Annotated in this window: 100 protein-coding genes, 2 tRNA genes, 2 pseudogenes and 2 riboswitches (2 of these 106 running past the window's edge); of the genes and pseudogenes, 84 read left to right on the top strand and 20 right to left on the bottom strand. The window is 45.1% G+C overall.

Annotated features, from left to right (window positions below; genetic code table 11):
* Positions 1 to 56 carry the 5' end (the start) of a glycerol-3-phosphate transporter gene (gene glpT / locus VEHSUH05_RS04525; protein ID WP_105090858.1) on the bottom strand. 1,267 nt of this gene lie to the left of the window's left edge, so only the first 56 of its 1,323 coding nucleotides appear in the window; it begins with the start codon at positions 54 to 56; its stop codon lies beyond the left edge, outside the window.
* Between the two features lie 463 nt (positions 57 to 519).
* Between glpT and VEHSUH05_RS04520 the strand changes: the two genes are divergently transcribed.
* The 8 genes and pseudogenes from VEHSUH05_RS04520 (at position 520) to fucO (ending at position 8,475) form a co-directional block, all read left to right on the top strand.
* Complete coding sequence (locus tag VEHSUH05_RS04520) at positions 520 to 2,454, top strand: heavy metal translocating P-type ATPase (protein WP_105090857.1); 1,935 nt, start codon at positions 520 to 522, stop codon at positions 2,452 to 2,454.
* Between the two features lie 165 nt (positions 2,455 to 2,619).
* Positions 2,620 to 3,138 (top strand): MarR family winged helix-turn-helix transcriptional regulator, encoded by a 519-nt coding sequence (locus VEHSUH05_RS04515; protein WP_038117517.1) that lies wholly within the window; start codon positions 2,620 to 2,622, stop codon positions 3,136 to 3,138.
* A 110-nt stretch (positions 3,139 to 3,248) separates the two neighbouring features.
* Positions 3,249 to 3,647, top strand: coding sequence for a hypothetical protein (locus VEHSUH05_RS04510; RefSeq protein WP_038117515.1), 399 nt, complete (start codon positions 3,249 to 3,251; stop codon positions 3,645 to 3,647).
* A gap of 214 nt (positions 3,648 to 3,861) precedes the next feature.
* Complete coding sequence (locus VEHSUH05_RS04505) at positions 3,862 to 4,632, top strand: carboxymuconolactone decarboxylase family protein (RefSeq protein ID WP_038117513.1); 771 nt, start codon at positions 3,862 to 3,864, stop codon at positions 4,630 to 4,632.
* Between the two features lie 10 nt (positions 4,633 to 4,642).
* The gene (locus VEHSUH05_RS04500) at positions 4,643 to 5,275 is read left to right on the top strand and encodes a site-2 protease family protein (RefSeq protein ID WP_038117511.1); all 633 of its coding nucleotides are present in this window, start codon (positions 4,643 to 4,645) and stop codon (positions 5,273 to 5,275) included.
* A 198-nt stretch (positions 5,276 to 5,473) separates the two neighbouring features.
* Positions 5,474 to 5,707 (top strand): (2Fe-2S)-binding protein, encoded by a 234-nt coding sequence (locus tag VEHSUH05_RS04495; protein WP_054674482.1) that lies wholly within the window; start codon positions 5,474 to 5,476, stop codon positions 5,705 to 5,707.
* Between the two features lie 332 nt (positions 5,708 to 6,039).
* Positions 6,040 to 7,199, top strand: a pseudogene (locus VEHSUH05_RS04490) (glycoside hydrolase family 3 N-terminal domain-containing protein).
* 124 nt (positions 7,200 to 7,323) lie between these two features.
* Entirely contained in the window at positions 7,324 to 8,475 is a 1,152-nt protein-coding gene (gene fucO, locus VEHSUH05_RS04485; protein ID WP_105090856.1) for a lactaldehyde reductase, read from the top strand.
* Between the two features lie 265 nt (positions 8,476 to 8,740).
* Here the strand turns inward: fucO and larA (VEHSUH05_RS04480) are convergent, their stop codons facing one another.
* Positions 8,741 to 10,018, bottom strand: a complete 1,278-nt coding sequence (gene larA / locus VEHSUH05_RS04480; RefSeq protein ID WP_105090855.1) for a nickel-dependent lactate racemase — start codon at positions 10,016 to 10,018, stop codon at positions 8,741 to 8,743.
* 337 nt (positions 10,019 to 10,355) lie between these two features.
* Here larA (VEHSUH05_RS04480) and VEHSUH05_RS04475 point away from each other — a divergent pair, with 337 nt between their 5' ends.
* The 8 genes from VEHSUH05_RS04475 to VEHSUH05_RS04440 all read left to right on the top strand — a co-directional run bounded on the left by VEHSUH05_RS04475 (position 10,356) and on the right by VEHSUH05_RS04440 (position 21,463).
* Positions 10,356 to 11,903: a ClC family H(+)/Cl(-) exchange transporter gene (locus VEHSUH05_RS04475; RefSeq protein WP_105090854.1), complete on the top strand. Its 1,548-nt coding sequence runs from the start codon at positions 10,356 to 10,358 to the stop codon at positions 11,901 to 11,903.
* A 459-nt stretch (positions 11,904 to 12,362) separates the two neighbouring features.
* Entirely contained in the window at positions 12,363 to 13,637 is a 1,275-nt protein-coding gene (gene larA, locus VEHSUH05_RS04470; RefSeq protein ID WP_105090853.1) for a nickel-dependent lactate racemase, read from the top strand.
* A gap of 77 nt (positions 13,638 to 13,714) precedes the next feature.
* Positions 13,715 to 14,458, top strand: a complete 744-nt coding sequence (larE, locus tag VEHSUH05_RS04465; RefSeq protein ID WP_105090852.1) for an ATP-dependent sacrificial sulfur transferase LarE — start codon at positions 13,715 to 13,717, stop codon at positions 14,456 to 14,458.
* Positions 14,458 to 15,237, top strand: coding sequence for a nickel pincer cofactor biosynthesis protein LarB (gene larB, locus VEHSUH05_RS04460; RefSeq protein WP_054674488.1), 780 nt, complete (start codon positions 14,458 to 14,460; stop codon positions 15,235 to 15,237). Before larE ends, larB begins: the two co-directional genes overlap by 1 nt.
* A gap of 31 nt (positions 15,238 to 15,268) precedes the next feature.
* On the top strand, positions 15,269 to 16,618 hold the full coding sequence (gene larC / locus VEHSUH05_RS04455; RefSeq protein WP_105090851.1) for a nickel pincer cofactor biosynthesis protein LarC: 1,350 nt from the start codon (positions 15,269 to 15,271) through the stop codon (positions 16,616 to 16,618).
* Between the two features lie 6 nt (positions 16,619 to 16,624).
* Positions 16,625 to 17,452, top strand: coding sequence for a sulfite exporter TauE/SafE family protein (locus tag VEHSUH05_RS04450; RefSeq protein WP_425445595.1), 828 nt, complete (start codon positions 16,625 to 16,627; stop codon positions 17,450 to 17,452).
* Positions 17,453 to 17,909: 457 nt separating this feature from the next.
* Positions 17,910 to 20,732 (top strand): FAD-binding and (Fe-S)-binding domain-containing protein, encoded by a 2,823-nt coding sequence (locus tag VEHSUH05_RS04445; RefSeq protein WP_105090850.1) that lies wholly within the window; start codon positions 17,910 to 17,912, stop codon positions 20,730 to 20,732.
* A 116-nt stretch (positions 20,733 to 20,848) separates the two neighbouring features.
* On the top strand, positions 20,849 to 21,463 hold the full coding sequence (locus VEHSUH05_RS04440) for a tetratricopeptide repeat protein (RefSeq protein ID WP_105090849.1): 615 nt from the start codon (positions 20,849 to 20,851) through the stop codon (positions 21,461 to 21,463).
* 146 nt (positions 21,464 to 21,609) lie between these two features.
* On the opposite strand, the gene rarD is transcribed toward VEHSUH05_RS04440, so the two are convergent.
* The gene (rarD, locus tag VEHSUH05_RS04435) at positions 21,610 to 22,494 is read right to left on the bottom strand and encodes an EamA family transporter RarD (protein WP_038117488.1); all 885 of its coding nucleotides are present in this window, start codon (positions 22,492 to 22,494) and stop codon (positions 21,610 to 21,612) included.
* A gap of 177 nt (positions 22,495 to 22,671) precedes the next feature.
* A riboswitch (cobalamin riboswitch) is annotated at positions 22,672 to 22,846 on the top strand.
* 258 nt (positions 22,847 to 23,104) lie between these two features.
* Here rarD and VEHSUH05_RS04430 point away from each other — a divergent pair.
* The 3 genes from VEHSUH05_RS04430 to meaB are packed head-to-tail and all read left to right on the top strand — an operon-like array spanning position 23,105 to position 28,707.
* Positions 23,105 to 25,267, top strand: a complete 2,163-nt coding sequence (locus VEHSUH05_RS04430; RefSeq protein WP_105090848.1) for a methylmalonyl-CoA mutase family protein — start codon at positions 23,105 to 23,107, stop codon at positions 25,265 to 25,267.
* Positions 25,268 to 25,271: 4 nt separating this feature from the next.
* Positions 25,272 to 27,461, top strand: coding sequence for a methylmalonyl-CoA mutase (gene scpA, locus VEHSUH05_RS04425; protein ID WP_038117481.1), 2,190 nt, complete (start codon positions 25,272 to 25,274; stop codon positions 27,459 to 27,461).
* Entirely contained in the window at positions 27,454 to 28,707 is a 1,254-nt protein-coding gene (gene meaB, locus VEHSUH05_RS04420) for a methylmalonyl Co-A mutase-associated GTPase MeaB (protein WP_038117479.1), read from the top strand. The genes scpA and meaB overlap by 8 nt, the downstream gene beginning before the upstream one ends.
* 195 nt (positions 28,708 to 28,902) lie before the next feature.
* Here the strand turns inward: meaB and VEHSUH05_RS04415 are convergent, their stop codons facing one another.
* Both VEHSUH05_RS04415 and VEHSUH05_RS04410 read right to left on the bottom strand, forming a co-directional pair.
* Entirely contained in the window at positions 28,903 to 29,280 is a 378-nt protein-coding gene (locus VEHSUH05_RS04415) for a type II toxin-antitoxin system HicB family antitoxin (RefSeq protein WP_105090847.1), read from the bottom strand.
* 9 nt (positions 29,281 to 29,289) lie between these two features.
* Positions 29,290 to 29,466, bottom strand: a complete 177-nt coding sequence (locus VEHSUH05_RS04410) for a type II toxin-antitoxin system HicA family toxin (protein ID WP_054674499.1) — start codon at positions 29,464 to 29,466, stop codon at positions 29,290 to 29,292.
* A gap of 237 nt (positions 29,467 to 29,703) precedes the next feature.
* On the opposite strand from VEHSUH05_RS04410, the gene VEHSUH05_RS04405 reads away from it, so the two are divergent.
* From VEHSUH05_RS04405 to VEHSUH05_RS04395, 3 genes are read left to right on the top strand one after another with little or no spacing between them, the layout of a single operon-like run.
* A complete protein-coding gene (locus tag VEHSUH05_RS04405) occupies positions 29,704 to 30,309 on the top strand; it encodes a MotA/TolQ/ExbB proton channel family protein (RefSeq protein ID WP_105090846.1) in 606 nt (201 codons plus the stop codon).
* The gene (locus VEHSUH05_RS04400) at positions 30,306 to 30,710 is read left to right on the top strand and encodes an ExbD/TolR family protein (protein ID WP_105090845.1); all 405 of its coding nucleotides are present in this window, start codon (positions 30,306 to 30,308) and stop codon (positions 30,708 to 30,710) included. Before VEHSUH05_RS04405 ends, VEHSUH05_RS04400 begins: the two co-directional genes overlap by 4 nt.
* A gap of 3 nt (positions 30,711 to 30,713) precedes the next feature.
* Positions 30,714 to 31,583 carry an energy transducer TonB gene (locus VEHSUH05_RS04395; RefSeq protein WP_105090844.1) on the top strand — a complete coding sequence of 290 codons (870 nt, stop codon included), beginning with the start codon at positions 30,714 to 30,716 and terminating at the stop codon, positions 31,581 to 31,583.
* Between the two features lie 123 nt (positions 31,584 to 31,706).
* On the opposite strand, the gene VEHSUH05_RS04390 is transcribed toward VEHSUH05_RS04395, so the two are convergent.
* Together VEHSUH05_RS04390 and VEHSUH05_RS04385 are read right to left on the bottom strand one after the other, a co-directional pair.
* Complete coding sequence (locus tag VEHSUH05_RS04390; RefSeq protein WP_105090843.1) at positions 31,707 to 33,326, bottom strand: malolactic enzyme; 1,620 nt, start codon at positions 33,324 to 33,326, stop codon at positions 31,707 to 31,709.
* 127 nt (positions 33,327 to 33,453) lie between these two features.
* Complete coding sequence (locus tag VEHSUH05_RS04385; RefSeq protein WP_054674505.1) at positions 33,454 to 33,861, bottom strand: hypothetical protein; 408 nt, start codon at positions 33,859 to 33,861, stop codon at positions 33,454 to 33,456.
* A 211-nt stretch (positions 33,862 to 34,072) separates the two neighbouring features.
* On the opposite strand from VEHSUH05_RS04385, the gene VEHSUH05_RS04380 reads away from it, so the two are divergent.
* Together VEHSUH05_RS04380 and purB are read left to right on the top strand one after the other, a co-directional pair.
* Positions 34,073 to 35,044 (top strand): M48 family metalloprotease, encoded by a 972-nt coding sequence (locus tag VEHSUH05_RS04380; protein ID WP_054674506.1) that lies wholly within the window; start codon positions 34,073 to 34,075, stop codon positions 35,042 to 35,044.
* A gap of 213 nt (positions 35,045 to 35,257) precedes the next feature.
* The gene (gene purB / locus VEHSUH05_RS04375; protein ID WP_105090842.1) at positions 35,258 to 36,553 is read left to right on the top strand and encodes an adenylosuccinate lyase; all 1,296 of its coding nucleotides are present in this window, start codon (positions 35,258 to 35,260) and stop codon (positions 36,551 to 36,553) included.
* 143 nt (positions 36,554 to 36,696) lie between these two features.
* On the opposite strand, the gene VEHSUH05_RS04370 is transcribed toward purB, so the two are convergent.
* On the bottom strand, positions 36,697 to 37,632 hold the full coding sequence (locus VEHSUH05_RS04370; protein ID WP_105090841.1) for an oxidoreductase: 936 nt from the start codon (positions 37,630 to 37,632) through the stop codon (positions 36,697 to 36,699).
* 128 nt (positions 37,633 to 37,760) lie between these two features.
* On the opposite strand from VEHSUH05_RS04370, the gene VEHSUH05_RS04365 reads away from it, so the two are divergent.
* The 7 genes from VEHSUH05_RS04365 to VEHSUH05_RS04335 all read left to right on the top strand — a co-directional run bounded on the left by VEHSUH05_RS04365 (position 37,761) and on the right by VEHSUH05_RS04335 (position 45,427).
* Positions 37,761 to 38,075, top strand: coding sequence for a winged helix-turn-helix transcriptional regulator (locus tag VEHSUH05_RS04365; RefSeq protein WP_105090840.1), 315 nt, complete (start codon positions 37,761 to 37,763; stop codon positions 38,073 to 38,075).
* A 374-nt stretch (positions 38,076 to 38,449) separates the two neighbouring features.
* Positions 38,450 to 39,595: an MFS transporter gene (locus VEHSUH05_RS04360; protein ID WP_105090839.1), complete on the top strand. Its 1,146-nt coding sequence runs from the start codon at positions 38,450 to 38,452 to the stop codon at positions 39,593 to 39,595.
* A 71-nt stretch (positions 39,596 to 39,666) separates the two neighbouring features.
* Positions 39,667 to 40,950: an adenylosuccinate synthase gene (locus VEHSUH05_RS04355; protein ID WP_105090838.1), complete on the top strand. Its 1,284-nt coding sequence runs from the start codon at positions 39,667 to 39,669 to the stop codon at positions 40,948 to 40,950.
* A 526-nt stretch (positions 40,951 to 41,476) separates the two neighbouring features.
* Positions 41,477 to 41,821 (top strand): ArsR/SmtB family transcription factor, encoded by a 345-nt coding sequence (locus tag VEHSUH05_RS04350; protein WP_038117462.1) that lies wholly within the window; start codon positions 41,477 to 41,479, stop codon positions 41,819 to 41,821.
* Positions 41,822 to 41,824: 3 nt separating this feature from the next.
* Positions 41,825 to 43,231: a DNA polymerase IV gene (gene dinB, locus VEHSUH05_RS04345; RefSeq protein WP_174678708.1), complete on the top strand. Its 1,407-nt coding sequence runs from the start codon at positions 41,825 to 41,827 to the stop codon at positions 43,229 to 43,231.
* A 124-nt stretch (positions 43,232 to 43,355) separates the two neighbouring features.
* Positions 43,356 to 43,640: a hypothetical protein gene (locus VEHSUH05_RS04340; protein ID WP_105090836.1), complete on the top strand. Its 285-nt coding sequence runs from the start codon at positions 43,356 to 43,358 to the stop codon at positions 43,638 to 43,640.
* A gap of 323 nt (positions 43,641 to 43,963) precedes the next feature.
* Positions 43,964 to 45,427: a catalase gene (locus VEHSUH05_RS04335; protein WP_038117460.1), complete on the top strand. Its 1,464-nt coding sequence runs from the start codon at positions 43,964 to 43,966 to the stop codon at positions 45,425 to 45,427.
* Between the two features lie 136 nt (positions 45,428 to 45,563).
* On the opposite strand, the gene VEHSUH05_RS04330 is transcribed toward VEHSUH05_RS04335, so the two are convergent.
* A complete protein-coding gene (locus VEHSUH05_RS04330) occupies positions 45,564 to 46,310 on the bottom strand; it encodes a hypothetical protein (protein WP_105090835.1) in 747 nt (248 codons plus the stop codon).
* A gap of 110 nt (positions 46,311 to 46,420) precedes the next feature.
* Here VEHSUH05_RS04330 and VEHSUH05_RS04325 point away from each other — a divergent pair.
* The 5 genes from VEHSUH05_RS04325 (at position 46,421) to VEHSUH05_RS09460 (ending at position 50,250) form a co-directional block, all read left to right on the top strand.
* Positions 46,421 to 46,497 (top strand) — tRNA-Arg (locus tag VEHSUH05_RS04325).
* Positions 46,498 to 46,753: 256 nt separating this feature from the next.
* Positions 46,754 to 47,971: an ATP-binding protein gene (locus tag VEHSUH05_RS04320; protein WP_105090834.1), complete on the top strand. Its 1,218-nt coding sequence runs from the start codon at positions 46,754 to 46,756 to the stop codon at positions 47,969 to 47,971.
* A gap of 396 nt (positions 47,972 to 48,367) precedes the next feature.
* A complete protein-coding gene (locus VEHSUH05_RS04315) occupies positions 48,368 to 48,757 on the top strand; it encodes a MerR family transcriptional regulator (RefSeq protein ID WP_054674517.1) in 390 nt (129 codons plus the stop codon).
* Between the two features lie 56 nt (positions 48,758 to 48,813).
* Positions 48,814 to 49,662 carry an aldo/keto reductase gene (locus VEHSUH05_RS04310; RefSeq protein WP_054674519.1) on the top strand — a complete coding sequence of 283 codons (849 nt, stop codon included), beginning with the start codon at positions 48,814 to 48,816 and terminating at the stop codon, positions 49,660 to 49,662.
* Positions 49,663 to 49,665: 3 nt separating this feature from the next.
* A complete protein-coding gene (locus tag VEHSUH05_RS09460) occupies positions 49,666 to 50,250 on the top strand; it encodes a DapH/DapD/GlmU-related protein (RefSeq protein ID WP_054674521.1) in 585 nt (194 codons plus the stop codon).
* 52 nt (positions 50,251 to 50,302) lie between these two features.
* Here the strand turns inward: VEHSUH05_RS09460 and VEHSUH05_RS04300 are convergent, their stop codons facing one another.
* Complete coding sequence (locus VEHSUH05_RS04300) at positions 50,303 to 50,869, bottom strand: NAD(P)H-dependent oxidoreductase (RefSeq protein WP_105090833.1); 567 nt, start codon at positions 50,867 to 50,869, stop codon at positions 50,303 to 50,305.
* A 250-nt stretch (positions 50,870 to 51,119) separates the two neighbouring features.
* Between VEHSUH05_RS04300 and VEHSUH05_RS04295 the strand changes: the two genes are divergently transcribed.
* Positions 51,120 to 51,617, top strand: coding sequence for an ECF transporter S component (locus VEHSUH05_RS04295; protein WP_105090832.1), 498 nt, complete (start codon positions 51,120 to 51,122; stop codon positions 51,615 to 51,617).
* Positions 51,618 to 51,797: 180 nt separating this feature from the next.
* On the opposite strand, the gene VEHSUH05_RS09490 is transcribed toward VEHSUH05_RS04295, so the two are convergent.
* Positions 51,798 to 51,869, bottom strand: coding sequence for a putative holin-like toxin (locus tag VEHSUH05_RS09490; protein WP_219565824.1), 72 nt, complete (start codon positions 51,867 to 51,869; stop codon positions 51,798 to 51,800).
* Between the two features lie 611 nt (positions 51,870 to 52,480).
* Positions 52,481 to 52,858 carry a carboxymuconolactone decarboxylase family protein gene (locus VEHSUH05_RS04290; protein WP_105090831.1) on the bottom strand — a complete coding sequence of 126 codons (378 nt, stop codon included), beginning with the start codon at positions 52,856 to 52,858 and terminating at the stop codon, positions 52,481 to 52,483.
* Positions 52,859 to 52,924: 66 nt separating this feature from the next.
* On the opposite strand from VEHSUH05_RS04290, the gene VEHSUH05_RS04285 reads away from it, so the two are divergent.
* The 8 genes from VEHSUH05_RS04285 to VEHSUH05_RS04250 all read left to right on the top strand — a co-directional run bounded on the left by VEHSUH05_RS04285 (position 52,925) and on the right by VEHSUH05_RS04250 (position 59,314).
* Positions 52,925 to 53,287 carry a MerR family transcriptional regulator gene (locus VEHSUH05_RS04285; RefSeq protein ID WP_054674523.1) on the top strand — a complete coding sequence of 121 codons (363 nt, stop codon included), beginning with the start codon at positions 52,925 to 52,927 and terminating at the stop codon, positions 53,285 to 53,287.
* Positions 53,274 to 53,444: a PhnA domain-containing protein gene (locus VEHSUH05_RS09375; RefSeq protein ID WP_245875927.1), complete on the top strand. Its 171-nt coding sequence runs from the start codon at positions 53,274 to 53,276 to the stop codon at positions 53,442 to 53,444. The genes VEHSUH05_RS04285 and VEHSUH05_RS09375 overlap by 14 nt, the downstream gene beginning before the upstream one ends.
* A 78-nt stretch (positions 53,445 to 53,522) precedes the next feature.
* Positions 53,523 to 53,894: a pyridoxamine 5'-phosphate oxidase family protein gene (locus tag VEHSUH05_RS04275; RefSeq protein ID WP_054674525.1), complete on the top strand. Its 372-nt coding sequence runs from the start codon at positions 53,523 to 53,525 to the stop codon at positions 53,892 to 53,894.
* Between the two features lie 185 nt (positions 53,895 to 54,079).
* Positions 54,080 to 54,592, top strand: a complete 513-nt coding sequence (locus VEHSUH05_RS04270; RefSeq protein ID WP_054674527.1) for a phosphatidylglycerophosphatase A family protein — start codon at positions 54,080 to 54,082, stop codon at positions 54,590 to 54,592.
* A gap of 111 nt (positions 54,593 to 54,703) precedes the next feature.
* Positions 54,704 to 55,243: a cysteine hydrolase family protein gene (locus VEHSUH05_RS04265; protein ID WP_105090830.1), complete on the top strand. Its 540-nt coding sequence runs from the start codon at positions 54,704 to 54,706 to the stop codon at positions 55,241 to 55,243.
* A 96-nt stretch (positions 55,244 to 55,339) separates the two neighbouring features.
* Positions 55,340 to 55,810: a hypothetical protein gene (locus VEHSUH05_RS04260; RefSeq protein ID WP_105090829.1), complete on the top strand. Its 471-nt coding sequence runs from the start codon at positions 55,340 to 55,342 to the stop codon at positions 55,808 to 55,810.
* Between the two features lie 50 nt (positions 55,811 to 55,860).
* Positions 55,861 to 55,967: riboswitch (TPP riboswitch) on the top strand.
* Positions 55,968 to 56,046: 79 nt separating this feature from the next.
* Positions 56,047 to 57,351 (top strand): phosphomethylpyrimidine synthase ThiC, encoded by a 1,305-nt coding sequence (gene thiC / locus VEHSUH05_RS04255; protein WP_105090828.1) that lies wholly within the window; start codon positions 56,047 to 56,049, stop codon positions 57,349 to 57,351.
* 313 nt (positions 57,352 to 57,664) lie between these two features.
* Positions 57,665 to 59,314, top strand: coding sequence for a DUF438 domain-containing protein (locus VEHSUH05_RS04250; RefSeq protein ID WP_105090827.1), 1,650 nt, complete (start codon positions 57,665 to 57,667; stop codon positions 59,312 to 59,314).
* A gap of 199 nt (positions 59,315 to 59,513) precedes the next feature.
* On the opposite strand, the gene VEHSUH05_RS04245 is transcribed toward VEHSUH05_RS04250, so the two are convergent.
* Positions 59,514 to 60,701, bottom strand: coding sequence for a MalY/PatB family protein (locus VEHSUH05_RS04245; RefSeq protein WP_105090826.1), 1,188 nt, complete (start codon positions 60,699 to 60,701; stop codon positions 59,514 to 59,516).
* Between the two features lie 278 nt (positions 60,702 to 60,979).
* On the opposite strand from VEHSUH05_RS04245, the gene VEHSUH05_RS04240 reads away from it, so the two are divergent.
* From VEHSUH05_RS04240 to VEHSUH05_RS04220, 5 genes and pseudogenes are all read left to right on the top strand, one after another.
* A complete protein-coding gene (locus VEHSUH05_RS04240; protein WP_105090825.1) occupies positions 60,980 to 62,329 on the top strand; it encodes an NAD(P)-dependent oxidoreductase in 1,350 nt (449 codons plus the stop codon).
* A 316-nt stretch (positions 62,330 to 62,645) separates the two neighbouring features.
* Positions 62,646 to 62,948 carry a helix-turn-helix domain-containing protein gene (locus VEHSUH05_RS04235; RefSeq protein ID WP_105090824.1) on the top strand — a complete coding sequence of 101 codons (303 nt, stop codon included), beginning with the start codon at positions 62,646 to 62,648 and terminating at the stop codon, positions 62,946 to 62,948.
* Between the two features lie 186 nt (positions 62,949 to 63,134).
* Positions 63,135 to 63,275: pseudogene (locus VEHSUH05_RS09370) on the top strand (ATPase); the annotation flags it as partial.
* 58 nt (positions 63,276 to 63,333) lie between these two features.
* Positions 63,334 to 64,332 (top strand): phosphate acetyltransferase, encoded by a 999-nt coding sequence (gene pta / locus VEHSUH05_RS04225; protein ID WP_054674531.1) that lies wholly within the window; start codon positions 63,334 to 63,336, stop codon positions 64,330 to 64,332.
* Positions 64,333 to 64,764: 432 nt separating this feature from the next.
* Complete coding sequence (locus VEHSUH05_RS04220; RefSeq protein WP_054674535.1) at positions 64,765 to 65,562, top strand: hypothetical protein; 798 nt, start codon at positions 64,765 to 64,767, stop codon at positions 65,560 to 65,562.
* Between the two features lie 220 nt (positions 65,563 to 65,782).
* Here the strand turns inward: VEHSUH05_RS04220 and VEHSUH05_RS04215 are convergent, their stop codons facing one another.
* The 3 genes from VEHSUH05_RS04215 to VEHSUH05_RS04205 form a co-directional block, all read right to left on the bottom strand.
* Positions 65,783 to 66,460 (bottom strand): lactate utilization protein, encoded by a 678-nt coding sequence (locus VEHSUH05_RS04215; RefSeq protein WP_105090823.1) that lies wholly within the window; start codon positions 66,458 to 66,460, stop codon positions 65,783 to 65,785.
* 76 nt (positions 66,461 to 66,536) lie between these two features.
* A complete protein-coding gene (ygiD, locus tag VEHSUH05_RS04210; protein WP_105090822.1) occupies positions 66,537 to 67,319 on the bottom strand; it encodes a 4,5-DOPA-extradiol-dioxygenase in 783 nt (260 codons plus the stop codon).
* A 156-nt stretch (positions 67,320 to 67,475) separates the two neighbouring features.
* Complete coding sequence (locus VEHSUH05_RS04205; RefSeq protein WP_054674537.1) at positions 67,476 to 68,105, bottom strand: NAD(P)-dependent oxidoreductase; 630 nt, start codon at positions 68,103 to 68,105, stop codon at positions 67,476 to 67,478.
* A gap of 392 nt (positions 68,106 to 68,497) precedes the next feature.
* Between VEHSUH05_RS04205 and VEHSUH05_RS04200 the strand changes: the two genes are divergently transcribed.
* The 4 genes from VEHSUH05_RS04200 (at position 68,498) to VEHSUH05_RS04185 (ending at position 72,367) form a co-directional block, all read left to right on the top strand.
* Complete coding sequence (locus VEHSUH05_RS04200) at positions 68,498 to 68,854, top strand: winged helix-turn-helix transcriptional regulator (RefSeq protein WP_038117407.1); 357 nt, start codon at positions 68,498 to 68,500, stop codon at positions 68,852 to 68,854.
* A 145-nt stretch (positions 68,855 to 68,999) separates the two neighbouring features.
* Complete coding sequence (locus VEHSUH05_RS04195) at positions 69,000 to 69,704, top strand: MBL fold metallo-hydrolase (RefSeq protein ID WP_095066583.1); 705 nt, start codon at positions 69,000 to 69,002, stop codon at positions 69,702 to 69,704.
* Positions 69,705 to 69,815: 111 nt separating this feature from the next.
* Entirely contained in the window at positions 69,816 to 71,051 is a 1,236-nt protein-coding gene (locus VEHSUH05_RS04190) for a DUF445 family protein (RefSeq protein ID WP_105090821.1), read from the top strand.
* Positions 71,051 to 72,367 carry a DUF445 domain-containing protein gene (locus VEHSUH05_RS04185; RefSeq protein WP_105090929.1) on the top strand — a complete coding sequence of 439 codons (1,317 nt, stop codon included), beginning with the start codon at positions 71,051 to 71,053 and terminating at the stop codon, positions 72,365 to 72,367. Before VEHSUH05_RS04190 ends, VEHSUH05_RS04185 begins: the two co-directional genes overlap by 1 nt.
* A 213-nt stretch (positions 72,368 to 72,580) precedes the next feature.
* Here VEHSUH05_RS04185 and VEHSUH05_RS04180 read toward each other — a convergent pair whose 3' ends face one another.
* On the bottom strand, positions 72,581 to 73,990 hold the full coding sequence (locus tag VEHSUH05_RS04180; protein WP_105090820.1) for a sensor histidine kinase: 1,410 nt from the start codon (positions 73,988 to 73,990) through the stop codon (positions 72,581 to 72,583).
* The gene (locus VEHSUH05_RS04175; RefSeq protein ID WP_038117391.1) at positions 73,968 to 74,642 is read right to left on the bottom strand and encodes a response regulator transcription factor; all 675 of its coding nucleotides are present in this window, start codon (positions 74,640 to 74,642) and stop codon (positions 73,968 to 73,970) included. Before VEHSUH05_RS04175 ends, VEHSUH05_RS04180 begins: the two co-directional genes overlap by 23 nt.
* Before the next feature lie 886 nt (positions 74,643 to 75,528).
* Here VEHSUH05_RS04175 and VEHSUH05_RS04170 point away from each other — a divergent pair.
* The 26 genes from VEHSUH05_RS04170 to VEHSUH05_RS04045 all read left to right on the top strand — a co-directional run bounded on the left by VEHSUH05_RS04170 (position 75,529) and on the right by VEHSUH05_RS04045 (position 105,208).
* Positions 75,529 to 77,247, top strand: a complete 1,719-nt coding sequence (locus VEHSUH05_RS04170; RefSeq protein ID WP_054674195.1) for an FAD-binding protein — start codon at positions 75,529 to 75,531, stop codon at positions 77,245 to 77,247.
* A gap of 1 nt (position 77,248) precedes the next feature.
* Positions 77,249 to 78,211 carry a succinate dehydrogenase/fumarate reductase iron-sulfur subunit gene (locus tag VEHSUH05_RS04165; RefSeq protein ID WP_095066578.1) on the top strand — a complete coding sequence of 321 codons (963 nt, stop codon included), beginning with the start codon at positions 77,249 to 77,251 and terminating at the stop codon, positions 78,209 to 78,211.
* Positions 78,211 to 79,086, top strand: a complete 876-nt coding sequence (locus VEHSUH05_RS04160; RefSeq protein WP_038117385.1) for a CoB--CoM heterodisulfide reductase iron-sulfur subunit B family protein — start codon at positions 78,211 to 78,213, stop codon at positions 79,084 to 79,086. Before VEHSUH05_RS04165 ends, VEHSUH05_RS04160 begins: the two co-directional genes overlap by 1 nt.
* Before the next feature lie 293 nt (positions 79,087 to 79,379).
* Positions 79,380 to 80,126, top strand: a complete 747-nt coding sequence (locus tag VEHSUH05_RS04155) for a BUD32 family EKC/KEOPS complex subunit (RefSeq protein WP_105090819.1) — start codon at positions 79,380 to 79,382, stop codon at positions 80,124 to 80,126.
* A 387-nt stretch (positions 80,127 to 80,513) separates the two neighbouring features.
* Positions 80,514 to 80,720: a DUF1659 domain-containing protein gene (locus VEHSUH05_RS04150; protein ID WP_038117382.1), complete on the top strand. Its 207-nt coding sequence runs from the start codon at positions 80,514 to 80,516 to the stop codon at positions 80,718 to 80,720.
* Positions 80,721 to 80,839: 119 nt separating this feature from the next.
* Positions 80,840 to 81,061 (top strand): DUF2922 domain-containing protein, encoded by a 222-nt coding sequence (locus VEHSUH05_RS04145; RefSeq protein WP_105090818.1) that lies wholly within the window; start codon positions 80,840 to 80,842, stop codon positions 81,059 to 81,061.
* Between the two features lie 212 nt (positions 81,062 to 81,273).
* Entirely contained in the window at positions 81,274 to 81,861 is a 588-nt protein-coding gene (locus tag VEHSUH05_RS04140) for a DedA family protein (RefSeq protein WP_105090817.1), read from the top strand.
* Between the two features lie 12 nt (positions 81,862 to 81,873).
* On the top strand, positions 81,874 to 83,505 hold the full coding sequence (locus tag VEHSUH05_RS04135; RefSeq protein ID WP_105090816.1) for an ArnT family glycosyltransferase: 1,632 nt from the start codon (positions 81,874 to 81,876) through the stop codon (positions 83,503 to 83,505).
* A gap of 418 nt (positions 83,506 to 83,923) precedes the next feature.
* Complete coding sequence (locus tag VEHSUH05_RS04130; protein WP_105090815.1) at positions 83,924 to 84,877, top strand: ABC transporter substrate-binding protein; 954 nt, start codon at positions 83,924 to 83,926, stop codon at positions 84,875 to 84,877.
* 10 nt (positions 84,878 to 84,887) lie between these two features.
* Entirely contained in the window at positions 84,888 to 85,640 is a 753-nt protein-coding gene (locus VEHSUH05_RS04125; RefSeq protein ID WP_105090814.1) for an ABC transporter permease, read from the top strand.
* An 11-nt stretch (positions 85,641 to 85,651) separates the two neighbouring features.
* Positions 85,652 to 86,425, top strand: coding sequence for an ABC transporter ATP-binding protein (locus tag VEHSUH05_RS04120; protein WP_105090813.1), 774 nt, complete (start codon positions 85,652 to 85,654; stop codon positions 86,423 to 86,425).
* A gap of 264 nt (positions 86,426 to 86,689) precedes the next feature.
* Complete coding sequence (locus VEHSUH05_RS04115) at positions 86,690 to 87,487, top strand: uracil-DNA glycosylase (protein ID WP_105090812.1); 798 nt, start codon at positions 86,690 to 86,692, stop codon at positions 87,485 to 87,487.
* Positions 87,488 to 87,499: 12 nt separating this feature from the next.
* Positions 87,500 to 88,576 (top strand): DUF805 domain-containing protein, encoded by a 1,077-nt coding sequence (locus VEHSUH05_RS04110; RefSeq protein WP_054674202.1) that lies wholly within the window; start codon positions 87,500 to 87,502, stop codon positions 88,574 to 88,576.
* Positions 88,577 to 88,963: 387 nt separating this feature from the next.
* Complete coding sequence (locus tag VEHSUH05_RS04105; protein ID WP_105090811.1) at positions 88,964 to 91,111, top strand: ribonuclease J; 2,148 nt, start codon at positions 88,964 to 88,966, stop codon at positions 91,109 to 91,111.
* A gap of 159 nt (positions 91,112 to 91,270) precedes the next feature.
* Positions 91,271 to 92,386: an ImmA/IrrE family metallo-endopeptidase gene (locus VEHSUH05_RS04100; RefSeq protein ID WP_105090810.1), complete on the top strand. Its 1,116-nt coding sequence runs from the start codon at positions 91,271 to 91,273 to the stop codon at positions 92,384 to 92,386.
* An 11-nt stretch (positions 92,387 to 92,397) separates the two neighbouring features.
* A complete protein-coding gene (locus tag VEHSUH05_RS04095) occupies positions 92,398 to 92,877 on the top strand; it encodes a DUF4411 family protein (protein ID WP_054674209.1) in 480 nt (159 codons plus the stop codon).
* 177 nt (positions 92,878 to 93,054) lie between these two features.
* Positions 93,055 to 94,014 (top strand): DUF2232 domain-containing protein, encoded by a 960-nt coding sequence (locus VEHSUH05_RS04090; RefSeq protein WP_105090809.1) that lies wholly within the window; start codon positions 93,055 to 93,057, stop codon positions 94,012 to 94,014.
* A gap of 16 nt (positions 94,015 to 94,030) precedes the next feature.
* The gene (locus VEHSUH05_RS04085; protein WP_105090808.1) at positions 94,031 to 96,058 is read left to right on the top strand and encodes a DHH family phosphoesterase; all 2,028 of its coding nucleotides are present in this window, start codon (positions 94,031 to 94,033) and stop codon (positions 96,056 to 96,058) included.
* A complete protein-coding gene (gene rplI / locus VEHSUH05_RS04080; protein WP_038117366.1) occupies positions 96,055 to 96,501 on the top strand; it encodes a 50S ribosomal protein L9 in 447 nt (148 codons plus the stop codon). Before VEHSUH05_RS04085 ends, rplI begins: the two co-directional genes overlap by 4 nt.
* Positions 96,502 to 96,570: 69 nt before the next feature.
* Complete coding sequence (gene dnaB / locus VEHSUH05_RS04075; protein ID WP_105090807.1) at positions 96,571 to 97,929, top strand: replicative DNA helicase; 1,359 nt, start codon at positions 96,571 to 96,573, stop codon at positions 97,927 to 97,929.
* 49 nt (positions 97,930 to 97,978) lie between these two features.
* On the top strand, positions 97,979 to 99,526 hold the full coding sequence (locus VEHSUH05_RS04070) for an ABC transporter permease/substrate-binding protein (protein ID WP_105090806.1): 1,548 nt from the start codon (positions 97,979 to 97,981) through the stop codon (positions 99,524 to 99,526).
* Positions 99,527 to 99,835: 309 nt separating this feature from the next.
* Positions 99,836 to 101,119, top strand: coding sequence for a Y-family DNA polymerase (locus VEHSUH05_RS04065; RefSeq protein WP_105090805.1), 1,284 nt, complete (start codon positions 99,836 to 99,838; stop codon positions 101,117 to 101,119).
* Positions 101,120 to 101,142: 23 nt separating this feature from the next.
* The gene (locus tag VEHSUH05_RS04060) at positions 101,143 to 101,466 is read left to right on the top strand and encodes a YolD-like family protein (protein ID WP_054674213.1); all 324 of its coding nucleotides are present in this window, start codon (positions 101,143 to 101,145) and stop codon (positions 101,464 to 101,466) included.
* Between the two features lie 175 nt (positions 101,467 to 101,641).
* Positions 101,642 to 103,777 carry a heavy metal translocating P-type ATPase gene (locus VEHSUH05_RS04055; RefSeq protein ID WP_105090804.1) on the top strand — a complete coding sequence of 712 codons (2,136 nt, stop codon included), beginning with the start codon at positions 101,642 to 101,644 and terminating at the stop codon, positions 103,775 to 103,777.
* A 279-nt stretch (positions 103,778 to 104,056) separates the two neighbouring features.
* Positions 104,057 to 105,010 (top strand): magnesium transporter CorA family protein, encoded by a 954-nt coding sequence (locus VEHSUH05_RS04050; protein WP_038117360.1) that lies wholly within the window; start codon positions 104,057 to 104,059, stop codon positions 105,008 to 105,010.
* A gap of 109 nt (positions 105,011 to 105,119) precedes the next feature.
* Positions 105,120 to 105,208: transfer RNA gene (locus tag VEHSUH05_RS04045), tRNA-Ser, on the top strand.
* 110 nt (positions 105,209 to 105,318) lie between these two features.
* Here the strand turns inward: VEHSUH05_RS04045 and VEHSUH05_RS04040 are convergent.
* Positions 105,319 to 105,627 carry a hypothetical protein gene (locus VEHSUH05_RS04040; RefSeq protein WP_054674215.1) on the bottom strand — a complete coding sequence of 103 codons (309 nt, stop codon included), beginning with the start codon at positions 105,625 to 105,627 and terminating at the stop codon, positions 105,319 to 105,321.
* Positions 105,628 to 105,836: 209 nt separating this feature from the next.
* Between VEHSUH05_RS04040 and VEHSUH05_RS04035 the strand changes: the two genes are divergently transcribed.
* Both VEHSUH05_RS04035 and VEHSUH05_RS04030 read left to right on the top strand, forming a co-directional pair.
* Complete coding sequence (locus VEHSUH05_RS04035; RefSeq protein ID WP_105090803.1) at positions 105,837 to 107,066, top strand: MFS transporter; 1,230 nt, start codon at positions 105,837 to 105,839, stop codon at positions 107,064 to 107,066.
* A gap of 157 nt (positions 107,067 to 107,223) precedes the next feature.
* Positions 107,224 to 107,832 carry an SGNH/GDSL hydrolase family protein gene (locus VEHSUH05_RS04030; RefSeq protein ID WP_105090802.1) on the top strand — a complete coding sequence of 203 codons (609 nt, stop codon included), beginning with the start codon at positions 107,224 to 107,226 and terminating at the stop codon, positions 107,830 to 107,832.
* 168 nt (positions 107,833 to 108,000) lie between these two features.
* Here VEHSUH05_RS04030 and VEHSUH05_RS04025 read toward each other — a convergent pair whose 3' ends face one another.
* Positions 108,001 to 108,999, bottom strand: a complete 999-nt coding sequence (locus VEHSUH05_RS04025) for a hypothetical protein (RefSeq protein ID WP_054674217.1) — start codon at positions 108,997 to 108,999, stop codon at positions 108,001 to 108,003.
* Between the two features lie 299 nt (positions 109,000 to 109,298).
* On the opposite strand from VEHSUH05_RS04025, the gene VEHSUH05_RS04020 reads away from it, so the two are divergent.
* Positions 109,299 to 112,778 carry a PD-(D/E)XK nuclease family protein gene (locus VEHSUH05_RS04020; RefSeq protein ID WP_105090801.1) on the top strand — a complete coding sequence of 1,160 codons (3,480 nt, stop codon included), beginning with the start codon at positions 109,299 to 109,301 and terminating at the stop codon, positions 112,776 to 112,778.
* Positions 112,768 to 115,343, top strand: partial view of a helicase-exonuclease AddAB subunit AddA gene (gene addA, locus VEHSUH05_RS04015; RefSeq protein ID WP_105090800.1) — the 5' portion only. 1,315 nt of this gene lie beyond the right edge of the window; only the first 2,576 of its 3,891 coding nucleotides appear in the window; the start codon lies at positions 112,768 to 112,770; the stop codon falls past the right edge of the window. The genes VEHSUH05_RS04020 and addA overlap by 11 nt, the downstream gene beginning before the upstream one ends.

Genomic DNA, 115,343 nt, shown 5'->3' with positions numbered 1-115,343 from the left:
TCAATTTGCGCCTCAGGTAAACGTTCGATATGAGGAGCGGGAGAAAAAATCGACATCGTCACACATCCTTTCTACAACATGTCTTTTGTAATAATACCATGTAGGGTATTACGTCGACTATATTTAATTTTTAATTATGATAAATAGTTATTAAAGGTTGTATCAGTTGGCATTTTTGCATAGATACAGCGATATCCATATGTTTGTTATATGAATAACCGTTCATGTATTTGTGTAATGTACAGTTATAAAAATGGCATGCATTGTAACAAAGCAGTAATTATATGGTTTTGTGAACATACATGAATATCTGTACATATTTTGTTATTGACACGAATATACCCATAGGGGTATAACATAATCATAAGATATACCCATGGGGGTATATAGAGACATATGTAAATAGATTTACGGATCAGTGAAACTGTTTACAAACAGGGTTATATACATGGACGCATGTACGTATACCACGGTAAATGTGTACATATCAATGATAGTCAGCTTTCACAGGAGGTAATTATGAATCGGTGGAGCAAATTAGCGGAGTGGTTCGATTTGAATCGCGAAAAGATCACATTAGTGGCCGGCGGAATCGGCGTTGTATTTAGTTTATTGGGCATCCGGTTGGGCGTGCCGTTCGACTGGGCATGGTTTACCATTGTCCTTTGCGGGGCACCTATCGTGTGGGGCGCTGCGGTGGCTATGTATGAGGATTTCGATGTGAAAGCGGATTTACTCGTATCCTTGGCGCTTATCGCGGCTGTAGCGGTCGGAGAAGTATTTGCGGCGGCAGAGATCGCTTTCATCATGCAATTGGGGGCGATGCTAGAAGAGTTTACCGTCTCCAAGGCGCAGGCGGGCATTGAACGGCTCGTAAAATTGACGCCGACGACGGCGCGTATTGTCCGCAACGGTAAGGAAGAGGTGATGCCTGCGGATATCGTGAGCGTAGGCGATGTGGTGCGCGTGTTGCCCGGCGAGGTCATTCCTGTAGACGGCACCATTGTGACCGGTGATACGGCTATCGACCAATCCGTTATGACCGGCGAATCCATGCCGGTGGACAAGACCGTTGGTGACGAAGTCTTCTCCGGTACGGTGAATCAGTTCGGCGCCTTTGATATGACGGCTACGAAAGAGGGCGAGGACAGTTCGATTCAACGGATGATTAAGCTCGTGAAGTCTACGGATCCGGGAAATGCGAAAATCGTGAGCATTGCGGACCGCTGGGCGACATGGATTGTGGTGATTGCTCTCTTGGCGGCGGCCGGCACGTATGCTGTGGCCGGCGAAATCATCCGCGCCGTAACAATTCTCGTCGTGTTCTGCCCTTGTGCCCTCGTGTTGGCGACGCCGGCGGCGATTATGGCGGCCATCTCGAATGCCAGCCAACGCGGCTTTCTCGTGCGTCGCGGCAGCATTATGGAGCGGCTGGCGAAGGTAAATACGATGACCTTTGATAAGACGGGGACTTTGACGAACGGTACGCCGGAGGTCATTGCCGTTGAAACCGTCAGCGATATATCTGATACCGAACTGTACCGCCTGGTGGCGTCTGTCGAGCGGAAATCCGAGCATCCTTTGGGCAAGGCCATCGTGTCCGGCTTCACGTCCCGCTATGGTGAACGCTTTGATGCGGTAGATTCTTTCCGCGTGATTCCAGGCAAAGGTTTAGAAGCAAGTGTACAAGCTCAATCCGTTTTAGCCGGAAACGAGGCGATGATGACATTGGCCGATATTTCGATTGCGGATTCCGTGAAAAATGCCGTTCGTGAGCATTTACATCGCGGCGCATCCATCGTGTATGTAGCTATCGACGGTGCTTTGGCAGGTTATGTGGCGTTAGCTGATCGCGTCCGCCGTGAAAGCCGCTCTGTTGTTGAGTCCCTGCATGAACTCGATGTGATGCCGGTCCTGTTGACCGGTGATCATGTGGCGACGGCAAAAACGATCGCTAAACGACTCAATGTATCCCGTGTAATCGCCGACTGCTTGCCGGAGGATAAAATGGATACGGTGGCTCAATTACAACGGGAGGGGAACATCGTGGCCATGGTGGGGGACGGTGTCAATGATGCGCCGGCCCTTAAAAAATCCGATGTAGGCATCGCCATGGGCGGCATCGGCAGTGATATCGCCGTTGAGGCGGCGGACATCGTTCTTGTTAACGATAACATCAGGGAATTGCCTCACCTCGTGGCATTATCTAAACGCATGATGTCTACAATTAAAATCAATCTGTCCTTCTCCTTGATTCTGAACTTTGTAGCGATTATCCTGGCGATGATGGGCACATTGTCTCCCGTGTGGGGCGCGCTCATTCATAACGGCGGCAGTTTGCTCGTAGTGGCGAATTCTGCGCTATTGCTTAGCTGGGCTTATAAATCGAGCGTTCCGGACGACGACTTTGTCCTCGTGAAAGCTGCGCGTAATAAGGTGTTGGAATCTAATTAAGTACTAGCTTTATCGACATGTGGATTATTAATTAATCAGAAAAAATATATAAATTAATTGACAAATCTAAAAAAAGTGCTCAAATTACTGCTTTTCAAGTTGACTGCTTGCCGTCATATTGTGTACAATTAGTTTGTAGAGATTGTGTGCACATGGAGGTAGAAGATGGCAGAAATTGGAACACTTGAAGGATACGAACACGTTGAAGATATCCCTGCGGATGACTTCTTACGACTAGAAAATCAGATCAGTTTCCCTCTTTATGTAGTGGCGAAGGAAATTGTTAACGCATATCGCTTACATTTGGATCCGTTGAATTTGACATATACTCAGTACATCGTAATGATGGCTTTATGGCAGTATGGGGAGTTATCCGTTAAGGAATTAGGTAAAGTCTTGCGCCTTGATTCCGGTACGCTGACACCGTTACTAAAAAAATTGGAAGCTAAGAATTTCTTGAAACGTAAGCGCAGCCGTCAGGACGAACGCGTTGTTATGGTAATTCTTACCGATTCCGGTAAAAAATTACGCGAAAGTGCCATCCATGTACCTCAGAGATTGGCGGAGGCTTCAGGTCATATTTTTGATGTAGAGGAAGCTCGCCAATTACGCGGTTTATTAAATCGTTTATTAGATGCCATCGATAAAGCGAATGAAGGAACCGGTAATCGCTTGAAGGGCTGAATTTCATTTCTTCTTTCATAAATATGGTATACTGTATGTAGCGTACAGCGCTAAGGCCTTATGAAAACAGGCCGATTAGTTGATATGCCTGTGGGCAGAAGGAGAGCATTATGAATAAAAACTTATTAGGTGCATTCGTTTTAGCCGGTACATTATTGGTCGGCGGTGTAGCAAATGCGGCAAACTGGAACGGGTTGGATAATTATCCTGAAGTTCCAAATAGTGCTAATGGTACGGAAACATATTACTTTGATAAAGCATCGCAGTTTAAAGGTATCGACGGCAGTCGTAACTATGTATTCGGTATTAATGTTGTAAATATGCATAATAACCAATATGGTGAAGCATCGTTGTTCAAATACATCGTTCATCCAAGCCTTCGTACCGTATATCGCTATGCTCCGGACGGACAGGTTTACCAAATCAATCCGGGTACAAATGAATACAATATGTTCTTGGCTACCTGGAAACAAGTTTACGGCACTAATTTTGAATTCCCTGCTTTATAATTAAGGGCATTTTGCCGTAATAACTACATAACTATTGCTGGTGAAAGTCCTAATCGGGCTTTCACCATTTTTATTTATAGACCTTTTATTACTTTTCATGTGTATATTTTAATGATAAAATATATGAAATATTAACGTCTTTTCTTTCGGTATTGAACTGTATTGGTTATCGTTACGGTGGTGATATGTATCCATTGTGAATGGAGGTTATTCTATGTCTAAATCTGAATTCGCTCAAGCCTATACAGAGCGCATGTTTCCTGATATTGCGGCCCCGGCCGGTTATATTGATCCGGAATTTGAAGTATTATTTGATAATTTTGCCTTCGATGAGGTTATCACCGAAGAGGACCGCAATGTACCGTCGAAGGACCGCTTTTTGGCGATTCTCGCCACATTGGTAGGGGCCCAGGCCGTAGATGAATATGCGTTGATGTTGCCTGCGGCACTTAACTTCGGACTCATTCCAGACGAAGTGGTGGAGCTCATTTATCAGGCGGTGCCGTACCTCGGTATCGGTCGCGTACGTCCGTTTTTCAAGGTGACGAATAAGATTTTTGATTACCGCGGTGAAACGATTCGGAATCCTGAACGCAGTACCGTTACCCGTGGTTCTCGTCTTGCAAAGGGCATTGAAAAACAGGTGGAAATTTTCGGTGAAAGCGTGCGTAATCTCCACCAGGAAGGCCCTGAAGAAATTCGACATATCAACAAGTGGTTGGCGAATATGTTCGGCGATTATTACACTCGTAAAGGCCTCAGTGTAGCCCATCGTGAGATGATTACGTTCTGTTTCCTCTCCGCGCAGGGAGGCTGCGAAGTGCAGCTCAAAGCCCACATACAAGGTAATTTGAATGTAGGCAACAGTAAACAGTATTTGATTAATATCGCATCCCAGTGCGTGCCGTATATCGGTTATCCTCGCACGCTCAATGCGTTGCGCTGCATCCAGGAAAGCGCTACCGCATGGGAGGCGAAACAATAAAGGAGATTTTATGTTATTATCTGGTTTTAGTCTGGAAATGATTCTTGCGGCCATACCGGCGCTGATTATTGCTGCTGCGGGGCATGAGTATGCACACGCCAAGGTAGCTGATATGTTAGGGGACCCTACGCCACGCGCCATGGGGCGATTGACGCTAAACCCTATAGTCCATCTTGATTTGATAGGATCATTGGCATTACTTATCGCCGGGTTCGGTTGGGCAAAGCCGGTCCAGATTAATCCGATGAACTTTAATGATCCGCGTACCGATGATACCCTTGTGTCCATTGCAGGGCCGGTGGCAAATCTTATCATGGCGTTCATAGGTTATCTTGTTATGGGGATTCTCGATAAATATGGTTTACTTGAGAATCAGTCGTTAGAACTCGTATTAATGCTCATTGTTCTGTATAATATTAACTTTGCTATACTCAACATGATGCCTATTCCGCCGCTCGACGGCAGTCATATCATCACGAATTTATTGCCGTGGGAATGGAAGTTCAATATTTACCAATTTAATATGGTGTGGCTGGTTCTGTTGGTTTTATTCTTGAACAGTCCTATTGCAAGGGCGATTTTTATCCCTTTACAACAAACCATTTTTCAACTCTTTGTGCGTATAGTGGGTTTTATTTTATAACTTTATATGCTATTGATCTGTAAATACCTCTTGTGAAAGCAGAAAAACTCAGTTACATCAGCTTTCACAAGAGGTATTTTTCATTAGATATATTAAAAACTATCGATATAGTTTGAAAGTTGTGATATACTGATTGTAGAAATTGTAAAATTTCGATATAGTTAATGAAAGTATTCAAGTGAATAGACGAGGAATCATATGAATTTTGAAGAAAATACGGTGCCGGAAGCAATTCTGGACAAGCTCACGAAGGTGTGCACATGTCGTAGTATTACGCGTAAAACGGTTAAAGAAGCCATTTTGAATGGTGCTCATACATTTCCGGAAGTGAAAGAAGCAACGCGCGCAGGAACCGGCGCATGCGGCGGCAAGGGCTGCGGACCGCGGATTGTGAAACTGCTGGCGGAAATGCGGGAAAGCGGAAAAATTTAATAGGTTTGCAAATGGACTGTTTTAGGAAAGACTCCGGAGGCCACCTGCTTCGCAGCGCCAAGTCGTTTTCCTAGAACAGTCCATTTTTACATATTAACATTTTTCCTAGGGGAGGAGTATTGCTTCGCGCGCAGTCGTTTTCAGCTGGACATTCCCTTCTTCGTATTAAGCTTTTTCTGAGAGAATAGAGATAGAAATTAGCAGGTTATTCGTTTGGTGAACTGAGTCGTTTTCAGCAAGCAATTTTTTTTGCTACTAACTTTGTCCCTTAGGGAGTTGACAGGGTTTCTGTTTCAAAGGACAATAAGTATATTGAGAAAAAAGGGGGCTTTATGAGTTTATTTCGTTCTTTATTGATTGGTTTATCCGTCTGTATATCGCTTGTATTAGGCGGTTGCGGTTTGAATCCGTTTAGTCACACTTCGGAATCCGTGACGTATGAGTCTGTGGCTCAAAGCGAGCTTTCACCGGAAGAAAAGGTGGATAAGCTGGTGGCGTCCATGAGTGATTCGGACAAGGTGGGACAGCTGTTGATGATCGGCGTTCACGGCACGACCTTGAATGATGATGCGAAATTCATGATTAACGAATATCGCGTGGGCGGTATTATTTTGTTTGACCGCAATATGGAGTCCAAGGAGCAGGTGCGAACGCTTATTACGGATATAAAGAAGACCGCTAAGGGTGGTGGTTTGATACCGCTGTTTATCGGGATTGACCAGGAGGGCGGCGCCGTAGCGCGCATGGAGGAGAAGCTTGTAAAGGTACCGCCTGCTGAACAGCTGGGGCAGCGCGATATCTCTGAAACGGTGGCGTTGGCGAAACAGTCAGGGGAAGAGCTTAAGTCTTTAGGATTTAATATCAATTTTGCGCCGGATGCCGATTTGGGATTAACCTATGGACGTTCTTTCAGTACGAATCCTGACGAGGTCATTCGCTATGCCGGCGCCGTCGGAAAGGCTTATGACGAGGCGGGACTGTTGTATTCTTATAAGCATTTTCCGGGTATCCGGGTATCGGTAAAACGGATGTGGATTTACATGCGGACACCAGTGTAGTGCCTGTGTCGAAAGAGGTGCTTTCACAAGAGGATACAAGAGTATTCGCATCGCTGATTAAAGATTCGAAACCAAATACATACATGATTATGGTTTCTCATGCAGTGTATCCGCAGATTGACCCCGATCATCCGTCCAGTTTATCGAAGACGATTATTACGGATTGGCTGCGCAAGGACATTGGTTATAACGGCGTCGTCGTTACGGACGATATGGATATGGGCGCATTGGCGAAACATTATGCATTTTCGGAAATGGCGGTACAGTCGATCTTGGCGGGCAGCGATTTACTCCTGGTCTGCCATGAATACGAACATATGCAGGAGGCCTATAATGGGCTGATGAAAGCCGTCAAAGACGGCCGTATCTCGCAGGAACGCCTCAATGCGTCGGTGAAACGGATTCTGCTCATGAAAATGAGTCGGGATGCATAAGTTCGTGTCATATCTATAGTACGTGATGAAAATTATATACAGGAGTTTACATAACCGATGGAGAATTACTAAGTATAGTAATCCTCTGTCGGTTTTGTTTTTATATACGTTAGGAGTGATGTATATGGCTCAGAGAATGATATTAAACGGTACGTCTTATTTCGGTCAGGGCGCGATACAGGAAATCGTCAATGAAATCAGGAATCGTCATTTTAAGAAGGCTCTTGTTACATCCACACCTGATTTATTTGAGTTCAAGGTGGCGACGAAGGTAACGGATTTACTTGATGCCGCAGGTATTGAGTACGCTGTTTATGACGGTATCAAACCGAATCCGACCATAGAAAATGTGACAGCCGGTGTCGAAGCCTGCAAAACGGCCGGTGCAGATGTTATCGTCGCTGTCGGCGGAGGCAGCCCGATCGACACGAGCAAGGCTATCGCTACGATTATGACAAATCCGGAGTTTGCTGATGTGCGCAGTCTTGAAGGGTTGGCACCCACTAAGAATCCGTGCTTGCCGATTATCGCCGTCACGACTACGTCCGGCACGGCGGCTGAAGTGACTATTAACTATGTCATTACAGATGTTGAAAAGAATCGCAAGTTCGTCTGCGTCGATCCGCATGATATTCCTATTGTGGCCATCGTGGATCCCGATATGTCCGCATCGATGCCGACCGGTCTATGCGCCGCGACAGGGATGGATGCGCTTGTGCATGCTATCGAAGGATATATTACGCGCGGTGCTTGGGAATTGACGGATATGCTCCATTTAAAAGCGATTGAAATTATCAGCCGATCGTTGCGTAGCGCAGTGGCCGGTGATTACGCAGGTCGGGAAGCCATGTCTGTGGGGCAATATATTGCGGGTATGGGCTTTTCCAATGTAGGGCTCGGTATCGTTCACTCCATGGCGCATCCGTTAAGCGCATTATATGATATTCCGCATGGCAAGGCCTGTGCAATGCTGTTAACGGCGGTCCTTACATTCAATGCTCCCGAAACGGGACATAAATATCGCGAGATTGCCCGTGTTATGGGCGTTGCCGATGTGGATGATATGGATGAAAGCACGTATCGCCAGGCTGCTATCGATGCTATTCAGCAATTAGCCGATGATGTAGGCATTCCTAGATCACTCGGTGAAGCGGGGGTGAAACGTGAAGATATTCCGTTCCTCGCCGAATCGGCCTTACATGATGCGTGTACGCCGGGAAATCCTAGGGATGTGACATTGGAAGATATTGTGAGCATTTATCAATCCATTTTCTAATAAGATCTACAAGGTTTTAATGAAATCTGCAGGTTAAGAAAAAGAAGGCTATACATAATCGTATTTATATGAACAGGACTTTGTAATAAAGGGCTGTTCCGAGCGATTATGTATAGCCTTTTTCTATGTGATTATATATGTTTTATAAGTCGGAGTTCGAGTGAAAGTGCTTTCACATGGAACTGTTTGAAATGTATAGATGTTAACTATAAAAATTCCGATTTGTTCCTATAGGCGCCATTGTGGCAGACAACCTTAAAGGGGGTTATTGTTTCACGATCACGGATACACCGTCAGGGATAACCGTGATTTTGGCATCTTCACCGACCTTTTTCATTGCTGTTTGTAATGCCTGGTCAAAGTTATAGGCGTGTTCTAAATGCATATCCGTTAACATTTGCGGATCGCATTGATCTGTTACGACAATAACCGTGAACTGATCTAAGATCCTAGCTAAAATTTGCATTTCCCATTGATCGGGAATCGTCTCATTTCGCGGTACTTTGGCGATTCTGTCGAGTAATTCTCTCGGTGTAGTCGCATTTTTCAGATTTTCGTATAAGGATTGGCCTCCATGACCGTCATTACATGCGGCAAGTATGATAATGACGCCATTTTTCTTACAAGTAGCTTCGGCCGCTGTCATGCCTTTTACGGACTGATAAATGTTTTGATCTAACGGATAGCCGCCGTTAGTAGTGACAACGATATCGGCAGGTACGGCTTTCACACTGGCTAAATCGGATACAAAGGCACAACCTTTTTCGTGGGCTTCCTCCATATCACCCGCAAAGGCGTTGATGATGTGTTTATCGGCATCGATGACAACATTTAAAATAAAGGCGAGTTTAGCCGTACGCGCTGCGTAGACCATATCTTTATGAATCGGGTTGTTTTTAATGATACCGGTTCGTGCATAGGCGCTGTTGATGAATTCCGCGCAATGGTTCGCCATGACCGTCACCTCCGATGCTATGCCCGGAAGTACCGATTTACGACCGCCCGAGAAGCCTGCAAAGAAGTGAGGTTCAATGAAGCCTTCGGCGATTAACAGTTCCATTTCGACGGCGATTTTATTGATAATGCAATCTCCACCGGATGGGAGAACCCCGATTTTGACCATTTGGGACGCATCTCCCGAAATATGATTTACAATTTTTTCATGGGCCACGATATCTTTACCGAATTTATCGATCATTTCCTCTTTTGTGGTCGGTCTATGAAATCCTGTTGCCAATAAAATCGTGATGTCTATGGACGGATTTGCGCTGCGGATACGGCGTAACAGAATCGGCATCGTGATTTTGCTGGGAACGGGTCTCGTATGGTCGCTTGTAATGATGACCATATTTGACTTTCCTTTTACCAGCTCTTCTAATGATTTACTCCCTATAGGATGATCCAATGCACTTTCGACGAGCTCTTCCTGTGAAAGCTCAGGTTTGTATGAGTGTGCCCTGGATTCCAGTACGCCTGCAATCCGTGCTTCTGGAATTTGAATATCAACGGTGCTTTTAGAATAGGGAAGGTGAAACGTTTTCATTGGTGTTGCTCCTTACGTATATCAAACTACAGAACGATATACTTTTATTGTATTCTATAGAAATGAAAATCCGCTTAAAGAGGACAAAAATCTTTCACAAGTGTACAAACTCGTAGATATACTTTCACAATCAATATTCTTGAAAAAGTGAATACGGACAAGTATACTAGTTATGAATATAACTAATATATATGCATTCAATATAAATTGAGATATTCAGTTATTTTCAGGTCGTTATAAATATATGCTATAAATATATTAAGGTATTATAATGCGGCATAGTATTAATCTGTATGGAGCGTGCGGACCGAAATAGTTCGAGGCGGAGGGACATAGTATGAAATTATGGAAATTGAATAAACGCAGTTCCACCTTAGCGAATATGTCCATGAATCGCATTCTGTTATCCGAATTGATTCTGAAAGGCGCCTTGGTCGGTGTTATCGCCGGGTTCGGCGGCGCCACGTATCGCTATTTAATCCTTGAATCGGAGCATGTGCGTTGGGGACTGATGGATGGAATTTCACTCGAATGGGCGCTCATTTGGCTCGCAGGGATGATTTTATTTGCCTTTATCGTGGATCGCCTGCTACAGTGGGCGCCGTTGTCCGGCGGATCCGGTATTCCTCAAATTGAAGGGGAAATGCTGGGCTTGTTCGATATGAAACCGTATCGTACGTTTGTATCCAAGATGATTGGCGGTGTGTTGACGGGCTTTGCGGGGTTCTCCGTGGGGCGGGAAGGTCCGGCCGTACAAATCGGCGGCTCTGCCGGTAAAATCGTGTCTTACTGGATGAATTCAGGTTTACGGGAACAGCGTATACTCACCTCCGCCGGTGCTGCGGCCGGCTTGACTGCCGCCTTCAGCGCTCCCGTGTCGGGGGCGATGTTCGTTTTTGAAGAGGTGCATAAGAGTTTTTATCCGTACCTCGTCATTCCTACCTTTGTGGCGGCGTTGATTTCCAATTACATTACGGTCAGTATCTTCGGCCTCGAGCCGGCGCTGGGATTTTCCGTGACGACGGGGATGCCTCTGGAATATTTCCCGTCCCTTCTCGGTGTGGGCGTGCTGACGGGATTGTGCGGCGTCTTTTTCTGCCGAATGATTTTCGCGTTTAAAAGTTTCTTTGACTGGCTCAAATGTTCCCGGTTTTTGAAATTAGTCATTACATTTGTCGCCGTGGCGGCTATCGGCTTTGATTCGCAGCTGTTGCTGGGCGGCGGCAATGATCTGGTGGGGCATTTGGCATTTCAGTCGCATGGGGTGTGGCTCCTTGCGGGCATCGTCATGGGCAAGATTTTGTTGACCACGTTCTGCTATGGCAGCGGTGCGCAGGGGGGCATCTTTTTGCCCATGCTCGTTATCGGTGCGGCGACCGGTGCTTTTTGTGAAAGCCTCCTGTCGTCACTTCAACTTATTTCCGGTGATTATGTGCCGCAGTTCGTCATTTGTGCGATGGGCGGTATGCTGGCGGCGGCAATGCGAACCCCGATTTTAGCAATTCTGCTGGTTCTTGAAATGACGAACAGTTTTTCAAATATTTACGCCATCGGTATCGTGACCATTGTTGCCTATCTGGTAGCGGAATTGTTGAAAGAACCGCCAATTTATGACTCCTTATTGCGTGCTATGAGCAGACAAAGCAATCTGGAAGCGGTACAAACCTTCTTTCAGACTAAGGTACCTGTAGTGGCACCGTATATCGGCAAACAACTGCAGGACCTGAGTGTACCGGACGGGGTTTTGATTGTCAGCATCAGACGAAACGGGACATATATCGTGCCGTTGCGGGATGTGGTGATTGAGGCCGGTGATGAGTTGCAGGTTTCATGCGAACGAGGGCGCCTCAAGGAGGCTAAATCGTTTTTTGCGTCCAGTATGTAAGATTGTTGGCTGTAGCCGAAGTTTTATTGATATGAACTTAATATATTGAAAAATACACCGGCAGGAAAGCCTCCAAAGCCACCCCTTACGGCGCTAAGTCGTTTTCCTGCCGGTGTATTTTATTTATTTATAAAACTTCGGCTACAGAGGCGCCAATTGTCCTAATACTGTTTACAAAAAACGATTATTAATGTCTCTAATGGCGCCTCTCCTTGCATGAAACCAAGAGGGGGATTTAAAGCTCTACCCTTGCGGCGCTAAGTCGTTTTTCGAAGAGTTTTTTATTGAAATGCACGCAATAAATGATTAGCTTCTAATAGAGAGTGTCTCATTTCACATGAAACCGGGAGGGGGAAAGGCTTCAAAGCTGTTTGTTTTCACGTGGATTTTATAGATTGATTATACGGTTCGGTGCTATACTTAACATATATGAGTTCTAGCGGCTACGGAGGGTTAATCATGAAAACGTATACTTTTCCTTATGATTATAAAAAGCTGAATGTGTCTCTTGATGAGCGTTTCGTTTCGGGCGTGTTGGAGTCCAATGCGGCTTCGTATCAGGCTGAGTTGAGTCAGAGCGAGTTGGTAGAGTATGCTTTGGACCATCCTGTTAACAGTCCTTCGTTGGAAGCTTTGGTAAAAGGCAGGAAGAATATGGTGATTATCACGAGTGACCATACGCGGCCGATGCCAAGCAAGGTGACATTGCCTATTTTGCTTCGTCGTATCCGCGCCGTGAATCCCGAAATTGATATTACGATTCTGATTGCCACAGGCTTTCACAGGCCCATGACTCATGAGGAAATGGTCGCCCGTTTCGGCGAGGATATCGTTAATCATGAGAAGTTGATCAATCATGATTCCGAGGATGATGCGAATATGGTTGAAATCGGTACATTACCGTCAGGGGGTAAATGTATTATCAACAGATTGGCTGTAGAGACGGAGTTATTGATTGCGGAAGGGCTCATCAATCCTCATTTCTTTGCGGGATTTTCCGGCGGACGTAAATCGGTACTGCCCGGTGTGGCATCTAAGGTGACTGTTCTTGCCAATCATTGTGCCGAATTTATTGAAAGTGAGTTTTCGCGGACCGGTATCATCGATGAAAACCCGATTCATAAAGATATGCTGTATGCCGCGAGAAAAGCCGATTTACAGTTTATTCTCAATGTTGTCATCGACAGCAAAAAGGAAATCATCAAAGCTGTTGCCGGTGATTGCGTAGATGCTCACAAAGAAGGGTATGAATTTATCCGTTCTTTATCGTCGGTGAAGCGTATCCCTGCGGATATCGTCATTACCAGTAATGGCGGCTATCCGTCGGATCAGAATATTTATCAATCCGTAAAGGGGATGACAGCGGCCGAGGCATCCTGTAATGACGGGGGTGTCATCATTCTGGCGGCTTCCTGTAAAGAAGGACATGGCGGACAGGCTTTGTACGATGCGATTAAGGGCATGGACAGTGCACAGCAGATATTAGATGATATTCACGGTGTTCCGAGGAATGAGACAAAGCCGTATCAATGGAAAATTCAGATTCTTGCAAGAATTTTGAATCATTATTCTGTTATCGTGGTGACGACCGATTGTGATCATCAGGTGATACGGGATATGCATATGATACCGGCCTCCACGCTGGATGAAGCGGTATCCATTGCGAGAGGAATTAAAGGTGAGGATGCATCGATTACGATTATTCCGAACGGAACCACGGTTATTGTAGAGTAGAAAATGGTTTAGAAACTTCAGTATGAATCATATCTTATTGTGTATGTTGGAATCTGTACGGTTTGAGGAGGATGTCGATGGAGCTGGTTGATTATTTAAAACGCTTTGAGCGGTTAGCTATCGCATTCTCCGGCGGCGTCGATTCATCGTATCTGTTATATGCGGCTGTGAAAGCGGGTCTTACGGTGCAGCCTTATTTTGTGAAATCTCCGTTCGTTCCGGATTTTGAAAGATCCGATGCATTGCGTTTGGCCGCGTCTCTGGGCGTTTCGGTACAGGAAATAACAGTTGACCCGTTGAAGGATGAAAGGATTGTCGCCAATCCGGATAATCGCTGTTATTACTGTAAACAGCATGTATTTAATGCAATTATCGAGGCGGCGAATCATGACGGCTTTCACCATGTGGCGGACGGTACAAATGCGAGCGATGAGTATGATGACCGTCCGGGCATGAAGGCGATTCAGGAACTTCGCATATATTCTCCTCTTAGGGCGTGCAGGCTGACAAAGCCCATGATTCGAAACGCATCACATGAGGCGGGTTTATTTACGTGGCATAAACCGGCGTATGCGTGCCTTGCTACGCGATTTCCTGTGGGGCAGAGGATCACAGAGGACGGGCTTCGCAAGGTGGAAGAGGCGGAAGGATATCTTTTTTCGTTGGGATTTTCCGACTTTCGCGTACGATTACTCGGCAATATAGCTAAAATTCAGGTGCCTCAATCACAGTTGGAAAAGGTATTGCAATATAGGGAGCTCATAATAAAACAGTTGAGCCCTTTGTTTGATGCGGTGTTATTAGATTTAGAGGTGCGATGATGAGTCAGGATGTACGTACTTTGTTAGAGGCTGTTAAAAATGGAACTGTCGATATCGACACGGCATTGATGACCTTGAAGCAGGCACCGTTTCAGGATCTGGGCTATGCTCATGTGGACCTGCATCGCACCGTGCGCCAAGGCGTACCCGAAGTTATTTACGGTGAAGGGAAAAGCGTTGAACAAGTCGTCGGCATTATCCAATCCATGAAAGCCAACGGAATCGATAATATATTGGTGACACGATTGCCGAAAGCGATGGCGGAGACTATTCAAACACAGATATCACAGACCATGCAAATGCATGTATCGCTACATTATTATGAGGCCGGACGTATCGGCATCGTCGGTGATATGCCCGTTGAAACGACAAGCAGTCATATTGCGGTTGTGACGGGCGGTACCAGTGACTATAATGTGGCAGAGGAATGTGCTTTGACAGCGGAATTTTATGGAAATTCGGTACAGCGCATCTATGATGTGGGCGTGGCCGGCATTCATCGTCTCCTTCATCATCTGGATGAGCTTATGAGTGCCAAGGTTATCGTCGTTATCGCCGGTATGGAGGGCGCTCTTGCCAGTGTTGTGGGCGGGCTCGTGGATGTTCCGGTGATTGCCGTGCCTACCAGTGTCGGTTACGGAACGGCTTTCGGCGGCGTAACGGCGTTGTTGTCCATGCTTAATTCCTGTGCCAGCGGCGTTTCCGTGGTGAATATCGACAACGGATTCGGTGCCGCATATATGGCGAATATGATTAATCATATCGGTGAAAGCAAGTGATTGCATGGGTTATGAGTAAAGGGTAACGATAATGAAGCGGTTATTTTTAGACTGTCAGATGGGTGTTGCCGGTGATATGCTGACGGCGACGTTGTTGGGCCTGACGGACGATCCTTTTCGATGGGTTGAAAGATTAAATGCTGTCGGCATCCCCAAGGTGACTTATCGATTGGAACCGAAGGAAGAATGCAGCTTACAGGGATATCATTGTACGGTTGCCGTTGACGGTTATATAGAGGGTGAAGATGTAATTCCTGATTATCACGATCATCATAATTATAATCAGCACAATCACGATCAGCAGGCTTATGGTCATGAGCGACATGATAGTCAGAAGCAACATAAACAGGATTATCATCACTTACATCCCCATCACTCACATTCTCATCATACATTGTTAGATGTTCAGCAAATTATTAATGGATTGTCCTTACCGGATGAGGTCAAACGCGATGCGTTGGCAGTGTATCGGTTAATTGCCGATGCGGAGGCCGCAGTGCATCAAAGGGATGTGAATATGATTCACTTTCACGAGGTCGGTGCCTATGATGCCATCGCCGATGTAGTGGCGGTATGTTATGTATTGCATCATCTTGCGTTCAATCGGATTATGGTGTCGCCCATTCACATGGGATACGGTACGGTGCATTGTGCTCACGGTACCTTGAATGTACCGGCACCGGCTACGATGAAACTGTTACAAGGCTTGCCGTGTTATACGGATTATCAGGTGGAAGGCGAACTTTGTACGCCTACAGGGGTCGCTTTATTGCGATATTTCGGAACGGATTTCGGACCGATGCCCGTGATGCACGTTGACTCTGTGTCGTATGGATTCGGGACGAAGACATATAATCGACCTAACTGTGTACGAGCCTTTGTGGATACGATTATATTGAAAGGAGATAGAGCTGAACATTCTCTAGAGAATCCTGAGCAGGAGAATGTACGCGATGCCGTCTACAAGTCTGATGAAATCATAGAGATTCAATGTAATATTGATGATATGACGGCGGAGGAAATCGGATATGCGGTGGAGAAACTGATAACATCTCCGGCGCTCGATGTCTTTACGACATCCGTTATGATGAAAAAGCAGCGTCCCGGCACGATGATTACCGTGTTATGTCATGAAGAACATCGCGCCGAGATAGAACAGCTGTTATTGAAACATACCACAACGTTGGGGCTCCGCTTTCAGAAAAAGGAACGACACATTTTACATAGAGAGTCCGGTTCTATCACGCATAAGGGGCAGGCTATCAGGTATAAAAAGGCCTATGGGGCCGACGGGACATCGATCAAATATGAGCATGATGATCTTGTAACGGCGTCCGAGGCTTTGGGTATGAGCTTATTGGAATTGAAGCGGCAGCTGTAGGAGACTATGGTATCCTCGACACATCAGGGAGGTTGTATTGTGATTGATAATCCGTTTGTATTCTATCTATTTTTTATCGTCGTCGGTTTCTTTACGGCCATGTTAGGGACGATTATCGGCGCCGGCGGGGGTCTCATTTTTGTGCCTTTATTCATGTACTGGTTTCCTCAGTGGTCGCCGTCGATGATTGTGGGCACGTCTTTATTTGCCGTTATGTGTAATGCTATTTCCGGTTCGCTGGCGTACATCAGGCAGAAAAAGGTGTTTATCAGCGCCGCTCTTATTTTTAGCCTGGCCACCTTTCCGGGCGCCATTTTAGGGGCGCGTATGTCCGCCTGGTTCTCAGGCCCTGAATTTATGTTTGCCTTCGGGTGTTTCCTGGCCTGTGTATCTATTTTGATCGGATTTAAAAATTTCCGTAAAGGCGAGCGCCAGGCGGAGTCTCTCACGCTCGATGAGGTTACCTATAATAAGCCGCTAGGCATCGCTATCAGCATTGTGGTCGGATTTATCTCCAGCATCTTCGGTATCGGCGGCGGACTTATTCACGTGCCTGCGCTTATCTATCTGATGAGCTTTCCCACACATCTGGCGACGGCTACGAGTCAGGCCATTTTGGCGGTATCCACCACGGTGGGTGTTATTACACACTTCCTGTCGAATCATATCGTATTCAGTATTGCCGTTCCTGCCAGTTTCGGCGCTCTGTTCGGGGCCCAGGCGGGCGCGCAGATTGCAAAACGTCTGAAAGCAAAGGTCATTCTGGCATTGATGAGTGTCTGCGTATTCGCACTGGCGGTGCGGCTGATCATCGGATCGGGCATTTTGTTCTGATATGGTGTCGCTTTTGTAAAAGAGTTTGTAAAATGTATTTGTGCTGAGTTATATAGTACATCTATTTTTATTTTGCTATGAAAAAAAATCATACATATTTGTAATTGAGAATGTAACGGATAAAATATATATACATGAAGGTTTTATGTATATATATTGCAATCTGATTCTTGTAGAACTACATATGTCCAGGTCCCTATCTATGTGGATTTAGAGATACTTTTTAATTCGTGTCTGTCTAGTCCGAATGGGTAGGGGCCTTTTTGCTTTACATGCGGAGAAATCGGTACATGATAATGCGAATGAGATGTACTTTCAACATATAATTTAAAAGGCGCATCGATATCGATAATTATTGGAAGAGATATAATTTATGCATAATTGTGGTAGGCATAATGAGAACGGCGTATACTAAATTTATAAAGATTTCCTTAAGCTGGGATTGGAGGTTATTCAAGTGAATTCATTAGTAAGAGATTATGACCGTTTTGCTAAAGAGGCGCAGGAGATTTGTAAAGATCGTGTGTATACAGATTATCTGAGACGTTATGCATATGGCGTGGATGCATCCTGTTACAGCTATTTGCCGAAGGTCGTGGTGAAAGCGCAGGATGAATCCGAGGTACGCCGCTTGATTCGTCTGGGTCAGCAATGCGGTACGCCATTCGCATTCAGGGCTGCGGGGTCGTCCTTATCCGGGCAGTGTTCCTGTGAAGATGTGCTCATCGTATGTAATGACGGTTTTAAAAAGATGGAGGTTCTGGATAACGGACTTGCATTAAAATGTGATTGCGGTGTAATCGGTTCTGATGCGAATGATATGCTACAACCGTATAACCGCAAAATCGGACCTGATCCGGCAACCATTGCGACCGCTTTGATTGGCGGTATTTTGAATAACAACTCATCCGGCATGTGCTGCGGTACGGCACAGAACTCATACAAGACGATCCGTTCCATTCGCGTCGTATTGTTGGACGGAACGATTCTCGATACATCGGATCCGAAGAGCGTCAAGCAGTTCCTCAAGGAAAAACCGCAAATGGTGGAGGATATTTTGCAATTGCGCAGGGATATCTTAGCGGATGAAGAATTGACGCACATGATTCATCATAAATACAAGATTAAAAATACTACCGGTTACGGCTTGAATTCGCTTGTTGATTTTGAAGATATTATTGACATCATCAATCATCTGTTTATCGGCTCCGAAGGCACGTTAGGCTTCGTGTCCGAAATCGTGTACAATACCGTTGAGGACGTGCCTCATAAGGGGTGCGGTCTCATGTTCTTCCGCACATTGAACGACGCTTCTCTTGCGGTTGTCGCCCTTGCCAACATGGGCCGCGAGAAGGTCGTCGCTGCGGAAATGATGGACTACCAATCGCTCTGCGCGGTACAAAGTCTTGAAAATGTGCCGGCTTTTCTTAGCGAAGTGCCGGAAGGTACCAGTGCGATTCTATTCCAAACTGAAAGCTATTCAAAGGAAACGGTGGATGCGAACTTAGCGTTTATTAAAGATCAGTTGAAGGATATTCCGACGGCTATGCCGAGCCTATATTCCCAAGATCCGAAGGAATATGATTCGTGGTGGGCTATCCGCAAGGGGATCCTGCCGATTGTCGGCGGGCAGCGCAAGAAAGGCACAACGGTTATCACCGAGGATGTGTGCTTCAAAATTGAGGATTTCACCAAGGGCATCGAAATGATTACGGAGTTATTCCATAAATACGACTTTGTGGACGGCGGCGTTATTTTCGGTCATGCTTTGAGCGGGAACGTGCATTTTAATATTACCCCTGATTTCAGCAATCCTAAGGATACCAAGAATTTCGCCGATTTGGTGAAAGAAATGTCCGAGCGCGTATCCGGATTCGGGGGCTCCTTGAAAGCGGAACATGGTACAGGTCGCATGGTCGCTCCGTTTGTTGAAATGGAATGGGGCAAGAAGGCGTACGAAATCAATCGTCGTATCAAGGCTATCTTCGACCCTACGGGCATCTTGAATCCTGATGTTATCATTACCGATGATCCTGATGTATACAAGAAAAATCTGAAAGCGCAATGCGTTATTGATGATGCTTTCACTATTTGTATGGAATGCGGTTTCTGTGAAAAGCATTGCCCGAGCCGCAATTTAACATTGACACCGCGTCAACGTATCGCGTTATTACGTGAAACGAAACGACTTGAAGCGGAAGGCAATTTCACGCTTGCCGCTGAACTTAAAAAAGGCTATCAGTACTATGGTGTGGACACCTGTGCGGCATGTTCCATGTGTAAAGGTCTATGTCCGCTCAGTATCGATACGGCGCAGATTGCATTGTCCATGCGTAAAATCGATCCGCCTGCACCGAGTCTCGCGAAGACGATTTACGATAATTTCGCGACGACCCTTGATATGTGCCGTGCCGGCGTGAGCCTTGAAGGCATTGCCGGCGCTATCGTGACGAAGAAGGCGATTTCAAAAATCACGGATGGCTTACATGGCGTGACCGGGATGACGCCGTACTTGCCGAAGACGACACCTAAGGCGAACCGTTATAAATTGAAGAACCGCATCAAGCCGGGCAATTTTGAACGGGTCGTATACTTCAGTACCTGTGCAAACCGCGCATTCCGTCCGAACCAGGGTTATAATGATGAACGGAGTTTGCAACAAGTTTTTGAAAGCTTATGCAGTAAAGCGCATATCGATGTGGTGTATCCGCCGCATATTGAAAACCTCTGCTGCGGTCTCAGCTTTGAAAATTATGAAGACATCGATAAACGGGCGCTCAAGGATCTTCACGATGCATTGATGACTGCCTCGGAAAACGGTAAATATCCTATCGTAATCGACCACAGTGCATGTTTTAGCCATGCTTTCAAACATATTACAGATTTGGAAATTAATGATATTTCCGAATACTTGTATAATCACGTGGTGCCGCGCCTTGATATCCGTAAATGCGATGAACGCGTTCTCGTACATAAACAATGTAAGATTAAATCAGCAGGCAAGTCCGAATATATTGAACGGCTCGCAAATCTTTGCTCTGATCATGTATTCAATATCAAATCGTTCGCTTGTGACGGCTTCGCGGGACAAAAGGGGTTCTTTACGCCGGAACTCAATAAATGCGCTACGAAAGACTTGTCCGGCGAAGTGGCCGAATACGGTGCGACCCTTGGCGTCAGCTCCAGTTCGACTTGTGAAATCGGGCTCGGTGAAAATTCGGGCATCCCGTTCGTCGGTATTGCGTACCTGTTAGACCGGTGCTCTACAAGTAAAAAGTAATAAGTTAATGAGTTACACATTTAAATTCTCCGAGATATAACGAAAAGGACGAGTTACCTGAACTGCATCTCCCCAAATTGTGTCTAAATCGATAGAATTGATAAGCGAGGTGTTTTATGAGATCTACTCTATTATGTATAGGTTTGTTTGTAAGTTTGTTTGGTGTTTGGGGGTGTGGCGTCGATACGGACAGGACGCAGGCGACCGGTGCGGACACAACGGTAGAGAAGTCCAAGGTGAATGAGGACTCCGATTCGCATGTAACGGCGGCCAAGGCGGCTCTTTCAGCGGGCGATTACAACAAGGCCGTACAGGAGGCGACCGCATCGATAGCGGCTCATGCGGGTAATGCGGAGGCGTACTCTGTGCGCGGCATGGCGGAGGCGTTACAGGGGGATACGGACAAGGGCCTGCAGGATACCAGGAAAGCTTACGATTTAGATTCCGATAACGTGGCCAATTATTACAATATGGCGATGGTCTATAAACTGCAGGGGCGCTTGAACGAGTCCAAGGAATGGTTTGAGCGGGTACTGGAAAAGGATCCTCGCAATACATGGTCCGTTTACGGTATCGCCACCATTTATGCGGATCAGGGGGATGATGTAAAAGCCCTCGACTGGTTGGAACAGGCGATTAAGATCGACCCGTCCGTGAAAGCCGTGGCGGCGGAGCAGGATCATTTTATGAAATATCACGGTCAGCCCCGCTTTGAAGCACTGATAAAATAAGTTACTCAATTTATATAGTAAAATAGCCTCTTCACTATGAAGTACGCCCCGATATCAGATCAAGTTCAATCTAATATCGGGGCGTACAATAGATGTTAATCTCTCATAGCGGAGAGGCTATATTGTTTATATGTTGAATATATATTTTATCTGTTCCGTTGCAACTGATTCGACATCGTAAAGATGATGAGGGCGAGCCAGATACAGGAGAAGGCGATGATGTTCGTCGTAGTGAAGCTTTCACCGAAGTAGAAGATCGCCAAGAGTAAAGCGATGGTAGGCGATACGTATTGCAGAAAGCCGAGTACATTAAGCGGCAACAGGCGGGCGCCATACGAAAACAGTATGAGCGGAGCCGATGTGGTCAGGCCGGATCCGATGAACAGCAAGGTCGTATTCCAGTCCGTGCCGAAATAGGACCATGACGATGTGTCGATAAACATCGTATACAATACGGCGAGAGGGGTTACAATCCATGCTTCGAGGGCGATGCTCGTGAACGGATGGATGATCAGTTTTTTCTTTACCGCGCCGTAGAGACCGAATGAGACGGCGAGGGCTACGGAAATCCACGGCAGAGAGCCCAGTTGCCACGTAAGAAAGGCGATGCCCAAGGCGGCGATAGCGACACTGAGCTTTTTCGGAAACGTGAGGACCTCTTTAAAAATGATGACACCCAGCAGGACATTGAGGAGCGGGTTGATATAGTAGCCGAGACTGGTGTCCATAACATGATTATTCGCGATGGCCCAGATATAGGTGCCCCAGTTGAGGCTGACCAGTAGTGCGGCACATAGGAGCAGCACGATTTGTGAGCGATGTGTCCATAAATGGTGGCAGTCCTTTTTGAATTGTGTAAAATTTATGCCTATAACGATGAAAGCCATAAAGATGCCGGACCATATGATGCGATGGGCCAGCACGGTATAAGGGGAAATATGTTGTAAGAGTGCCCAGTAAATAGGGAGTAATCCCCATATGATATAACAGCTGAGGGCCATAAGCAGCCCTTTTTTATTTGTATGTTCCATAGAATAGATGCCTCCTGATAAATATGATTTATTATAGCATTATTCATGTGTGATGCGAATATATTACTTTAAGTTATGCTATATGCTTTTTACATATAATATAAAATTAGGTACTTATGAATTGATTTTATAAATGTTGACTGAATGCAGTGTTTTACACTATATTTAAGGGAGAACAACAAAATATTGAGAATAGGTGTCACAAGACTTAATAGAGAAATCGGTATAAGCCGATGCGGTCCCGCCACTGTAAGGACGAGCCTGCTTTCATAATGTCACTGGAGCAATCTGGGAAGGCGAAAGCGAGGCGATGACCCCGAGCCAGGAGAACTGCCTATTTGATAATCACCGTTATGTACCTACGAGCGATAGGAAGGGGATTGAGGTATACTGCTTAGAGGTTTTTGTGTACCTTTCAACAAGAAACCTAACGTGTCACTCCAGGGTGGCACGTTTTTTGTTGCCATTCGGGAGGGGCGTATTAGGAGCTTTGTATTACGATTTGATAATGCCGGATTTGCTCGAGTCGGATACATCCCGAACAGTTTATAGGTACGATGACGGATTCGCTGTTCCTAGTATGGTTTCGAGTTGAAAAGGAGGCACATATATGTCTGATAAAATGGCTTCAAATGCCGCAAATAGCGAACTGCTAGCTCCTGTGTCATTTGATGAATTTGAGAAACCTACGTATGAAAAATGGAAGGCTGAGGTTGAAAAGGCTTTAAAGGGCGGGGACTTTCATAAAAAGATGTTCACCAAAACCTATGAAGGAATTACTTTACAGCCGATTTATACGCCAGCGTTGCATCAGGAAAAAATTCCGAAGGGCGTGTATCCCGGTGCGGGTCAATTTTTGAGAGGCACCAAGGCGAGCGGCTATATTAAGGATTCCTGGGGCGTGTCGCAATACGTAGATGAGTCGTTACCGAAGGACGCAAATCATGCGAGCCTGTACGAAATTGTCAAGGGCAGTACGATTCATAACATCCGTCTGGATGAAGCGACGCGTCATGATCAGGATGTGCAGGTTGGTGCCGCTGTAGGCGTGGGCGGTACATCGTTATCGACTGTTGAAGATTGTGCGCAATTATTGGAACGGTTTAACTTCAAGGAAAATCCTCTCTACATCGAGGCCGGTGCATCATCCGCCATCCTGTTGGGGATGATTTCCGCCACTGTGAAAGCGACGAAAAAGCAGACGTCCGACCTGAAAGGTCTCGTAGGTGCGGATCCTATCGGCGTATGGGTGAAGGACGGTGCGCTGCATATGTCGTTGGACACGGCGTTTGATGAAATGGCACATAGCGTGATCTGGGCTTCCGAACAGGCGCCACAGCTCAAGACCGTCCTTATTTCCGGCGACGCCTATGCAAACGGTGGTGCTAATGACGTGCAGGAAGTGGCTTACGCTTTGGCGACGGCGGCGTGTTACGTACGTGAGTTGGCGCAACGTAATGTGGACATTCATACCATTGCGAACAGCATGATGTTCACCTTCTCTCTAGGGGCCAACTTCTTCATGGAAATCGCGAAATTACGGGCTTTGCGTGTGATCTGGGCGCGTATCATGGAGGCTTTCGGTGCTGATGAAAGCGATCGCGCGGTGCATGTTCACGGCAGAACATCGGCTTTCACAAAGACCGTATACGATCCGTATGTAAATCTGTTGCGTAACACGACACAGGCATTCTCCGGCGTTGTGGGCGGTTTGGACAGTTTGGAGGTATCTCCGTTTGACCAGCCGATTCGCAAATCCGACGATTTCTCCCGTCGTATTGCGCGTAATATTCAGGTCATGTTGCAGACGGAATTCGAATTGCGTCAACCGGTTGACCCTGTAGGCGGTTCCTGGTATGTGGAAACCTTGGCGGCCGAACTGTGTGAAAAAATTTGGGCCGAATTCCAGGCTATTGAAGCGAAAGGCGGGATTGTCGCCGCATTGAAGGAAGGGTATCCGCAGGCGCAGGTGAAAGCCGTGTTGGCGGAGCGTTTCAAGAACCTGGCATACCGCAAAGACGTTGCCGTAGGGAACAACATGTATGCGAACATGACCGAAGAGCTCTTGGATTCTAAACCTGAAAACCAGGATACATTGCGTCAAAAACGGACGGCGCAAATCGAGGCTTACCTGTCCGGAGCCGACCCTGATGCGGTTGTGAAAGCTCAGGCGGCGCTGGAGGCGAGTACGACGGAACCGGGTGCATTGATCGGCCTCATCGAACTGGGGGCGTTGCAGAAATTGACGATGCGTCAAATCCGCAAGGCTTTGGATGCGGGTGATATTTCATCGGAAACGATCGAAGCCATCACGCCTCATCGCTGGACGGAACAATTTGAGGCGCTCAGAATGCGTACGGAAGAATACAAACAACGGACGAAGGACAATGTGAAGGTATTCCTGGCGAATATGGGTCCTATACCGCAACATAAACCGCGCGCCGATTTCTCCACAGGCTTCTTTGAAGTGGCGGCGTTCGAGGTTATCAAGAACGACGGTCATGAAACGACGGCTGATGCGGCGAAGGCGGCTCGTGAAAGCGGCGCCGATGTAGTGGTTATCTGTTCTACGGATGCCACCTATCCGGAACTGGTTCCGCCGCTCGCCAAGGAGTTGAAGGAAACTATGCCGAATGTGACGGTTATCCTGGCAGGGGCACCTCCGAAGGACCTGGAACCTACCTACCGCGAAGCGGGCGTAGATGATTTCATTTCTGTTCGTGCAAATTGTTACGAAATCTTACATACGTTACAAGATAAGAAAGGGATGTGAGCTCATGTTTAAAAATCCAGACTTCTCCTCTCTTGGCTTGGGAACCCAGACGGCCACATCTCGCGATGCATGGCTTGCTGAACTCCAAAAGGAAACGGGAAAAAGCTTTGAAGAGTTATACAATACGACGATGGAACAGATCCAGGTGAAACCGCTTTATACGGAGATGGATTATGAAGGAATGACACACCTTGACTACATGGCCGGTGTGCCTCCGTATTTGCGCGGACCTTATTCCACGATGTATGTAACGCGTCCTTGGACGGTTCGTCAGTACGCCGGTTTCTCCACCGCGGAAGAATCCAATGCGTTCTATCGCCGTAACCTGGCAGCCGGTCAAAAGGGTCTATCTATCGCCTTTGACCTTGCCACTCACCGCGGTTATGACTCCGACCATCCACGCGTTGTGGGCGACGTTGGTAAAGCGGGTGTTGCGGTAGACTCCATTCTCGATATGGAAATTCTGTTCTCCGGTATTCCTCTTGACCAGATGTCCGTATCCATGACAATGAACGGCGCCGTATTGCCGGTAATGGCGTTCTACATCTTAGCCGGTGAAGAACAGGGTGTAGATAAAAAGGTTATGGCCGGCACAATTCAAAATGATATTTTGAAAGAATTCATGGTGCGTAATACATATATCTATCCTCCGGCTACATCGATGCGTATCATCGGGGATATCTTCGCATATACATCGCAGAATATGCCTAAGTTTAACAGTATCTCCATCTCCGGTTACCATATGCAGGAAGCGGGCGCGACGGCGGATATCGAATTAGGTTATACATTGGCCGACGGTCTCGAATACATCCGTACCGGTGTTAATGCGGGCCTTCACGTTGACCAGTTCGCGCCGCGCTTGTCCTTCTTCTGGGCTATCGGCAAAAACTACTTCATGGAAGTGGCGAAGATGCGTGCGGCTCGTATGTTGTGGGCTAAGATTATTAAAAGCTTCGGCTCTGAAAACCCTAAATCCATGGCTCTTCGTACACATAGCCAGACATCCGGCTGGTCTCTTACGGAACAGGATCCGTTCAACAACGTAGCTCGTACATGTATGGAAGCGATGGGGGCCGCATTGGGTCATACCCAATCTCTTCATACGAATGCGCTTGACGAAGCGATCGCGTTGCCTACGGACTTCTCGGCGCGTATTGCGCGTAATACTCAACTTTACATCCAGGATGAAACGAAGGTATGTAAGGTTATCGACCCATGGGGCGGTTCCTACTATGTAGAAGCATTGACAGACGAATTGATTCGTCGCGCATGGGGTCACATTCAGGAAATTGAATCCCTTGGCGGTATGGCGAAAGCTATCGATACAGGGCTTCCTAAGATGCGTATCGAAGAAGCCGCTGCACGTCGTCAGGCTCGTATCGACTCCGGTCGTGAAGCCATTATCGGCATCAACAAATATCGCTTAGATAAGGAAGATCCGTTGGATATCCTCGACGTAGATAATACGGCGGTACGTGAGGCGCAAATTCGTCGCCTTGAACAATTGCGCGCTAACCGCGATGAAGAAAAGGTTCAATCCTGTCTCGAAGCGATTACGAACGCTACGGAATCGGGCGAAGGCAACTTGCTCGCCCTTGCGCTTGAAGCGGCTCGTGCCCGTGCATCCTTGGGCGAAATTTCCTTTGCCGTTGAAAAGGTATGCGGCCGTCATAAAGCGGTTATCCGTTCTATCTCCGGCGTATACTCCAGCGAATTTGAAGATGATGATGTTATCAAGGAAGTACGTCAGATGGCGGATGACTTTGAAGAAATCGAAGGTCGTCGTCCTCGTATCATGATTGCCAAGATGGGTCAGGACGGTCATGATCGCGGCGCGAAAGTAATTGCTACATCCTTCGCGGATATGGGCTTTGACGTGGATATCGGACCTTTGTTCCAAACTCCGGAAGAAACAGCTCAAGATGCGGTGGATAATGACGTTCATATTGTCGGATTCAGTTCTCTTGCGGCGGGGCATAAAACATTGTTGCCTCAACTTGTAGAGGAACTCAACAAGCGGGGCCGTGGAGATATTTTGGTTGCCATCGGTGGCGTAATCCCTGCTCAGGACTATGAATTCCTACGCGAACATGGCGCAGTGGCTATCTTTGGACCTGGTACAGTTTTGCCGGTAGCGGCGAAAAAATTATTGGAAACCTTGAGCAGCCACGTTCAGGAAGAGTCTAATGACTGATAAGAAACGGACTGCTCCGGATGAATTGCGTAACACGCAGGACGCCGCTTTCACCTCCGGTGAAAGTAACGCCCCTGAACTGGGTGTAAAAAACGCAAGCGCCGAGGGCAGTACCTATCGTCCCGACTGGGTGCCGGAGGAAGCGAAAGCGGATGACACGTACGCGTGTCACGTGATGAAGGGCGTCAAGGAAATGCATGACGGCCTCGTGACGAGCTCCGCTCATCTGGCCCCGTCGTCACGACCCGTGCAGCGACGTAAAAAGCTGACCGTTGCTGATTATGTGCGCGGCATCGAGCAGGGTGACCGCGTCATACTTTCACGGGCCATAACATTGGTTGAAAGTAACAATACAATGCATTTTCAAACGGCACAGCAGGTGCTGCAGGCTGTGTTGCCCCGTACGGGCAAGGCATTGCGCATCGGCATCACAGGTGTGCCGGGAGCCGGTAAAAGTACCGTCATTGAAGCCTTCGGTAACATGCTCATTGAAGCGGGTTATAAGGTAGCGGTTCTTGCGGTGGATCCGACGAGTCAGGTCACGAAGGGCAGTATTCTGGGCGATAAGACGCGCATGGAAACGTTGACAAAACATCCGAATGCGTATATTCGTCCGTCCCCTGCGGGAGGCACATTGGGCGGCGTAGCTCGTAAAAGTAGAGAAACTATGCTGCTGTGTGAAGCGGCGGGATATGATATTATCCTCGTGGAAACCGTAGGTGTCGGTCAAAGTGAGGTCACCGTCCGCTCCATGGTGGACTTCTTTATGCTTATCGTTCTCACCGGTGCCGGTGATGAACTGCAGGGCATTAAAAAAGGCGTTATGGAACTGGCGGATGCCATCGTAGTCAATAAGGCGGATGGGGACAACCTTAAACGGGCCCTCATTGCGCGTAGCGATTATGACCGGATGCTGCATTACATCCGTCCGGCTACGGAAAAATGGAAGACTCGGGCCTATACTTGCTCGGCCGTTACTAAAGACGGCCTGCCCGAGCTATGGGAGGTTATCGAAGAGTTCGCCGAACAATGCAAGGAAAACGGAGTGTTCCTCAAACGACGTCAGGAACAGTCCTTACAATGGGTGCGCGACATGATTGATGAACACTTGCACAACCTGTTCTTTAATAATGTTGTCATTCAAGGGCGCATGGGCGAAGTGGAAGCGGCCGTACTGAACGGTAAAATGAGTGAGTCGCAGGCCGTAGAAGAACTAATCGGAATCTTTGATAAATCGATTAAATAGAAAAATAACGAAAAGAGGCCCGACATCTATACGGCATTTGATCGCTTTACCATGTAAAGGTGAAGCTGCTGTATAGAGACATCGGGTCTTTTTCATTTGCGTGATTATGTGATTTTTAAGGGGATCTTTATGTGCCCTATAGTTAGTGGCGGATAAGTATAATAGGCTGATTTCGTAGAAGATGGTATTGTAATTTTACATTGTTTTTTCTACGAGCGCCTCCTGTAGAATTTGTGAAAAGTTAAGGTTTTTGGCTAATGCGCGTTCATTCAACCATGCCGGAATGGTCAGGGTTTTCTTTACAGATTTGCTATTTTTAGCTAAATCGATATCCGTTTGCACGAGTGTAGGATAGGTGGATTTTGTACACGGTAAATTGCGAATGGAAGTGGCTTCAGGCAGAGTTCCACCATCCTCAAGTGCACCTAAGATGAATAATTCCATTGCTTCCTGAGCATTTGTTAATAACTCTGTCAGCGTTGCCCCTGTGCTGCTGGTGTATTCCAAGTCGGGAAATTCAGCCCATAAACCGTCGCCATCATCATGGATAACAGCAGGATATATAAATTTCATAGGTCCTCCTCATTTCAGTCCTGTACGTTTTAAAATAGCGTTTAATAATCCGGCAGGCATATCTCTTCCGTGAACCGCGATTACTTCCACTTTATCACCTTTCTTTAATCGGTGATGACTGCCGCACTGCCGTACATCCTTCCAACCGTTTTTCTGAAGTAGCTTAAGTAAATCTTTGTCCTTCATATACTCTCCTTATATGATAGCACGTGTACACGTGCTTAACAATTATTACATAGGACTTTCTTGATTTTATTTGTAGTGTAGCATTCTTTTCGGTGAAAGTGCGGTGACTGATAATCACGGAGGTTCTTAATGGTCACTTGACATTTTTGCGTGTATATTTTTCTTATGGGATATGGAAAAACATGATATAATTATTTCCAATAGAGTCCGATATATGTGGACTTTTGGAGGTTTAGCATGGACAGTATTATTCATTTATTTTCAGCCGGCGGATTTGTCATGGTTCCGCTATTTATTTTTCTCATTGCAACGTGGATGATCGGCGTGGAGCGTGTTTTGTTGTATCGCCGCTTTCGGAGGGATCTGAAAGCAGTCACGAAGTCTATGGAACAGCAGCCGTCGTGGGTGATGTTGCCGACCGTGGTGGAACGCGACGCCAAAGAACTCGGTGAACTATTGGCGACGCCGATGCGTCGCGCCCGTAATTATACGGCGCTTGAAAATCGATTACAGGACGTTATCGGCTATGTAGATGAGCGATTGAAGCGCGGTCTCGGGTGGCTCAGCATGATTGTAACGATGGCGCCGCTGCTTGGTTTATTGGGGACCGTGCTCGGTATGATTCGCGCTTTTGCCGTTGTAGGTGGCGACATCGGGGCCCCTACTGTCATTACCGGCGGCGTATCGGAGGCGCTCATTGCGACGGCAACGGGCCTTACAGTTGCCATCATAGCGCTCGGCTTTCACAGTTACTGTGCGGCGCGCGTAAATGATTTCATCAATGAACTGGAGCATGCGTGCGGGGTCATTTTAGACGTATATAACGAGGATTCATCCGTATGAGACGACGTACATTAGGTGTAAAAAAAGAACCGGCCATCATGATTATCCCCATGATCGATATCGTGTTTTTCCTGCTCGTATTTTTCATGATCGGCACGCTGTACATGAATTCGGAGCAGCAGATACCGATCAGTTTGCCGAGTACTTCGACTTCATCGGCGAAGTCCATCGAGCCGAAAACGATTACGCTCACCTCGAATCATCGGCTGTTCCTCGATGACCGTGAACTTGACGGAGAGGCGTTGGCCGGTGCGGTGCAACAGATCGTGACGGAAAATCCGCGGCAGGCTTTTGTCGTTCGTGCCGCCAAGGATGTCGTGTATAACGATGTCATTACGTTGCTTGATTTGCTCAAGGTGAACGGCGCCAAGTATATTAGTGTAGCGACGGAGCGCAAATAGGCTATGCTGGATACGAATTATAAGAAACCGTTCGTCATCGCCGCCGTTATTAGTTCCCTGTGGACCTTTGCGTTCGGCCTGTCTCTGCAGCAGATGGGAGGTACGGGCTTCGGCGGGGATATCATGACGGAAATCACCTTTGATGTCGACAGTGATGGTGAAAGCTTCGGTACTGAAACGGGCAAGGTGGAACTTCATCATGCGGACCCGGCGGCCACCGATGCGGCAAAGGGCAATACCGATAATGATAAGTCGGCACAGGAGGAGAAACATACGGAAACGGTTGAGCCGAAACAGACCGCAGCGAATAATCTCTATTCGACGCCGGACGTTAATACGCCGAAACATATGGAATGGGGTTATGTGCGCAATACGGATTCCGTGAATCAGTCGGATGAGCCTGTAGCGGAGATGCAGGACGGGTTTGCTAAATCGAAAGAAGGGGAGTCTGAGCAAAAATCCTTCGGTTCATTTTCCCGGAATAAGAAAAATCCAAATTCAGGAATTTATGACGGTACGAACGGGAATAATTTACCCGATCAGGAATCCGATCTATCCTTTATGAGCCCTGTGGCATTAGGACTGCTTTCACGAGGGTTACAGGAGGAATTGAAGCCGACACCGGAACGAAATGCGACGAGCTTTTTGAAACGCGTGCAGGAACAGGCCCGTCAATCGCATTTGCAGGGCGCCGTGGTGGTGAAAGTGCATTTCGGCGAGTCCGGCGAAGTGGTGGGCACGCGAATTATCGACGATAAGGTGGCGCCGGCCATTAAAGACGAGGCGCTTCGCATCGTGAAACACAGCGGCACTATTGAAAACAATTTAGGACACCCTACGACATTGACCATACCTGTCGTATTAGGCGAATAAAAGGCTGTACCGATGATGAACATCGAGTACAGCCTTTTGCTATTGATGAAAGAATTTATATTTTAGAAATTTGATTTTGTGAAAATGTTATGATGTAATTTATATGGTAGTTACTGCAGAGGGTTATTTGTATTCCGGTTTCCATACAATTGCATCGATGGCGTCATCTACATTTTGTTTTTCCGCAAGGCCTTCTTTGATAGCGCATTCAGCGACTGCCTTGGCAACCGTGCGTGAAAATTCTGTTAATTTTTCAACAGGAGGTAATGTGGCGGCACCCGGTTTTGTCGTGTCTACAAGCCCTTGTAGTGCGTGAGCCGCAGCGGAAATCATTTTATCGCTTAAACGGCTTGCATTTACAGCTAATACCCCAAGACCTACTCCGGGATAGATGAGAGCATTGTTTGCTTGACCAATGTCATACGTTACTCCGTTGAATTCAATCGGATCATATGGCACACCTGTTGCGATGAGCGCTTTTCCGTCAGTCCATGTCAACAAATCCTGAGCGCTTGCCTCGGCTAATTTAGTCGGGTTAGATAATGGGAAGATAATAGGCCTTTCAACATGTTTGGCCATTTCTTGGATGACTTCTTTCGTGAAAGTTCCCGGTGCCGTAGATGTACCTATCAGGATGCCGGGCTGAACAGCTTTTACAACAGCATGTAAATTAGTCAATTCATGGGCATTACTGAATTCAGAACGTTTGCGGGCGAATGATTTCTGTTCAACAGTTAAATCCGGCATATCATCGAATAAGAGCCCCTGTTTATCTACGAGATAAAAACGGCTACGTGCTTCATCTTCGGATAAGCCCTGTGCCATCATTTCAGTCATGACCAGATTGGCAATACCTACGCCGGCCGTACCCGCACCGAAGCATACATATTTTTTATCTGTCAATTTATCGCCGCTGATTTTGAGTGCACCTAAGATACCCGCGAGGGATATAATGCCTGTACCCTGTACATCATCATTGAAGGTCGCGATTTGAGGACGGTAGGTTTTTAAAATTTCTGTGGCGTGGTCACGACCGAAATCCTCCCAGTGGAGATATAGTTTTGGAAATTTAGTTTCTACATGACGGACAAAAGTTTCGATGAATTTGTTATATGTGTCGCCGGTAATACGATTTTTACGTATGCCCAGATATAATGGATCTTCGAGAAGTTCCTTTCGATTAGTGCCTACATCGAGCACGATAGGTAGAACCCATTCGGGATTTATACCGGCAGCTGCGGTATAGACCATAAGTTTTCCCACAGAGATATCCACACCGTTAGTACCCCAGTCCCCGATGCCCAGAATTTCTTCCGCATCAGTAACAACGATGAGACGAATATCACGATCGTCTGCAGCACGTTCTAGAATGGTATCGATTTGGTCAATATTATCCTCCGTAATATATGCGGCATATTCCGGGTCGATGAATTCGTGACTGAATCGTTCAATGCTTTCCGAAATGACGGGGTCATATACAATTGGCATCATTTCGGCCACATGTTCACTAAATACTTTGAAAAAGAGTGTGCGGTTTGTAGAGAAAATACGCATTAGAAATTCCCGTTTCTGTAATAGGGAATCTTTACGGTTAAATAATTCATAGGTTTGAGCTGCCTGTTGTTCTAATGTCTGTACTTCAGGGGGTAACAAACCTTCAAGTCCTAATTTTTGTCGTTCATCCTTGGTAAAAGCGGTACCTTTGTTTAGGAAGGGATTGTTTAAAATTTCATAAGCTTTCATATTGACCTCCTGATAGAGAATGATACGTGGTACTATATTAAATTGTACCTGTTCTTATCATACACTAGTCGTCAATTATATTGAAAGTATATTTTACATTGTTATTGTCAAGTATCTGGAAAGCACATTAATTTTGTGTAAATATTGTTTTAGTTGAGTTGTATACCGCCGTATAGACGATAGCGCCGCCGATAAAGAGTGTCACCTGCATTGGGGTACTGAATTGATCGGCGCGCCACAATGCGAAGGCGTAAAAGAACATGGTGATCAGCATGATGAGAAAAGCGATGATAACGCGTACATTCGTGTGTACAGCAAGAGATGTGTTGATGCGGGATTTATTCAATATAACGTAGAGTAACGACACGAGAATATCTACTGTAAAGATGGAGAAGCCATAGTTGATATCAAGCTCATCAAAGAGCACAACGGCTAAGCCGATAAAACTGAGGCCGAAGAATAAGCGCAAGAGAGTGCCCGTAGTATTTGATTCGTTGCGCTGAGCGCGGCGTTCTTTTCTGTTTAAATTTGACATGCAATCCTCCATTAAGTGAAACATATTCAGGTATATTATTATATAGGATTAATAGGCTCTTTTATAAAGCTAAATTCTATCATGATACAAAATTATGATACAAAGATCCGTATGATTATTATATCTCACAATGTGCAGCTATGATATACTATAAATTAATTTGTACCCATTAATTTGTTCCTATAGTTGAAATATGCAGAAGAGAGAGCGTATGCTTCAAGTTATTCTTACCTATATAGTCAATGTTATCATCGTTTTTGTATTTTTTCCTATTCTGGAATCGGCAGTACAAATGGTGCATCCCTTTTCATGGGACTGGCTCATGAAACCATTGCATTTGGCTGATAAGTTGGAGGTGTATATCGTTTTGGCTATGGCGCTGCCTGTTATTGTGGCGATCGGATTCTTTCTGCCGCCTTTTCGCTGGCTTTCACATGTACTAAACGGTGAAAGAAAACCGACAACGGCGGAATCGGGTTATATAGAGCCTATTATGAAAGAATTATGCGAACGCAGTGGCGTTTCTCGAAACTCTTTAGTGCTGCGCATGCGCAGTGATAATGATATTAATGCGTTTGCTTCCGGTATTAATCATATTACGGTTCATACGAGAGCATTACAGATTCTGGATGAGCGACAGCTGGTCGGCGTTTTGGCACATGAACTAGGTCACTTGAGGCATCGGGACACGATTTACTTAACGATTACCTATGCGATGAACCGCTTGGGCCAATTAATTTTGAATCTGGTGATACTTTTAAATGTAGCGTTAAATGTATTCATGATTATACCGATTCTTAATATTCTGGTCCGCATACTTCAACTGGTCTTTTTGGCAATGATTGCAGCTGTGAAATACGTGCTGCTGATACCTCAATATATTACGTATTATTTTGACAGTCGGCGCCGCGAGTACGCTGCAGACGCCTATGCCGTATCGATCGGCTTGGGCCGAGAATTGCGAGATGGTCTGGTCTATTTAGGGATTCTAAGTGCAGAAATTGCCGTTCTGGATAATGGTCAAGTGTGTGATTGTGAAAGAAGAGGATTCTTCAGCCGTTTCTTTATTACTCACCCTAAAACGATTAACCGTATTCATCGTCTTGATGAGGGCATAGAAGTATATGAACTTAAACGTGGACTCAAAGCGAGTCGGGAGGCCGGGAATTCGGCTAATTCATAAATTAGAATTTCACATGTAATATTAATAAATATTTTTCAAGCGAACTTATATTGATAGAGTATAGCTTAAAAAAATCTATTTTTAAAATGTGAACAATTAGTAAATTTAATATATTTATCATTCGGAATTTGAGGCCGAATTGATTGAATGACCCTTTCACATATGGTACAATAAGCCTATCAATACTAGCTTTTATCATGCAAAGGAGACATCATGATACCACGTTATACACGAGAAGAAATGGGCCATATCTGGAGCGAACGCAACGAGTTCGATACAATGTTACTGGTGGAAACACTGGCATCCGAAGCGCAGGCGGAGCTCGGCGTAATCCCTAAAGAAGCGGCGAAAATCATTCGGGAAAAGGGCAATTTCGACGTTGAGCGTATTCATGAAATCGAGAAGGAAACGAACCATGACATCATTTCCTTCGTGACGGCAGTGGGCGAATACGTCGGTCCTGAAGCGGCTAAGTATATCCATCTCGGACTTACCTCTACAGACGTGAAAGATACGGCGCTCGGTTACATGATGAAGCAGGCATGCGATATTTTGCTCGCCGATTTACAGAAATTGCACGATGTATTGCGCCGTCGCGCCGCGGAATTTAAACATACGCCGATGATCGGTCGTACTCACGGAATTCACGGCGAGCCTACCACGTTCGGTTTGAAACTGACGTTGTGGATGGCGGAGGTGGAACGCGATATGGAGCGCCTGGAACATGCCCGTAAGAATGTAGCGGTCGGCAAGTTGTCCGGTGCGGTCGGAACGTACTCCAATATCGATCCGTTCGTGGAACAGTATGTGTGCGAAAAACTGGGCCTTGAACCTGTAAAAATTGCGACGCAGGTGGTGCAGCGCGATCGCCATGCGGAACTGATTTCCACGATCGCTGTCATCGGCGGCACATTGGATAAAATCGCGTTGGAGATTCGTCATTTGCAACGCACGGAGGTTCGCGAGGCGGAGGAATACTTCAGCCCGAAACAAAAAGGATCCTCTGCGATGCCGCATAAACGCAATCCGATTACCTGTGAAAGAATCTGCGGCTTGGCCCGTTTGCTTCGCGGATATGCTCAATCCGCCTACGAAGACCAGGCGTTGTGGCATGAACGCGACATTTCCCACAGCTCTGTAGAACGCGTTATTCTGCCGGATGCGACGATCACATTAAATTATATGCTGCACCTAACAATCCGTACCATTGATAAATTGTTGGTATATCCTGAAACTATGCTTAAAAACCTTAACCTTACAGGGGGCCTCGTATTCAGCCAAACAATTTTGACACATCTTGTAGACAAAGGTGCGGTACGTGACGAAGCATATCGTTGGGTTCAAAAACATGCTATGGAACGCTGGCTTGAAGGCAAAGACTTTGCAACAGGTTTAAAAGCTGATGAAAATATTAAGAAGTACATGACTGATGAGGAAATTGATGCATGTTTTGATCCATATAAATTGTTAAAACATGTTGACACTATCATGGCGCGGTTTGGATTATAAAAATTGGTGCTATGCATTGGGAGAATATTTAGTGGTTAGGATGTATAAAAAAGGTTGTTGCAAATTAAATTATTGAATAAGAGGTAATTAAGACGTTTAGTTAGTAATTGAATTATTCTTATTTCATAGGTTTGTAACAGTCCTTATTTTAGTGAATGTAGTACAAAATTAGAATCAGATAAGAAGGGTCTTCCATAAGCAACAAAATCACAATCTCCATCTTCAATTAACTTATTACCTCTGCTTAAAGTTCTTATGTCATTTACAATGATAACAGGAATATTGACATTTTTTTTAACTTGAATACCTGTGTAAATAAAATCATTATATTCAAATCCATCAGGCAATTTTATTTTTCTATTTTCTGGTATTCCACTGGATACATGTAATATATCAACTCCTATTTTTTCAAGAGCTTTTGCTGTTTCAATATCAGTGTTTATATTTTCAGTCCAGCCCATTCTGTAAGAAATAATAAAGTTATCTTTTGAGAAATTTTTAATACCTTCTATAATTTCTTTTACTAAATTTAATCGTTCAATTAGATTCCCCCCATAATTATCTTTTCTTTTATTAGAAATTTTTGATGATAACATATTAAAAAAATATTCATGAGCACCATGTAATTCAATGCCATCAAGTCCCGCTTCTTGACAAAATTTAGCACTTTTTATAAAACAATCTCTAAGATACATTAAATTATCTTTTGAGAGTTCATTAATATTATTTGAATTCTTTTCGAGAAATTTAAAATTTAAAGTATTTAACTGTGCTATAAATTTAGTGCCATATTTATGGTAAGTATCAGAAATTTTCCTTAAATATTTAATATGTTCATTGGAATATATTCCTGCCCAGTTTGAAACATCTCCAACTATTTCTTTTTTATTTGCAACTATAAGTGCTTGACTAATTATTAAACCTATTCCTTTATCTGCATAGTTTAGATATGTATTAAGTAATTTTTCTTCCATAATTCCATTTTTATTTTTATAACCGAAATGTACCATAGGTGCCATCACAATTCTATTAGAAAAGTTGACACCTTTTACTTTAATCTGACTAAATATATTTGACATAATATCACTCCTTATCCTTACTGATTATTTAGATATATTATTTAGATATTTTTCATTATACTGTTTTATATTTATTAGGGTAAGAACGCACTTTTTTGGAAGATACTATCTAAAAGGAGAGTAGTAAGATGGAAAATATATGTAGAAGTAAACAAGCACCATTTTTAAAAACATTTTCCATGATAAATGGAAAATGGAAATTGAGAATATTATATGAATTAGCTTGTGAAAAAATTTTACGGTATAGTGAATTAAAAAGAAATTTAGTGCCCATAACACATAAAATGTTAAGTGCTCAATTAAAAGAGTTAGAAGAAGATGGTATTATAATTAGAAAAGAGTATCCACAAGTTCCACCAAAAGTAGAATACTTTCTTTCAGAAAAAGGGATATCTTTTATACCAATCATAAATGCTATGTGTGATTGGGGAAAAATAAATTAAAGCCTATACATTGATATACTCATAAAAGAGAGGCTTGGATGTTTGATTTCGCCAGGTCTCATACTCGATTAATATGTGAAGATGTGGCCTGGTCGACGACTGGGGTCTTTTTTATTTCTGGTCACTGCCAACTCTCGAGAAATTGGCAAGAACCGGCCATCTAGAGGCCTCCACTTACACTATAGTTGTAATTTATAGAAGTGTAAATATAAATGATGACACTATTGTTCACTTAGGTGACTAATAGGAACATGACAAGTATAGATAAGTATAGTTTAATAGACAAAAAACGACTTGGCGCTGCCCGCTAGGGCAGAGATGGCCATTGGAGGCTTTTGGTCTATGCCTACCCTTTGTTTTATAGGAGTTTTTGTATGAAACGTATTGTACGAAAATATGCACCTCCCATTTTTCATTGCATCAACGATTTCGGTCAAGGTTCCCTTGCAGCGTTGATTCCGTTTTTTATTGCGAATTATGGGCTCAATTATTATCAGGCGGCGACCGTTATTTTCTGCAATACCATAGTGGCGTCCGTGGCCCAACCCGTCTTGGGATATGTGGCCGATCGGTGGCGTGTGCCCTGGTTTATTCCGCTTGGCTTTACGATCTGTCTCGTGTCACTTAGCGCCATTTCTCTGGCTACCAGCTATGAGATGATTTTGCTTTTGTCTCTTATAGCCGGAATCGGGGCTGCCTTGTTTCATCCCGAGGCGGCGCTTCTCGTCAAGCGTACGCAGTCTAACGAAATCGGCAATGCCATGGGGCGTTTCGCGGTTGGCGGCAGTGCGGGCTTTGCCTTGGGACCTCTCATTGCGGGCGGCACCTATATCTTCGGTGCGAATTATCTGTGGATATTTACGGTGGCGGCGGCCATCGGGGTAGCCCTTTATTACTATGCTTTCACCGGCGATGGTGAAAGTACGGTAACACAGGAAAAAATGACGAAGGATGACCGTGATGCCACCAATGACTGGCTCAGCTTCGGTAAACTGTTTTTTATCATTTCATCGCGGTCCATCTTGTTTTCCGTGCTATCCATTTTTATTCCGATTTTGTACATTACGGTAATCAATGGCACGCCGGAAACATCCAGCTTGGCATTGACCGCATACTTCGGCCTCGGCGGCATTCTTACATATGTGGGCGGGTGGTTATCCGATCGCATCGGATTTTTGAAAACCATTAAACTCGGATATATCGTGTTCCTGCCATCCGTACTCGCCTTTATTTTTATCCCCAATATCTGGGGCTTTTTCGGCGCCATGATTCCCATGGCGTTCGGTGTTTTTAGTCAATATGGCCCCGTAACGGTGCTGGGTCAAAAATACTTGGCGAAAAATGCGGGATTCGCTTCGGGGATTACACTCGGTCTAGGCATTACGTTGGGCGGCCTCGTAGCGCCGTATGTGGGACATCTGGCGGATATCTACGGCGTACAGACCGCATTAGAGGTCTTGATCCCGGTAGGACTCGTGGGATTGATTATGAGTTTCTTATTGAGGGAACCGGAAATATAGCTTTCACAGAGTCCGAACATTGTTGTATAATGTTAGTGGAATAATTAGACTTTCACATGGAGGATATATACATGGCAACAAGTATGGTTATCGGCACTCAATGGGGTGACGAGGGTAAAGGTAAAATCGTTGACTGTCTTGCAGAACGGGCTGATGTTGTTGTTCGTAGCCAAGGCGGGAACAATGCAGGGCACACTGTGGTGGTGGATGATAAAGCATTTGCACTTCGCTTGTTACCGAGCGGTATCCTGTATGATAATAAAACGAATATCATCGGCACCGGTGTCGTTATCGATCCTAAGGTGTTGTTAGGGGAGATCGCAGGCCTTGAAAAAGAGGGGAAATCCGCGAAAACTCTTAAAATTTCCGACCGTGCTCACTTGATTATGCCATATCATATCGCTCTCGATACGGCTGAGGAAGCGTCCAAAGGGGATGCGAAAATCGGGACTACTAAAAACGGTATCGGTCCCTGCTATGCGGATAAAATTAACCGTATCGGCATTCGCGTCTGCGACTTGTACGATATGGACGTGTTCAAGGAAAAATTGGCGTACAATGTGGAATTTAAAAATAAAATCCTTCGCAACGTATATGGTGCGGACGGCGTAAATTATGATGAAATCCTCGTGGATTACATCAACTATGCGGAGGCGTTGAAACCATATGTGACGGATACGAATATCGCCTTGCTGAAGGCCGTAAAAGCCGACAAAAAGGTATTGTTTGAAGGTGCGCAGGCGACGATGCTCGACCTCGATCACGGCACATATCCGTTTGTAACGTCTTCTCATCCGATTGCAGGCGGTGCATCCACCGGTGCCGGCATCGGTCCTAACTATCTGAAAAATATTTTCGGCGTTGTGAAAGCCTACGCTACGCGCGTCGGTGCAGGCCCGTTCCCTACGGAACAGCTCAATGAAATCGGTGAAAATCTTCGTAATCTCGGACATGAATTCGGCACCGTAACAGGTCGTCCACGTCGTACGGGGTGGCTAGATCTCATGGTTGTTAAATATGCGGCCGGTCTTAACAGCTTGGATTATCTCGCTATTACGCGCCTCGATATTCTCGATTCGTTCAAGGAATTGAAAATCTGTGTGGGCTATAAACTAAACGGTAAAGACGTGGAAGGCTTCCCGGCTGATTTGAAAGATTTGGAAGCTTGCGAACCCGTGTATGAAACATTACCGGGCTGGGAAACGGATATTTCCGGCATTCGTGAATACGATAAATTGCCTGAAAATGCCCGCCAATACGTTGAACGCATTGCAGAGGTAACAGGTGTGCCTTTGGGGATCGTATCCGTCGGCCCTAACCGGAATCAGACAATTGATTTAGTAAAGATATTCTAAACGATATATAATTAGTAAAAAATATTCCGGATGATATCCGGTGAGTTAAAGATATTTGGTTAATTATAATACTTGTAATGATGTCTTGTTAATTAAAACTTAATTGACGTTTAATTGAGCGTATCCTTCGGGGTACGCTCTTTAGTTTCATTAAAATTGGTAGAGAGACCTGGGCAAGATTCGTGTAGGCCTTAACCCATAAATAGAATGTATTTTTATATTCTTAACCGAATATTCTATAGAAAAAATTTTTGGTAAAATCAGTATATATGCATAGATGAGCATAACAAAATGTGTCTATATGTTGTAAATTTATTCGGTATATTCTGTGAGGATGCCAATATACGTGGACGTTTTCGATAATTTGTGGTTAAATTTTACTACATAAATAAAAGTTGTGTATTCAAAAGAAATTATTAACATACGGATAAACAGAAAAAAATAGATTTACTTTTAAAAATAGTATATAATAAAAGAAATAAGTAGATAGATATTATTTGATATGGATTTTGAGGAGTTTATAGATATGGTTGAAGTTTCCTACGAACGCTTAGCGACAATTTTTAAAGCCCTTAGTGATGAAACGAGATTGCATATCATCGATATGTTGTCCTGTAACGAATTATGTGCCGCAGATATCTTGGCCAGCTTTAACTTGTCTCAATCGACATTGAGCTATCACATGAAGATCTTAATCGATGCGGGTGTGGTAAATTCCCAGCGTAACGGCCTGTGGACCCGTTATTCCATCAATGAAGCGACATTCGAAGATATTCTGGAAATCATTCCTCAACTGTACAAAACGAAGGATGAATGTATTTGTGCACAAATTAAATACTGCCGTATTTCGGATCACGAAAAAGAAGTGTAATTTATGAGACGTTGGATTATGCATGTTGACATGGATGCATTCTTCGCGTCCATAGAACAACTGGATCATCCGGACTATCAAGGTCATCCCGTCATCGTGGGTGGCCTTTCTTCACGTGGTGTCGTGGCGACCTGTTCCTATGAGGCTCGTAAATTCGGGGTTCATTCGGTGATGCCCATATCGCGGGCCAAGAAGCTTTGCCCCGACGGCATTTATGTATATCCTCGGATGGATCGCTATAAAGAGGTGTCCCATCAGATTTTTTTGATTATGAAAGAATTCACGCCCTATATAGAGCCGCTTTCTATCGATGAAGCCTTTCTCGAGGTGAGCGGTATGTCCACCATGTACAAAGGGCCCAAGGAGTTAGGCCGCGCCATTAAAGACCGTGTTTACGAAGAGACAGGGCTCATCATTTCCGCCGGACTGGCGCCGAATAAATTTCTCGCCAAGCTCGCATCCGATCTGGACAAGCCGGACGGTCTCGTTGTCATTCCTTACGGCCGTGAGAAACAGGTGTTGGCGCCGCTGCCGATCAAGCGTATCTGGGGCGTAGGCCCTCATACGGAAAAATGCCTTAGAAAGGGCGGCTTTCACGTTATGCGGGATATTCAGTCCCTGACTGATGAAAGCGCTCTTATACCTCTCGTGGGAAATCAGGCGCGGCGTATTTGGGAACTGGCGAACGGCATCGATAATCGGCCCGTTGAAACGGACCGCAAAATACAGTCCGTCGGGGCCGAAGAAACATACGAAGAGGATTTGTCGGACGGTAACAGCATCGCTCTTGAGTTTCGGTACTTTGCGAACCGCCTGTCAAAACGTTTACGGAAACGGAATCTGCAGGGCCATACCGTATCGATTAAGGTCCGTTACGGCGACTTCAGCACCGTGTCCAGGCAGAAACGGCTCGATACGCCGACGGATCATGAGCATATATTCTACGAAACGGCGCAGCTGCTGTGGAATAAATTGATGGCGGACCATACTTCGGGATGCGGGGACCTCGCCGGTAAGGCCGGCAATATCAGGGATGCGTCAAGGACTACCGCCGGCGGACCGGTTGCAACGGTTGCTCGAGGCGGAGGCTCACATACGGCAGGTGCCGCAGAGTTTATTAACCCTCCGAAGCCGGTTCGTCTGTTGGGCTTATCCGTGAGCGGCCTTGATGAGGAGGTTCCTGTACAGGACAGTCTCTTCGTATCGACGCAGGATACAACGGAGAATAAACTGGCAGGTGTTCTGGATGCGCTGGAATCGAAGTTCGGCGAGACCGCCGTTATGAGCGGAGCCTTGTGGCGACGCTTTCACGGAGAGGCGGGGTCACGTCGGAAACGGTCCGAATTGAAATCCGCAACAGATGCGGGCACAGCGGATGACAAATTACCGCTCGACGAAGATCCTGATTAAAAGTCTTGATAGCACAGGTCTCTATCCTTTATAGATTGTTTATATTGAATACTTTCACGAATATAATCATTCATGATACAATATGAATATAGAATTAATAAATTACCGCAAGAGAGGTAAAGATATGAGTATATTTCGCGTAGCCATCCATTATGGCAATAACAGCAATGGGGTTCTATCTTACGATACGGATACGAAGACAGTGGCCGTTGATCTGCCGGAACAGGAATGGGTTAATAAGGTGTTAGCCTATCTGAACGAAGAACATGCCATTGAGAATGCAACGGGGCTTGATACGTATGAACTATTGAACGTAAGACCCCTTGATTCCCTGGAGAATTTGAAATTGGCGCTGACCCGTATGTGGGAAGCCATCGATGTGCAGGTCGACTGGAGTCGCCCGGCATAGTAATGAAAGCTCTCGCAACTATTATAGTTGCGGGAGCTTTTTGTTATATATAATTTTGGCTATATACGATAGGGTATGTAGGAGTTAATGTTTCTTATAAATTATCAATATAAAATGTAAATGAGAGCATGTATACACGATAATTTCACAAAATAATTTGTATGCTTCATAAAAGTATGTTATCATTAAGTCGAATTTGGATAATCATTATTCATTATAGAGATTAATTATACTAAATGAGTTATTATAAGTTATTTTTTTATAGTGTTTGATGAACAAATATGTATTAAAGTATCCGGTTATTTCTAAGTAGGAGTTATACTATGAGTGATGAAAAGAAATTAACAACAGCCTTTGGGGCACCTGTACCCGACAATCGCAATTCCGCTACAGCAGGTAAACGTGGCCCTGTATTGATGCAGGATGTCTGGTTGATGGAGAAACTGGGCCACTTTGCGCGTGAAGTGATTCCTGAACGTCGTATGCATGCGAAGGGTTCCGGCGCATTCGGTACTTTCACAGTCACCAATGACATTACGAAATATACGAAAGCGAAAATTTTCTCTGAAGTGGGTAAACAAACACCGTTATTCGTACGTTTTTCCACAGTTGCAGGCGAACGCGGTGCGGCCGATGCGGAACGCGATATTCGTGGCTTTGCCGTAAAATTCTATACAGAAGAAGGCAACTGGGACCTCGTAGGTAACAATACACCTGTATTCTTTATTCGCGATCCATTGCAATTCCCTGACTTGAACCGTGCTGTAAAACGCAATCCTAAAACAAACCTTCGCGATGCGACAGCAAACTGGGACTTCTGGTCCAGCTTGCCGGAAGCGATCCATCAAGTTACCATTGTTATGAGTGACCGCGGCATTCCTAAGTCTTATCGCACAATGCATGGCTTTGGCAGTCATACCTATAGCCTTATCAACGAAAACGATGAACGCGTATGGGTTAAATTCCATTGGGTTTGCCAACAACCTATCGAAAATCTTTCCAATGCTGAGGCGGCTGATCTTGTGGCTAATGACCGTGAAAGCCATCAACGGGATCTTTTCGATGCTATCGAACGCGGCGATTTCCCTAAATGGAAATTATGCATTCAAGTGATGACGGAAGAACAGGCTAACAACATGCCATACAATCCGTTTGACTTAACAAAGGTGTGGTATCACGATGAATTCCCATTGATTGAAGTGGGTGTGATGGAACTTAACCGCAATCCGGAAAACTACTTCCAGGATGTGGAGCAGGCTGCATTTGCACCGTCCACTATTGTACCGGGGATTTCCTTCTCCCCGGATAGAATGCTTCAAGGTCGTTTATTCTCCTATGCGGATGCACAACGCTATCGTCTCGGTGCCAACTACCATCAGATTCCTGTTAATGCTCCAAAATGTCCTGTAAACAGCTATCATCGTGATGGCCAAGGTCGTGTAGATGGTAATCATGGATCTACTATCGGCTACGCACCTAATAGCTTTGGTGAATGGGCTGAACAACCGGAATTCAAAAATCCTCCTCTCGATGTATCCGGAGCGGCTTATCAATATGACTTCTATGAAGACGACTCTGACTTCTATACACAACCGGGTAAATTATTCCGCCTCATGAGCCCTGAAAAACAACAAATCCTGTTTGAAAATACGGCAGCAGCTATGGACGGCGTACCTGATTTTATCAAAGAACGTCATGCAAAACATTGCTATCAATGTGATCCTGCTTATGGTGAAGGCGTTGCTAAAGCCTTGGGCATGAACATCGATTTCAGTGATGTAAAATAAATAATGCAAATAAAAAGGGCCTAATGATCTGCACCTCCAAAAAATGTGTTCATTTGGGGGATGCTGTTCATAAGGGCCCTTTTTGTGCTATTAAATTCTTTACTTATGTTATTAATTAAACTCTGTATCTGTGTTATTAATTAAATTCCTTACCGGTCAGATCATGATACATCAATTTAGCCAGTTCATAATGTGGATTACCCGGCTGGAGTTGATGTTTCGGGAGTTTGAATACATAATCCGTTTCGTTTTTGTCTGTGTGTATACCCTTCATGTCATCGGAACGACTCATGGAAATGGTGTGGGTCGTGGGATTAATATAATATACGTTCACATCCAGGCTGAAAGCTTTCGTTTCGCCCTTGCGCATGATGGTTTGCAGAATCATGGCTGAAATGGCTGTGGTACCATCTTTCTCACCTAACAACTGTTTAGATGTGTAATCTGCGTAATCCGCATATATATAGATATCACCCGACTTTGCCTTGTCGTAATCCCGTGTATAAGCCTCTACCATACGCAAATCGAGTTCTCTACCCAATGGTCCGGAGAACATTTCACTTTGTAATTTGCGCGTCTCACTGACAGGAGGATAGTATGGTATTGGCGTCAAGCCTTTTAACATCTCTGCACGAGTTTGATTCTTCCGTTTTGCACGGTGTTTTTCCGTGATTCTGTTTAAGCGTTCCTGTTCTTTCAGCGCCGCCTTTTCCTGTTCCTCTCTCATCTTGAAAGTTTGGACAGATACAACGCGGTTGCCTTCGATTGTCAGGGTTGAATAAATCGGGTCATCTGCCTGTACAGGGGAATCTGCATATACTGAAAGTATGCTTAATGCGGCTAATAGTGAACCTGTGATAACAGAATATGTAAATGCTTTCATTATGTAACCTCTTTCAAAATGGGGGACATCTAATATCACTCTACTAATAGTCGTATTATATCATAATCCTTGCGTATATAGATTTAAAAACGATATAATAAAGTATACATGCGTCTATAGCTCAGTAGGATAGAGCAGCAGTTTCCTAAACTGCGTGTCACTGGTTCGATTCCGGTTAGGCGCACCAGTAGAGATTTAGTAGGCATAAGGTTTTGTATAACCTTATGCCTATTTTGTCATCATTACTTTTGTATTATTCTTTAATTCGATAATTCGATTTTAGATAAAATTGAAGAGATCTAAAATTTTTGTGGAATGCCTTGTTTTAAGTTTTAAAACCTAAAGTTAATAATATAATGCATAAATTAGGTCTTAAAACCTAATTTGTGATATACTATATACAATATTAGGTTTTAAAACCTATTTTTACAAGGAGGTGTAAGATGTCTTTAATATCACGTCCACACTATTTAGATTTTTTACGACGTCACCGGGATAGACCGATTATTAAGGTTGTTTCAGGTATACGACGTTGTGGTAAATCTACATTATTTAAACTATTTCAAGATGAGTTATTATCTGACGGTGTAACGGCAGAACAGATTATTGATATTAATTTTGAGTTGATTGAATATGATAATTTACGAGATTATCGGGCTTTATACGAGTACATTAATGAACGTATTATTCCTGATACAAGAATGTATATTTTTCTTGATGAGATTCAGCATGTGTCGCAGTTTGAACGTGTAGTGGATAATTTCTTCGTACAAGATAATATAGATATATATATTACTGGTTCCAATGCGTATTTTATGTCTTCTGATATGGCTACATTACTTACGGGGCGTTATGTACAAATTGAAATGATGCCTCTATCTTATAAGGAATATGTTGATGCTTATAGTGAAAGTGGGCTTTCACGAATAGCATTATATAAAAAATATGTAAGCGAAGGTTCATTTCCGGGGCTTTTGCATATGTCTGATGATTGGCAGGGACGGCAGGATTATTTACAAGGTTTATTTAATACTGTTATTTTAAAAGATGTCGTTGATCGATTAAAAATTGCAGATATTAAATTACTTGAAAGTATTGTGAGATATATTTTGGCCAATATAGGGAGCCTGATTAATCCTACAAAGATTGCGAACTCTTTAACGAGTGCCGGACGTAAGGTGGATAATAAAACTGTGGAACGTTATCTTAGAGGGCTAGAGGACAGTTTGTTATTATATGAAGTGGAGCGTTTTGACGTACGTGGCAAGGAATTATTGCGGCTGCGTCCTAAGTATTATGTAGTGGATACAGCTTTTAAACAGTTTCTTTTACCGGAAGTCGATCGTGATACGGGGCATATTTTAGAAAATATCGTTTATCTTGAATTGCGTCGCCGAGGTTATAATGTTTATGTCGGACAATTAGCAAAGGGTGAAGTTGATTTTGTTGCACAAAAACCTGGCGGCATATTAGAGTACTATCAAGTATCGGAAACCGTATTAGATCCGAATACGCGAGAGCGAGAATTAGCACCACTAGAAGCCATTAGAGATCAATATCCTAAATACTTACTTACGATGGATGAAATTTATAAGACTAATAATTATAACGGCATTCAGCAATATAATGTGCTGGACTGGTTGTTAGGTGAATCCTTGTGAGCATTTACAATTGGATTCAAAAAAAATTCTTCGACACCTATGAAGAATGGCATATGAAAAGTCCTATTCGCGAATCTGGTGTTAAGGAACTAGATATTGCTACTGATGAAAACTTAGACACTATACTACATAGAGCGCCCTAGTAATTTACTAGGGCGTTTTGTGTAAAGAGAGCAGTATATTTGGTATGATGAAGGTAAGTAATAAAAGACTGTGTTAAGAGGTATTAGCATAATGGAGCAGATTAATCAAGCAGATACGACATATGCTGTATCGAGGCAGGTATTTACTATTGATGGACGAAGATTTTCTATATATAATTCACTCTTGACTTAGAGCTAACTCCAAGTTGTATGATGTGTATAGAGAGTGTGATTACCATATATAGGAGTCAAAATGCTTATAAAAGAAGTATGCAAAAAATATAATATAACGGCAGATGCATTGAGATACTATGAACACGTGGGAGCAATTCCTAAGGTATCACGTACAAGTGGAGGTATTCGCGATTTTTCTGAAGAAGATCTCAAGTGGGTAGAGAATGTAATATGTATGAGAAGTGCAGGTGTTCCTGTGGACATGATTACAGAATATGTGAGATTGTTTCAAATGGGAGATGAAACTTTTGAGATGAGATGTGATTTACTGAAAGCGGCTAGGGAGAAAGTGGTAGAAGCAAGAAAAAAATACGATGATGCGCTTAATCGTTTGAATTACAAAATTGATAAATATGAAGAAGCATGTAAAACCGGTATTTTAATATGGGATCAAGAAACCATAAAATAGTAAAGAGCTATCACGGATGAGTAATAACAATATTAAATTACATAAGGAGAACCGTAATGGAAACATTTAAATTGAACAATAGCGTAGAAATGCCAAAAATTGGAATAGGAACATATTTGCTTGAACCTAAAGATGCAGAAAATAGTGTAAAATTTGCGCTCGAAAATGGGTACCATATGGTAGACACGGCGAATGCGTACTGTAATGAAAGAGCCGTTGGGCGAGGCATAAAACTCTCCGGTATGAACAGAGAAGAAGTATTTGTATCTACCAAACTTTGGCCTACTGAATATGAGAATGAAAATGCGGTTGATGAAACCTTGGAACGTTTAGATCTTGATTATATAGATTTATTATTTTTGCATCAGCCGACAGGCAATTGGGAAAAGGGATATAAGATGATTGAAGCGGACTATAAAGCGGGAAAGGTAAAGGCTATAGGCGTATCGAATTTTGAAGGAAAGTATATTGAAGAACTGTTTAACATGTGTGAAATTAAACCACAAGTTATACAGGTGGAATGTCATCCGTTTTATCCACAGACAGAGCTTAGAAAAATAACAGATAAAGAGAATATAAGGATTATGTCCTGGTATCCACTTGGTGGAAAAGGCATGACGGCGGATCTTTTGGACAGTCAGATTATAAAGGATATTGCTGAAAAATATAATAAAAGTAGTGCCCAGGTTGTTCTTAGATGGCATATACAAATGGGATTCATTACAATTCCCGGCAGTAAAAATCCGGAGCACATCAAAGCAAATGCTGAAATATTTGATTTCGAACTTTCAAAAGAAGATATGGAAAATATAGAAACATTAAATGTCGGAAAAAGACGGTACATAAGAACCGAAAAGGCATTAGATGACTTCGCAAAATGGAAGCCATCTTTTGAAAAGGAGTAAATTATGGATTATACAAAAGGTTATGTGTATGACTTAATGGATCAAGGCGGGCCTACAGATGTAAGAGAGCCATATTTTGCAGAAGCTATTGACGAGATGATGCGGTCAAGAACATTATGCGCCAAGGCTAACGCCGTCATGCCGAATGATTTAACATACGTTGAGTATTTAGAAACATTATTTAATCGTAAATTAGATGATGTGAGGATATTAACTCCGTTCATCTGTGATTTCGGCAATCGTGTAACCTTTGGTAAAAATGTGTTCATTAATCATTCCGTTGTTTTATCCGCATCAGGTGGAATAGAATTTAAAGATGGTGCCATGCTGGCACCCTGTGTTAGGATTGCGACGATTAATCATGATTTAAATGAAAGACATACTAAGTATGTTTATGGAAAGGTGACAATTGGTAAAAATGCATGGATTGGCATGAATGTCACTATATGTCCAGGCGTTACAATAGGAGATTATGCCGTTGTAGGTGCCGGTGCAGTAGTTACAAAAGATGTGCCTGACTATGCTGTCGTTGCCGGTGTTCCTGCAAAGATTATTAAATATCAAGATGAAAAAAATCAAAAAGAATGATTTCTTGCAGCATGAGGCTGAATAGCTAAAAAATATAGTCTACAAAAGAATTTTAAATACTGCCGGCGATATTAGCGATTTTGTCTAAGAAACGCCGGCGTTTTTCGTCTGAGCTGTTTTCCGTGCCCGCCAACTGGGTATGTGTAACCGGTTTGATGCCGCAGGATTTCAGAACCTGATTTTTTAACACCTTGCCATAGTCCTGAATAAACGGCGTCAGAAAGGCGGGAGTGTTGTGGGTAGTGATGACCCAGGCGGATTTCCCCTGTAAATGACCTATAAGGCCTCTTTTACCGTATGAATAGGCAAAGCCCGCTGTAAATACGCGATCGATAAAGCCTTTGAGCATAGCCGGCATACCGCTCCACCAAATCGGGTAGATACAGATGATATGGTCCGCCCAAGTAATTAAATTGCGATATTTTTCCATGTCCGGTACGGTGCTTAGATCTCGCCGCTTGTGCGTGTCATCAAATCGCAACACGGGGTCGAACTGTTCCTCATATAAATCCAAGGTGTTCACATTGTGGTTCTTTGAAAGATTTTCTTGCACTGCTTTCAGAATGGTATAGTTGAAACTCTGATGGTTGGGATAGGTGTAAATGATTAAAATATTCATGGTGAGTTCCTTTCTGTCGGGGTAACATCAGCTACATGGAATCGGGTGATTGAACGTATTAAATCAATCGGCCGGGATGAACCGAATAGCCAAAATGATGGTATACCGTATGAATAATATGATAATATCCGTACTCGGTTAAGGCTTGGTGAAGAGCATTTCATTTGCGGCTGTTGATATAAAGTTATATGATATAGGCATGTGATATGTTTTATTCACATGTCTATTTTAATTGTATAAGGAGGACGCTATGCAACACGTTCCAACCCGCAGTGCTACGTTCACGTTAGTACTCACAGCCGTATTGATTGCCCTCGCCACATTGCTCACAATGTACACCAAAGTTCCGGTGCCCGGCATTCGCGGCTATTTCAATGTAGGTGATGTCGTTATCATGACATCCGCTCTGTTACTGGGGCCTAAACAGGGTGCCTATATCGGTGCCATCGGGCCGGCCTTAGCCGATTTATTTCTCGGCTATACCATATTCGTGCCGATTACCTTTGTTGTGAAAGGCATCGAAGGCTATCTTGTGGGCACACTGTATAATAAAACGTCCGTCGCATCCGCACTGGTGGCGACCGTCGTAGGCGGTATCGTCATCGTCGCGGGCTACTTTATCGCCGAATACTTTGTGTTTGATCCGGGCGTAGCCGTTGCAAGTATTTTGACTAATACTATTCAAGCGGTTATGAGCGTTATTATTAGCGTGATACTCTATGCGATTTTGCGCAAACGACTTGGATAGTAAATTGACAGTCTTTAGAATTCAGACTATACTATAAGTACAAAAGAGCCAATTAACGTGTTCTAGGCGTTAGGCTCATCAAAGAATTGTGAATTTGATAAACCTAACGTGTCTAAGTATTGCCGTACTTAGTCTTGAACGTTAGGTTTATCTTATTTTGTAATCAATATATTATATTGATTATTTCTTAAGAATTAACACTACGAGGGTAGCGAATAAAATCATTAATGATAATGCTTCGTATACAGTCATAATGTCACCTCCCTCAAAAGACGGAGATGAACCCAACTCACGTTAATGGCTCTTTCGTTATTAGTATATAGCAGAAATTATTGATTGAAAAATATGAATTAATTTCGTACAACTTGTACACAAATAAAAGGGAGACTCTATTAAGAGGCTCCCTTTGTTAGTTATAAATAGGCTAATATTTATTAATAGATTTTTATTGCATAGAACATAAGTTCGGTTTATAATGAATTTAAGATAGTCGAATGAGGTTGGGTCGCCCTTTTTCTTTGAAGGGGGTGAAAGCCTATGAATGCTTATGAAGTCATTATGATTGTCCTCGGGATATTAACGGTGGTTATTTCCTTTGGCGCATTGATAGTGCTGATTTGTCGTAATAACGACAAATAGCCCTTCGTTACCAACCGGTAGCTGAAAACGAAAGGCCATTTCTACATGTCTAATTGTGTTCAGGGATGAGCCTGACGGAACTACTCGTCGACTATCTCTTTATTACATTATAATGAGATTGGTGTATATCGTCAATCTGGATGCGTCGTGTAATGTACATAATATAATAATGTTGTTGAGAGGGCCCGTCGGGATCCTCTATTTTTGTTGCCGTCGTTCCTTAATTACAATACGTTTCGTTCTTCAAAGACTGCTTTCACCGTAAACAGCGCATTCAGTACGCGTGGAAATCCCGCATAGGGGATGCAATGTGTGCAGACCTCTACGATTTGCTCTGGTGCGATACCGACGTTGAGTGCCGCGTTGGTATGTACTTTCAGCTGAGCCTCGCAACCGCCCAGTGTTAAAAGGGACGCGAGCGTAATCAGTTCCCGTTCCTTGAAATCCAGGTTGGGGCGCGTGTAGATGTCGCCGAACAGCTCGACCAATAAATCGGCTATGGCCGGTGAAATCTCTTGAAGTGTGTTATACACCTCCTCGCCGTGTAGCCCGTCAATTTGTTTCAATGTGTTCATACCGATGTTAAAGCGTGTTTCTTTCATAATTATTACCTCCTTCTGGACGTATGATATATGCTCGAGTATACTTGAGGTCAAGGTGGTGAAAGTATGAAAATCGGTGAATTTTCAAAATTGGTGGGACTGCTCATTTCCACATTGCGATATTATGAGGATCAAGGGTTCCTTCACATCGAGCGACAGAACGGCATTCGCAATTACCATGCGGAGGATGTGGGCTTTGTGCAGTTTATTAAACGCTTGAAAGACATGGGAATGCCGCTTGCGAATATCAAGCGATATGCGGACTTACGGTATGCCGGAGCTCATACGGTCCGTGAAAGAATGACACTGTTGCAGGAACACTATCAGTTTATTGAGAACGAAATCAAACGATTGGAAGGCTATAAGAATAATCTTGAAGATAAGTTGGAGTTGTATGAAACTTTAATAAAGAAAAATGAGATTGAGTAGATTTTATTGTAGATATCATATAGCCGTCATATCAATATGTAGCCCGGTTTCTAAGATATGGTGGACCGCTGCAAACGACGGTCACGATATCGATTGTAAACTTGACGGTTTTGGTGCTATGGTGCTGAAATCGGAGATGGTTAAGAAATGGTATTGAAAACTACTATTAATTGTACGCTCCATATGGTATGATATTTATATCGAAAAAAATGTATTCGATAAGGAGGTCATATAGATGTTACCGGAAAAATTATTAGAAGTTCTTAAGCATGAAGGTGTGGTATCTATTACAACGTGGGCGAATGGTGAAGCGCATGTAACGAATACTTGGAACTCCTATTTGAAGGTTGATGGTGATGATCTTTGGGTGCCTGCGGCAGGTTTAACAAGTTCAGAAAATGATTTGAAAATTAACAATCGCGCTATCGTTACATTAGGCGCTCGCGAAGTAGAAGGCTTTAACGGTTACCAAGGGACAGGGTTCCGCTTGGAATGTACTACATCTTTCATCCGTGAAGGTGAAGTATTTGATAAGATGTATGCGGAATATCCATTTATTAACCGGGTTCTGATACTACACGTACAATCTGCTAAACAATTATTATAATTATTAATACCCCTGCTATTTCAGTAGGAATGTAAATAGAAGGATAATCCTCGCCGACTCGAATTCGACGGGGATTTTTTCATGGTATAATTATTTATATACTGCTATTGAGAAAGAGTGGATACCGGTAGCGCTTACATTTTGAGGCGGCACCTATCCTCTGATACTTGATGAAAGGAGACGTTATGGAATCGACAAAAGACTTGGAAAAATACACATATGAACTGCTGGCGGAGCGTGGCGTTACATTGGAAGACATCGCCGAGCTGGTGCTGTACGTGCAGAAACCGTATATGCCTAATCTCAGCATCGACGAGTGCCGTGACAGCGTGGCATCCGTATTGGCTAAGCGCGAGGTACATAATGCGATTCTTACGGGCGTGGAACTCGATAAATTGGCGGAGCAGAACAAGCTGTCTCAGCCGTTACAACATATCGTGACCCATGATGAAAGCCTTTACGGCATCGATGAAATCCTGGCGTTTTCCATCGTTAACCTGTACGGATCTATCGGCTTTACGAATTACGGTTACTTGGATAAGGTAAAACCGGGTATTATCAAGGATTTAGACAGTGAAGTCGGTGGCCGTTGCAATACATTCCTCGATGATCTGGTAGGTGCCGTGGCCGCTGCAGCGGCGGGCCGCATTGCGCATAATGAACCGCATCGCGTGCAACATGCGTTGGCGGATGAGTAAATAGCTGTTACGGTCAGTTTACAGCAGTACGGATACAGTAATAATTGGAATACCGGATACGGCAATAATTAATGGCAGATATATTAGTATACTTAATGTACAGGAGGTTATATGCAGAACGTTCTTGTAGTTATCGATATGCAACATGATTTTGTGGACGGTGCCCTCGGTTCTCCTCAGGCGGAGGCCATCGTCGCCAATGTGCGCAAAAAAATAGAGTCCTTTCATGGACCTATCATATTTACGCGAGATACTCATGACAGTCATTACCTTGACAGCCAGGAGGGCAAGCTGTTACCTGTGTCGCACTGCATAAAAGGAACGGACGGCTGGCATATCGTGGACGGGCTGATCGAGGCTGCTGAAAGTCGTAAAATCATGAGCCCTGTGTCATTCATAGATAAGCCGAATTTTGCGTCTTTTGAGCTGTTGAGCCGTTTGGAAGGCATGCACACCGTTAACCCTATTGAATCGATTACGCTTGTGGGGCTCTGTACGGACATCTGCGTTGTATCGAATGCGCTTATTTTGAAAGCGGGTCTGCCGGAGGTTCCGATTCATGTGGACGCGTCCTGTTGTGCGGGGGTTACCCCGGAATCGCATGATGCGGCGCTCAAAACGATGCAGGCCTGTCAGTGTATTATCGACTGAACCTCATTGGGGCGGGTTTATTGATATATATAATTGACATTTGTCATGATGGACTCAGTTGTTGTTCGTGTAGGTAAATATAAAGGAGGTTTGCATATGAAAAAGATAGCATTATTAGGGGCTATTGCGTTAGCACTTTTATTCTTCTTCGGAGGGCTAAGAAATACCTTTGCGTATGTATATCCTAAACATCTGAATGGTGATCCGAATTATATTTTAACCTATGGACACATGAACTATGGTACGTATCTGGACAAGTCCTCTGTGAAAGTAGTCTCTGAAGGGCCTGATAGAATTGTGTATTCCGTTGAAACCGTGTCCGGTCTGGTGTTGGACGATGGTGACGAGTGGATTGTTCCGGCGAAGGATATGAAGCCCGGCAGCATGGTTATCATGCGTATATATGATGATCCGTGGAATGTGGTGTATACATACAATCAGGAAGACCAAACCTGGAAAGAACAGGATTTGAATAATACATTCGGTTATAATCAAGGCTTTTTAGGTATTGTTGCGGAATCTTGGAAGGTATTAACCGGCGGTCCGTATCCTAATTTGGTTCGTTAATTTATTGAATTATTATTCAAAGAGTGATATGCTGTAGAAGAATTACATAGCAGAGTATGCAAGGGAGCCTATGGAATAGGCTGAGAAAGGGCTATCAGCACCTGACCTTTGACCTGATCGGGATCATGCCCGCGTAGGAAGCACGCAGACACCATAAAAGGGTATCGATCGAGTATCGGTGCCCTTTTTCTTGTATACAAAGCTGAATGATTATATTCAAGAGGAGGAAATGTAAAATGTTTTACACTCAATTGGAGGCCGCTAAAGAAGGCTTTGTTACAGATGAAATGAAAATTGTCGCTCAAAAGGAAGGTATTCCTGAAGAGCGGTTGCGGGAACTGGTCGCCGCCGGACAGGTCGTGATTCCGTGTAATCGTAATCATATCTGTATCGACCCTGAGGGAATCGGCAAAGCTTTGCGGACCAAGATTAATGTCAACCTGGGGACATCGCGAGATGTAACGGATTATGACAGTGAAATGGAAAAGGTGAACTGGGCGATTCGATTGGGCGCCGAATCTATTATGGATCTATCGACGCATGGAGATACCCGAATTTTCAGGCGTAAGCTGACCGGTGAGTGTAAAGCCATGATCGGTACGGTTCCCGTATACGACAGTGTCATTCATCATAAAAAGGATTTGGCGGAGCTCACGGCGGAGGACTTTTTGGATACCATACGATTACATGCGGAGGACGGCGTTGACTTTGTGACACTGCACTGCGGCATAACGCGGCAGACTATCGATCAAATCAGAAAACACAAGCGCAGACTGAACATTGTGAGCCGCGGAGGCAGCCTGTTATTTGCGTGGATGAGCATGACCGGTCAGGAAAATCCGTTCTACGAATACTTTGATGATATATTGGAGATTTGTCGACTTCATGACGTGACCATATCTTTGGGAGATGCATGCCGTCCCGGCTGCCTCGCGGATGCTACGGATGTGTGCCAGATCGAGGAGCTGGTGCGATTAGGTGAATTAACTAAACGAGCTCGCGAAAAAGGCGTGCAGGTTATCGTGGAAGGCCCTGGGCATGTGCCGCTCAACCAGATTCAGGCGAATATGGAATTGGAGGACTCTTTGTGCGGCAGTGCCCCATTCTATGTGTTGGGACCATTGGTTACGGATATTGCACCCGGCTATGATCACATTACGGCCGCTATCGGCGGGGCTGTGGCGGGAATGCACGGTGCATCCTTCCTATGCTATGTGACACCTGCGGAACATTTGGCTCTGCCCAATGCGGAGGATGTGAAAGAGGGCATCATGGCCTTTAAAATTGCAGCCCATGCGGCCGACATCGCACGAGGCATTCGGGGGGCACGTGATCGGGATGATGCGATGGCGGACGCGAGAAAAGTTCTTGACTGGGAGCAGCAATACGCTTGTGCCATTGACCCTGAAAGAGCGCGAAGCATCCGCGACAGCCGTGCGCCGGAGAAAGATCATAGCGAAACCTGCAGCATGTGCGGTAAGTTCTGTGCCGTTCGCAGCATGAATAAGGCGTTGAATAGCGAATATATAGATATTTTGTAGTTTTATTTTGTTAAGACAAATAGGTGGTATAGTTCTTTTTAGCTTGAGTGGATGCGATTTTATCTATACATCACATAGAAAATAAATATAGCGGGTAGTTGATCCGTGAACTGAATGCCGAAATGGATATGGTTTTGGTGTGCAGTTTGATGCGAGGGTCGACTATCCGCTATTTTTGATAATATTTTTTATAACTTTCAAAAGTATATCCATGGATACAGAAATTATAATCGATATCGTTTATCATAGGATTATAAGTTGTAAAATATCGCGAAATACGTATTATATAGAAATTGATAACGAGGTAATTAACATGGAAAAGAAATTAGATTTATCCAAATCCGTTTATGATTTGGTGAAAGCATATCCGGAAGTAGCGGATATCATGAAGGAACTGGGGTTCAGCGAGATTACGAATAAGATCATGCTGAATTCCGTCGGTAAGATTATGACGATCCCGAAAGGGGCCAAGATGAAAGGTGTCTCTATGATCGATATCGTGGGGGCTTTTATGAAAGCTGGATTCGTGCTGGAAGGGCAGATGCCGGACTTGCACGGCGATGTATCGGCGGAATCTACGGCTGAAAACCGTTCATCTATAGATGCGCCACAGACTGCAACCGAGACAGTGGGCACGGCAAAATCGGATAAAACCGCGATTCATAGCAATAACGATGAAACTCATGGCGCTAACGACAGTAACGCAGAAGCTGACACCGATGATACAGTTAACGACAGTGAACGCGTGGAGCAGCTGAAAGGTTATTTGAAGCGGTTGGGGACCGGCGAAGACCTCGGCTCCGTTCGTGAAGATTTTGCAAGTCAATTTGCACATGTTGAGGCCAGTGAAATCATGAAAGCCGAACAAGGGCTCATGCGCGAAGGCACACCATTGGCGGAGGTACAGCAGTTATGTGATCTTCACTCCGCATTGTTCCACGGCTCTACCATCCATGAACAGATGGAGGCTGAACACGCCAAGGTGGAGGCCGTTTTAGAGGCTCAGGAACAGAGTAAAAGCGTAGTGTCCTTAATCGAGACAGTCGGTCATCCCCTCAATCAGTTGACGGAAGAGAACAAGGCGCTTGATGCTTTGATTGAAGCGACAAAGGCCAAAATCGCCGATAAGACTGTTACCGTAGAGGACGTGAACGCGGTGCGCCGGGTATCGGTTCATTACGCGAAGAAGGGAGACCTTTTATACCCGCATCTAAAGGTAGCCTATGATATTTCCGGTCCGTCCATGGTTATGTGGACCGTCGATGGGGATATTCGCGACGGCTTTGGCCGTTTAGCTAAGGCGAATATCTTTGACCGGGCGTGGTATGACGACTTTGATGCACTCCTTACGCGCGCTCAGGAGATGATTTACAAGGAACAGAATATTCTGTTCCCGATTTGTGCGGAGAACTTCACTGCTGAAGAATGGTATCGAATTTACAAGGATGCTAAAGACTACGACGTTATCTTCGGCGTGGAACCGGCTGTTTGGGCGGAGGCGGAATCTGCTTTGGCTGAAAGCACTACAAAGGCAAGCGCAGCTGAACGGGATGCAGGAACAAACGGAGACAGTCATACCATCGCCCTCATTGGCGGCAGCTTGACCTTTGACCAGTTAGAGGCCATGCTCAACACCATGCCGATGGAGATTACCTTTGTTGATCACGAAGATATCAACCGGTACTTCAACGACGGAGAAAAGGTGTTTAAACGTCCTACCACGGCTATCGGTAGAGATGTATTCTCCTGCCATCCTCCGAAGGTGGAACCGATCGTGCGCGGCATTATTGACTCCTTCCGCAAGGGTGAACGCGACAATGTAGCGGTATGGCTCGAAAAGCAGGGCCGTCCGTTCTACGTCAATTATATGGCTGTACGCGACGGGCACAAGAATTACCTTGGTACGTTGGAACTCGTACAGGACATGCAATTTGCAAAAGATCATTTCGTTAGAACTAAATAAGACCCTATATATGTGGTAACCTGAATAGGTAACATATATAGGACATATATGAAAAAGAGGCTGCTCTAACACCGTTTGATGGTAGAGCAGCCTTTTTGTATGCCTTATAGTTTACCGCACATATATCCCTGTATGTACTAAGGTTGTGTAGGGGATAGTATGATTGGATACGATTATTATGCTTAATATGACTGATATTTTAAATATTTCTAATAATGCTGTGGGTAGTGGTTTTTATGTTTTCTAGGCTGGTAGCTAAGTTTAATCGTACAAAGGTAGCATAGTTTTCGCCTCCGAACCATTCGCCGAAACTTGGGGCGATGCGGCACTGATTTTCAAAGACATCGCGCATACTTTCAGGTTTGATATAAGTGCTGAAATCGATCCACGCTAAATAGGTGCCGTCCATGGGGCTGATGCGCAGCTCAGGAAGGGCTGCATACAGTTCTTTATACATATAATCGTAGTTTTCTCTGACGACGGCGAGCAGATCATTGAGCCATGCTTCGGCATTCGGATGTGTGTAAGCCGCCGTGATGGCCGCCTCGGCGATGACGTCCGAATCCGTATGGTACACGTGCGATCTGTACGTATTGTAGCGGCTGCGTAAGCTTTCATTAGGGATGATGACCTCGGCCTGGTGAAGACTCGCCATATTAAACGATTTAGACACGGAGGACATGGCGACCATATTGTCCGCATAGGCCCCGCCCGATACCGACAGCGCCGGTGTAAACGGCGTCGGTCCCGTAATGAGATCCTGATGGATTTCGTCGCTGATGATGAGCACATGATGACGTTTACAGATGCTGAACAGCTGCTCCATCTCTTCGTCGGTCCATACATGACCCACCGGATTGTACGGATTGCAGTGAATGAACAGCTTCACATCGTTTTTGACGATGGCCGATTTGAAAGCGTCGTAATCGACGGTATAACGATTGTCCGCGGTGCGATGCATCGGGACCGAAATGATATGCCGCTGAGCATCGTTTGCGCTCGTATCGAATGCGCCGTATACGGGGGTCAGAACGGCGACGGCATCGTTTGGTTCTGTGAAAGCTCCGATACACCACATGAGGCCCGTAATCACATTCGGCGCGCCGGTGAGCCAGTCCGCTGAAAGCGTACAGCTGTGACGGCGTTTATACCAGCTCATCACGGCCTCTATGTAGGCGGGATTTGTCATCGTATAGCCGAGCGGCACCGCTTTCACATAGTTACAAATCGCATTTTGAATGCATTGAGGAGGCATGAAGTCCATGTCCGCCACCCAGAGCGGCAACAGGTCGGTGCGGCTGAATTTAAGATGCTGGCCGTCCCATTTGCGGGAATGAGAACCTCGGCGTTCGGTATAGTATTTTTGAGTGAATTCTGCTGTGTTCATAGAAATCCTCCTATTTAGAGTGTTACGTATTATTATAATAACATAATCAAATCGTAGCCTATTTGCTTGACGGTAATGACTTTCACAATTTAAAATATACTATAGAATAGTGTGTGCATGACCAGTGGCACACGCATATCGAATGGTTACAACTGATAAATTCTTAACGTTATATGGGGGCAATACGTTCATATGTGAAAGTGGTTCATCGAGCTGCGCGTCTATATAGAATTGTTAATATAAGTACAGTACTGGATCCTTGTTAGGAGGCATGTGCCATGAGTAACGAATTAAAACCATTACATTTTGATGCGGATTACACGATGGAGGAGGCGCTTGCGGAGGCGAAGCGTTGTTTGAATTGTCCTAAGCCGTTGTGTCGCATGGGGTGTCCTATTGAGAACGAGATTCCCCGCTTCATTCAGGCTATCGCACGCGGCAATTTCGGCGAAGCGAACGATATTCTGGCGGAACGGACGAATTTGCCGGCTATTTGCGGCCGTGTTTGTCCTCGTGAAAATCAATGCGAAGGCAATTGTATCATGAATAAGGCTAAGAAACCGCCTATTAACATCGGTAAATTGGAACGCTTTGCGGCCGATTTTGAAAGCATCAATGAATTGCGGAAACCTAAAAAGATTAAACAGGACCACGGTCGCGTGGCTGTTGTCGGCTCCGGTCCTGCAGGCTTGTCCGTAGCGGGTGACATTGCAAAATTAGGCTATGAAGTGACCGTCTTTGAAGGTCAGTCCGAACCGGGCGGCGTATTGTTATTCGGTATTCCCGAGTTCCGCCTGTCCAAATCCGTTGTGCGCCGTGAAATCGCACGTTTGGAAGGTTTAGGCGTTAAATTTGTATGCAACACATTCATCGGTCAGGATAAAACATTGGATCAGCTTTTTGAGGAAGGCTTTGATTCCATCTTCATCGGTACCGGTACGCATATTCCGCAAGAAGTGCGCATGGAAAACGATGAGATTACCGGCGTATTTCAGGCCATGTATCTGTTGACTAACGTACAATTAGTAGACAATGGCGAGCTTGACGAAGCACAGATCCCTGTTAAGAAGGGGGACCGCGTCGTTATCATCGGCGGCGGCAACGTAGCGATGGATGCGGCCCGTACGTGCGTGCGCCTCGGCTGTGAAGCGGTTACCGTAGCATACCGTCGTAGCCAGGAACAGATGCCCGCATTGCTTTCAGAATATGAAGAAGCACGCGCCGAAGGCGTTCAGTTTCAATGGTTTGCATCTCCAATCGGAGTAGAAGGCAAAGATAAGGTGGAAGGCTTTAAGTACGAAGTGATGGCGCTCAATGAAGACGGCGCCGGCATTCACGGTACGGGCACGTATCAGGTGATGCCTGTCGATAAAATCATCATTGCTGCGGGTCATAAACCGAATGCACGCCTCGTCGGTGAAGGAAATAACCTTAAGGTCGATGAAAAAGGGTATATCATTACGTCTCAAGACCCATACGGTATGACGAGCCGTGAAGGCGTATTCGCCGGCGGCGACGTTGTACATAAGCCGGCAACCGTAGTCCTCGCCATGCGCGAAGCGAAACGCGCCGTTGACGGCATGGTAAAATACATGGAAATTAAAAAGGCTCAAGAAAGTGCGGAGTAATTAATATTGCGATTCAATGATTTATCGCGATATATATATGTTTATATGTGCATATAATATCTGCATTTACAGAGTTTCTTTGATGCATAATCATAATAATATAGCGAAATATATGCAAACTTTCACAAAATGGTGAAAATATGAGTATATATCGCTTATAATGATAAAAATCCCTATATCTACCGGATTTATCCGTAATGATATAGGGACTTTTTCTGTCATTGCCATTCAATACATGCTGGGCGCGGTTTATTCGGTAGATGTATTGTGGAGGCATACGGGCGTGTGTTGTGAATGAGAGTAGAGAGAGGCTGGTATGGATCCTATCATATGTTCTCGGGACGTTCGGGCCCGACAGGAAGCACATAGACTCGGTATGTTAATACTGTTGTGGCGTAGGCGATTGGGTATGACTCAATACCAACTGGCATATCAGTCCGGGGTCGCTCAGTCCTATATCAGTGACCTTGAAAGCGGATCCATTGACCCCAGATGGTCAACCATCTATAAAATCGTATACGGTTTAGGGAACCTGACAATACAGGACTTTTTGCGTGGACCTTGTGAGCTGTACTCGTGCGGTGTTGCCGATGCAGATAGGAAACAGGGGCTGCATTAAAGGAGAGAGAAATTAAATTATAGTCTTACTTAATAGCGTTACTTAATTTGTGTCGTTATTTAATTTGTGCTGAAATGAAAAATTGGAATCTATTCCTAACTTTGCATGTTGATTATATAAAATTGGAATAAAATCCAAATTTATGATAGACTTGGAATAAAATTGGAATGGAATCCTAAAACCTAACATCGTGAATTAGCACCTCTCAAAGCCGTGCAGGATCAATATCCTAAATTTTTGCTGACCTTAGATGAATTGAATAAAAATGCCGATTATGACGGAATTCAACAACGAAATGTATCAGAATGGTTGTTAGAGGAACCGTAAATTGCTATAATAATAGTATTGATATGGCATAAATAGCCAATGTTAAGGAGGCAAAATCGTGGATTTGATTCAAAATTTGAAAAACAAAGTAAAACCGTTAGGTAAAAAAATCGTATTGCCGGAATACAAGGATGAACGCGTATTGAAAGCGACTGAAATCATCTTGAAGGAAGGTTTCTGCACACCGGTGCTTGTAGGCAACCCTGCTGAAATCGCTGCAGCTGCTAAAGCTGTAGGCGCATCTATCGAAGGTGCCGAAATCATCGATCCTGCTGGCTACGACCGTTACCAGGAAATGGTTGATACATTCGTAGAATTGCGCGCTAAAAAAGGGATGACACCTGAAAAAGCTGATGCAACTTTAAAAGGCGACTGCCTCTTCTTCGGTGCTATGCTCGTTCGTCTCGGTGTTGTTGACGGCATGGTGGCCGGCTCCGCATCTCCGACTGCAAACGTATTGCGCGCTGCATTGCAGGTTGTCGGTACTAAACCGGGTCTTAAAACTGTATCTTCTTCCATGTTCATGTTTACAAGTAAAAAAGAATATGGCGATGACGGTATGCTTGTATTCTCCGACTGCGGCGTATTGCCTAACCCGACTAGCGAACAATTGGCGGATATCGCAGAATCCACTGTAGAAAAAGCGCGCAAGGTTGTCGGCATGGCTGACCCTCGCGTATCCATGTTGTCCTTCTCCACTAAGGGCTCCGCGTCCACTCCGGAAGTAGACAAAGTGGTTGAAGCCGTTAACATTTTGAAAGAACGCAATGTTGACTTTAAATTCGACGGTGAATTACAGCTGGACGCTTCCATCGTTCCTTCCGTAGCAGAAAAGAAAGCTCCCGGTTCTCATGTAGCCGGTAAAGCTAACATCTTGATCTTCCCTGATCTTCAAGCGGCCAACATCGGTTATAAATTGGTACAACGCTTTGCCGGCGCTGATGCTCTCGGACCATTGATTCAAGGCTTGGCTAAACCGGTTCATGACCTTTCCCGCGGTTGCTCCGCTCAAGACGTTGTAGACGTTGCGGCGATTGCTGCTGTTGAAAGCATCTGATTTCAACGAGTTCAAAGTTTTTAATGAGTTCATATCTTTCAATGAGTTCAAAACTTTCAACGAAATACTGAAAGCTGATTCTCCGGAATCAGCTTTTTTGTTTGTGTAAATATCTTTATTACTATCAATATGTTGTTGAACGCATATAGAGCGTTTGGAAAGTCGATTTAGAAAATTGATTGCCATTGATTGTTAGTGAAATATAGTATTTGTGTAAATCAATATAGAAGGTGTATTATTAAATTAAGTATATTTGATTAATGTATTTAATCAATGTTTGTATTGGATACATATAATTAATGTGAGTACTTAACACTTATCAAAAATATATCCATGCATATATATAGTTGGTGTATGGGCTTACTATGGGGATGGAATGTACTTGATATGTGTAAATGTAGTTATATTTGAAGTCGTAAAAAGGAGAGAGCTATGATTTCTATATTCGACACAAATCCTGTTGTTTTTGAAGATACTGATCGTACTTTAACAATTAGTTATAATGGTGTGCTCTACAAAGATGCAAATGGTACAGTTATAACCGACATTGATTTTGAAGACGTAAATGAGCTGTATCTTACAAGATATTTGAACTCAAACAGTAATTATACGATTATGTTTAGAGATCATAATTGGAAAAATATTGAAGGCCAAGATCTAGATACAGATCGTAAGGACTATAATACCGGTCATAACATCCGTGAAACAAAAGCGATTATTGCAGCGTTTGTCCGCCATAAACTGACGGCGGACTTCCCTGCAAACTTGGATACACTTCAATTACCATTGGATTATTCTATTATGGGTAAACGAGAAATCACTATTAAAAACGGTGTTATCTCAAATGGCAAGGTAGAGATTCCTATCAATGAAATCCGCCGCGTAGTATGCGTATCCAATGGTACAATTAGTAAATTGTTAGTATATAAAGAAGAAAAACCTAGTTCATTCTTTAAAAAGATTTTCGACAAATGTGATATGAAAATCACGTTGAATGCCATTACCTTGCCGTTATTGGAAGCCATCGTAACGCGCAATACAGGCCATGGTATCGATTTCTCCCGTGGTAACGGTTTTGACCAAAAGAATTCAGAGTATATTATCATCCGCTATCTTGATTCGGGCTATTTCCTTGCGCAAGATGGTACAGCACCCACAGAATGGCAAAAAACTGCGGCTGAAAAGACGGCAGGCTTTGGATATGATCTAAAAAGCTTGGTGGAAATATAAAAAAGAGCTGCAACAAAATGCTCTTTTACCGCATTCTGGTTGTAACTCCTTTAAAATATAAGAAATACCAAGAAAATTAGGTCTGTAACATCCTAGGTTTTGTTGGTATTTTTAGTATTAAGGGGCTGTTTTGTTACAGTCCCTTTTGTCAGTTTCAGATTATGTTTGTCGGTGTGTGGTGGGGATTTCATTTGCCGGTTTTGCCGGTGCAGATATAATATTAGAATCCCAGGTCCTCATTGATTATGATGACTTCCATTGTCTGCATGTTGCGCATCTTTTTATAGTAGATGGTCAATGCATTACAGATGCGATCGGGAGAACTGCAGTCGTAGCATTTTTCTTCCAGTTTTGCGCATGGATTAATCGAACTTTTCTTGTTTTTCTTGCTGTTGAGTGGTGCCGCCGTGTTACGGGCGCGGTAGATGGCGGATGCTAAATCCGGTGTAATCTTGTTGCGACCAAGTACGAAAAACACTTCCTCAGAGCCGAACAGCGAGGCGGCAATACGATTACCTGTGCCGTCAATATTGACCATTTCACCTGTTTGCGCCAAGGCATTAACGGAAGTGAGGAATACGTCACGCCCCATCGTGCGGAGTGCCGTTTCGCGGAAGCTTTCACCGGGGAGAGGACGATGAATATCGGTTACATCCTCGTTGACCTCGCAGAGCGCATCGTAGACGCCGAGCTCCAACAAGGTGCGCGAATCGCCGAGAGCCACGCGCTTGTGCTGAATGCGGGATTTCAGATATGCGGTCGCCTCGTGACCGGTCTCGAAATAATGGACCACGAAGTTATTGCGCTCCAAGGCCCGTATCGTTTTTTCGATATCGATAGGCGCATCGTTCGTGTGAGGATTGACAACTGCATTGATTGTAGTTTCTGTATTTGCCATAAGCCCTCCTTGATATGTATGATTCTTACCTTTATTGTACAGGTTTTCATGCATAATTCAATGGAGGGCTTGCGTTTTATATACTATCTTCAAATATAAATCCTGTCATCGACAGGGATCCTGAATTATAAGTTTGATTAAATACAGTCGGTTTTGTACTTTCATCGGCGCCCATAATATAAATTAACGGGAGATAGTGGTCTGGTGTAGGTGCTGCGTAGCTTGCTTGAGAATGCTGTGCATAATTGATGACCTTATCCGTATCGTTCGCGAGGACTGCATCGGCAATATATCGATCGAATTCAATCGCAGCAGGGGTGCCGGATGGACTATCCCACTCCAGGCGCCTGAGATTGTGAACGATATTACCGCTGCCTATGATGAGATAGCCTTCATCGCGTAATGATTGTAGCTTTACGCCTAATTGATAGGCTCCTTCAGGGCTCAGGTGTTTATGTATGGATAGTTGCACAACGGGAATGGATGCATCAGGGAACATGTGAACTAACACGGTCCACATGCCGTGATCGATGCCCCATGTATCGTTGATAGAAACGTCGTCACCCAGTAACTGCTGAACCTTTTGTGTTAGCTTGTTATCACCCTTGGCTGGATATACAACCTCATATAGCGCTTTGGGAAATCCGTACATATCGTAAATCTGCTTCGGATTTTCGGCACTTTGCACATAGGTGCCATCTGTGTACCAGTGGGCGAAAACGGCGAGTATTGCTCTTGGTTTTCCGTAATTTTTAATTATATTGTTTCCTATGTTTCTGAAAGTATTTGTCATTTCTGTATGTTCCAAGGCCATCATGGGACTGCCGTGGCCTACGAATAGAGTTGGCATGCGTTTCATTGTATCACCTTCTGTCTATAAATATAATAATTATTATTTGTTTAAAGGTTTTTAATTATAAGAGAGGGCTATTGGTTGCAGTCAATAGCCCTCGGTGTCTTTATATAGGTTGTTTTGTGTTGGGAGGATGCTGTTATATATCAATAGATTGAGATATTAGTTTTGTACTGCGGTAAAACGTTGGCGACCGAATTTATGATTTTTGATTTCATCAACCAAGATTTGAGCATATGTTTCGTAGGAAATATATGGTTTACCATCTTTATTTACGATGACTTCCTCGTCACCGATGATATAGTCGTCAGATTCCGGACCTTCTACATCAAAGATTGGTGGTGGGGTAAACATTGTCCAGTCTACATTGCTGAATTTACGCAAGATATCGTCAGACTTACCATGAGTTTTTGAACGAACTAAGAATTCTTTAGGAAAGTCTGGTGTATCATTTAGTTGAATTGTGTGATTTTCGTCTACGTAGAGGCTGCCTGCACCACCTATAGCGATGAGGCGCGTATTTGTGTTAGCTAATGCTTTTACAAGCAATAATGTCAAATCTGCTGGTAAATGATACGTATCTGGCGTGAAAGCACTTGTAGCATTGACCACTACATCAAATGAAGTTAACTCTTCTGTTGTTAAGTGTAATGCGTCTTTTACGATAGTCGGAATGCCTTCAATTGCGCCCTCACGACGAATGACACCCGTTATCTTATGGCCTGCTTTGAGGGCTTTTTCTACAATACGACGACCTGCGTTACCATTTGCACCGATTACTAAAATATTCATGATGATTCTCCTTTTTTTGAAAGCATATCTCTCGTCAAGAGATATTGATTATGGTTTTACTATACTGTTCGTAGTTCATAAATTTGTAGCAGCACTATATGATAGTGTTTTTTAAATTTATTACGCTACAATCTGTTGTGTTCAGCTGATGACCATATTATAGATGAGTGCATATATTTTGAATAGTAGAATTATTTTGGATAGGTACTATCAAAAGTGATAGAATTATGATGATTACTGATTAAAAATTTTACAAAAATTTTTGTACCCATAAAAAAGATACTATAAAATCCTTGAAATTTCTTCTGGCTATGATACGATAATAATATAACGTGTTGTTTAATTTGTAAGAAGACAACATTGCACGTGTGTTAATAATAAGGAGTTTCATTATGGCAGAAGCTTTGGTAAATGTTCACGATTTAGTGGGTCGTTGTCCGTATGCAACGAGTCAAAAGTTATTGGGTGGCAAATGGGCGCTATTGATCATGCACGAATTATCTGAAGGTCCCGTACGTTTTCGCGAATTAGAACGCCGCTTATATCCCATTACGCAGGCGACCTTGACCCGTGCATTGCGTCAGATGGAGGACGACGGACTCGTACATCGCGAGGTGTACAGCTCCATTCCTCCGAAAGTTGAATACAGCCTCACCGAGGTGGGATCAGGTTTTAAAACTGTTCTCGCATCCCTTGAAGCATGGGGCAATCAATATATTGATTATATGAAGGCATCAGGACGTATATAATTGCTATGTAAATGACGAGGAATACAGAGGCGATTATATAACATCATTTTGTATTTTGCGGCTTTTTATATTTCTGAAACAGAAATATGGTATAATAAAAAATACTTGATATATATTCTCATATACTGAAAGGTAATGATAATAGATGATGAACATTACATTTTTATCGCATAGCGGCTTTCTCGTGGATGACGGAAAGCGATGCTATGTATTTGATTATTATAAGGATCCGAATAATACCGTATGGCAGCTGGCGAAGCGCGGTCGTGAGCTTTGGTTCTTCGTGAGCCATATTCATCAGGATCATTTCAATCCGTCCATCACGGAGTTTGATGGGCCGAATACGCGTTATATCTGTCATAAGGATGTACCTCTCGAGGGAAAGGTTAAGAAATGCATCACCATGCGTCCCGGTCAGGATGCGGCAATGGATGATGTAGGCATTCATATGTACGGTAGTACTGATGAAGGCGGATCCTTTTACGTGAAGACGAACACGGCGAATATCGACTCCGACTCTATTTTCCATGCAGGTGATTTAAACTGGTGGCATTGGCTCGGCGATACGCCGGAGAACAATGCGGATGCAAAGCGCATGGCTTGGCGTGAGTTTAAGGAGCTGGAAGGCCTTTCCGTCGACGTGGCCATGTTCCCCGTGGATAATCGCCTGGAAGCGGCTCAGGAGTGGGGTGTTATCGAGTTCCTGCGCCGCGTGACGGTCAATAAGATGCTCATTCCTATGCATTTGAACGGACCTCAATGGCATCCGTCCATTTATTTTGAAGCCCTCTATCCGGAGGTGACGATTTGGCATCCGCAGAAGGATGGCGACGAATGTACAATCGCTTAAATACTACTTTCACCGTATTGTGTGTGGCGGCGAAGGTTGGGCCATCAATAGGGACTGTTGCGTTATATTGGGAGAGTCCGTATACGTACTTTATAAAGTTAGGATCAAGTGATGATAAAAACTAAACCGATGGCGACCTTACTGTTGAGCGTCATGGCGATTATATTTTTAATTTCATATCCTCAACGCCATGATGCATTCTGGGCCTTTGTGATGCATGTTTCCGGGGCCGCCATGATCGGTGGGCTCGCGGACTGGTATGCGGTGACGGCTCTTTTTACGAAGCCTTTGGGAATTCCTTTTAAAACGGCTATTTTACCGCGCAGCAAGGAGCGTTTGATTCAGATCGGTCGCACCATGCTCAGTGAGGAACTGTTGCGGATTCCTCAGATGTATTATGCCATCAAGAAGGAACGCGTTATGGTGCGTATCGTCGAATACGGTGTGAGCGAAGAGGGGCAGAACCAGATCCGCAATCTCCTGTACGGTATAGGCAATCAGGTGTTGGCGCACATGGATATCGAGCCGATGCGCCAGGAAATCAACAAGGCCGTTTATAAGGGCGTGTCCAACTGGAAGGCGACGCCGCTCGTTATCTTATTCGGCCGATGCATGTTGGAACGCCATACGGCGAGCGTGTTTTGGCTCTATTTCAATCGTACCTGTCAGCGCGTTATCTCCTCGAATCAGATATACCCATACTTGTATCGTGTCATGCTGGATATCATGAAGCGATACACGAAGAATTTCTTTTTCCGCGAGCTGGCCATCGCCTTTGGCGGTCATGAGCTTTCACCGGAGCGACTGGTAGACACGTTGCAGAAAAAGGCGGTCACATTCCTCAAGGAAAACGAGTCCATCGACTCCACCTTGGGACGCTATGTATGGGGCCAGGCCATCAGATTTTTCAACAATCTGGAAACGAACATAGAATGGCAGGCTTTCATCGAAGAACATAAGGACCAGTGGGTGCGCATGATTCTTGAAGAATGGGAGGAAAAGCTCATCGACGGCGACACGTTGGACTGGCATCGCCTCATGGATATGGTGCTGGAACGATTTAACATCCTCTGTACGGAAATTCTCCTGAATCCCGATAAACAGGCGCCTTTTGAACGATTTTTCCTCCTTCGCAGCATTCCGTGGCTGCAGAAACTGCATCCTCTCATCGATCGCGTCGTAGGGCAGGAACTGTCCCGCTATTCACCGGACGAAATCACGCATATCGTGCGCGGCAAAATGTATTACGACCTTCAGATGGTGCGTATTAACGGGTCCTTCGTGGGGGCCGTGCTGGGCGGCGTATTCCACGGCCTTACGGTATTTTTCAAGGGGGTGATAGGATGATGATTCATTACATCAGGTCACTCACGTTGAAACAGCGTGCTAACGGCATTTTCGCGTTGACGGCGCTCCTGTATTGCTGCGTTTTCGTAGGACAATTTTTCTATGACGGTGAAAGCTGGTATCAGCCGCTGTATTGGGCGGTTCAGTCGGCGCTCATCGGCAGTGTGGCGGACTGGTTTGCGGTGACCGCTCTGTTTCGCAAGCCTCTGGGCTTTCCATATCATACGGCGTTGATCCCGCGCAACAAGGAACGCCTTATCAATGGTGTCATTCAGCTGGTGAAAACGAAGATGCTCACGAAGGATCGGTGCCTTGTTCTGGTCGGGAATATACAGTTTGTACCGCTCTTTGAGCAATTCCTTCTGTCCCCTGAAGGGCAGAGGGCGGCTCGGCTCGTCATACATCAAGGGCTGCACCTGTTGTGGAAATCTCAATCTTCCGCGGAATGGGCCACATGGGGGGCGAATCGCATTCGCATATTGCTGAGAAAACAATCCCTCGTGCCCGCCTTGAAACACGTTCTGCTCGATCTATGTGAGCATAATCGCTATGAAAGCATGGTCGTTCAGGTTCTCGGCGTCGTTCAGGAACGCATGAATCATCCGGCGATGGGGACATGGCTCACCTCTGTTGTGGCGGAAGAGGCGCATCGCAAAAAGCGCAAAGGGTTCTTTCAGGATTTCTTTATATCCGTATCGGAAGCGACGGATGTGATCAACTATAAGGAAATGGCGGAGGCCATCATTCAGGAAGTCTACGCCATGCTTGAAACATGGAAACGTCCGAACAGTCCGGAACGGACGGCGTGGTTAAGACAATGGGTGACGCCGATTCGCAATATCGAGGATAATCGCGAGGTCTGTGCCGCCCTCGATGAAGCGTGGGAACGCTGGATTCGGGAGCAGGACTGGGAATCGATTATCGAAAATCATCTGTGTCCTTATATTGAGGAACTGCTCCTCGTAGGGGATGAGAACGGCGAAACGCCGGCTCAGGTGCTCGTCAACATCGCTCTTGAACTGTGGAACGTATACGGCAGGTCTGAGGACCTGCGCAACCGTATCGAACGAACCATGCATGATATCGCTCAATATGTGCTGGAGCAGGGCTATGATTTGATCGAGACCATCATTCGTCAGGTATTGGGCGGTCTCAGCACTGATAAGTTTATTTACTTCATCGAATCCAAGGTGGAGGACGATCTCAGCTGGATTCGCATTAACGGTGCCGTCGTAGGAGCCGTGGCGGGGCTGTTGACATGGATATTCCTGGAATATGTGTACACACCTCTGTGGGCGCAGCTGATAGGATTATAACAGTCAGGATTATAACAATGGGTTATAACGAATGAATTATAACGATAAGCTAACGATAAGTTTATAACGGTAGATTTATAACGGTAGGTTTATAATACTGCCGGGTCATAACAACATAAAAGGACAGCCACATCGGGTGATGCCCTTCGATATTAGAGATTACATCTAATAGGGAGGGTCCATTCACACCGTGGCTGTCCTTTTTGTATAAAATTATTCTTCTTCCGCTTCCGAATATGGCAAGCGGATGGTAAAGGTCGTAAATACATTCGGTGTACTCGTCGCGTTGACCGTGCCGTGATGCAAGGTGATAACCTTGTTCACAAAGTACAGGCCGAGACCGATACCGTGATTCGATTTCTTGTTTCTGGATTGTTCCGTCTGGTACATGCGGTTCCAGATATGCTCGATATTTTCCTTTTCGATGCCGATACCGTTGTCCGTGACTTCGATAACCAGTTCGTCGCCGACACGTCTGGCGGAAATATCGATTTTTGATTTGGTGAACTTCATCGCATTATCCACCAGATTGGCGATAGCACGTCGCAAAGACACTTCGTGAGCCGTTATGTGTAAGCCCGGTTCGATGCGTGACGTAATGGTAATATGTCTTTCACTGGATAATCGCGTATAATCGTGAACCATATTCGTCAGCATCTGTGATACGTCGAGCGGTGCCACATTGAGATCGTGAGCCTTCTCCAGGCGTGCTACATCCAATAGCTGGGAAACGAGACTTGACATGAATTTCGCCTGCTCCTGAATATGAGTGAGCCCTTCGCGCAGGTCGTCTTCGGACCGTGCGTATTTTAAGGCGTACTCACTTTCCGCCTGAATGACGGAAATCGGTGTGCGCAATTCATGAGAGACGTCCGAACTGAACTGCTTTTCGCGGTTGGATGAGTCCTCCAAGCCTGAAATCATACGGTTAAATGTGACCGTCAGTTCATAAATCTCATCCCGTGCCGTTCGCGCCGGAATATCGATGCGTCGACTCAAGTCGTTGTTCTTGCCGATAAACTTTGCCGTTCTTGTCAAGGTTCGGACAGGTTTAAGGCCTTTTTTGATAAAAAGGTAGCCCCCCAGTGATGAAATGAGTAAGAAGATTACATTACCCAGCAAGAGGCTGTACAATAGATTTTCTGTTTTTTTCGACGCCGTCTTTACCTTTGTGGCGGCTCTGAGAATACCACGGTAATTCGGTTCATTTACAGGCGTATCGTAATAATAGAATGTATCTTCACCGGATTGAATTTCACCTACCTGCCCTAAGGAGAGTACTGTCTGATTAGGAAATCCATCAGGCAATGCCCCTTTGATGATATACCCGTCCTGCGTGGATACGAAGAAGAATGTATTATCCTGATACGGTTTGAATTTGCGAATATCCGTAGCCATGATCATGGCTTGTTGCTGCAGGCGTTCCCGTACCTCTTTGTTATCCGACTCGTGAGTATATGTATAAATCCATGCGGATGCGACCATCAAAATGATGAGCAGGAAAATGGTGTACCAAGACATGATTTTGAATGTAAGGGGGAGGCGGTTGAATAAATCAGTGGCCGCCCCCGATATGGTATCCAAGTCTCGGTGAGGATCATTAGTTTTCTGTTTTGAGGACATACCCTACTCCGCGAACTGTCTGAATGAGTTTTACATTTTCATCAGTATCGACTTTTTTGCGCAAATCTTTAATATATACGTCGATTAGATTAGAATAGCTTTCATAATCGTATTCCCATACATGGTCGAGAATTTGTTGACGAGATAATACGATGTTTTCATTACTTGCTAAATAGAACAAGAGGTCGAATTCCTTCGCCGTCAATGAAATCGTTTCGCCGTCGCGTTTTACCGTACGTTGAGGTACATTGATCGTCAACGGACCTACGTGGATGTCGTTTTGTGCGTGGCGCGCATTGCGTCGAGCCAAAGCGTAAATGCGGGCAGTCAATTCCTCGAGATCGAACGGTTTTACAAGGTAGTCGTCCGCACCCGTGTTGAGGCCGGTTACCTTATCCTGCAAGGAGTCTTTTGCCGTAAGCAATAATACAGGTGTCGTATTGCCGTCGTTGCGGATCTGCGCCAATGCGCTGACACCGTCAAGAACCGGCATCATAATATCCATAACGATTACGTCATAACTGGATGTATTTACATAATCAATAGCTTGTTGACCGTTGAAGCATGTATCAACCGTCATATTTTCTGCGCGTAAATATTTGGCTGTAATACCATTTAGCATTTCTTCGTCTTCTACAAGTAAAATTTTCATTCTCAGTTCTCCTTATGTATGATAAAAAAATATAGCTCTCTTAGCTCTCAGACTACATTGATATAGTTGTTATATATGTGCTTTCTTATAAAAGAAGCGACTTATATAAGGCCCTATATATAATATTATATAATTTATTTATCTATAATCATACCTTATACAATAGGAATGAGCAAAACATGAATGAAATAGCGAGGTTATGAGGCTTTTCTTAATATGAAAGTCGCCGAAATGAGCGAAACCCATGAATCTTAATGAATTTTACTAATGAATGACGAGGAAACTATATCGAAGATTGCCGTATGTGCATAGTTAGACCTGTTTTTTCAGATTTTCGGGGTTGTGAAGAAAATCACAAGGAAAACTTATGATAATAATTATCATAGAAATAATCGTTATTTATAATTGGCTTTTTTTGTGTACTTTTACGGGCTAAATTCGAGGTGTTTTTAGTAGGAATTTAAGAGGTCTGTTTCGATTTATAATTATGGAACATGTTATGAATGTTGATTTTATGGGGATAGCTTTCATTGGTTAGAAAATTACAATACAGAGAAATTTCGGAACCGAACTACTTTCGTATTATCCTAAAGTTTGAATAAAAAATATTCATTTAAATAAATTGATTATCTTTAAACTGCTTGAAGAAATAGTAATTGATATGAGCTATCAATTAAATTCATCAAAATTAATTATGCATAATAGGGTTTAGACATGGTCTGAAATGCTCTCTATAATTAAAGACAAAGCTATAAGAAAAATCGCGTAAGTACGGGTTTTTTCTTGCAAAGAAAAATGATTAGGTTATCAAAATTTTTTATGAGCTTTATGAAATTGGATAGTCTAACTAATTTTCTTATTAAATGGTAGTTATGAGGAGGTCATTATGGAACAGTTTGATGTTCTAGTAGTAGGTAGCGGTGGCGCTGGTATGCGTGCGGCTCTTGAAGTTGGTCGTCGCAAAGGCTTAAAAGTAGCTCTTATTACTAAAATTTTCCCAACCCGTTCGGCAACAGCAATGGCGCAAGGCGGTGTTAATGCATGTTTGAATAACGTAGCAGCTGAAGATACAGTTGAAACACATACTTTTGATACAGTAAAAGGTTCCGACTATCTTGGCGACCAGGACGCTATCGAATTCTTCTGCTCCCGCTGTCCGGAAGGCGTGCTTGAAATGGACCACATGGGCGCTCCATTCTCTCGTACAGAAGAAAATAAAATCGCGCAACGTAACTTCGGTGGTCAATCCTATCCACGTACTTGCTACTCCGCGGATAAAACAGGTCACGTTATCTTGCACACTACTTATGAACAATGCTTGAAAGAAGGCGTACACTTCTTACAAGAATGGTACCTTTTAGATCTTGTTAAAGACGCAAACGGTCACGTCGGTGGCGCTGTTGTGTGGAACATGAAAGAAGGTAAAGTAGAACAGATTAAAGCAAAAGCTATTATCTTGTCTACAGGCGGTGCAGGTCGTATTTTCTGGACTCGTACTACAAATCCGTTCCTTTCCACAGGCGATGGCATGGCGGTAGCATTCCGCGCCGGTAACGGTTTGAAAGATATGGAAATGATCCAATTCCATCCAACAGGTCTCGGTCGTACCGGTATCTTGATGTCCGAAGCGGTTCGTGGTGAAGGCGGTTATCTTCTTAACGCTGAAGGCGAACGTTTCATGAAAAAATATGCGCCTAACAAAATGGAATTAGCATCCCGTGACGTTGTAGCGAAAGCAATCGAAGATGAAATCGCTGCAGGTCGTGGTTTCGGTTCTGGTCTTAACGCATACGTAGTAGCTGACCTTCGTCACTTAGGTCCTGAAGTTATCATTGAAAAACTTCATGGTATCCGTGACTTGGCTATGACTTTCGAACATTGCGATCCATTGACTCAACCGGTACCTATTCGTCCTACATGTCACTATACAATGGGCGGTATCGACGTAGTGGATTACAAAACTTGTGCATGTGAATTGCCTGGTCTGTTCGCTTCCGGCGAAGCATCCTGTATCTCCATCCACGGTGCTAACCGCTTGGGCGGTAACTCCCTGGCTGACGGCGTAGTATTCGGTAAAGTATCCGGTGCTGGCGCAGCTGATTATGCTGAATCTCATGAACAACCAAATGTAGATGCGGAACTTGCCGCAGCTGCAAAAGCTTGGGAAGATCGTTTCACAGAAGTAACATCCCGTGAAGGCGGCCGTCCGGTTGTAGAAATCCGCGATGCATTGGCTGATGCGATGTGGAATAAAGTAGGTATCTTCCGTAATGAAGAAGGTATTACTGAAGCCTTAAAAGAAATCGAACAATTGATTGAAGATTATAAAACTTGTTATGTAGGTGACCCTGAACGTACTTACAACATGGCATTCGTAAACTATTGTGAAATCGGCTCCATGTTAACAGTAGCAAAAGCTATTGCTATGGGCGCTTTACACCGCCGTGAATCCCGTGGCGCTCATATCCGTGAAGACCATCCTAAACGTAATGATGAAAGATATTTAAAACATTCCTTGATCAAATTAGGTGCTGACGGTCAATACGAATTAACAGAACGCGACGTAGTGTTCACTAAATACGAACCACAAGAAAGGAAGTACTAAGATGAGACAAATCACCTACCATATTCACCGTTACCAACAAGGTCGCGCGTTTGTACAGACTTTCAAATTCGATTACGAACCTGACCGTACAATCCTCTGGGGCCTTCAAAAAATTAAAGATACACAGGATCCAACATTGACATTCTTGGCAGCTTGCCGTTCCGCAGTTTGCGGCGCTTGCTCCATCCGTGTAAACGGCGAAGCGATGCTCGGCTGTGAATCTAAAATCGATGAATTGACAGAACGTTATGGCACAGACGAATTGACAATCGCTCCGATTGGCAACTTCCGTGTTATCCGTGACTTGGTTGTTGACTGGGAATCCAAAGTTGATCGCTTGAAAACAGTCGCTCCTTGGATTTTCCTTAAAGCTGAATTCAACGAAGGCGACAAAATCGTTCGTCAAACTCCGGCAGACTTCAAAAAATTCGTTGCCGGTACAGAATGTATCCTTTGCGGTTGCTGCGCATCCGAATGTAACAAATTGACTGCTCGTGAAGATGATTTCTTGGAACCATATGTATTCACCAAAGCTAACCGTTTCGTGTTGGATAGCCGCGATGATGCGCCTATGGCTCACATTCAACCTGCATTCGACAACGGTCTTTGGAAATGCGTTCACTGCATGAACTGTATCTCCCGTTGCCCTAAACACTTAAAACCTGCTATGGATATTTCCAACTTGCGTAAGGAAGCTACAAAAGCCGGCCTTACTAACAGCAAGGGCGTTCGCCATGCGGTTGCTTTCAAAGACGATCTCTACAAAACCGGTCGCTTGAAAGAAGTTTCTATGAGCTTGAAATCCGATGGTGTTGTTGATTCCGCTAAACAGGCATTCTATGCATTGCGCTTGTGGAAACACAGCAAAATCAATCCATTTGAACTTGTAGTACCTCAAAAACCTGTAAACGGTATTGATGGTGTTCGCAGACTTATGAAAGCAGCTGAGGAGGTAAGTAAATAATGAAATACGCATTTTTCCCTGGTTGCGTTCTTGAAAGCGCTGCCAAAGAAGACTACTTAGCAACAGTTGCTGTGGCTAAAAAATTAGGTATCGAGTTGGAAGAACTTGACGGCTGGACTTGCTGCGGCGCGTCCCACGTTCAGGATATCGCTCCGGAAGTTACACTTGCTACAAATGCTCGTAATATCGCATTGGCAGAAGAAAAAGGTTTGAACCTTTTGACTGTATGTAACACTTGTACATTGATGCTTCGCGAAGCTAAAAACGAACTTGATAACAACGAAAAAGAAAAAAACGAAGTTAACAAGAAATTGGCTCAAATCGGTAAACAATACCGTGGCACAACTGATGTAACTCACTTCTTGTGGGTGTTGATCCGCGATTACGGTTTGGACAAATTGAAAGAAAAAGTTGTTAAACCGTTAACAGGTTTACGTGTAGCTGAATATTACGGCTGTCATATTCTTCGCCCTCAAACTGAATTGGGCTTCGAAGATTATCAAATGCCTACATCCTTAGCAGATTTGATTTCCGCTATCGGCGCTACACCAATCGACTTCTCCCGTAAGCTTGATTGCTGCGGTTTCCATGCTGTATATCCTGCACATGATTCCGTAATGCAGATGACCGGCTCCATCAACAAAGATGCAGCTAATGAAGGCGCAGATTGCGTTGTAACTCCTTGTCCGCTTTGCCAAATGCAACTTGATATGTTCCAGAAAGAAGCAAAAGAAGTTGTTGGCGGCGGCAAAGATATGCCAATCTTGCACATGTCCCAGTTAATCGGTCTTGCACTTGGCATTTCCCCTGCTGAAATGGGCATGCCTAAACGTCACTTGACTGATACTGCGGCAGTGACTAAATTCGTAGGTTAATTCGTTTGATTTAGACGAGGCCTCAGTTGGCCATAATATAGCTCTAAATCCAAACCTATTATCATAATTACCAGTAAAAACCCCTAGCCCAGGCTGGGGGTTTTTACTTTTGATGTATGGTGCGTTGTAAGGCCGGTCCATATTTTGCGAAATATAGGATAGAGGCGTCCTCTTTTGATAAACGAAGAGCGCTATAGTATAATATCTATGTTGATTGTATATGTATATTTTTAGACTCAGAAAAGAGCGCATAGTAATAAGTACCGAAAGGGACTGGTGCGGAGGGGGCCAGTATGAATGATATGTTATTAGATTATATAGATCGCATGATTGTCAATGAAACGGACCATCGTGTATTTCCCGTTGATTTTGACGGTAAAAAGTATTACGTAAAACAAGATATCAGCAATCATAGGTCGAGTTGGATTAAACCCGCACCGCGAGCATCTTTTGACTATGAATTTTATAAAATATCCTTTGTGAATACAAAGCTGCCGGTGGCTCCGGTTATTGCCGGGTTTCGGGAACACTACTTCGTTACGGAATACAGCGGTCGCACATTGTCGTATTATAGTGAATTGACTGCTCAGCATCCTGATGATAACGATTTAAAAGAGATGGTAACACATATCTTTTATATATTCGGTAAAATCTTAGGACAGCTGCATGATTACGGTTTGTCCCACGGGCGTCCCGCCATGCGCGATATAACGTATGATCCCGCTAAGGATAAAATTACGATGCTCGACTGGGAGAACAGCCGCCGCTGGCCTGAATTGACCCCTCAGGGGTGGGACGTACTGATCTTTGTGCACAGTTATTTACGTGAAGATAATTTGCCGATGGATTACCTTTATGCGATGATGAACGGATATAGTTCGGCATGTACGGCGCGCGATACGATTTTACATATTAAAGACATCTTTCGTAAGCATGAATACCTCTTCAAATTCTGCCGACTCCTCAACCCGTTCCACTTTGTGGATACCGAGGCGGCCGTGAAAGCTTATGATTTTATAATGGCGTTAAAAACTGAATAAAAGTCTCTGTAGTTTATTTCTTTTTGTTGTTGTACGAGTTATATCCGTTATATGGGTTATAGTTTATTGTTAGATAATTATAGAGCTTTGTGTAGACCTTTATGTCGACGTACTGTAAGGCCCCCTCGAAGGAGGCCGAGTACCGAGGATAAGGGTCTTATTTTTATGTGCGGACGGTTCGGTTCTTTATATGCGTTGTATCCGTTTTTATATGTAGTCGGTATCTGTTTCTGCATGTAGTAGATATCTGTTTCGGCATGTAGTCGGTATTTTCTATATGTAAGCCGATGTTATTTCCGTACTTTCACAAAAATGACGCCATATATCGCGGAGGGCATTGTCATGACCTTAATTCGAGAATGTAGGGCGGTGAAAGGAGGTGATACGATGGCTACGATTAAACGTACGAAACTGGTGTTGCGCTTTAATGTCGGTACCGAAGATATGCCGAAGTATAAGAACGTCACCTATACGCGTGTTGCCGAAGAAGCGTCCGATGACAATATGAAAATTGTCGGCGATGCATTGGCGGCCTTGTATGACCACAGCTTGTCCGATGTGGTCCGCATCAACGAAATATCCCTAGGACATTAACGTTTGGCACAGTGCATCATCGGCAATGTCGAACCTTTGATGTCGCGTGCTCAGTCCACGCATTCCCATCCTTATTAATTTGAATGACTTGCTTACGAACTATGAAAGGAGGCGCCCACATGGCGGAAAAACGCGTTGTATATCTTACGTTTTCTACGGTCGATGGTAAAAGCGCATCGATTACAATTAGCGCACCTCGCGCTGGAATTACTTTACAAGATGCTAAAACAGCGGCTAATGCGTTAGTGGCGAATAAGGTTATCCTTGGACCCCATGATGCAGTGCTCGCTGCGTTTACAGCGGCTCGTGAAGTGACAACACGGATTACCGAACTCAAATAGATTGGCAGCATGCTGATCTTGGAGCAAAGGGATTGTTGTTAACATTGCATATTCCATATGTAGTATGAAGGCCCTCGCCTATGGTGAGGGCCTCTTTATTATGGTAAAATATAAGGTATACCAAATGGTTGTATGAAACTGTCAGCGAAACGATGCGCTGGAGTTAACGCATTATAGAACCCGAGACGGGTATTGATAAAGAGGTAAATTACGTGGAATATATCATTTCATTTATGGAAACGTATGGCTATGCGGCCATGTTTATTGCGATGACCTTGGAAAACGCCAATGTACCTATTCCTAGTGAAATCGTTCTGGGTTTTGCGGGATATTTAATCGCGCAGGGTATATTTGACCTGCATACAACGATGGTGGTCGGCATTTTAGCCGGAATTATAGGGTCTATTCTGTCGTACTGGATGGGGGAATACGGCGGACGGCCGTTGTTGTTGAAGTACGGTAAATATATATTCTTTAATGAACATAAATTTGAACTTGCCGAAAAGATGTTCAATAAATACGGCGGTGCGGCGGTATTTTTCGGCCGTTTATTGCCGGGGGTACGTACGTTTATTTCGTTCCCGGCGGGTATGGCTCGTTATCCTTTGTGGCATTTTATCATTTGGACGGTCCTCGGTACGATTCCGTGGACGATTTTGCTCGTTTATTTGGGTAAAGTCCTCGGTGAAAACTGGAAAGATCTTATCGAATACAATCATGAGTTTTTAATTGTCATGATTGTCGTATTTGCTATTGTTGCAGCTGTCCTAGGCTACAGATACTATCGCAACCGTCGATAAGGAGGGGATTGTATGAAACTCTCTAGATTGACACCTGTCGTGTTTATCGTGTGGCTTGTATTTTACATGGTGGGAAATAATATTCTGCCCGTTACCGATCCGGTGGAGTCGAATTATGCGTTGACCGCTAAGGAAATGGTTCTTTCGGGAAACTGGTTGTCGCCTCAGATTTACGGGACCTATTGGTATGATAAGCCGATTATGATTTATTGGCTTATCGCGTTAGGCTTCAAGCTGTTCGGTATTGCCGATTGGGTGGTGCGCTTGCCGAGCACCCTCTTCGGGGCTTTATCGGTGGCTACCATGTATCAGGCGATACATTCGATGAGCGGTCGTTGGGTATTGGGCCTTATTGCAGCGTCCGTGCTCGGTTCGTCCTTGATGTTCTGGACCGTTGCGCATGGCGTCGTCACGGATATGGTATTGCTGTATACGACGTTGATGATCATGATTTATGCTTATAAAGGCCTTGTGTTGAATCGCCGAAATGCGATGATCGTAGCCTATGCGTTTGCAGCGTTAGGCGTTCTCACAAAGGGGCCGGTAGCCATCGTATTACCGGGTATCATTCTGCTTATTTATGCCGCTATATATCGCTCCGGTACGATGTTGAAACGCATCTTTGATTGGCGCGGCATTCTCGTGTTCTGCGCGATTGCCTTGCCTTGGTATGCCTATATGTACTCCGTTCACGGACAGGCCTTTATCGACGGATTTTTGGGCTTGCATAATGTGACGCGGGCTACCCAGTCCGAGCATCCGGAGGACAATGTATGGTGGTATTATATTGCCATCTTTTTGGGGGCTTCCTTGCCGTGGACCGGGGCTGTCATTTATGGCATAATCAGCGGATATAAACAACGCCGTAAGGCGTATGTATACTGTTTGGCATGGGGCTTGGGAACGATTTTATTCTATACGTTGATGGCCACCAAATATCCTCTGTATACATTCGTGAGCCTTATTCCGGTCAGCGCTTTCGGTGCGATGGGCGTGATGAAAGCAGTTCGGGCCGGACGATCAAGGGTTCTTCCGTGGATCATTATAGGACCTACCTTGTTGCTGTGGCTTTCTTATGTAGTGGCGTCATTCTTTGCGCCGTGGGGATTCTATTATTTATTGTATGTAGTCGTAGCTGTTTCGGTTCTGCTTGTACTGCATGCATGGTATACACATCATCGATATCGTTTGGTGAGCATTATTGTTCTCGGTACGATGGTGATCTCCTCGATTGTTCTGATGGAGGGCGTTGAGCCTTTATTTAAACAGCGCAGTTCCATCGATGTGGTGCCTGTTGTGGATTCGTATGACGGCGATGTGTATTACTATAACGGATACAGCACGGCTGTCGTATATTATACGGGGCACAAGGTGGTTAAAATCAATGGTGATGAAAGCCGTTGGGATGATCAAGGTAAATTAAAAAAACGCAGCGCTGAATGGCAGAAAAAATATCTTATGCAGCAAGTATCGGAGAAGGAATTTATTAAGATCCTTTCCTCCGGCAAACCGCTTATGCTGATCGTGCCGAAAGGGGAAATTAAACACTTCCGTCAGTCTTCCATCTATCCGTATGTATCGGAATACAGCGAAGCGGGAACCTCCGAAGTATATATTTTAAATAAACAGACTCTGTTTCACTAAAGTTTAATTAGACTCTGTTTTACTAAAGTTTAATTGCAGATTGCAGGCATCGCCTTTATGGCGGTGCCTGTTTTTGTGTGCGCCATTATGTATGCGTAAACATTCACTCAATCGGGGTGTGATCGGTAAATAACATACGATGTATGGTGTATGAAACATGAAAGTGAAATATGAAAGTGAAATATGAAATAGGAAATATAGCATATGGTATTGAAATATGAAGTACATTATATGATATATAAAGCCTATAATGTTAATATGTATTATTGACATAAATAAAACATATTGTTATAGTAGGTTATATTAAGTTTAGAAGACGAGGTGATCTAAGGCCTTATTTGATCTAAGGTTTAGAAAAATGCGAAAAGTGACATGAGTCAGAAACGCCCCTTGTTGTGAGGTAGAAAGAGGGGATATTATGAAGAAAACCTGGTATCTTATCATTGCTGTTGTGCTTCTCGTTATCGGAGGTGCGGCGTATGCATATCATCAGCATACGGTACCGAAGTCAGCACAGGAGCTGAAGACCGTGCGTGTTGCGTATTTGCCGATTACTCATGCGCTGCCCGTATTTGCTACGAAGGAATTGGAGACGGCGGATGGTCCCGTTCATGTAGAGCTTGTTAAATACGGTTCCTGGCCGGAACTTATGGATGCGCTCAACACCGGTAAAGTAGACGCCGCAGCCGTTCTCGTTGAGCTCGGCGTAAAGGCTCGTGAACAGGGGATTGATGTGCGCGCAGCGGCATTAGGTCATACGGAAGGTAACATTATCGTTGTAAATAACGACATTAACTCTGTACAGGATTTGAAAGGCAAATCCTTTGCCATCCCTCATAAACAATCGACTCAAAAAATCCTTGTAGACCTTATGCTTGAACGGGCAGGTCTTAGCGAGAAGGATGTACACATAGTGGAGATGAGTCCGCCCGAAATGCCGTCCGCACTGTCGGTCGGTCAAATCGCCGGGTATAGCGTGGCGGAGCCGTTCGGTTCTCTCGCTATAGAAATGGGAGCCGGGAAGGTCTTTGAAGACCCTGATCACTTATGGCATGACAATATCTGCTGCGCCCTCGTGTTCAACGGTCAATTCGTCGATGAACATCACGATTTGGCGAAGGCTTTTACAAAAGCCTATCTCGATGCAGGTACATATTTAGATGAGCATCCAGAGGCGCAAAAGGAGATTACCTTAAAATACATGAAGTTTAAGGATCCTGTCATCGAGCGTTCCTTGCAGGTGATCGGGTTTGGAGATTTGGCCCTCACCGAGGATCGTTATAATGCGCTCGTGCATCACATGACCCATGTCGATCTGATTAAAAAGGTGCCGAGTTATGCGGAGTTTGTAGATACATCGTTGTTGCCATAGGGGGTAGACCATGAAGAAATACACATATGTGCCGGGCGCGTTCATCGCGGCCTGGCTGATTTGGGAGCTGGTTGTCCGCCTCGGCGGATTTAACGAAGCCTTGTTGCCGACGCCGTACAAGGTGCTGCTCGGGTTCGGAGAACTCATCGGGGATGGCATGTTGTTCAAGGATATTGCTGACAGTTTGGTGCGCTTTTTTATCGGCTATATCATTTCCGTCGTAGCCGGCGTGTTCTTGGGACTCATTTTAGGATGGTATAAGGGCATTTGGAACTATATCAATCCCATCGTTCAGGTGATTCGTCCCATTTCACCGGTGGCATGGTTGCCTTTTATCGTCCTCTTTTTCGGTATCGGACAGGCGCCGGCGATCGTCATCATCTTTATCGCGGCATTTTTTCCGGTTCTGTTATCCACGGTGTCGGCGATTCAGAATATCGACCCCGTATACATCAAGGTGGCTCGAAATTTTGGCATCAAGCAGCCGGAACTGTTGTTTAAGATCGTATTGCCCGCGGTGTTTCCCGGTATCGCATCGGGCCTTCATATCGCGCTCGGCACGGCGTGGATTTTCCTGGTGACGGGGGAAATGGTAGGCTCCCAGACGGGGCTTGGATTTCTCATCATCGACATGCGGAATAATTTGCGTAACGACCTCTTGATGGTGGCGATTTTGACGATCGGCTTTGTGGGACTTTTGCTCGATTGGGGCGTGTCCCTCATCGAAAAATGGATTTATAGACGTTGGGGCATTGAAAAATAGGAGGTGGACGCATGGGTTACATTTCGGTGCGCAATGCACATAAGGAATTTATGAAAGATGGAGAACCGCTCCCCATCCTTGAAAATATTAATCTGGACATTGAACGAGGCGAATTTATTTGCCTTTTAGGTCCTTCCGGGTCCGGTAAAAGTACGCTTTTAAATGCTATGGCAGGCTTTGAGCTCGTCACCTCGGGTTCCGTTACCATTGACGGAGCAGAGGTGAAAGCACCTCAACTGCGGTATGTAACGGTCTTTCAGAATTACGGACTGCTACCGTGGCGAACGGTGGAAAGCAATATTGAACTGGGCCTTGAAAGCAAGAACGTGCCTAAGGAAGAGCGACCTGCTATCATCGACAAATACGTGAAAATGGTGGGGCTCGACCATGCGCGAAACCGCTATCCGGCGGAGTTATCCGGCGGGATGCAGCAGCGTGTATCCATTGCGCGAGCGCTGGCGGTCGATCCGGATATTATTTTCATGGATGAACCGCTGGGGGCCCTCGACGCGTTGACACGCATCAATTTACAGGATGAAATTTCCCGCATCTGCCGTGAAGAGGGCAAAACGGTTGTATTCGTTACGCATGATATTGAAGAGGCGGTGGTCCTTGCAGATCGCGTCGTAGTGCTCGCCGCCAATCCGGGACGGGTGCAAACCATTATCCCTGTCAATCTCATCGATAGGACGGACCGGACCTCGGCGTCCTTCGTAAATATTCGAAACCATATATTTGAACAATTCCAGCTTGCCAAAGAAGACAAAATCGAGTTTTATATATAAATGTGATGTTGTATGCAGAAATATTTGAGTATTAATTTTACATCAAACTTTCAGAAACCGGTACTACTATGAATACAGTAACAGCATAGATTTTATGTAGTGCGTGATTATCGGATATATTATCACATATCATGATTGGGTACCGTAATATATGGATTGTATTATTATAGGTTTTAATGTATAAATACAGTATATAAAGACCTGCTAATGTGATTATAGCATTATTAATTATATGGTTCGGTAGTATAAATTGGGGGAAATCCTATGTCCTTATTTGCGCCAGAGAAAGAGAAAACGCTGTCTTTTGATGAATATATGGCCTCGTTTGATGTGGATCGGGTAGCAAAAGTACAGCAGTTTGTAGATTGGCTCGGTCAATATAGGGGAGAGCTTGTTCACAATCCGTGGGGTGAGGTGAATCCTGACCTCGAAATTGTTCGGCCCGATTTTGATGCGGCGCAGGTGCGCCGTAACAATTTGATGGCGTATTTGCTGCCGCGGCTGGGACGCTCCAAAATTTTTGTGGTGGCGGAGGCTGTCGGGTATCAAGGTGGACGCTTTTCGGGCATTGCCATTACCTGTGAGCGTATGTTGCTGGACAAACATAAAGCGATTCGGGCGCATCAGATAACACCTGTTACGTTACAACGGACCAGTTCATCTACCAGTTCTATGCTGAAACGGACCCAACAGGAACAAGGCTTTAACGAGCCTACGGATACGGTGGTATGGAGTGCCATCATCGAACAGGGTATTAATCCGTACGATGCGTTGCTGTGGAATATATTCCCCTTTCACCCTCATAGGGCGGGTGAACCGCTTACTAATCGGACGCCGACCGAGTCGGAGCAGCAGCTGGGTTGGGCATATACGAAACGGTTGTTGGCATTGCATGCCGAATTAGGCGGACCGGAGCCTCTCGTGCTCGCTGTCGGTCAAAAATCGGCGGACACGATGGGGCGATTCGGCCTTTTTGCAGTCGGTCTTAGACATCCGGCTAACGGTGGGGCTAATTTATACCGTGAAGGCTTTGCTGAAGCTGTAGAGAGAATTTTGAGATAGAAGGTACTACATATGAAACGTTATTGTGAATCCTGCCGTCAGTATTGTGACGAGGCGGCTATGTTCTGCCCTCATTGCGGGCAGTATACGACCGCGGTGGAGGTTGAGCGGATCGCACCGGAAGGTGATGTTATTTATCTGTTGGCACATTATCAGTTGAGTTACAAGGACACATTTCTACATGTGGTGGGCCGCAAATGTATGAATTCAGATGGCCGTGCATCCAGAGGGGAATTTTTACGGTTCTTTTTGATGTGGCTTTTAGTTATCGCTGGAATTCTGGCCCTTTCTTATGGGCTTACGGTGGTGCTTCATACGGGTATTTATTTAATCCTGCTGGCATGGATGTTACTGACAATCATCGGCCTTGTCTCGCTGATTCCGTTGGGATCTCTATGCATCCGTCGCCTTCATGATACCGGTAAAAGCGGTGACCATCTATTTTTAATCTTAATACCTTTCATCGGGCCGATTATTCTATTTGTTCTGCTGTGTAAGAAAGGTGAACCGAAGACCAATCAATATGGTGAGGCGTTGAGAAATATCGCTATTGACAAACGGTTGGCATCTATTATGAAAGTATCACCTACGAGCAGCGCTTTCACCACTCGAATTCTCGTTGCATTGCTGATGAGTGCTGTCTGTGTATGCAATATTTCGGCTCGTTATATGGGACCGGAAAATGAACTGGATCCGGACGGATGGTTTACGAATATCATTGTCGGTCAAGGTAGTGATGAAGCTGCACGGGACGTGGTACACGATTATTTTGACGCCGTCAATGAGAAGAACTATGATAAGGCTTTCACCTATGTTACCGATCAGGCTAAGGCGAATCCCGTAGAAAAACAGAAATGGATGGAGTCTATGAAGTCGGCGCCGAAGGTGGTTGTCGGGTCCTTAGGTACGAGTCGTATCAGCCGTATAAACAGCATGAAACGCATCATTTACGAAGCGGATCTGCAAGTCACTAAACCCGGAGATGGTGCGGTTGAGGCTACTCACATGACACGCTACATATCCCTCATCGAAGAAAATGGTGAATGGCATATTGAAGGGTTTTATAAAAACATGCCGGATGAAGAATGATAAAATAGTTAGGGCGGTTCGTGATCTGAACCGCCCTTTTTAATATTTGTTTAACTTTTGGTGAAATGAGGGGAGAACTCTTTTGTTTATATTGTTTTTATGTTATAATGAGCACAACGTGTGAAAGCGAGGCTTTCATCAAAACGATCGGACTATATTGTACTGAATATCGGATAGGAACGAAATCATGAGCCCTTTGCGGCATAACGTATCTGACAGTGCACTATACTCATTTGCTGCGGCAAATGGCACACAAACTAGGAACGGCAAAATTGGATAGCGCAATTTTTGCGCACATTTGACGAGACGCTAGTATAATAGCGCCTTTTTATTTGTGTGGCATTTCCTCGTGGCATAGATCAATTCAAGTGATAGGTGAGAAGAACTATGTTAAACAAACTAATGAACAAAATTTTAGGAGGAACTGTGAATACAACAGAAAATCAGGTTGCTGCACAAGTGACTGCAGAACCAGTTGAGCATACGGCATCGTCTACGGGTGAACAAAAACAACCGCGTCGCCGCACTACTACGCGTCGTCCGGCCGGCGAAGGTCGCACGAATCACGACGGTGAGAGTACAAACCGTCCTCGCCGTAATGCAAATAATCGTACGAATACCAATGGCGGCAGTACTGCGACTCGTCGTACAAATACGCGTCGCAATGCTGAATCCGGTGAAGGTACGGAACGTAAACCGCGTCAAACTCGTGCTCCGCGCGGTGAACATGGAGAAAATACGCGCAATACGCGCACTAATCGCACGCGAAACGGTCAAAATCAGAACCGTTCCGAGCGGACGAATCGCTCTGCAAATCGCAACAATCACCATGATCAAGGTGAACAGATTGAATTAATCGGACGTACACCAAATGGCGCGAACAAGGGAAAATTCCAGATTATCCCGCTCGGGGGCCTTGGTGAAATCGGTAAAAATATGACCGTGTTCCAATATGAGGACGAAATCATCGTTCTTGACTCCGGTCTTGCGTTCCCTAGCGAAGACATGCTTGGCGTGGATATTGTTATTCCTGATATGAGCTATATCATCGAGAACAAGGATCGCGTGAAAGCCGTCGTTATTACGCATGGTCATGAGGACCATATCGGCTCTTTGGCATACCTCATGAAGGAAATCAGCTGCCCCGTATATGCGACAAATCTCGTTTGCGGCTTAATCGAAGGCAAGTTTAAAGAGCATAAGGTATCTCCGAAATGTCTTCGCACGATTGCGGCCGGCGATGAGGTTCAGATCGGTCAGGTGAAAGTCGGTTTCATCCAAACCAATCACTCCATCCCTGATTCCTGCGCTGTATATTTTGATACGCCGATCGGAACGGTTCTTCATACAGGGGACTTTAAAATCGACCAGACTCCGGTTGACGGACGGTTGATGGATATGCACAAGTTCGCTGAACTCGGCAATAAAGGCGTACTGGCTTTGTTATCGGATTCTACGAACGTAGAAAAACCGGGTACTACCGGTTCTGAAAGCTCCGTAGGACCTGCGATTAAACAGGCTGTCGGTGAAGCGAAGGGCCGTGTCGTATTGGCGACTTTCGCATCCAACGTATCCCGTATTCAACAAGCTATCGATGCAGCCGTTTTCTACAAACGCAAGGTTGTAATTATGGGTCGCAGCATGGTGAACGTAACGGAAATCGCACAAGAACGCGGTTATCTGAATGTACCGCCAAATACGATTATCGATGTAGATGTAATGCATAATTACACGGATGATCAAATCATGATTTTGACTACCGGTTCTCAAGGCGAACCGATGGCCGGCTTGTCCCGTATGGCGACAAGCAATCACCGCACCGTAGAATTGGCGCCGAATGATACCGTTATCATCTCCGCTACGCCGATTCCCGGTAATGAAGGTGCTGTAGGTAGAACGATAGATAACTTGCTCCGTTTGGGCTGTAATGTGGTATACGGTAAAGACCGCGGCATTCACGTATCCGGTCATGCGAGCCAGGAAGAACTCAAAACGATGCTCAATCTGGTGCGTCCGGAATACTTTATTCCGGTTCATGGCGAATACCGCATGTTGCGCCGTCATGGTGAACTCGGTGTGGCTATGGGCGTAGACCCTAAAAAGGTTCTCATCGGTGACAACGGTCAGATTTTTGAATTTGATAAAAATGGTGGCCGTAAGGGTGGCCGTGTACAGGCCGGTGCTATCTTCGTCGATGGTCTTGGCGTTGGTGATGTGGGTAATATCGTTATCCGCGACCGTCAGCAGTTGGCACAGGAAGGCATGGTTATCGTAGTTATGGCTATGGATAAAGCATCTGGTACCATCGTAGCCGGTCCGGACCTCGTGTCTCGCGGCTTCGTATACGTACGTGATGCGGAGGAACTCATGCTTGCGGCGGAACGTCGCGTCGATCAGGTCCTTGAAGACTGTGAATTACAGCGTATCAAAGACTGGACAACCATTAAACAAAACGTGCGCGATGCATTGGGTAAATTCTTCTATGATAAGACCCGTCGTCGTCCTATGATCTTGCCGATTATTCAAGACGTATAGATATAATTAAGACAAGCAGTTGTTAAAACATTTATTTAACAACTGCTTGTTTTTCATTGGTATATGATTGTAAAATTAATGTAATTAAAGTAGGAGTTTTGCAATAGGTAGCGAATATTATTCAGTAGAAGAGTAATAAGGGAAAAGGGAGGTGATGGTATGTCCGGACGGTTCCCGGTGAGCGGAGCCATTTTAAACTGGTTACCTAAATATAGTGGTAAAGGTTATGAAGCTTTTTATAAGCGATTCCCAAAGTATGGAGAGTGGATTGCAGGCCGTGTATATCCCACAATTTGTCAAATACAGGCATTAGCTACTTTTTCCAATGTACCGTTAGGATATATTTATTTAAAGAATCCTCCACAGTTATCGGATAAAGGGATTACTGATTTTAGAAGACTGAATGGTGAAATTGCTGACAGGCCATATAGTCCTGAGTTAAGAGATACTATTTATGATATGCAGATTCGCCAAGATTGGTTGAGTCAATATCGAAAGCTTAATTTAGGAATAGATGCATTATCTTATGTAGGGGGCTTTTCTAAACGCATGGATAGCAGAGAGCTTGTGCATCAAGCTTATTCGTTATTGGATGTAGAAGCTGGTTGGCAAATAGGTGTAGCGGATCCGTTTACATATATACGCGAACGCATTGAGGCTATCGGTGTTACTGTATTTGTTAACGGCATTGTGGGCTCTAATACTAGACGTAAATTATCCGTTGATGAATTTAGAGGTTTTACATTAATTGATTCTTATGCACCTATTATTTTTATCAATGGAACTGACTCGAATCATGGGAGGCTGTTTACGCTTATTCATGAGCTTTGTCATATATTGTTAGGTGAAGAAGGCGTCACTGATAGCACTTCTGAGCCATATTGTAACAGCTTTGCAGGTGAATTTCTTGTGCCGGAATCCCGATTTATTCCGATGTGGAATGAATATTCGGAGGATTATGAAACCATAGCTAAGCGCTTTAAGGTGAGTGAGTATGTTATCTATCGGATAGCATTAGAGCATGGATATATTACTCGAATTCAATATCATAATCTAGTGGAATGTTTTAATCAGCGATTACAAAGCTTACCTGAGCGAGAGACAAGAGGTGGCGGGGATTTTTATGTTACTGCTCATGCTCGGTTGGGTGAAAGTTTTAGTCGTACTGTTGTCAAAGCCGCTCGAGCAGGCGAATTGGCGTATCGAGATGCGTATGAGTTGTTAGGCTTACGTGGTAGTACTTTTACAAAATATGTGAATGAATATAGTTTTTAGGAGAGAAAACTATGTATATTCTTGATAGTAATACCTTTATAGATGCAAAGAACCGCTATTATGGGTTTGATATTGTTCCATCGTTCTGGAATGAGCTGATATCTCATAGTAGAGGTAATATTTTAACTATTGATCACATTAAAAATGAAATTATGAGCGGTAATGATGAGTTATCTACTTGGTTTGACACTCATTATTTAACATTTACCGAAGCGACAAATGATGTTGAGATACAAAATACATATGCAGATATAGCTGAATATGTGATGTTAAATCAACAATATAAGGATGCTGAAAAACATCGCTTCTTGGCTAAAGCGGATCCTTGGCTTATAGCTTATGCGAGTGTCCGCAGAGGCGTGGTCGTAACTCACGAAATTCTAGCGGGACCAAGGACCACAAAGGTCAAAATACCGGATATATGCGAGCACTTTGATGTTTCATATGTGAATGTATTTGAAATGATGCGTCAACTACATATGGTAATATGAGATGAGGAGCTACTTTGGGTAGCTCCCTATTTTACGTTATCTACGTGTGTTGCCAGTACTATAAATAGCACTACTATCGCAATTATCTACCATATGGGGTATTTGAAGTTGCCCTTTCAAACTGTTATAATTAAAAGATACCAGTTAATATATCTTCTTATGTAAGAATGGTGATTTATGAATCAAAGAAATACAAGAGCGATGGTGGAAACCGCATTCGTATCGATCATCGTCGTTATGTTGACGGTAATCGGCGCAGTTGTTCCTTTTATGTTATTCTTGGCCACTATTGTGGCACCTGCTGGCATTTCGGTTACGGGGATCCGCTGGGGCAGTCGTTACAGCTGTATTGCTTCTGTACTGGCATTTATGATGGTATCCCTTTTTCTAGGAGTGCCGATAGCAGCTAATACGATTTTAATATATTCGTTGCCGAGTATATTCCTAGGGGAAGCATTTAGGTCGAACTGGTCTTTTAGAAAGTTGATTATCGTACCTGCGCTAGCCCTTTTTCTTATGTTGTTTGTACAGCTGTTGATGGTTCAGGGATTTGGGTCCTTTGATCTTGTTAATTTAGGTCAGAATATGAACGTTGAGCTAAAGAACTCTATGCTTGAAGCTGTACGTCAACAGGCGGTCCCACAGGAACAAATCGATACGATGGTTGCTCAAATCAATAGAACCTTTGCAATGGCTGATCGAATTATGCTGGCCATTCTATTCTGTGTTTGTGTATCGATGATATATATTTTGGCAAGGCTTGTCTCTTACATCGCTCGACGTACCGATACACTTCATCGTGTGCTGCCGACCATGGATACATGGCGTATGCCGATATGGGGTGCCGGTATTTTAGCTATCGGTATTATCCTCGTTTATGGGTTGTCATATATAGGCTATGAACAGACTGTGCTTAACGATGTTGGAATGAATTTGGGGCTACTCGGTGCGGCTATTTGTTTAGTCAATGGGGTTACCTGTTTAATAGCGATTATGAAAGCTTATGGATTAGGAAATTTTCTCCAGTTCATTATAATATTTTTTTTATATGTGATGAGTCCTTATTCACTCGTAATATATGGTATTTTTGATATGTTTTTAGATATGCGTTCGCGCTTTAACAAGCGCCTACCATAATAGAAAGGAGGCCGTTATGAAATCCTTTCAACGGAGATGGGAAGTTATGGAACTTACCGTTATCGCTGTCCTCGCGTTGTTATTAGCGTTATTGGCTTATTTTAACTGGGCCGTAGCGATTTTGGCAGGTATTATCGTGGTGGCGGCGTATTTGGTGAACTATAACACCATTCATAATAGACGGCGTCTGGCTCGGGAACAGTTCAGTGCGATGATGAAAAATGTTACGCAAGCATCGAACTTTGCCTTGCAAAATCTACCGATGGGGATTGCCCTCGTGAATAAACAGGGCACATTGGTATGGAATAATAGTGTCTTTGCGGACTGGGTTGAGGTGGATTGGAATAAACTTCAGAAAATGTCTACGCTTATACCGGGTTTTCGCATCGATAAAATATGGGGTAAATCCGGATTTATTACGGAACAATACGAGGATAAGTATTTCCAAATTATTTATAAGTTTATCGACCCTCGTGACGCTAAAGCCGATACGGATAGTAATGATGAATTGGCTGATCATGCGGTGATGGCCTTGTATTTCAAGGATATTACGACCCTTGAGCAGGCCCGTATCAAGGCGGAAGAGGCGCAACCCGTATGGGGCATGATTCAAATCGATAACATCGAGGAACTTACGAAAGGGCTCAGCGATCGGGATTATACCAATCTCTGGGCGGACATCAATAATATCGTGGTGGCTGAAATCGACGGATTTGACGGATTTATCCGTAATTTCCAGGATGATATGTATACCTTTGCCATTTCCCGGGGCGCTCTCGTGAAAATGGAGTCAGACGGCTTTAAGATTCTTGAAAAGATCCGCAAATTACCGTCTCCTCGTCAGATTCCGGCGACGATTTCCATCGGTATCAGTGAAAATGTGGGTACCGCTAAAGAGGTATCCGAGCGCGCCCGGGCGGCTCTCGATATCGCTTTGGGACGCGGCGGTGACCAGGTTTGTATTATGGATGGTGAAAGTACCCGTTTCTTCGGCGGTAATACGGCGGGCGTAGAGAAGAATACGCGCGTTCGTGCCCGCGTCGTGGGTCAGGCAATCCATGAACTGATGAATGATTCCGAAAAGATTCTTGTCATGGGCCATCAACGCGAGGACTATGATGCGTTGGGCGGTGCCATCGGTATCGTCGCTATCGCAAGAGCCCTCGGTAAAGAGGTGCGCCTGGCGCTTTCAGATGAACTCAGTGCCATTGAAAAAATGGTGCATGTCCTCGATGAAGATGAATTCTGGGAAGAGCATATTATCACCGCTGAAGCTGCAAGAAACTGGGTGGAACCGAATACGCTTGTCATCGTCTGCGATACACATCGTACGGAAATGGTGGCGGTTCCTGAGGCATTGGACATCTCCGAACGCCGCATCGTTATCGACCATCATCGTCGGGCGGCGGATTTCATAGAAAATCCGTTGTTGACCTATTTGGAGCCGGCCGCGTCATCCACGAGTGAGCTCGTAACGGAACTCGTGCAATATGTGGGGACCTTCGTGAAACTTTCAAAAGCGGAGGCTACGGGCATTTACGCGGGTATCGTATTGGATACGAAGAATTTCTACCAACAGACGGGGGCTCGTACGTTTGAAGCGGCGGCGTTCTTACGCAGGGCCGGTGCGGACATCGAAATGGTAAAACAATTATTTATTGAAACCTTCGATTCCATTCAGTTGCGTGCTAAAATAGTGTTGGAAGCCAGTTGTACCGAAGGTATTGCGATTTCCGTCGCTCCGGAAGGTATGATGGACATGATGGCATTGGCTGCACAAAGTGCGGACATGCTCATCAGCAATGAAGATATTGAAGCAGCCTTTGTACTCTATTCACTAAATGACGGCGGTATCGGCGTCAGCGCTCGTTCCAAGGGCAAGGTGAACGTACAGGTTGTCATGGAAGCCTTGGGCGGCGGCGGTCACAGAACGGTGGCCGGTGCGCAGTTACAGGGCATGACCATAGAGGAAACGAAGAAGACTATCTTGGATAAAGCCCTTGAAGCTCTTCATTCCGCGGAAGCAGAGGAGGAAGAAGAATGAAAGTAGTATTGCTTGAAGATGTAAAAAAAGTCGGTAAAAAAGGTGAAATCGTTGAGGTCAGTGATGCATACGGCCGCAATGTGCTCATCAAAAAAGGCCTTGGCCTCGAAGGCACGACGACTAATGTAAACAATGCGAAACAAAAACAGGCGTCTATCGAACATAATAAAGCGGTAGCCAATGATGAAGCAAAGATCTTAGCGGCTCAACTGGCGAAGGTGGAAGTGACTGTTAAGGTTCGCATGGGTGAAGAAGGTCGCGTATTCGGCTCCGTTACGGCAAAGGATATTTCCGATGCGGCGAAGGCGCAATACAAGGTCGACATCGACAAAAAGAAAATCGAAATCAAAGAACCGTTGAAAACATTAGGTGTGCATGACGTATTGGTGCGCGTACATCCGGAAATTACAACGACCATCAAGGTTAATGTAGTGGCTGAATAATAGGGCTTCACCATGCTCATAGAGTATGGTGAATTCTTTTATCTATAGAGGTTAGTAAGGGAGATTATCATGGATGTACGCATTCCACCGCATAATTTAGATGCTGAGAAGGCCGTCCTCGGGGCATTGCTGACGAACGGCTCCAATGCGAGCGCCGTCGTGGATACGGTGACGAGTATTCTGAAAGCAGAGGACTTTTACCGGGATGCTCATCGCATTATTTATGATGCGATTTTGGAGATTATCCACGGAAATAAGACGGCGGATTTTATCACCGTCGGGGAAGAACTGGATCGCCGTAAACGACTTGATGCCGTAGGGGGGCTCGCGTATATTACCTCCTTGGCGAATGAGTCCGTGTCGTATAATGTGGAGCAACATGCGCGTATTATCAGCGAAAAGGCGCAGTTGCGCCGTCTCATAGATGCGGGTAATAAAATCGTCGGCATGACTTATGCCGGTGAAGAGGAGCCGACAGCCATTTTGAATAAGGCGGAGCAGATGGTCCTCGATGTGAGCGGTCAAACGCAGGCGGAATCATCCTTTTCCGCCATCGGTGACATCGTACTGTCCAATCTGGACAGGCTTAATGCGCTGCAACAGCATGAAGGCGCTCTTACGGGGATACCGACGGGCTTTAAGGACTTGGATCATATATTTAACGGATTGCAGAAGTCGGATCTCATCCTCGTAGCGGCGCGTCCTGCCATGGGGAAGACGGCGTTTACCTTGAATATTGCGCAGAATGTGTCCATGATTTCCGGCAAGACCGTAGCGTTTTTCTCTCTCGAAATGGGCAAGGAACAGCTGGTAGGGCGTATTCTTTCCTCCGTGGCGGAGGTGAGTTCTGAAAAATTGCGCCGCGCCGATATGACGCAGGACGATTGGGGCAGGGTTATCTCTGCAGCCGATGTGATGAGTAAATCGAAACTGTACATCGATGATACACCGGGGCTTACCGTGCAGGATATGCGCTCTAAATTGCGCAGACTCAAGGTTGAGCATGGCCTCGACCTCGTCATCGTCGACTATATTCAGCTTATGCAGGGCCGCAATGCGGGTAAAGGCAGTGAAAACCGTCAGCAGGAGGTATCGGAAATTTCCCGTAACCTCAAGCTCATCGCGCGTGAGTTCAACGTTCCTGTCATCGCATTGTCTCAGCTGTCTCGTAGCGTTGAAAGCCGTCCCGATAAACGGCCCGTGCTTTCAGACCTTCGCGAATCCGGTTCTCTTGAGCAGGATGCGGATATCGTTATCTTCCTGTATCGTGATAAATATTACGATGAAAACTCTGAGAAGGGTGATAATGCAGAGGTCCTCATCCGTAAACATCGTAACGGCTCCGTCGGCACCGTGGAACTTCAATTCATCGGTGAATTGACGCGCTTCCGCGATGTGGCCTATAAAGACATGGGGCCTGAACAATAATATATCGACAATCCTGTAAAGTGGTTATGATAGAAAGGCGGTGAATGTTATGCATGAAGTAATATCACTATTAATCAGTCGCCACGACTTTTTTCTGAACCTGTTGTGGGAACATGTAGAAATTGCGTTCATAGCATCTATCATCGCTATCATACTGGGCGGATTGCTGGGCGTATTCATTTACGAATACCGTCGCTTTTCGGGACCGGTTATGATGGTTGTTAACTTCCTGTATACCATTCCCTCCATATCGATGCTCGGCCTCCTGTTATATGTGTCCGGCGTAGGCGATGTGACGGCTGTTATCGCACTGGTCATTTATGCATTGCTGCCTATGGTGCGCGGCACCTTTGTGGGACTTTCACAAATTGATAAAAGCATGCACGAAGCCGGCATTGCATTGGGGCTTTCACGATGTCAGCGTTTATGGAACATAGAAATCCCTCTGGCGATGCCCAGCATTATAGCGGGCATACGAACGATGTCCATCATGACGATTGCCTTGACCGGTATCGCATCGTTCATCGGCGCCGGCGGTTTGGGCGTGGCCATTTATAGAGGCATCACTACAAACCAGGGTGCGTTGACCGTCGCGGGCAGTATTCTCATCGCTTTGCTGGCTATCGGTGTAGATTGCCTGTTTTCCGTTTATGAAAGATTGATTCGCGTCAGGGGTGCTGATAGTCGCTATGTGTATACCCTCGGTATCATTTTGCTGACCGTCGGCATCGGTATAGGTGGCTGGTCTATTTACGAGAATCATATTTATGCGACGCAGACGAAGGCTAAGGTCGTTCGCGTAGCGACGAAGCCGATGACGGAGCAGCTGATCTTGGGAAATATTCTGAAAGAATTGATTGAGACTCGAACCGATTTGACCGTGGAGCTTACAGAGGGCGTTGGCGGAGGTACCTCCAATATTCACCCGGCCATGGTATCGGGGCAGTTTGATATCTATCCGGAATATACGGGGACCGCTTGGAATGCGGTGTTGAAAAATACTGACGCCTATGATGAAAGCCGATTTAACGAGCTTTCACAGGCCTATAAGGATAAATATGATTTCGAATGGGTAGGCATGTATGGATTCAACAACACCTATGGATTGGCGGTGCGAAATGAACTCGCAAGCATATACAATCTGAAAACATATTCCGACTTAGCGCGCATAGCGCCACGACTTACGCTGGGCGGCGAATATGATTTCTTCGGTCGCGCCGACGGCTATGAAGGCTTGCAACGCGTATATGGCATGCAGTTCAAAAACACTAAAGACATAGATATCGGCCTCAAATACGAGGCGATTGAACGCGGTGAAGTCGATGCCATGCCTATATTTACGACGGACGGGCAATTGAGCAGAGCCCCTATTACCGTCTTACAGGATGATAAGCATCTCTATCCTTCGTACATGTGCGGTAATGTGGTGCGCACGGAAGCCTTGGCGGCGCATCCTGAATTAAGAGCGATTTTGGAATCGTTGACCGGGACCATCACCGATCAGGATATGGCTAAAATGAACTATGCCGTTGAAACAGAACATCGATTGCCGACCGATGTGGCCCATGAGTTTTTAGTTGAGCATAAGTTGCTATAAAATGTATTGATTCTGTTTTCTTTAGGGTTGCTATCGGAATTATTCTGATATGCATCATGTGAAAGTCTCAAAATTTCATAGAATTTGAACATATAAGAGTCTCTAGTACTGGATGATATATCCGGTGTTAGGGGCTCTTTTTATATTGTTGCGCTGTTGATACTAAAAAATATTCTGATACCAATAATGCTCCTATAATAACAAACATACGTTTGAAATAATTGTATGTTTTTGTTATACTAATCATAGTAATCACTGCGACGGTAAGATTTGTAAAAGGTATAGGGTTAGCGGTAGGGAGGTGTTTGTATGGGTTCGGCCGATACGGATCGGGTATATATGTGTATCGATCTGAAATGTTTTTATGCGTCTGTTGAGTGCGCCGATTTAGGGCTCAATCCGTTTACAACGCCTCTTGTGGTAGCCGATGGTTCGCGTGGAAAGGGCGCCATTACGCTGGCGATTTCGCCGGCTTTAAAACAGATGGGCGTCAAGAATCGCAGTCGGCTCTTTCAGATTCCTCCTCATATTGAGTATTTGACGGTCAAACCGCATATGAAACGCTATATGGAGGTGTCCGCCGAGATTTACGGTACATTATTACGGTATGTGGCGCCTGAGGATGTGCATGTGTATTCAATCGACGAGTACTTTATCGATATAACGTCGTATTTACCGCTATATAAGAAGACGCCGCGTCAGCTGGCGCAGATGTTCCTCGATGCGGTGTTGGAGGTGACTCGTATTTACGCTACCGTCGGTATCGGTACGAATCTGTTCCTCGCCAAGATTGCCCTCGATATCCTCGCGAAACATGCACCTGATTTTATCGGGTATCTTGATGAAAGTCTTTTTAAAGAACAGATTTGGTATCATCAGCCTCTTACCGATATATGGCAGATCGGAAGGGGTATAGCAAACCGATTACACAGGTATGGGGCCTTTGATTTGCATGGGGTCACCTTGATTCCGGAGGCAAAGTTGTATAAAGAGTTCGGCGTTAATGCGGAGTTGATTATCGACCATGCGTGGGGGCGTGAACCGTGTACGATTGCCGATATTCATGCATATCGCCCCGCAAAGCACTCAGTGTCGCGTAGCCAAATCCTACTGCGGAATTATACCTATGAAGAAGCTCATGTGCCTATGCGTGAAATGGTGGAGTCTTTGGTGTTAGATCTGTTACAAATCAAAGGTGTGACCGACCATATTCACGTTCATATCGGTTATGCCGATGATGCGGTTCGTTCCACCGGGGGTTCTAAGAAATTAAAGCAGTATACGGATTCACTTCAGGTTTTGACGGCGGCGGTCGTTAAATTATATGAGCAGCACTGTCATAAAGATGAGCTTATCCGTCGTATAGGGGTGAGTTTCGAGAATTTGGTCAATCGCTCCGCTATACCGCAGGAGGAGGACCTGTTCAGTGCTTTCACAATCGATACGGAGAATAAGGAACGACAGGTGCAGGAGGCGATGTTATCTATTAAGGAGCAGTTCGGTAAAAATGCTATTCTGCGTGCATCGAGCCTGCAGAGCGAAGGTACCATGCGCTTCAGGAATACATTGATAGGTGGCCATAACGGAGAGTAGAACAGGGGGAGAGGTATAGATTCATGAAGCAACGTATGTCCCGTTTACAACGGGCTAAGCAGTTTATGCCCTTTGCGGCGCTCAAGGGCTTTGAAGCATTGCTGGGCGCCGCATCGCGGCCTAAAGAGGCTCGTGTAGAGTTGTCGGAAGATCAATTGGAGGAGTTGAATCGCACGATTCAGTCGCTTGCAGAAGGGGATTTTGTGCGGGTTCTGTACTATACCGGTCACCGTTATACGGAGTCAGTAGGTACTGTCGAGGCTGTAGAACGGTCGTCTCATAGATTATCTGTTGAAGGCGCGATCATTTCTTTTAAGGATATTAAAGAACTTAATTTATATGAGTAATAGGGCCTGTTGATTTCAGAAATTTTGGTGTATATTATTATTGATAATTCTTCTTGACAGATACAATATATTTTATTAGAATAAACATATGAACAAACATTCATATGTTTATTTTTTCGTTATATTGTGGCGAAGTAAAGATAGATATGCTTTCACATATCGATAAGGAGACATCATGGAAGAAACATTATTGTTGCAGGATCTGAATTGTGCTAATTGCGCAGCGAAGATTGAGGACCGTATCCGCAAGATGGACGGTATCGAGACGGCAAATTTCGCCATTGCTACGCATCAATTGAAATTGACCGGCTCTTGGTCCGATCGGGAGGCTTTAAAACAGGATATTCAGGACATTTGCGATGCCATTGAAGAGGGTGTGACCGTGGCTGATTACGAACGTAAATCCAAGGCGGTTATGGACGATCACGGGCATAGTCATGATCACGGTAGCGATGCCGTTACGATTGCCGTTATCGTGGCGGGCTTATTATTCATGGCCTATGAAGCGTTGACCGCGTTTTATCCTGCTATCGGTATGCCTGAAAGTATCGAAAAGCCTATTTATTACATCGCGTATGTGATTCTTGCGTTCCCTGTGCTGCGTATCGCAGGCCGTAACATCCTGAAGGGTGAAGTATTCGACGAAAACTTCCTCATGTCCATCGCGACATTGGGTGCCATCGCCATCGATGCATTGCCTGAAGCGGTAGGCGTTATTCTGTTCTACCGTATCGGCGAGTTCTTTGAACATAAAGCGACGGACCGCAGCCGTACGGAGATTATGAATGCTGTCGATATGCGTCCTCAGGAGGTACGCGTTGTCGATACATGCTGCGGTGGCGAAATCGTCGTGATGGCCCCTGAAAAAGTTGAGGTGGGCTGGACCGTCGAAGTACGTCCCGGCGATTTAATTCCGTTGGACGGCACCGTCCTTGAAGGCGAGACCCGTGTCAATACGGCGCCTGTAACAGGTGAACCCGTTCCCGTACGTGCCGTAGCGGGTACACAACTCATGTCCGGTTGTATCAATGAATCCGGCCGCATTACGATGCGTGTCGATAAGGTTCTTGAAGAATCGATGGTGACTAAGATTTTGGATGCCGTCGAAAATGCAGCGTCCTCAAAACCGAAAATTGACCGTTTCATCACGCGCTTTGCCCGCGTATACACACCGATTGTTGTAGCGTTGGCCATCGCCGTCGCCATCATTCCGTCTCTTATCACGGGGGACTGGAATAAATGGATTTATACGGCCCTTACATTCCTCGTAATTTCCTGCCCATGCGCATTGGTGCTCAGCGTTCCGTTGGCGTTCTTCTCGGGGATCGGCAATGCGTCGAAACACGGCATCTTGCTTAAGGGCGGTCGTGTTATCGAGGCCCTTGCGAATGTGAAAGCTGTGGCACTCGATAAAACTGGCACGATTACATCCGGTGAGTTCAAGGTTAATACGGTGGAAACCGTCGGTTCACATGTGAGCGAGGTTCATTTGTTATCTATGGCTGCCGCTATTGAAGCCGTATCCACCCATCCGATTGCAACGAGTATCGTCGCTGAAGCGAAGAACCGGGGGGTTACGGTCGAGGCTTCCGACTTTGTTCAGGAATTGGCCGGAGAAGGCATGGTAGGCATGACCAACGTTCAACAGGTTCTTGTCGGCAACCGTCGACTCATGGAACGCTATGAGGTGCAGGGCTATCCTACCGATGCTGCGGAATACGGTACAGAGGTGCTTGTTGCGGAAGGTAATGTGTATATCGGTCGTATCATCATTGCCGATGAACCTCGACCTGATTCTGCGGAGGCGATTAAAGATCTTAACCGTCAGAATATCAAGACCATCATGTTGACCGGCGATGCGCAAGCCAGTGCCGATTATATTGCGAAACAGACCGGCGTGAGCGCCGTGCGTGCTCAATTGTTGCCGCAAGATAAATTATCCGCCGTGCAGGGTGTTCGTTCCGAATATGGCCCGACCATGTTCGTCGGGGACGGTATCAATGATGCCCCTGTATTGGCCGGTGCCGATGTGGGCGGTGCGATGGGCAGTGGTGCCGATGCGGCCATTGAAGCGGCCGATGTCGTATTCATGCGTCCTTCTTTGAAAGCTATCGCTCATGTTATCGACCTTTCCAAGGCGACATTGAGTGTGGCATGGCAAAATGTAGTATTCGCCATTGCCGTCAAGATCATCATCATGGCGATGGGCCTCATGGGCTATGCGTCCATGTGGTGGGCCGTATTCGGCGACACAGGGGTATCCATCCTCTGTATCTTAAACTCCATCCGAATCTTAAACCGAAAAGGTTAAGATAGACTTTCCTTTGTGAAAGCGGTCAATTTGCTTCTGGGGTTGTTGTAATTATCAGAACATCAGGGGCAACATAGACCGGCCGATACATGGTATCGGCATTCTCCTAGATATATGGTATTCTCATAGACATATAAATCCGGTGAAAGAGGATGTCCGTTGGACGGTCTCTTTTACTTTCACAGAGAAAATTAAGCATCTTGAATTGAATAGCATCCTTAAATAGTATATAATTTTAGAGATGATTATTATTGTACGTTCGTTGGAAGGAGGGATAGCATGATTACGGTGTACAAACATATTGAAGAAGAATTAGTTGCCGACTACACTGTGTCAGATGCCACAAAAGGTTCTTGGGTAAATTTGGTGAACCCTGACCCCGATGAGTTATCCCTCATCAATATTTTGACGGAAATTCCGACGGATGTATTAAAGACCGCTCTCGATATGGAAGAACGTTCTCACGTGGAGTTGGAGGATAATTATATTTTCGTCGTTATCAACATTCCGGCGATTCGTGGTAACGATATGTACGATACAGTGCCGCTCGGCATCTTTTTGACGCCTGACTTCTTCATTACCGTATGCCTTGAAGAGTCCGAGGTGTTATATCCGTTCATTTCGAATCAACTGTCTACGTTCTATACGTATAAAAAGACGCGGTTCCTGTTCCAGATTCTGTACCGCACGGCAACGCTGTTCCTGCGTTACTTGCAACAGATCAACCGCCGTACCGACGATATCGAAGTTCAGTTGCGTCATACGACGAAGAATAAGGACTTTTTCCAGTTGTTGGAATTACAGAAATCCATGACATACTTTACGTCCGCCTTGCGTACGAACGGTACCGTTATGGAGAGGCTGTTGCGTTTGCGCGGTCATACGACTTATAAACATCTGCTCAAGATGTACGAAGAGGACGAAGACCTCCTGGAAGACGTTATTATCGAGAATAAACAGGCCATCGAGATGGTTGAGATGTACTCTAACATTCTGATGAATATGATGAACGCTTTCACATCCATCATTTCAAATAACCTCAATATGGTGATGAAAATGTTGGCGGCCCTTACGATTACCTTGGCGGTGCCGACGATTATATTCAGCCTGTGGGGGACGAATGTGGCATTGCCGTTCCAGGACGATCCGAACGGATTCTATGAAGTGGTAGGCATTTCCGTGGTGTGTTCCATCATTGCCATCATCGGCATGTGGAAAAAAGATCTATTTTAATTTCATTATGGAGATATCGTCGTTAACAGCAGTGAAAAAGGACCTCCCGTAATTCGAGAGGTCCTTATGTTGCGATAACAATGGTTTATCTGATATAATACTAAATTATGGAGAGGTGTCCGAGTGGTTTAAGGAGCTGGTCTTGAAAACCAGTGACTCCGCAAGGGGCCGTGGGTTCGAATCCCACCCTCTCCGCCATTTAATTTTAAAGCGGAAAACAGTAGAGTATAATGTTTTCAAAATTATATAATTATTTCTAAAACCCTGTAGGTTGTGGCCTGGAGGGTTTTATTTTTTATCTTATAAGCCTAAGCCGCCGATAATTCTATTAGAGTAGAGAACGTTGGAATTATTAAGAAAAAATAGGCCCTTTTTAGTAAATCATCAGGGATAATAACATTTGCTAATATATCTGTTGTGTGAACAGGTCCTTTAATACGTTGTTTGCTAATAGTTGTAATTTGTCCAATATCAGCCATATTCTCAGATTTTAAGTTAGCAAGATAGTTAATTACCGCGACAGTATCGTTATATTGCTTACGCATTTTTAATACTTTAGATTGAAGTGTTTTGTCAGATCTGATTATATCTACTGAATATTTTTTAAGATTACTCATAAGAGCCGACCGGTTTTGAAGGTGTTCATAACTGCAATGATTTGCATAAGATGATTATGAAATTATGTTGATCAATATATTGCTTTCAGTATAGCATAGGTGAAAGTAAATGAGAATTAGCGCCGGAGGGAATAGTTTTTATAGAAAATCTTTATCCTCTATGGTATGCTATCGATGTATTAATTTGATTATTGTATAGAGGAGGTCCCATGGGGGGAATCAGGTTTTCACGGTCACAGATTTTAATTTTAGTCAGCGTATGGCTCACGTTTTTATTGAGTTTTGTCATGCGTTTATCCTGGGCATCGGTTATGCCCATCGTCAATGATGCGCTCAATTTTACGGCAAAGATGGGATCTCAGCATATTGCGGCATTTTACTTCGGTTATGCGCTCACGGTATTGCCCGGCGGTATTCTGGCGGATAAGATCGGCTATCGCCGAACTATTTTATGCAGCTTAATCGGTATGGCTGCGGTAACAGCCTTGATGAGCACCATTACGGATTATACTTATGCATGGGTATTGCGGTTCTTATTAGGCGTTATGTCCGGTCCCGTACAGGCATCCTGTCTGAGTGCTATCGGCGATCACTTCGGCCCGAATCAACGAGGCGTGGCGGTAGGATTCTTTATGAGCTGTACCTCTTTCGGTATTACTACCGTTAATCTATATGCGCCGTATGTGGCGACTCATTACGGCTGGCAGACCGCGTTTCTCGTGACAGCCGCATTGCCGTTAGCGGTATGGCTTTTGTGTTATTTCACGGTCCGTAAACCGAGTGCGGAGATCATGGTTCAGCGCGAATCAGAAGCATCTGCAGCAGCAGCTAAACTCGGTATGGGTCAAACATCCTTAAAGGAAAATTTGAAGCATATTATTTCCAATCGAAATATTCGATGCCTTGCTATCGCCGGCTTTTTCGCGACGGGAACGACCTGGGGCGTAACTCAGTGGGCGAACTTGTACATGGTTAAGCAGCTGGGCGTAACGGCTATCTATGCAGGGCAGGTTATGAGTGCTTTCGGTACGGCGGCTCTTATTGCAAAGCCGACTATCGGTATTTTATCGGATATTTTGCCGATTAAGAAGAATCACCTGGCGGCTTTTGTGATGTTCCTGTTTGCACCTGCGCTGATTTTATTTGCCAGCACGAATAATCCGGATATGCTCTTTGTAACGGGGCCGATCTTGGGAATCGGTGCTTTTATGCACAGCGCTTTGACGAATGCTCTCGTGGTACAGTCGGCGGCGCCGCATTTGCGCGGCACTACGGCGGGCTTCGTGAATCTGTTTAACCAAATCGGTGCGCTCCTGGCGCCACTTCTCTTAGGCAATGTCCTCGTCATGACGGGCAGTTATCAATTGTCCTTGATGTCCATCGCCATCGCTCCTGTTATCGGAGCATGTGCCTTGTTCTTTGTACGGCTTAATCGGTGAAAGTTCAGGTGTTTATACGATGAGCAATTGACAGAACCGATTTGATGGAAAGTATTTGTATTAAAGTAACGGAAATTGTTTGTGTCGAAATCGTATAAACTATTGGTATCGAAGTGATAGAAATAATAGAAACCATCTGTAGCGAAGGAGGTTCGTTATGCATATAGTCTGCTTTGGTGACAGCATTACGCGCGGTTATGATGTACCGTACGGGCTCGGTTGGGTCGAATTGTGCGCAGAGGCAATGTCGCATACGCAATTTACCAATTACGGCATAGACGGACTGTCCGTACAGGGACTGTTCAATCGTGTGGAGGCCTGGTCGAGTACAGCTTCTTACGATCGAAATCGCTATATTTTCCTCATGTGCGGTACCAACGATATTCTGCAGGGACGTGATGCGGACTATGTATTTCGTATTCTTGTGAAAGCTATCGAACAGGCCGCTGAAAAAGGACGAGTTATCATCGGCCTGGAAACACAGATAGACAGTGATATGGACGGCATCAACCGTGAAGTCGTAGCCGTTAACGATCGGTTAAAAGACTATGCGGCAAAACACCATCATAAGACCATCGATTTTTACAGCACTCTGAATGAAGCGGACCGTAATGGGCAGATTGTATTTGCGGGCGAAGTACATCCCAATGAGTTGGGGTATCGCTTGATGTCACAAACGGCTTTGAAGGTGTTTCTGCAGCTCGGTAAGATGGAGTGGGGGAATGAAGATGGTACTTTGGGCTGTATGCAGGGCCATCTCATGTAGTACATTAAGATACATATTTTTAAAGGCGGGTATAGAGAACATATTTCGTTTTTTGGATAACTGTTACGATATAAAAAGAAGGACTGCACTCAAAATGTAATTAATTTTACATTTGGGTACAGCCCTTTTTTGTTATGTATTAGCTTTTATTTTTGTGCGAACACCTGATTAGCGCTTTGCCTTGGATGCGGCGTTATTGTTTGCAACCTTTGCGGATTGTGCGATCGCGTATGCAGTGCCTTTTACTAGTTCATAAGCATCGGATGTATTGCCGGATACGGTAACAGCTGCTACGGTATCGTCAGTCAATGCGAACATAGCCGTTGCATACGGATGTTGAGCGCCGTTTGGAACTGTAACAGCACCGGACTTCACAACGATGAATCGGCCCGCATTGTTGAATACATCGTAATAAGCCGCTTGTTTTACACCATCATAGCTTTCATTATAAGCGAATAACGTTGCTATTTCAGCAGCGGAAAGATTACCGGATTTTTGCATGGACATCAATTTACCTGCTGCAACTGCTGTAGGTTGCGTCATGTTAACAGTGATGCGCAAGGATTGATTGTTCACAACAGCCTCTGTAATCACGTTTGTGGAGAACACGTTAGCAACGCCGTTGCCTGTGTGATTATAAGAGCTTGCTGTTTTTACCTGATAGCCGTTTGTATAAGCAGGCAAGTTGTATGTATAGGATTTACCGTTCAATAGAACGTCGAATGCGTTCAACTGGTTCGCTTTGTAACGGTTCACATAAGAGTTGCCGTTATTGTTATAGTTCAAGGACGCTACTGTTTCCTGGTATACAGGTTGTTGCGTAGTAGGGATCGGATCCATGATTTGTAGACCGATAGCTGTTGTCTGAGGTGCAACGAAGATAGGATCTCCTAAATCTTTGGACACAGGTCTTTGTTGTGTCATGTCGCCTGCTGCATATGGATCGGCAGCCACATTTTTCTTAGCAACTTGTGGAGGAGTTGCAGTGTAACCTGTTTGTACCATAGGTCTACGGGCTTCCGTATCGGAATAGCCGGATTGAGCTTGCTGTTGAGCAGCGCGTTCATAAGCGCGTGCGTTTGCATCTACAGATGCGGCAAATGCGGAAAAAGATATAGATGTTGCTGCAAATACTGCGAATGCTGCAGCTAAATGTTTCTTGTTCATGTAAAGTCACTCCTAGTTTTAATTTACAAATACCACAAAATAAATACTTTAAAGTATATTATATCGAAAAAAATACAAATTGTAAATAAAACATAAAATAAATTACCAACTATAAACTGAGAACGACTTGACGGATATGAAGACTGTATGATAACGGATATAAATACTGCGTAATATACGATAAATCGGCCCGATAGTATATAATAGTATAATATAAAGATAGTGGAGATATTTGTATCTTCTCTTATGATTTGACGATTTACTATTGAGATGGTGAAAGCTTTCACCAGGGAGGTCTCATGAGTATCAGTATATATTACGGACGCGCCGGATCCGGCAAGACGCAGGCCGTTTATGCGCGTATTGCACAAGTGATGAAAGAATGCCCGGGGGACCCGATTATTCTGCTCGTGCCCGAACCGGCCACCTATCGGGTGGAACGGGAACTGGCGGAGTTTATGCCTCAAAAAGGTTTTACGACGGTGCGGGTTGTAGGCTTTGGACGCCTCGGATACCAAGTGTACCAGTCTATCGGTTCCAAAGGGGATCACCAATCGGGATTGACAGCGTTCGGTCGCGCCATGTTGCTGCGCCTTGTGATGAAGCGCAAACAGCAGGAATTAGGGCTCCTGGAACAGGCGACGAAACGTCCTGAGTTCTCATCGGTGCTGCAACAATTATTCTCCGAGTTTCGTGCATTTCGCATCGGGCCGGATGATCTGGAACGCGGCGCTGAATCCGTAAAGAACGGTGTGTTGCAGAAGAAGTTGCGTGAACTCGCTCTATGCATGGCGGCATACGAAGAAGAGATCAGCCGTCACGGCGAGCGCGATATAGACCCGATCATGGAAATCGTGGAGGCGTTGCCGCACTCCCCGTTGATGGAGAATTGCCATGTCTTTATCGACGGTTTCCATTGGTTTACGCCGACTCATTATGAACTGATTTATACTCTGTTTGATCTGGCGAAGGAAGCGGTTATCACCGTCGATTTGCCGATGGATCCCGAAGCGCTTAATGTTGCACGCCGCGGAGAGCATCTGTTCAGCCGTCCTCTTGAAATCTACGACACGTTGGTTGCCCGATATGGTAGCCGAATCGAATGGGTAGGCTTTGACGGCAAGCGGGGGCCCCGGGTGGTACAGGCGTTAGAGTCCGATTTCTTTACGAGTCCTGCAAGGGCGAACTCTACGGATGAGCAGATTCCCCTCATCAGAGGGCATAATCGGGAGCGCGAAGGCGATGCGGTGGCGCGGCGTATATTGGATTATGTGGAATCCTCTGAAGGTGCGCGGTATCGCGATGTGTGCGTTATGCTGCGCGAATCGGAAACCTATGGGGACACATTGGAAAAGGTTTTTACCCGTTACGGTATTCCACATTTTATCGACCGTCAGCGACCGATGAAAAATCATCCGTTAGGAGAACTGTTGACGGATTTATTCGGTGTCGTCCGTCATAGCTACAGTCGTGACAGCATGTTCCGTTTATTGAAAACGGATTTAATGCCTCTTACGCGCGAGGCCGTCGATGAATTGGAAAATTACGTTCTCGAATTCGGTATCGATCATTATAAATGGGAATCTGAAAGCTGGTCGTATTTACAGGGCTTTCAAAGGGGGAGGGACGATGAGGAAACCCATTTTGATGCGCCCCGCAGAGCGCGTGTAAATGTGTCCCGTCAGATTATCATGGATATTTTGTCGCCGTGGTTTGATTTCGCATCGAATGCGGAGGGCCATACGGGCGGCGAATGGGGCGCCGAGCTGTATCGCATTTTAGAGGTACTGCAGGTGCCGCACCGCCTCTATGAATGGACTCAGGATGCCGAGGCGAGCGGAGATCAGGAGTCCAAGGCGAGTCATGAGCAGATGTATAATGCGGTCATTTCGTTCATTGACGAAGTATCGTCGGTGATGAAGGATGAAATTCTCACGTTAGATGAGATGATGCTGCTCCTCGAAGAAGGCTTGCGTGATATCAATTACTCCATGATTCCGCCGTCTCTAGATCATGTGGTAATCACCACCATCGAGCGCGGATATAGTCAGTGGTGGCCGAAGGTTTTCGTGATGGGCCTCAATCAGGGCGTATTCCCGCAAAGCATGGGCGATGAAGGACTCATCAAGGACCGGGAGCGTCAGGAATTGGCCGAGGCCGGCATTACCCTTGCGGAAGGGGCACTGCCGAAGGCGTTCAACGAAAATTTCCTGCTCTACCTGGCGATGACAAGAGGAGGAGATTCGTTGACATTGTCCTATGCCGGATCCGGCGAGGACGGTACGGGGCTTGAACCGGCCCTTGTGATTAAGCGTCTGGAATCGCTCGGTTATGTGGATGAGGCCGTTGATGTGCCGCTTATCATCATGCCCGATACGGAAGAACGCTACTTATGGCGTCCGAATCAGAGCCTGTCCCTCCTGTCGGAACGATGGGGGGCGCTTCTTAGCGGCGAACCTGTGAGTCCCGTGTGGTGGGGCCTTTATAACTGGGCTCGTGAAAGTGCGGAATATCGGCCGAGATTGGCTGAGGTGTCGCGCGGTATTCGAGATAATAATGATGTGCCGGTCATTACGCAGGATTTGGTAAACGGTCTGTTCTTATCAAAGGGTTACATGTCCGGCTCCGTGACGCGCCTTGAAAAATATCAGCAATGTCCGTTCCGCTTCTATGCACAGTACGGATTGCGACTGGAACCGCGCAAGGTGCGTTCCTTCGGCGCGCCTGAAATCGGTACCTTTCTGCACGCCAATTTGGAGCGCCTCGGCAATTATCTGCTGGAACATAATCAGCAGTGGCGCGATCTGGATGAAAGGACACAGCGTGAAATGTGCAGCGCCGTTGCCGATGAAATCGTGAAGGACAACCAGTTCAGCGAGGATGAAAGTTCCGCCTATCAGGAGGCTATCGAGCATCGTGTGCAGCGCACCTTGGAATCGACCGTAGGACGTCTCGTGGAATGGTCGAAGCGCAGCGATTTCAATACGAAGTATCTGGAGCAGAATTTCGGCCTCGGAGGCGGCTGGGATTCGATTAATGTGCCTCTCGGCGCTGATCGCTATCTCCGCCTTGTGGGACAGATCGACAGAATCGATGAATATACCGCGGACGGTCAAACGTACGGCATGGTTATCGACTACAAGTCGGGCGGTGCCAAGGTGAGCGCTCAGGATGTGTATTACGGACTCAAGTTGCAGCTGATGACATATTTACTGGCATTGGAATCCGCATACGGCAGAATGCATGGCGATTCGATGTCTCCGGCTGCGGTCGTATATACGTATGTTAAGAATCCGCAGACATCGTCGGATGCGCCTATATCCTATGATGATGCGTCGGAGCTGGCTAAGAAGAACAGCACCTTGCAGAACAGCGGTTATTTTGCGGATGATGTGGAGCTGTTGACGCACATTGACAATCAGGTGCTTAATTATGGCTCCGGTAAAGGGCCTTACGTGCCGCTTCGCATCGGTAAGAATCAGCAGATTTATAAAGGCGACAAGCCTAAGGTGAAGAGCTCCGGCGACTTTGACGTTATGTGCCGGTATACTCGTCGCGTGATGGCTCGGGCGGGACAGCAGATAGGGGATGGATTGTTTCCTATCAAGCCGTATCAGCTGAACGGCGTACGGCCGTGTACCTATTGCGAATATCAGAACGTGTGCCGCTTTGATTCGAGTCGCAATCAATACAATTATTTATCCAGACTGGCGGAAGAGGATGCGCTGAACTCTATGAAAGAAGCATTGAATGAAGGAGATGAAGACTATGGCTGTTAAGTGGACGCCTGAACAGGAATCGGCGATTATCGCACCGAAGGATTCGGCTCTGTCGGCTCAGACCTTGCTGGTGGCGGCCGCAGCGGGATCCGGTAAGACGGCGGTCCTCGTGGAACGTATCATTACGCGTCTCAAGGATATGGACAATCCGTTATCCGTACAGGAACTGATGGTTGTAACCTTCACGAAGGCGGCGGCGCAGGAGATGAGCTCCCGTATCGGGCTGGCATTGGCAAAGGCCATGGAATCCACAGATGATCCGAAGCTGCAGGCGCGATTGGAACGGCAGCTCAATCTGTTGCCGTCCGCTCATATTTCAACGCTTCACTCCTTCTGTCAGTGGGTGATCCGTTCGTACTTTTACAAACTCGACATCAATCCGACCGCACGCATCGGAAACGAGGCGGAAATGGCGCTTCTGCAACAGGAGGTGCTGGAGGATCTGCTGAAAGTGGCCTATGAGAACGGCAGTTATAATATTTATGAACTGGCGGACTTCTTCAGCGATGATAAATCCGATATGGGCTTATCAGAGAAGGTGATGGCGCTATATAATTACGCCATGTCCCTCAGTAATCCCGACGGATGGCTGCGCCGCGCTTTGGAGCCGTACAGGGAAGCGATGGATGTATCGCCTGTGGACACCTTGTGGGGCCAATCCATGTGGGACAAGCAGATGGAGGCCATTGAACGCATCAAGGAACGGTTGCGGCGGATGGAGCAGATTCTCTTAGAACCGGCAGGCCCTCAAAAGTGGCAGAAAAATTATGATAATCAGCTGGCCGGCCTTATGACCCTCGTTTCGGCCGATTCTTGGGATGCAATGGGCTCCGCCTGTGCACATCTGGATACGTTTTTAACGGATCAGTTGCGATTGGGCTCGAAAGAGGCCGCATCCCTGGATCCTGCTTTGGTTGAAGAATTCAAAATATTGGCCAATCAGAATAAAGATGATTTGAAAAGCATGCAATCCGGTATATTCACCGTGTCGGAATCGACATTGCAGGAGCAGTTCAGGTCTCAGTATCCTGTCATTGAGAACCTTGTGGAGCTTACCATCGCCTTTCACCAAGCCTATATGGAGGCGAAGAAGGAACAGGGCGTCATGGACTTTAACGACCTTGAGCATCTGTGCCTGGCGCTCCTCGTGGAGCCAGGAACGGAAGATGACCCTCAACCGTCCGATGTGGCGAAGGAACTGCAGGATACTTTCAAGGAAATCATGGTCGACGAATACCAGGATACGAACGGGGTGCAGGAGACGATTATCAACTTGATTTCCAAAGAGGATAATCGATTTTATGTGGGTGACGTTAAGCAGGCGATTTACAGTTTCCGCATGGCGGACAGCTCTCTGTTTATGGATAAGTATAATACGTACGGCGGATCTGATGCGGTGGAGCGCCGTATCGATTTGGCGAAGAATTTCCGGTCCTATGAAAATATTCTGGCGGTGACGAATTTTCTGTTCTATCAGATTATGACCGCCGAAGCGGCCGAACTGAATTACACGGAGCGGGAATCCCTCATTCCGGGGCGTATCGTGGAGGATGCACCGGATAACTGGGTCGGCGGCGACGTGGAACTGCAACTGCTCGATGTGGGCCCTGATACGCTCGGCGCTTATGTGAAAGACGCAGAAGAGGACAGGGATGAGCCGGAGAATAACGAGCGGGAACTTGATTTTATAATTCAAAAAATCAAGGAGATTCACGCCTCCAAAAAGTGCGTTCAGAATCCGGACGGCACATTTCGTCAGATCGAGTGGCGGGATTTTGCCGTGTTGCGCCGTTCCCTTGCCGGTTGGGGCACTCGTGCCGTGGAGGCTATGCGACAGGCTGGGATCCCTGCGGTCGTGAACGAGCGGGACGGATACTTCGAGGCCCAGGAGATTCAGCTGCTTTTAGCACTGCTATCCGTTATCGACAATCCGGAGCAGGACTTGCCGATGGCGGCCGTTCTTCATTCGGGGCTGGTCGGCCTCGATGCCAATGAACTGGGTGCGCTTCGCCTTTCCGGAGAGGGGACTTTGTGGACCCTCATGCCGGTTTATACGGAGCGGACGCAGGATGAACGGCTGCTGTCGTTTATCGCTCATATGGAGCGGTGGCGTACATTGTCTCGCCGTCACGGGGTGGCCGATCTGTTGTGGGATATTTACGAATCTCAGGATTATGTAAACTATGTGGGCGCCATGCCGAACGGCCTAGTGCGTCGCGCCAATGTGCTGGCGTTGTACGAGAGGGCGAAGGGCTTTGAATCGTCCGGATTCCGAGGCCTGTTCAGATTTTTGCGCTTTGTTGAAAGCTTGCGTGACAGCAATCAGGATATGGCGGTGGCGAACGTGGTTACCGAAGCGGACGATGTGGTGCGACTCATGACGATTCACAAGAGTAAGGGCCTCGAATTTCCTGTGGTGTTCTTGTCGGGCATGCAGAAGCGGTTCAATAAACGCGATTTGACGTCGCCGCTGCTCATCGATAAGAACGCCGGCATCGGGCTTAAGGGCTATTATCCGGATATACGCGTCACATATCCGACCATGCCGTGGTTTTATGTGAAAGA

Origin of the sequence: Veillonella denticariosi JCM 15641, assembly GCF_002959855.1 — a bacterium.
In the GTDB taxonomy this organism is placed as follows: domain Bacteria; phylum Bacillota; class Negativicutes; order Veillonellales; family Veillonellaceae; genus Veillonella; species Veillonella denticariosi.
This window is presented reverse-complemented; position numbering and strand designations above follow the sequence as displayed.

What these genes read in the sequence shown, in the direction of transcription:
- VEHSUH05_RS04060 (WP_054674213.1), top strand. Translation starts at nt 101,143, where the DNA reads ATGAAGCAACGTATGTCCCGTTTACAACGGGCTAAGCAGTTTATGCCC.
- VEHSUH05_RS04365 (WP_105090840.1), top strand. Translation starts at nt 37,761, where the DNA reads ATGGAAAATATATGTAGAAGTAAACAAGCACCATTTTTAAAAACATTT.
- VEHSUH05_RS04050 (WP_038117360.1), top strand. Translation starts at nt 104,057, where the DNA reads ATGATTACGGTGTACAAACATATTGAAGAAGAATTAGTTGCCGACTAC.
- VEHSUH05_RS04030 (WP_105090802.1), top strand. Translation starts at nt 107,224, where the DNA reads ATGCATATAGTCTGCTTTGGTGACAGCATTACGCGCGGTTATGATGTA.
- thiC (WP_105090828.1), top strand. Translation starts at nt 56,047, where the DNA reads ATGTTTTACACTCAATTGGAGGCCGCTAAAGAAGGCTTTGTTACAGAT.
- VEHSUH05_RS04110 (WP_054674202.1), top strand. Translation starts at nt 87,500, where the DNA reads ATGAAACGTTATTGTGAATCCTGCCGTCAGTATTGTGACGAGGCGGCT.
- VEHSUH05_RS04390 (WP_105090843.1), bottom strand. Translation starts at nt 33,326, where the DNA reads ATGAAAGCTTATGAAATTTTAAACAATCCCTTCCTAAACAAAGGTACC.
- VEHSUH05_RS04095 (WP_054674209.1), top strand. Translation starts at nt 92,398, where the DNA reads ATGTATATTCTTGATAGTAATACCTTTATAGATGCAAAGAACCGCTAT.
- larB (WP_054674488.1), top strand. Translation starts at nt 14,458, where the DNA reads ATGAGTCAGGATGTACGTACTTTGTTAGAGGCTGTTAAAAATGGAACT.
- VEHSUH05_RS04410 (WP_054674499.1), bottom strand. Translation starts at nt 29,466, where the DNA reads ATGAAGGACAAAGATTTACTTAAGCTACTTCAGAAAAACGGTTGGAAG.
- VEHSUH05_RS04515 (WP_038117517.1), top strand. Translation starts at nt 2,620, where the DNA reads ATGGCAGAAATTGGAACACTTGAAGGATACGAACACGTTGAAGATATC.
- VEHSUH05_RS04380 (WP_054674506.1), top strand. Translation starts at nt 34,073, where the DNA reads ATGCTTCAAGTTATTCTTACCTATATAGTCAATGTTATCATCGTTTTT.
- VEHSUH05_RS04175 (WP_038117391.1), bottom strand. Translation starts at nt 74,642, where the DNA reads ATGAAAATTTTACTTGTAGAAGACGAAGAAATGCTAAATGGTATTACA.
- VEHSUH05_RS04475 (WP_105090854.1), top strand. Translation starts at nt 10,356, where the DNA reads ATGAAATTATGGAAATTGAATAAACGCAGTTCCACCTTAGCGAATATG.
- VEHSUH05_RS04200 (WP_038117407.1), top strand. Translation starts at nt 68,498, where the DNA reads ATGGCAGAAGCTTTGGTAAATGTTCACGATTTAGTGGGTCGTTGTCCG.
- VEHSUH05_RS04160 (WP_038117385.1), top strand. Translation starts at nt 78,211, where the DNA reads ATGAAATACGCATTTTTCCCTGGTTGCGTTCTTGAAAGCGCTGCCAAA.
- VEHSUH05_RS04250 (WP_105090827.1), top strand. Translation starts at nt 57,665, where the DNA reads ATGGAAAAGAAATTAGATTTATCCAAATCCGTTTATGATTTGGTGAAA.
- VEHSUH05_RS04020 (WP_105090801.1), top strand. Translation starts at nt 109,299, where the DNA reads ATGAGTATCAGTATATATTACGGACGCGCCGGATCCGGCAAGACGCAG.
- dinB (WP_174678708.1), top strand. Translation starts at nt 41,825, where the DNA reads ATGAGACGTTGGATTATGCATGTTGACATGGATGCATTCTTCGCGTCC.
- VEHSUH05_RS04055 (WP_105090804.1), top strand. Translation starts at nt 101,642, where the DNA reads ATGGAAGAAACATTATTGTTGCAGGATCTGAATTGTGCTAATTGCGCA.
- VEHSUH05_RS04385 (WP_054674505.1), bottom strand. Translation starts at nt 33,861, where the DNA reads ATGTCAAATTTAAACAGAAAAGAACGCCGCGCTCAGCGCAACGAATCA.
- VEHSUH05_RS04510 (WP_038117515.1), top strand. Translation starts at nt 3,249, where the DNA reads ATGAATAAAAACTTATTAGGTGCATTCGTTTTAGCCGGTACATTATTG.
- VEHSUH05_RS04125 (WP_105090814.1), top strand. Translation starts at nt 84,888, where the DNA reads ATGAAGAAATACACATATGTGCCGGGCGCGTTCATCGCGGCCTGGCTG.
- VEHSUH05_RS04270 (WP_054674527.1), top strand. Translation starts at nt 54,080, where the DNA reads ATGGAATCGACAAAAGACTTGGAAAAATACACATATGAACTGCTGGCG.
- VEHSUH05_RS04265 (WP_105090830.1), top strand. Translation starts at nt 54,704, where the DNA reads ATGCAGAACGTTCTTGTAGTTATCGATATGCAACATGATTTTGTGGAC.
- VEHSUH05_RS04240 (WP_105090825.1), top strand. Translation starts at nt 60,980, where the DNA reads ATGAGTAACGAATTAAAACCATTACATTTTGATGCGGATTACACGATG.
- VEHSUH05_RS04330 (WP_105090835.1), bottom strand. Translation starts at nt 46,310, where the DNA reads ATGAAAGCATTTACATATTCTGTTATCACAGGTTCACTATTAGCCGCA.
- VEHSUH05_RS04520 (WP_105090857.1), top strand. Translation starts at nt 520, where the DNA reads ATGAATCGGTGGAGCAAATTAGCGGAGTGGTTCGATTTGAATCGCGAA.
- VEHSUH05_RS04415 (WP_105090847.1), bottom strand. Translation starts at nt 29,280, where the DNA reads ATGAAATTTATATATCCTGCTGTTATCCATGATGATGGCGACGGTTTA.
- VEHSUH05_RS09460 (WP_054674521.1), top strand. Translation starts at nt 49,666, where the DNA reads ATGGATTATACAAAAGGTTATGTGTATGACTTAATGGATCAAGGCGGG.
- larA (WP_105090853.1), top strand. Translation starts at nt 12,363, where the DNA reads ATGAAAACGTATACTTTTCCTTATGATTATAAAAAGCTGAATGTGTCT.
- VEHSUH05_RS04335 (WP_038117460.1), top strand. Translation starts at nt 43,964, where the DNA reads ATGAGTGATGAAAAGAAATTAACAACAGCCTTTGGGGCACCTGTACCC.
- VEHSUH05_RS04500 (WP_038117511.1), top strand. Translation starts at nt 4,643, where the DNA reads ATGTTATTATCTGGTTTTAGTCTGGAAATGATTCTTGCGGCCATACCG.
- VEHSUH05_RS04275 (WP_054674525.1), top strand. Translation starts at nt 53,523, where the DNA reads ATGTTACCGGAAAAATTATTAGAAGTTCTTAAGCATGAAGGTGTGGTA.
- VEHSUH05_RS04260 (WP_105090829.1), top strand. Translation starts at nt 55,340, where the DNA reads ATGAAAAAGATAGCATTATTAGGGGCTATTGCGTTAGCACTTTTATTC.
- VEHSUH05_RS04290 (WP_105090831.1), bottom strand. Translation starts at nt 52,858, where the DNA reads ATGAAAGAAACACGCTTTAACATCGGTATGAACACATTGAAACAAATT.
- VEHSUH05_RS04090 (WP_105090809.1), top strand. Translation starts at nt 93,055, where the DNA reads ATGAATCAAAGAAATACAAGAGCGATGGTGGAAACCGCATTCGTATCG.
- VEHSUH05_RS04070 (WP_105090806.1), top strand. Translation starts at nt 97,979, where the DNA reads ATGCATGAAGTAATATCACTATTAATCAGTCGCCACGACTTTTTTCTG.
- VEHSUH05_RS04245 (WP_105090826.1), bottom strand. Translation starts at nt 60,701, where the DNA reads ATGAACACAGCAGAATTCACTCAAAAATACTATACCGAACGCCGAGGT.
- VEHSUH05_RS04100 (WP_105090810.1), top strand. Translation starts at nt 91,271, where the DNA reads ATGTCCGGACGGTTCCCGGTGAGCGGAGCCATTTTAAACTGGTTACCT.
- VEHSUH05_RS04350 (WP_038117462.1), top strand. Translation starts at nt 41,477, where the DNA reads ATGGTTGAAGTTTCCTACGAACGCTTAGCGACAATTTTTAAAGCCCTT.
- fucO (WP_105090856.1), top strand. Translation starts at nt 7,324, where the DNA reads ATGGCTCAGAGAATGATATTAAACGGTACGTCTTATTTCGGTCAGGGC.
- VEHSUH05_RS04405 (WP_105090846.1), top strand. Translation starts at nt 29,704, where the DNA reads ATGGACAGTATTATTCATTTATTTTCAGCCGGCGGATTTGTCATGGTT.
- VEHSUH05_RS04440 (WP_105090849.1), top strand. Translation starts at nt 20,849, where the DNA reads ATGAGATCTACTCTATTATGTATAGGTTTGTTTGTAAGTTTGTTTGGT.
- VEHSUH05_RS04130 (WP_105090815.1), top strand. Translation starts at nt 83,924, where the DNA reads ATGAAGAAAACCTGGTATCTTATCATTGCTGTTGTGCTTCTCGTTATC.
- VEHSUH05_RS04180 (WP_105090820.1), bottom strand. Translation starts at nt 73,990, where the DNA reads ATGTCCTCAAAACAGAAAACTAATGATCCTCACCGAGACTTGGATACC.
- VEHSUH05_RS04195 (WP_095066583.1), top strand. Translation starts at nt 69,000, where the DNA reads ATGATGAACATTACATTTTTATCGCATAGCGGCTTTCTCGTGGATGAC.
- VEHSUH05_RS04215 (WP_105090823.1), bottom strand. Translation starts at nt 66,460, where the DNA reads ATGGCAAATACAGAAACTACAATCAATGCAGTTGTCAATCCTCACACG.
- VEHSUH05_RS04185 (WP_105090929.1), top strand. Translation starts at nt 71,051, where the DNA reads ATGATTCATTACATCAGGTCACTCACGTTGAAACAGCGTGCTAACGGC.
- VEHSUH05_RS04235 (WP_105090824.1), top strand. Translation starts at nt 62,646, where the DNA reads ATGGATCCTATCATATGTTCTCGGGACGTTCGGGCCCGACAGGAAGCA.
- VEHSUH05_RS04145 (WP_105090818.1), top strand. Translation starts at nt 80,840, where the DNA reads ATGGCGGAAAAACGCGTTGTATATCTTACGTTTTCTACGGTCGATGGT.
- larE (WP_105090852.1), top strand. Translation starts at nt 13,715, where the DNA reads ATGGAGCTGGTTGATTATTTAAAACGCTTTGAGCGGTTAGCTATCGCA.
- VEHSUH05_RS04310 (WP_054674519.1), top strand. Translation starts at nt 48,814, where the DNA reads ATGGAAACATTTAAATTGAACAATAGCGTAGAAATGCCAAAAATTGGA.
- VEHSUH05_RS04450 (WP_425445595.1), top strand. Translation starts at nt 16,625, where the DNA reads ATGGTATCCTCGACACATCAGGGAGGTTGTATTGTGATTGATAATCCG.
- VEHSUH05_RS04165 (WP_095066578.1), top strand. Translation starts at nt 77,249, where the DNA reads ATGAGACAAATCACCTACCATATTCACCGTTACCAACAAGGTCGCGCG.
- VEHSUH05_RS04190 (WP_105090821.1), top strand. Translation starts at nt 69,816, where the DNA reads ATGATAAAAACTAAACCGATGGCGACCTTACTGTTGAGCGTCATGGCG.
- VEHSUH05_RS04035 (WP_105090803.1), top strand. Translation starts at nt 105,837, where the DNA reads ATGGGGGGAATCAGGTTTTCACGGTCACAGATTTTAATTTTAGTCAGC.
- VEHSUH05_RS04495 (WP_054674482.1), top strand. Translation starts at nt 5,474, where the DNA reads ATGAATTTTGAAGAAAATACGGTGCCGGAAGCAATTCTGGACAAGCTC.
- VEHSUH05_RS04360 (WP_105090839.1), top strand. Translation starts at nt 38,450, where the DNA reads ATGAAACGTATTGTACGAAAATATGCACCTCCCATTTTTCATTGCATC.
- VEHSUH05_RS09375 (WP_245875927.1), top strand. Translation starts at nt 53,274, where the DNA reads ATGAGATTGAGTAGATTTTATTGTAGATATCATATAGCCGTCATATCA.
- VEHSUH05_RS04395 (WP_105090844.1), top strand. Translation starts at nt 30,714, where the DNA reads ATGCTGGATACGAATTATAAGAAACCGTTCGTCATCGCCGCCGTTATT.
- VEHSUH05_RS04170 (WP_054674195.1), top strand. Translation starts at nt 75,529, where the DNA reads ATGGAACAGTTTGATGTTCTAGTAGTAGGTAGCGGTGGCGCTGGTATG.
- meaB (WP_038117479.1), top strand. Translation starts at nt 27,454, where the DNA reads ATGACTGATAAGAAACGGACTGCTCCGGATGAATTGCGTAACACGCAG.
- VEHSUH05_RS04430 (WP_105090848.1), top strand. Translation starts at nt 23,105, where the DNA reads ATGTCTGATAAAATGGCTTCAAATGCCGCAAATAGCGAACTGCTAGCT.
- dnaB (WP_105090807.1), top strand. Translation starts at nt 96,571, where the DNA reads ATGGATGTACGCATTCCACCGCATAATTTAGATGCTGAGAAGGCCGTC.
- scpA (WP_038117481.1), top strand. Translation starts at nt 25,272, where the DNA reads ATGTTTAAAAATCCAGACTTCTCCTCTCTTGGCTTGGGAACCCAGACG.
- purB (WP_105090842.1), top strand. Translation starts at nt 35,258, where the DNA reads ATGATACCACGTTATACACGAGAAGAAATGGGCCATATCTGGAGCGAA.
- VEHSUH05_RS04135 (WP_105090816.1), top strand. Translation starts at nt 81,874, where the DNA reads ATGAAACTCTCTAGATTGACACCTGTCGTGTTTATCGTGTGGCTTGTA.
- VEHSUH05_RS04320 (WP_105090834.1), top strand. Translation starts at nt 46,754, where the DNA reads ATGTCTTTAATATCACGTCCACACTATTTAGATTTTTTACGACGTCAC.
- VEHSUH05_RS04300 (WP_105090833.1), bottom strand. Translation starts at nt 50,869, where the DNA reads ATGAATATTTTAATCATTTACACCTATCCCAACCATCAGAGTTTCAAC.
- VEHSUH05_RS04285 (WP_054674523.1), top strand. Translation starts at nt 52,925, where the DNA reads ATGAAAATCGGTGAATTTTCAAAATTGGTGGGACTGCTCATTTCCACA.
- VEHSUH05_RS04085 (WP_105090808.1), top strand. Translation starts at nt 94,031, where the DNA reads ATGAAATCCTTTCAACGGAGATGGGAAGTTATGGAACTTACCGTTATC.
- VEHSUH05_RS04025 (WP_054674217.1), bottom strand. Translation starts at nt 108,999, where the DNA reads ATGAACAAGAAACATTTAGCTGCAGCATTCGCAGTATTTGCAGCAACA.
- VEHSUH05_RS04205 (WP_054674537.1), bottom strand. Translation starts at nt 68,105, where the DNA reads ATGAATATTTTAGTAATCGGTGCAAATGGTAACGCAGGTCGTCGTATT.
- VEHSUH05_RS04105 (WP_105090811.1), top strand. Translation starts at nt 88,964, where the DNA reads ATGTTAAACAAACTAATGAACAAAATTTTAGGAGGAACTGTGAATACA.
- ygiD (WP_105090822.1), bottom strand. Translation starts at nt 67,319, where the DNA reads ATGAAACGCATGCCAACTCTATTCGTAGGCCACGGCAGTCCCATGATG.
- rarD (WP_038117488.1), bottom strand. Translation starts at nt 22,494, where the DNA reads ATGGAACATACAAATAAAAAAGGGCTGCTTATGGCCCTCAGCTGTTAT.
- larA (WP_105090855.1), bottom strand. Translation starts at nt 10,018, where the DNA reads ATGAAAACGTTTCACCTTCCCTATTCTAAAAGCACCGTTGATATTCAA.
- VEHSUH05_RS04220 (WP_054674535.1), top strand. Translation starts at nt 64,765, where the DNA reads ATGATTTCTATATTCGACACAAATCCTGTTGTTTTTGAAGATACTGAT.
- VEHSUH05_RS04155 (WP_105090819.1), top strand. Translation starts at nt 79,380, where the DNA reads ATGAATGATATGTTATTAGATTATATAGATCGCATGATTGTCAATGAA.
- VEHSUH05_RS04370 (WP_105090841.1), bottom strand. Translation starts at nt 37,632, where the DNA reads ATGTCAAATATATTTAGTCAGATTAAAGTAAAAGGTGTCAACTTTTCT.
- VEHSUH05_RS04065 (WP_105090805.1), top strand. Translation starts at nt 99,836, where the DNA reads ATGGGTTCGGCCGATACGGATCGGGTATATATGTGTATCGATCTGAAA.
- VEHSUH05_RS04120 (WP_105090813.1), top strand. Translation starts at nt 85,652, where the DNA reads ATGGGTTACATTTCGGTGCGCAATGCACATAAGGAATTTATGAAAGAT.
- VEHSUH05_RS04115 (WP_105090812.1), top strand. Translation starts at nt 86,690, where the DNA reads ATGTCCTTATTTGCGCCAGAGAAAGAGAAAACGCTGTCTTTTGATGAA.
- VEHSUH05_RS04355 (WP_105090838.1), top strand. Translation starts at nt 39,667, where the DNA reads ATGGCAACAAGTATGGTTATCGGCACTCAATGGGGTGACGAGGGTAAA.
- VEHSUH05_RS04150 (WP_038117382.1), top strand. Translation starts at nt 80,514, where the DNA reads ATGGCTACGATTAAACGTACGAAACTGGTGTTGCGCTTTAATGTCGGT.
- VEHSUH05_RS04400 (WP_105090845.1), top strand. Translation starts at nt 30,306, where the DNA reads ATGAGACGACGTACATTAGGTGTAAAAAAAGAACCGGCCATCATGATT.
- VEHSUH05_RS04505 (WP_038117513.1), top strand. Translation starts at nt 3,862, where the DNA reads ATGTCTAAATCTGAATTCGCTCAAGCCTATACAGAGCGCATGTTTCCT.
- VEHSUH05_RS04040 (WP_054674215.1), bottom strand. Translation starts at nt 105,627, where the DNA reads ATGAGTAATCTTAAAAAATATTCAGTAGATATAATCAGATCTGACAAA.
- rplI (WP_038117366.1), top strand. Translation starts at nt 96,055, where the DNA reads ATGAAAGTAGTATTGCTTGAAGATGTAAAAAAAGTCGGTAAAAAAGGT.
- VEHSUH05_RS04315 (WP_054674517.1), top strand. Translation starts at nt 48,368, where the DNA reads ATGCTTATAAAAGAAGTATGCAAAAAATATAATATAACGGCAGATGCA.
- larC (WP_105090851.1), top strand. Translation starts at nt 15,269, where the DNA reads ATGAAGCGGTTATTTTTAGACTGTCAGATGGGTGTTGCCGGTGATATG.
- VEHSUH05_RS04295 (WP_105090832.1), top strand. Translation starts at nt 51,120, where the DNA reads ATGCAACACGTTCCAACCCGCAGTGCTACGTTCACGTTAGTACTCACA.
- VEHSUH05_RS04340 (WP_105090836.1), top strand. Translation starts at nt 43,356, where the DNA reads ATGAGTATATTTCGCGTAGCCATCCATTATGGCAATAACAGCAATGGG.